Origin of the sequence: Streptomyces sp. NPDC057136 (assembly GCF_042670885.1) — a bacterium.
In the GTDB taxonomy this organism is placed as follows: Bacteria; Actinomycetota; Actinomycetes; order Streptomycetales; family Streptomycetaceae; genus Streptomyces.
The window spans coordinates 1-114,041 of sequence record NZ_JBHUUV010000021.1; the positions used below are offsets into that span (position 1 = coordinate 1).

A 114,041-nucleotide genomic window follows, 5' to 3' on the forward strand; every position below is an offset into this window, starting at 1 on the left:
GGAGACGCGGTGCGGGCCGTTCCGCATCTTGTCGGATATCAGACTCCAGGAGATCGGCGTCCCGGACTACTGCGCCTCGTGCGGCAACACCGGCGAGTGGCTCGGTCAGCCGATGACGCTCCAGATCGACCACGTAAACGGCAACTGGCTCGACAACCGGGCTGAAAATCTGCGCTATCTGTGCCCGAATTGCCATGCACTGACCGACACATGGTGTCGCAACCGGCGCCGAACCAAAACGGTCGCCGATTAGCTCCTTCTGGCGTACGCGCCGTCCCCTTGTAGACTGCCGACGCGCGCGCGAGTGCTGGAATTGGTTAGACAGGCTGGTTTTAGGTACCAGTGTCCTAGTGGCGTGAGGGTTCGAGTCCCTCCTCGCGCACTTTACGAACAGGCCCGGTTCACGGCTCATGCCCTTGTTGAACCGGGCCTGTGGCGTACGCAGAAGGTGTCAGCCCACCAGCTCCCGCACCACCGGCACCAGTGCCCGGAACGCCTTGCCCCGGTGGCTGATCGCGTTCTTCTCCACCGGGGTCAGTTCCGCGGCCGTCCGCGTCTCACCGTCCGGCTGGAGGATCGGGTCGTAGCCGAAGCCGTTCGTGCCGGACGGGGTGTGGCGCAGGGTGCCCAGGAGGCGGCCTTCGACCACGCGTTCCGTGCCGTCGGGGAGGGCCAGGGCTGCCGCGCAGGCGAAGTAGGCCGTGCGGTGGGGGGCGTCGATGTCGGCGAGTTGGGCAAGGAGCAGGTTCAGGTTGGCCTTGTCGTCGCCGTGGGTGCCGGCCCAGCGGGCGGAGAAGATTCCTGGGGCGCCGCCGAGTACGTCGACGCAGAGGCCGGAGTCGTCGGCGATCGCCGGGTGGCCGGTGGCGCGGGCGAGGGCGTGGGCCTTGAGGAGGGCGTTCTCCGCGAAGGTGACGCCGGTTTCCTTGACGTCGGGGATGTCGGGGTACGCGTCCGCGCCGACGAGGTCGTGGGTGAGACCTGCGTCGGCGAGGATCGCGTGGAGTTCGGTGATCTTCCCGGCGTTGCGGGTGGCGAGGATGAGGCGGGTCATGACTCGATTATCGCCGGGTGGAGCGGGGTCCCTACGGGGTGCAGACCTTGCCGATCTCGGTGGCGGCGTCGGTGACCGGGCTGATGTCGGGGGTGGCGTCGCCGGATTCGATGGAGCCGCGGACGTTGGTTACGCCGGTCTGGAGGTCGTCGACGGCCTTGCTGAGGTCGGCGTTGTCGGTCTTGTCGCCGAGGTTCTTCAGTTCCTTGTCGATCTCGTCCAGGGCTTCGGACGCCTGAGTCGGGTCGTCGGCGGCGGTGGAGACGGCCTGTTCGAGCTTGCCGACGCTGGTGGCTATCGCGTCGGCGGTCTGGACGCAGTCGAGTGCCTTGTCGAGGGCGCTGCAGCCGACGGCCGTGGTGAGGGTCAGCAGGGTGGCCGTGACGGCGAGTGCGATGCGGTGGTGACGGTGGTGGCGCGTGGCCATGGTGCGGTCCCTCCCCGGGGGTTGATACGTGGACGGGCGCACGGTTCGACCCGTGCGCCCGTACTCGTACCGACGCTGTGTGGTGCGTTTTTGGTTGCTTCTTTACTCGCCGAGGGTACGGGCGAGGGCTTCGAGCTGGAGTGCGGTGAGATTCTCGCAGCCCGCGGTGGCGAGGTCGAGGAGTGCGTTGAGTTCCTTGCGGTCGAAGGGCTCGGCCTCGGCGGTGCCCTGGACCTCGACGAAGCGGCCGTCGCCGGTGCAGACGACGTTCATGTCGGTGTCGGCGCGGACGTCCTCCTCGTAGCAGAGGTCGAGGAGGGGGGTGCCGTCGACGATGCCGACGCTGATGGCGGAGACGGTGCCGGTCAGTGGCTTGCGGCCGGCCTTGATGATCTTCTTGGTCTGGGCCCAGGCGATGGCGTCGGCGAGGGCGACGTAGGCGCCGGTGATGGCGGCTGTGCGGGTGCCGCCGTCGGCCTGGAGGACGTCGCAGTCCAGGACGATGGTGTTCTCGCCGAGTGCCTTGTAGTCGATGACGGCGCGCAGGGAGCGGCCGATCAGCCGGCTGATCTCGTGGGTGCGGCCGCCGATCTTGCCGCGTACGGATTCGCGGTCGCCGCGGGTGTTGGTCGAGCGGGGCAGCATCGAGTATTCGGCGGTGACCCAGCCTTCGCCGCTGCCCTTGCGCCAGCGCGGGACGCCTTCGGTGACGGAGGCGGTGCAGAAGACTTTGGTGTCGCCGAAGGAGATGAGTACGGATCCTTCGGCGTGCTTGCTCCATCCGCGTTCGATGGTGACGGGGCGGAGCTGTTCGGGGGTGCGGCCGTCGATGCGAGACATGGGGGAAGCCTAATGGTCGTACGTGTGGGTACGGGACCGGCCGCCGTTCCCTGGGGCAGGGGGCGGCGGCCGGTGGGGTGAGCCGGTGTCAGCGGGTCACATCATGTCTTCGATGTCTGCGGCGATGGGGTCGGCGTCGGTGCCGATGACGACCTGGATGGCGGTGCCCATCTTCACGACGCCGTGGGCTCCGGCGGCCTTGAGAGCGGCTTCGTCGACCTTGCTGGCGTCGTGGACTTCGGTGCGGAGGCGGGTGATGCAGCCTTCGATCTCGTCGATGTTCTCGATGCCGCCGAGCCCGGCGACGATCTTCTCAGCCTTGCTGGCCATGTCCTACTCCCTGGTCTTTGCGTGCTGTTAGCGGCCCACCATGGGTCCGTTTCGTCACGGTAACGCACGGTTGGCCCAACTTCGCAGGCGTGTATCCGGCTGATCGCGAAGGATGACGATCGCCGGCGCCCTGTCTTCCGAGCGGGCTCCGCACCGTACCGCGACTGGTCTACACCAGTTTGCAACAACCGCCAAACCAGGCGTGTTCCGGGAGGATGCCGATGAGCTCCAGCAGCGCAGCAGTGCCAGAACGGAAGTGGTGGAACGGCCTCTTCCAGGGACTGCAGAAGATGGGCCGCAGCCTCCAGTTGCCGATCGCGGTCCTGCCGGCGGCGGGCATCCTCAACCGGCTCGGCCAGCCGGACGTTTTCGGCGCCGACGGCCTGGGCTGGACCAATGTCGCCAAGGTGTTCGCGGCGGCGGGTGGCGCGCTGCTCGATTCCGGACTGGGTCTGCCTCTGCTGTTCTGCGTCGGTGTCGCCATCGGTATGGCGAAGAAGTCGGACGGTTCGACGGCGCTCGCGGCGGTGACCGGCTTCCTCGTCTATTACGCGGTGCTGCACGCGTTCCCGGTGGACTGCGCCCCGGGTTCGACGTTCACGTCGGGCGGCACGTGGTTCGGCACCTGCGTCGACGGAGACGCAACGGTGACGGCGGCCGAGTACCAGAACCCCGGCGTGTTCGGTGGCATCGTCATGGGCCTGCTGTCGGCCTGGTTCTGGGTGCGGTACCACCGGGTCAAGCTGGTCGACTGGCTGGGCTTCTTCAACGGACGCCGGCTCGTCCCGATCATCATGGCGTTCGTCGGTCTGGCCCTCGCGTCCCTGTGCGCCTGGGTGTGGCAGCCGATCGGTGACGGCCTGGTCGACTTCTCCGAATGGCTGGTGGACCTGGACTGGGTGGGGTCGGGCATCTTCGGCATTGCCAACCGTGCACTGCTCGTCTTCGGCCTACACCAGTTCCTGAACACGTTCGTCTGGTTCCAGTTCGGTGACTACACCAAGCCGGACGGCACGGTCGTGCACGGTGACATCAACCGGTTCCTGGCGGGCGACCCGACTGCCGGTCAGTTCACCACGGGCTTCTTCCCGATCATGATGTTCGCACTGCCGGCCGTGGCGCTGGCGATCTACCACTGCGCGAAGCCGCACCGGCGCAAGGCGGTCGGCGGCATGATGGTCTCGGTCGGTCTGACCTCGTTCGTGACCGGCATCACCGAGCCGATCGAGTACTCGTTCCTCTTCGTCGCGCCCTTGCTGTACGTGATCCACGCGGTCCTCACCGGCGTCTCGATGGCGGTGACGTGGGGGCTCGGAGTGAAGGACGGCTTCAGCTTCTCGGCGGGTCTGATCGACTACGTCATCAACTGGAGCCTGGCGACCAAGCCATGGATGATCATTCCGATCGGCCTGGCCTTCGCCGTCGTGTACTACGTGATCTTCCGGTTCGCAATCACGAAGTTCAATCTCCAGACCCCCGGGCGTGAGCCCGACGAGATCGAGGAAGAGATCGAGAAGAATCTCACGAAGTAGGCCGTGCCGGGCTTCGCGCCCGGCCCCACGAAGGCCCCCGGACCGTACGGTCCGGGGGCCTTCGTCGTGTCACTGAGGGTGCTGGATGCACTACTGCGAATTAGGGGGAATTTGAAGGTTCCTTATCTAACCTTCACCGTGCTAAAACTGGTCTACACCACTGAGTGGTCCAGACCACGTGGCACTGACCCGCCGCGTTCCTTGAGTCGTCGCCCCCAAGAAAACCTGTCCCTGGCGGCGCCTTGCCAATGGAGGAAGTTGATGAGTACGGCCACCGCTTCGGCGGCCCCCGCGAAGAAGCGGGGCTCCGGCCTGTTCCAGGGCCTGCAGAAGGTGGGACGCAGCCTCCAGCTGCCGATCGCCGTGCTGCCTGCGGCGGGGCTTCTGCTCCGCGCCGGCCAGCCCGATGTCTTCGGGGCCGACGGCCTCGGCTGGGGCAAGGTCGCCACGGTCTTCGCCACCGCCGGTGACGCGGTCTTCGCCAACCTGCCTCTGCTGTTCTGCATCGGTGTGGCCATCGGCTTCGCCAAGAAGGCCGACGGTTCGACCGCGCTGGCCGCCCTGGTCGGCTTCCTGGTCTACAAGAACGTGCTCACCGCGTTCCCCGTCACCGACGCCGTCGTCAACACGACGGCGAACAAGGGTGTCGACGTCGCCGCGACGTACAACAACCCCGGTGTCCTCGGCGGCATCATCATGGGTCTGCTGGCGGCCGTGCTGTGGCAGAAGTTCCACCGCACCAGGCTGGTCGACTGGCTCGGCTTCTTCAACGGCCGCCGCCTCGTCCCGATCATCATGGCCTTCGTCGGCACCCTCGTCGGTGTCATATTCGGCCTGGTGTGGGAGCCCATCGGTGAGGGCATCTCCAGCTTCGGCGAGTGGATGACCGGCCTCGGTGCCGGTGGCGCCGGCCTCTTCGGCCTGATCAACCGCGCGCTGATCCCGGTCGGCATGCACCAGTTCGTGAACACGGTCTCCTGGTTCCAGCTCGGTGACTTCACCAACGCGGCCGGCGAGGTCGTCCACGGCGACCTGAACCGGTTCTTCGCGGGTGACCCCTCCGCCGGCATGTTCATGTCGGGCTTCTTCCCGATCATGATGTTCGGTCTCCCGGCCGCGGCCCTGGCCATCGCCCACTCCGCCCGCCCGGAGCGCCGCAAGGCGGTCATGGGCATGATGATGTCGCTGGCCCTGACCTCGTTCGTCACCGGTGTGACCGAGCCGATCGAATTCTCGTTCATGTTCATCGCCCCGGCGCTGTACGCGATCCACGCGGTCCTGACCGCCATCTCGATGGCCGTCACCTGGGCGCTCGGTGTGCACACCGGCTTCACCTTCTCCGCCGGTCTCATCGACTACGGGCTGAACTGGAACCTCGCGACGAAGCCCTGGCTGATCATCCCGATCGGTCTGGTCTTCGGAGCGATCTACTACGTGCTCTTCCGCTTCGCCATCACCAAGTTCAACCTGACCACCCCGGGCCGCGAGCCCGAGGAAGAGGTCGAGGACCTGACCAAGGCGTAAGCCCGGGTCCGGCAGATGTGACGCAGGCCCCCACCTTCCCGGCGGAAGGTGGGGGCCTCGTGCATGCCGCGACAGGGCCTGGGGCCCTAGACCTCGTACACCGCGCCCGGGGCTGCCAGCTCGACCGGGCCGTCGTACGCCTCGCGGGCGTCGGCCACGTTGCGGGCGGCGTCCGTCCACGGCGGGATGTGGGTGAGGACGAGGCGCCCCGCACCTGCGCGCGCGGCGTGCTCGCCGGCCTCACGGCCGTTGAGGTGGAGGTCCGGGATGTCTTCCTTGCCGTCGACGAACGACGCCTCGCACAGGAACAGGTCCGCACCCTCGGCGAGTTCGTCCAGGGCCTCGCAGGGGCCGGTGTCGCCGGAGTACGTGAGCGTCCGGCCGCCGTGCTCGATGCGGATGCCGAAGGTTTCGACGGGGTGGCAGAGCTTCTCCGTACGCACCGAGAAGGGGCCGATCTCGAACGATCCCGACTTGAGCGTGTGGAAGTCGAAGACCTCGCTCATCGCCCGTTCGGACGGGGTGTCGGCGTGGGCCGTGGTCAGCCGCTGTTCGGTGCCGTCGGGGCCGTACACCGGGATGGAGGAGGGGCGTCCGCCGTCGTGCCGGTAGTAGCGCACCACGAAGTACGCGCACATGTCGATGCAGTGATCGGCGTGGAGATGGCTGAGGAAGATCGCGTCGAGGTCGTAGAGACCGACGTGGCGCTGCAGCTCGCCGAGGGCGCCGTTGCCCATGTCGAGGAGCAGCCGGAAGCCGTCGGCCTCTACGAGGTAGCTCGAGCAAGCCGAACCCGCGGACGGGAACGAGCCGGAGCAGCCGACGACGGTGAGCTTCATGGAGCGTGAACCTCCGAGACGTGGGAACGGGGAGGGTTCGTGCGGTTCCTGCGGTGCGGTGAGCAGTGCGTTGAACGGTTCGTCGAGCGTAAGGCGCGAAACACCTGGTCGCTCCTCCGAGGCCTGCCGTTGTGGGGGAACTCACCTGCACTGTCACCGGTTCGATGGAAGGCGCCGGTACGGTCGTTCGTATGAACACGTCCTGGTGGGTGGCGCTTGCCGCGGTCGTACTGCTCGCACTGGGAGTGGCGGTGGTGGACGGCCGGGTGCGCAGTGGCCGGGGCCGTCCGGGTGGGCGGACTCGTCCGCCGGGCCGGCCGGCGGGTCCGCGGCGCGGGGCCGGGCAGCTGCCTCGGCCGGGCGAGATCTGGTGGGCGGAGGTGCCGTACGAGGACGGGCCCGGGTCGAAGGACCGGCCGTGTCTCGTGCTGTCGGTACGGCGTGGGACGGCCGTCGTCGCCAAGATCACCAGCAGGCACCATGCGGAGCGGCCCGGGGTGATCGCGCTGCCGCCGGGGACGGTGGGGGATGCGCAGGGGCGGCTGAGCTATCTGGAGCCGGACGAGACGCGGAGGGTGGCGGTGCGGGGGTTCCGGCGGAAGGTGGGCGCGGTGGACCCGGGGGTGTGGGCGCGGGTTCGTGGGGCGCGGTGAGGTGGGCGGGGTGGGGTGCGGGGGCGGTGCGGGTGGGGCGCCTGCGGCGGGCCTCTTCCCCACCGCGCCCCTTCCCGAAGTCCTCAATCGCCGGACGGGCTCCAAGGGCTGTCCTCAAACGCCGGACTGGCTGGGAAGCAAGCGTCGGACGGGCTGGGATTTCAGCCCGTCCGGCGTTTGAGGACCAGCCCGTCCGGCGTTTGAGGACCAGCCCGTCCGGCGTTGAGCGAGGTGCGGGTTACGCCCAGAGCTGGCCCTGCAGGGTTTCGATGGCTGCTTCTGTCGTGGGGGCCGTGTAGACGCCCGTCGACAGGTATTTCCAGCCGCCGTCCGCGACGACGAAGACGATGTCGGCGGATTCGCCGGCCTTCACGGCCTTGTTTCCGACGCCGATCGCGGCGTGCAGGGCAGCGCCCGTGGAGACGCCCGCGAAGATTCCCTCCTGCTGGAGGAGTTCGCGGGTGCGGGTGACCGCGTCGGCCGAGCCGACCGAGAAGCGGGTGGTGAGGACCGAGGCGTCGTACAGCTCGGGGACGAAGCCCTCGTCGAGGTTGCGCAGGCCGTAGACGAGGTCGTCGTAGCGCGGCTCGGCGGCGACGATCTTGATGCCCTCGACCTGTTCGCGCAGGTAGCGGCCCACGCCCATGAGCGTGCCCGTCGTGCCGAGGCCGGCCACGAAGTGGGTGATGGACGGGAGGTCCGCGAGGATCTCCGGGCCGGTCGTCGCGTAGTGGGCGCCCGCGTTGTCCGGGTTGCCGTACTGGTACAGCATCACCCAGTCGGGGTGCTCGGCCGCGAGTTCCTTGGCGACGCGGACGGCGGTGTTGGAGCCGCCAGCCGCCGGGGACGGGACGATCTCGGCGCCCCACATGGTGAGCAGGTCGCGGCGCTCCTGCGAGGTGTTCTCCGGCATGACGCAGACGATGCGGTAGCCCTTGAGCTTGGCCGCCATGGCGAGCGAGATGCCGGTGTTGCCGCTGGTGGGTTCGAGGATCGTGCAGCCGGGGGTCAGCCGGCCGTCCTTCTCCGCCTGCTCGACCATGTGGAGCGCGGGGCGGTCCTTGATCGAGCCGGTGGGGTTGCGGTCCTCCAGCTTGGCCCAGATGCGTACGTCGTCGGACGGGGACAGCCGGGGCAGGCGGACCAGGGGCGTGTTGCCCACGGCCTCCAGCGGGGAGTCGTACCGCATCAGCGCATGCCGCCGGCGACGGCCGGGAGGATGGTGATGTTGTCGCCGTCGGCCAGCTTCGTGTCGATGCCGTCGAGGAAGCGGACGTCTTCGTCGTTGAGGTACACATTCACGAAGCGGCGGAGTTCGCCGCCGTCGACGATGCGCTCGCGGATGCCGGTGTGGCGGCTCTCCAGGTCGGCGAACAGGTCGGCGACGGTCGCCCCGGTGCCCTCGACCGCCTTGGCGCCGGCGGTGTAGGTGCGGAGGATGGTCGGGATGCGGACCTCGATGGCCATGGCGTGGGCTCCTGTCGGAAGCGGAGAGGTGGCGTGGGGCGCGCGTTTCTGCCCCGCGCAGGGGGTGGGGCGTGTGGGTGGCGCTCGGGCCGCGGCTCAGACCGTGCGGCTCGCGGGCAGGCTGCAGCCGGGACAGATCGCGCTGGACAGCCTGCACAGGTCGACGTGCAGCCGCGCGACGAGCAGCATGCCCGGCGTCTTGTCGCTCACGTCATGGAGAACCATGCGGTCATCGTATCGATTCCCACCCGGGAAACCCGAGTGTGATCTCGGATGGTGGACGATATGTGTTCACTGGATGGACACCGGTCGCGATGAGCAGGCGGCAGGTCGTTTCTGACTCCCGTTCCCGGGCCGGGAGATGACGCTCCTGGAGGGTCCGGGAGTCAGGAACCGGCTCAGTACGCCTCGACGACCTTGACGTCCTCTTCCGTGATCTCGCCGTCGACGATGCGGTACGAGCGGAACTGGAAGGGGCCCGCTTCGTCGGTGTCCGCGGTGGAGACGAGGACGTAGTGGGCTTCGGGCTCGTTGGCGTACGTGAGGTCGGTGCGCGAGGGGTAGGCCTCGGTCGCCGTGTGCGAGTGGTAGATGATCACGGGCTCTTCGTCGCGGTCGTCCATCTCGCGGTAGAGCTTCAGCAGGTCGCCCGAGTCGAACTCGTAGAACGTGGGCGAGCGAGCGGCGTTGAGCATGGGGATGAAGCGTTCGGCGCGGCCCGTTCCGGCCGGGCCCGCGACCACGCCGCACGCCTCGTCGGGGTGGTCTGCGCGGGAGTGCGCGACGATCTGGTCGTACAGCGCCTGGGTAAGGGTCAGCATGGCGCTCAGGATATGCATGAGGGCCCGCCCGTACCGGGGAGTGGTACGGGCGGGCCCACATGGTGGACGGGGCCGTTGGGGCGGCCGGGCGTCCGGGAAGGCCTTCGGGCGGGGTCAGCGCTTCACGAAGGCGGTGTTCTCGGGGTTGCGGGCCTTGAGCACCAGGTAGGAGACACCGAGGATCAGGGCCCAGAGCGGGGCGCAGTACAGCGAGATCCTGGCGTCCTTGTCGACGGCCATCATGACGATGACGAGGCCGATGAAGGCGAGCGCGAACCAGCTGGTGAAGGGGGCGCCGGGGGCCCTGAAGGTGGACTGCGGCAGCTCGCCGCGGTCGGCCTTGGCGCGGTAGCGGATCTGGCAGACCAGGATCATGATCCAGGCCCACATGCCGGAGATGGTCGCGAAGGAGACGACGTAGTTGAACGCGTCGCCCGGCCACTGGTAGTTGATCCAGACGCCGACGAGCATCAGTGCGGCGGAGAAGGTGGTACCCACCAGCGGGAGGCCGTTCTTCGTCAGCTTGGTGAACGACTTGGGGCCCTGGCCGTTGAGTGCCAGGTCGCGCAGCATGCGGCCGGTGGAGTACATGCCGGAGTTGCAGGAGGAGAGCGCCGCGGTGAGGACGACGAAGTTGACGATGGCGGCGCCGACGCCGAGGCCCATCTGCTCGAAGGCGGCGACGAACGGGGAGACGCCCGGCTTGAACGAGCTCCACGGCACCACGGAGAGGATCATGATCAGCGCGCCGACGTAGAAGACGGCGATGCGCCACGGCACGGTGTTGATGGCCTTGGGCAGGACGGTCTTCGGGTCCTTGGACTCGCCCGCGGTGACGCCGACGAGTTCGACGGCGAGGAAGGCGAACATCACGATCTGGAGGGTCATCAGCGTGCCGCCGATGCCCTCGGGGAAGAATCCGCCGTCGTTCCAGAGATTGGCGACGGTGGCGGTGTCCGCGGCGTCGGAGAAGCCGATCGTGAGGACGCCGGCGCAGATCAGGATCATGCCGATGATCGCGGTGACCTTGACCATCGAGAACCAGAATTCAAGCTCTCCGAAGAGCTTCACGGAGATCAGGTTGGCGCCGTACAGAATGACCGTGAATACGAGCGCGGACAGCCACTGGGGAATGTCCCACCAGTACGTCATGTAGGTGGCGGCCGCGGTGACCTCGGTGATTCCGGTGACGACCCAGAACAGCCAGTACGTCCAGCCGGTCACGAACCCGAAGAACGGGCCGATGAATTCGCGGGCGTACTCCGAGAACGAGCCCGACACCGGGCGGTACATGAGGAGTTCACCCAGGGACCGCATGATGAAGAAGATCACCAGGCCCGCGATGGCGTAGGCCAGGATGAGGCTGGGTCCCGCCCGGTCGATGGCCTTGCCCGCGCCCAGGAAGAGCCCGGTTCCAATGGCTCCGCCGATGGCGATCATCTGGATCTGCCGGGCTCCCAGTCCGCGCTGGTATCCCTCGCCCGTTGTTTCGGCATTCGCGGGCTCCTGCCCTGCGTGCCCCTTGTCGACCTGCGCCGATGTCATGGGTGATGCGCCTTTCTCCACGCCGATCCGCGCCTTCGCAGGCTACGGATCAGGTCCTGATCCCCCCGGATATGGATGGAGTGCCGCCGGCGTTCGGCCGGTCTGTAGCGCCCCCGGGAACAGGGGTGGCGTCCCCGGGCGGTCGTGAAGATTTATCACGTTTGCCCGGGGGGCCCAGGAGTCATTGTGTGGTGCACGCCACAGGAAAAAGCGGACAAGCGTTTCCAGGTGCAGCAAAAAAGGCCATTCAGGTGACGCGATCGTTATTCGGATTTGAGCGTCCGTTGAGCGAACACCTGGGTCTGACCCGAACGAGAGGCCGGGCAGGCCCTAGGACATCAGTGTTTCGACGAGCGTTTCCTGGAGGGCGCCGAGCCAGAGGTAGGCCAACACCATCGGCTTGCGCGGGTCGCTGTCGGGAAGGCGGTAGAGCGAGCCCTCCTCGGCGCCGTCCTCGTCGGAGACGTCCAGACGGGTGCCGATGGTCAGCCGGAGGTCGTTGAGGGCGCCCAGCCAGTTGTGGCACTCCTCGGCGGTGAGCCTCAGCACGGCGCCGCCGTCCCCGACGGGCGAGAGCGAGTCCAGGGTCCTGACGACGGTGAGGGCGTCGTCGCGCTTGCGGGTGCGCAGGTCGTTCTCGGTGAAGCGGCGGAATTCGGCGGACGCCTCGCGCAGCTCCTTGTCCTCGTCCCCGTACGCCTCGGGGAAGAGCCGGGCCAGGGCGGGGTCGGACGGCGGTTCGCTGGGGCCCTCGGCGAAGAGGGCGGCGAGGGGGTCCTCGCCCTCGGCGGGTGCGTCACCCGGGCCGATCAGTTCCAGCAGCTGGACGGCGAGGGAGCGCAGGATGGCGATCTCGACCTCGTCGAGCGCGACGGCCGCGCCGCCGCCAGGGGTGGCCTCGAAATGGCCGGCCATGGATTCTCCGATGGTGGGGCGGAAGGAGGGGCGGGGTCGGCGACGAGGCTAGTTGCGGTCCTGGGTCAGCGTCGCCCAGAGGCCGTAACCGTGCATGGCCTGGACGTCGCGCTCCATCTCCTCGCGGCTTCCGCTGGAGACGACGGCGCGGCCCTTCTGGTGGACGTCCAGCATCAGCTTGTGGGCCTTGTCCTTGGAGTAGCCGAAGTACGCCTGGAAGACATAGGTCACGTAGCTCATGAGGTTGACCGGGTCGTTGTGCACCAGCGTCACCCAGGGGACGTCGGGCTCGGGGACGGCGAAGGTCTCCTCGGCCGATTCGGGACGTTCGATCTCTACGGGGGCAGCAACGCTCACCTACCCCATGCTGCCACTCGGGAGGGCTCATCGCACAAACGGACCCTACATCTCGTCACTTTGACGAAATAGGGGGTAGCATCCGTGTCATGAACTCAGCGGACCTTGGGCGACGGGTCGGTGTGCCGTCGACCGCACTCTTCACCGACCAGTACGAGCTCACGATGGTGCAGGCCGCACTGAAGTCCGGCACGGCGGACCGGCACTCGGTGTTCGAGGCATTCACCCGGCGGCTGCCCGAGGGGCGGCGCTACGGCGTGGTCGGAGGAACGGGGCGGGTGCTCGACGCGGTGGAGAACTTCCACTTCGACGACGAGATGCTGACCTTCCTCCGCGACCGGAACGTCGTGGACGCGCCGACCCTCGCATGGCTGGCCGACTACCGTTTCAGCGGCGACATCTGGGGCTACCCGGAGGGCGAGGTGTACTTCCCCGGCTCGCCGATCCTGCGGGTCGAGGGCTCCTTCGCCGAGTGCGTGCTGCTGGAGACGGTGATCCTCTCCATCCTCAACCACGACTCGGCGATCGCCGCCGCGGCCTCCCGGATGTCGGCTGCGGCCGGCGGCCGCGGGCTGATCGAGATGGGTGCCCGCCGCACGCACGAACTGTCCGCGGTGGCATCGGCCCGCGCCGCATACATCGGCGGCTTCGACACCACGTCCGACCTGGCGGCGGGTTTCCGGTACGGCATCCCGACCGTGGGCACCAGCGCCCACGCCTTCACCCTGCTCCACGACACCGAGCGCGACGCGTTCCAGGCCCAGGTCGACTCCCTCGGCCGGAACACGACCCTGCTCGTCGACACGTACGACGTGACCGAGGCGGTCCGTACGGCGGTGGAGATCGCCGGTACGGAGCTCGGGGCCGTACGGATCGACTCCGGGGACCTGCTCCTGGTCGCACACCGGGTGCGGCAGCAGCTGGACGAGCTGGGCGCGACCGGGACGAAGATCGTGGTGACGTCCGACCTGGACGAGTACGCCATCGCCTCGCTCGCCGCGGCCCCGGTCGACGCCTACGGGGTGGGCACGCAGCTGGTCACGGGCAGCGGCCACCCCACCTGCTCGATGGTCTACAAGCTGGTCGCCCGCGCCGGCTCCGCCGACCCGGCGGACCCGCTGCGTTCGGTCGCCAAGAAGTCGCTGGGTGGCAAGACCTCGGTGGGCGGCCGCAAGTGGGCCGCGCGCCGGCTGGACGAGCACGGGGTGGCCGAGGCCGAGGTGATCGGCACCTGCCCGGTTCCGGCGGAGCTGGCCGACCGGCAGCTCCTGGTGGAACTGGTGCGGGACGGCGAGGTCATCGCGCGCGAACCGCTGGAGGCGGCCCGGGTCCGGCACATCGCCGCCCGCGAGGGTCTGCCGATGTCGGCGGGCCAGCTGTCGCGCGGCGAGCCGGTGATCCCCACCGAGTACGTGTGAATGGCGCAAGGTGATGCCCGGGTCGTCCGAGCACCGCTTTGTCCTCAATCTCCGGACGGGCTTGATTGTGGGGCCGGAGTCTCTAGGCTCGATGGCATCCCCAACCGGCCCGGCCGTCGCACTTCTCCCCCACCGAAGGACACCCGCCATGCACCGCGCGTTGATCGTCGTGGACGTTCAGAACGACTTCTGTGAGGGCGGCAGCCTCGCGGTGGCGGGAGGCGCCGATGTCGCCGCCGCCATCACCGACCTGATCGGTGAGGCCCAGGCCGGATACCGCCATGTGGTCGCCACCCGGGACCACCATGTCGACCCGGGCGAGCACTTCTCGGACCGGCCCGACTTCGAGCACTCCTGGCCCGTGCACTGCGTCGCCGGTACGGAGGGGGTGGGCTTCCACCCCAATTTCGCCCCTGCCGTCGCCTCGGGCGCCATCGACACCGTCTTCGACAAGGGTGCGCACGCCGCGGCGTACAGCGGCTTCGAGGGCGTCGACGAGAACGGTGTCGGCCTCGCCCAGTGGCTGCGGGACCGGTCCGTCACCGAGGTCGACGTGGTCGGTATCGCGACCGACCACTGCGTCCGGGCGACGGCGCTCGACGCGGCCCGCGAGGGATTCACCACGCACGTCCTGCTGGATCTGACCGCCGGGGTCGCCGAGGGGACCACCGAGCGGGCCCTGACGGAGCTCCGTACGGCGGGCGTGGAGCTCTCCGGCAAGCCGGTGGTCCAGCCGGCTGTCTGAGCGGCCCCCGGGCTGCCGCCCGGACAGCCGCCCGGACAGCTCTCAGGCGGCCGGGCGGACCGGGCCCGCGTAGCCGCCGCTCGGTCTCAGCAGGGCCCGGATCGGGCGCCAGAGTTCCTGGCCCGTCTGCGGCAGAGCCTTCCACAGCAGGCCGTCCGGGTGGTGCAGCACGGCCGTGATCTCGTCCGGCGTGGGCGGCTGGGCGTTGCCGCGGAGGTAGACGGCGCGCAGGCCCAGATTGCGCAGCCGGGTCAGGGCGCGTGCCCGGTTGGCCGCGTGCACCAGGACCCGTACCGGCGCCGCCGGGTCCGCCCCCTCGGCCGTGTGGGTCAGGGTGAGTGCCACCACCACCGTGCCGTTCGGCAATCTGCAGAAACCTCCGCCTGCCATGTTCCGCGCTCCCCCGTGAGACGTCGTGTCAATAAGGATCTGACCAAGACGCACCTAAACACGATCGGCCGCCGCCCGCTAGAGGGCGACGGCCGATCATGCTTTGACCTGCGGTGATACGAACTACTTGGTCGACGGACCAACCAGGACGGTCATCGTGGAGCCACTGCGCGGCTCGCTGACGATCGAGATCCGGGTGTTGGTGTCAGGAACCTTGACGCTTCCCGTCGGGTTCTCCGCGTACCAGTACGTGCCCTTGCGGTCGTCGAAGACCGGGACACCGCGCGACGGCTTGATCTGCAGCGGCACGTCGGCGTTGTGGAGCGTGAAACCGTCGGTCCGCTGCCAGCTGAACGGAGCGTCGAACGGCTGGATCTTGTTACGCAGCAGCGAGCCGTTGGCCCACTTCATCGGCTTGGCGTGGGAGTCGACCGGAAGGATCAGACCCTGGCCGTGGTGCTGGGAGGTGTTGTTGTCCTTCTGGGACTTGTCCCAGAGCCACACCATCAGACCGTTCTGGTACGGGTAGTGCTCGACCCAGTCGGGACGGGTCGACGAGAAACCGAAGTTGTACGGGCCGACCTTGAGGGTCTTGTCGTACGAGACGTACTGGCGGTTCTCGGCGATGTAGTACTGCGGGTAGTTGTTCGTGAACGACTCACCGATCCGCGAGAAGCCCTTGACGGTCCAGCCGTTGTCGTCGCCCTCGGCGTTGTCCGTGAAGAGCGCGGCACCGTCCGCGGTCACGGTGATGGCGTCGGCCGTGAAGCCCTTGCCGCCCGCGCCGCCGTCCGTCTGGTAGCGGAAGCGGAGGTCGATCTTCTTGCCCGCGTAGGCGTTCAGGGAGTACGAGAGCTTCTTGTACGCGCCCGAGACGTCGGTGAGCGCCGGCTTGTCGCTGGCGTCACGCGGGATCGCCTTGCCGTCGGCCGTGCCGTCGAGCGCGGTCCAGTTGGCACCGCCGTTCTCGGACACCTCGGTGTAGAGGTAGTCGTAGTCGGCCTCGATGTCGTACCAGCCCGAAAGGTCCAGCGACGCGGCGGACTTGCCGGTCAGGTCGACCGAGCGGGTCAGCGTGTTCGACAGGTCGTCGCCCATGTCGCTCCACCACTGCTTCGAGCCCTCGGCGGGCTTCGTGACAGAGGTGGTGACGGCCTTCTCGGGGAGCTCGACGACCAGCGCCTGCTTGTCCTTGGTGTTGTACGCCGACACACCCAGCTTGTGCAGCGAGCTCTTGCCCGCCTTGGCGGTGCCGTAGTCGAGCCAGCCCAGCTGGAGCTTGTCCCAGGCGGTCATGTCGCCCGGCAGGTTGCCGATCTCACCTGTGCCGGTGCCGAGCCAGGAGCCCGCCGACATCAGGGACCAGAAGCCGACCGAGTTCTCGCCGCCGCCGGAGGTGTCGTACAGGTCCGGGAGGCCGAGGTCGTGGCCGTACTCGTGGGCGAAGACGCCCAGGCCGCCGTTCTCGGGCTGCGCGGTGTAGTCACCGACCCAGATGCCCGTGTCACCGATCTGGGCGCCACCGGCCTTGTTGTTGGCCGGGCCGGTCGCACCGGCGTTGGTGCCGTACGCGTACCAGCGGTGCGCCCACAGCGCGTCGGTGCCCTGGGCACCGCCGCCCGCCGACTCGTCCTCGCCGGCGTGAACCAGCTGGAAGTGGTCGATGTAGCCGTCGGACTCGTTGAAGTTGCCGTCACCGTCGAAGTCGTAACGGTCCCACTGGTCGTACTGCGCCAGGTCCGTCTTGATCTGCTCGAGGGTGCGGCCCTTGGCCTTCTGGTCGGCGACCCAGGCGTTGACGCCGTCACGGACCGTGTCCCACACGTTGGCGCAGTTGCTGTTGCCGCAGTAGTTGGAACCGTAACGGGCCTCGTTGTACGGGACCTTGACCCAGTCCGAGACCTGGCCGTCGACCGAGTAGCGGCCGGAGGAGGTCTTCTCGTAGTAGGTCTTGAGCGAGTCGACGCCCTTGCCCTCGCCGAAGTACAGCTCCTGGAAGTGCGCCTGGTTGTAGTCGGCCTTCCAGGCGGTGCTGTTGTCCTTCGCCTCGTCGGGCTCGGCTATCCGGTTGTGCGCCGGGCCGGGCGTGCCGCCGAACTTCTTGACGGGCGGCTTGGGACCGTCGCCGTCCGGGTCGAACATGGTGGTGTCGTCGACCTGGTCGCCGAACTCCACCAGGATGGTGAAGATCTTGTCGGTCTTCTCGCGGCCGAGCTCGACGTACTTCTTGTCGTCGAGCTTGACGACCTTGGAACCGTTGCGGTTCGAGACCTTCTTGTCCCCGGAGATGACCTGGTCCAGTGCGGCCTGACGCTGTGCGTCCTGCTGCTCGCTGAAGGGTCCCTCCAGGTCGTGGTCCTGCCCCTTCGCCGGTGCCGCCGGGTCACGGCGGTCGATGATGGAAGCACTCGAGCCCGAGCTCTGCTCGTCTGCCTGGGCGGTGGCGAATACCGACGCCGTAGCGGCGCTCGCGGCCAAGGCCACGACAACCGCGGTGGCGCGAAGCGCACGTCTCTTAGTGGTCACTTGATGCAGTCCTCCCCAGCGCCCGCGTCCGCGGCCAGGGGGTTACTGAAGGGCCGCGCGCGTAAACGCGTCACAAGTGACGACATTCGATCGGAGTTACGGAAGAAAAGACAGACCTTGACTTGAACAGACCAACTGCACTATGCAGGAGCCTCTTTCCGGTATCCGGACGTTCATCGGACCGCAACGGGCGCGTCGGAACGGCATGCTGACGAGGAATGTGACCCAGTGCGCCCCCCGTGCCTCGGCACCGTGGGTTAGGTCACGCTTACTACTCGTTCTGCTCGGGCATCCACCGTCATAGAGTCGCTTGACAGTGCGACCGTGTTGAGAGACTGCCCCAACCGACGTCCCGAGGACGGATACCGCCATGCCGCATCCGACTGCCGCACAGTTCTCCTACGGTTCGGTCACCGTCGTCTTCTCGACCCTCGCCATGCTGCTGCTCTCCCGTACGAGTTCACTCGTCGGCGTGGCAGTCGTCTGCACCGCGGCGCTCGCGCTCGGTCTGCTGGTGGCCGTGACCGTGCCCCTGCCGAAGCGTACGAAGACGGCACGGACGACCGGGACGGCGACGCCTTCGGCCGCCACCCGTACGCGACAGGCGCTCGACGGGATCTCGGCGAGGGTCCCCGCGGCCCGCTCGGCCGAACGCCCGGCCGAGCGCGTCGAGGAACACTCGCTGCGCCGCTGAGCGTGTCGGACGCGCGACGCGCGCCACGAGCCCTACTGGACGGTCACCACCACCGTCTTGGCCGCCTTGTCCTGGAGGCCCTGCCGGTAGGGCTTGTCCGTGAACATCAGCACGATGTTGATCAGCCACCACAGGCACGGGCAGCACAGCAGCGCCGGCAGCCACAGCACGACCGCGCGCATCAGCGCGGAGCTGGTGTCCGGTACGCGGCCGTCGTTGAGCATCGCGACGCGCAGCTTCAGCAGCCGCTTCCCGAGCGTCCGGCCGTCCTTCTGGGTCAGATACGTGTCGTACGCGACGTAGGCCACGAGGCCGATCAGTGACCAGAGCAGCTGGTGCCCGGTGTACGAGTTGCTCAAGGCAGAGGAGAAGTCCTCGTCTCCGTTGTCGTTCGTGACGTCGACCGCGCCTCCGAAGGGCAGCGAGACCAGATACAGCGGGATCGAGATGATGAGGAAGTCGATCAGCCGCGCCAGAATCCGCTTGCCCGGTTCACCGAGCGGCGGCATCCCGGCCAGCGGGTCGACTCCCCCGTGCTGACCGCCGTACTGACCCGGATCGTACGGCGGCGGAGGCGGCGGAGGCGGCCCGCTGCCGTAGGGAGAATCCCCGGACGGCGGCGTCGGCTCCTGCGGCTTCTTGAGGAACGGATCGTCGTCCTCGGGCGGCTGGCCGGGCGTCGGCTGGTCGTTACTCATGGGGGCAGTGCACCCCGGCCCACCCCCGCCCGCAACGGCTCAGGTGCGTTCGGGGGAAGGGGCGGGGCCACCGGGGCAGCCGACGGGGCGTCAGCCCGAAACGAAGGTGCGCGCCACCTTGTCGTGCCAGCACTGGCGCCACGGACGGTCGATCAGACACCACAGCACATTGAGAACGCCGACGGCGAGGATGCCGAGCACCCCGTAGACGAGCCAGCGGCGCAGCGCGGCGCCCACGGTGGGCGGGCCGTGGGACTCGATGTCGCGCACTTCCAGGCCGCAGAGCTTCTTGCCGAGCGTGCGCCCCCACTTGGCGGTGGGCAGCGCCTCCAGGAGGAAGCCGAGGACGAGGAAGGCGCCGAGCACCCCGCCGAACAGACCGGCCGTCGTGGAGTCCACCAGCCAGACGGTGACCGTCTCGCCGGACTGCTTGGCGGCTTCGATCTTCTCGTCGATGTGGTCCATGGCCTGGGTGACGAGCGGGAATCCGACCGCACCGACGACCGCGCCGAGTACGACGGTGTCGAGGAGCCGGGCGGCGAACCGCTTGCCGAGCCCGGCGGGCCTGGCCGAGGTCTGGGCGCGGGCGAGCTGCTGGAAGTGGTCGTCGACGGGCGGCTTCCAGGGCACGACGGGCTGGTCGGGCCGGGCGGCCTGCTGTCCCTGATGCTGTTGGGGTTGCTGAGGCTGGAGTTGCTGCGGAGGGCGCGCCGCCTGCTCGGGCTGGGCGAGCTGGTGCACCTGCTGGGCCCAGGAGGGCGAGCCGCCGCCGGGGCCGGGCGTGAGGGGCGTGTGGAGCGCCGGGGGTACGGGGGCGGGGGCCTGCGCGGGGGTGGGTGCGGGGGCCTGGTTGTGGGCCTGGTTGCGGGCCGCCTGGGGGGGCTGCGCCGCCTCGGGTGGCGCCTGGCGCTGGGCAGGGGCCGGGGCGGGGGTCTGCGGGGTGGCGCCGGGGCCCACCGTGCGGATCGTCATCGTCTCGTCGGCGGGCGCGGGTCCGGTGTCGCGCGCCCGGTTCGGCCTGGCGCCGCTTCCCTGGCCGCCCTGGCCGCCCTGGCTTCCTATGGCGCGGATCGTGACCGTGCCGTCGGACGGCGGGCGTCCCGCGTCCGCCGCGGGCCGGTCGGACCGGATGGCCATGGTGCCGTCGGGGACGGGGGCGCTGCCGTCCCGCATGCCGGGCAGCGCGCCGCCGGTCGGGTCCTGCGCCGCGGGCCTGCGGGGGTCGGCGGGTGCGCGGTCGGCGGGGGTACGTGCGTCGGGAGCGCCCTGGGCCGCCTGGCCGCCCCCCCAGGAGACGCGGCGGTCGCGGTCTCCGCCGAAGCCGGTCTGCCGGGAGGTGTCGGCCTGCCAGGTGGGCGCCGCCTCGGAACGGTTGCCGGTGGCCGGCCGGCCACCGGGCCCCGGTCCGCCGTCGGTTCCGTGGACTTCGTCGACCTCGTCGACGTCGTCGAAGAAGACCGGCCCGGTCTCCTCCACCGAAGCCGTCCGCTGCCCCGGTGCGGCAGCCGCCTCGGAGGGCGGCGGCGCGGGGGCTGCCTCGCCCTGCTGCGGCGCCGGCCGACTCGTACCGGGAACCCACGAAGCGCCGTTCCAGTACCGGACGTAACCGGGAATGGACGGGTCGGGGTAGTACCCCTCGCGGGGGCTGTCGTCACCGGGTGCCGGGGTTGGCGCGCTCATCACCGTGGTCCCGTATCTCTCTTCGAGGTCTCAGACCGTCTGTACAAGGGTCCACATCTATCAGACGGTCGCCCGCCCCGGGCCGGTCCCGGCGTTTGGACCTTCTTCCGGGAACATCTGAAGTTTTTTTGTGAAGTCGCGTAATAGGTGGCAGGGAGGGCGCTCTCTCCTTGTGCGGGCCGGTCATGGGACCGGCCACCGAGCACCGGAAGGTCGTGCACTCTCATGCTGAACGTCGTGGAACGCGAGCTGGAACTGAAGCTTGTCCTGTCGCCCGAGCGCTCCATCCCCGTCCCCGCCCGGCTCAGCTACCGCACCGCCGACCCGTACGCCGTGCACATCACGTTCCACATCGGCTCCGAGGCACCCGTGCACTGGACGTTCGCGCGCGAGCTCCTGGTGGAGGGTGTGTTCCGGCCGTGCGGGCACGGGGACGTACGGATCTGGCCGACGAAGACCGACGAGCACAACGTCATCAGTGTCGCCCTGACATCGCCCGACGGCAACGCCCTGCTGGAGGTGCCGTCCGCCGCCGTGGCCGCCTGGGTGGAGCGGACGCTGCACGTGGTGCCGCCGGGCACGGAGACCGAGCGGCTGGGTCTCGACGAGGCGCTCGCCGAGCTGCTCGCGCCGCTGCCTGCCGACGACCTGTGGCTGAGCGACCCGTGGTCCTCCGACGAGTCCCCGTTCCAGGACGGTGAGGTGTGACGGCACGGGCGTCAGAAGAGCTTGCCCGGGTTGAGGAGTCCCAGCGGGTCGAACGCGGCCTTGATGCCGCGCTGCACCTCGATGCCGACCTCACCCAGTTCCCGGGCGAGCCACTCCTTCTTCAGTACGCCGACGCCGTGCTCACCGGTGATGGTGCCGCCCAGTTCGAGGCCGAGGGCCATGATCTCGTCGAACGACTCGCGGGCCCGGCGGGACTCGTCGGCGTCGGTGTGGTCGAAGCAGACGACGGGGTGCGTGTTGCCGTCACCGGCGTGGGCGCAGACGCCGATGGTGAGGCCGAACTTCTCGGCGATGGCGGCGGTCCCGTCGAGCATCGCGCCGAGCTTCGAGCGCGGTACGCACACGTCGTCGATCATCGTGGCGGACTTGATGGTCTCCAGGGCGGTGAGCGACATCCGGCGGGCCTGGAGCAGCATCTCCGACTCGGCGGCGTCCTCGGCGGGGACCACTTCGGTGGCTCCGGCGGCGGTGCACAGCTCCCCCACGGCGGCCAGGTCGGCGGCCGGGTCCAGGGTGTCGAAGGCGCAGAGCAGCAGCGCCTCGGTGGTTTCGGGGAGCCCCATGTTGGCCATCGCGTTCACGGCGCGGACCGTCGTACGGTCCATCAGTTCGAGGAGTGACGGGGTGTGGCCGCGCTCCATGATCCGGCAGACGGCGTCGCAGGCCGCTGCCGCGGAGGAGAATTCCGCGGCCAGGGCGAGCTGCTGCGGCGGCTGCGGCTTCAGCGCGAGGACGGCCTTGACGACGATCCCGAGGCTGCCCTCGGAGCCGACGAAGAGCCGGGTGAGGTCGTATCCGGCGACGCCCTTGGCGGTGCGGCGGCCGGTGGTGAGCAGGCGTCCGTCGGCGAGGACGATGTCCAGGCCGAGTACGTACTCGGCGGTCACTCCGTACTTCACACAGCACAGTCCGCCGGAGGCGGTGCCGATGTTCCCCCCGATGGTGCACATCTCCCAGCTGGAGGGGTCCGGCGGATAGTACAGACCGTGCTCGTTCACGGCGCGCGACAGCACAGCGTTGATGACGCCCGGCTCGACGACGGCGATCCGGTCGACCGGGCTGATCTCCAGGATCCGGTCCATCTTCACGAGGGACAGCACGATGCAGTCCTCGGAGGCGTTGGCCGCCCCCGACAGGCCGGTGCGCGCGCCCTGCGGGACGACCGGGACGCGCAGGGCCGTCGCCGTGCGCATGACGTGCTGGACCTGCTCGACCGTGCGCGGGAGCACGACGACGGCGGGCGTGCCCGCGTCGCAGAAGCTCGCCATGTCGTGGGCGTACGAGGCGGTGGCGTCGGGGTCGGTGATCAGTGCCTCGGCGGGCAGACCGGCGCGCAGCTGTTCGAGAAGATCTTCCATGATCCAAGACTGGCACCCGGGGCCAATGGTGTGAACCCGTCTGCGGCAGCGTTCACAAGGAGCGGTGTGCTCTTCGTACTGACGCAGAGTGATCGGTATGGATGTCATGCCGCAGCAGGACCCGGAATCCCGTCAGCCGCCCGACCGCTATGCGTCCCCGCCGGGCGGGACCGCGCTCCCGCCGGAGGGTGCGACGGCCGTCGTGCCGCCTCCTCCCACGCTGCGTACGACCCTGCGCAGAGCCGCGCTCGGGGCGGTGGCGGCTGCCGTGCTCGTGGCGGGTGCGGTGGTGGTCGTGCCGGAGAACCGGGGCACCGGGCCGCGCGATCCCGGCGCGGTCGGACGGGCCCGGGCGGCGACGACCGCGGGCTCCCCCGCCGCGCTCTCGGACCTGACGGCCCTGATCGGGGACCGGCAGAAGCGGGTGGCGCAGCATCCGAAGGACGCGCCGTCGTGGGCGGTGCTCGGTTCGGCGTACGTGGAGCGGGGGCTGCTTTCCGCGGACGCGGCGTACTACGCCCGGGCGGAACAGGCGCTCCAGCGCTCGCTGGCCGTGCAGCCCGGTGAGCGCGGGAACGGCGAGGCGTGGGTGGGCATGGCGGCGCTCGCCAACGCACGGCACGACTTCCTCACGGCGAAGAAGTGGGGCGAGGCGGTACGGGCGCGGCAGCCGAAGACATGGCGGACGTACGCGGTCCTGATCGACGCGTACAACGGCCTGGGCGACTACAAGGCGGCCGGCCAGGCGACGGACAAGTTCGGTGAGCTCCGCAAGGGGGTGCCCGCCCTGGCCCGGACGGCCCAGATGTACCGCGACAGAGGCTGGCGCGAGGACGCGCTCGCCACCGCCCAGGAGGCCGCCGACCGGGCCACCACCCCCGCCGAGAAGGCGGAGGCCCTGTACCGGCTGGGCGAGCTGGCCTGGGAGCGCGGTGAGCCGGAGGAGGCCGTGCCCCAGTACGACGCGGCGCTGCAAACCGACAGCGGCCACCACGCCTCGCACGCGGGCCGGGCCCGCGCGCTGGTGGCCCTGGACCGTACGGCCGAGGCGCTGGCCGGCTACCAGACGGCGGTGGCGAAGCGCCCCCGCCCGGAGTACGTCCTCGAACTGGGCGAGCTGTACGAGTCGTTGGGCTTCGACGGCGACGCCCTCAGCCAGTACACGAAGCTGCGCGGGATGCTGACGCGGGCGAAGACCGCCGGGGTGAACGAGACCCTGGTCCTGGCCCGCCTGGAATCGGACCACGGCGACCCGGGCACGGCGGTGGAACTGCTGCGCACCGAGTGGTCCCACCAGCACCGCAGCGCCGCGGTGGCCGACGCCCTGGGCTGGGCGCTGCACCGGTCGGGCGACTCGGAGGAGGCGCTGGAGTACGCCCGCAAGGCCATGGAGACGGGCGTGAGGAACGCCTCGTACGCGTACCACCTGGGCGTGATCGAAGGGGAGCTGGCCCAGTACGGCGCGGCCCGCCGCCACCTGGGGGAGGCCCTGCGCACCAACCCGTCCTTCTCCCCGCTGGCCGCACCCATGGCAAAGGACGCCCTGAGCGCCCTCGGCGAACCGGCGGACGGCGGCCCGAAGGACATGCAGCCGACCGAGACCCCGGAACCGGCCCCGGAACCGACGAAATCGGCCTCGGCACGCCCGGAGGAGGCGTTCCCCGCGCCGTCGGCGAAGCAGGAGCCGAGCAGTCCCGCGACCACCTCTCCCGCAGAGCCCGCCCCGATTCCCTCGGCCCTCTCCTCCGTGGGGCAGTGATCCTTGGCGAGGACCGGCACACGCGCTCGGAACGCAGAACGGGCCCCGTGAGGGGCCCGTTCTGCTGCCCCGGCCGGGGAGGTGGCCGGGGGCGGTGGTGGTTCGGAAGGTCTGACGGCCAGGGCTGTCGGCTGGGTCAGAGGTTGCCGCGCTTCTCCTGCTCGCGCTCGATCGCCTCGAACAGGGCCTTGAAGTTGCCCTTGCCGAAGCCCATCGAGCCGTGGCGCTCGATCATCTCGAAGAAGACCGTCGGGCGGTCCTGGACCGGCTTGGTGAAGATCTGGAGCAGGTAGCCGTCCTCGTCGCGGTCGACCAGGATCTTCAGCTCGCGCAGGGTCTCGACCGGGACGCGTGTCTCGCCGGCCCAGTCGCCGAGCGTGTCGTAGTACGAGTCGGGGGTGTCCAGGAAGGACACGCCCGCCGCGCGCATCGAGCGGACCGTCGCGACGATGTCGTTGGTGGCCAGCGCGATGTGCTGGACGCCCGCGCCGCCGTAGAACTCCAGGTACTCGTCGATCTGCGACTTCTTCTTCGCGATCGCGGGCTCGTTGATCGGGAACTTGACCTTGAGCGTGCCGTCGGCGACGACCTTCGACATCAGGGCGGAGTATTCGGTGGCGATGTCGTCGCCCACGAACTCCTTCATGTTCGTGAAGCCCATGACCTTGTTGTAGAAAGCCACCCACTCGTTCATCCGGCCGAGCTCGACGTTGCCCACGCAGTGGTCGATGGCCTGGAAGGTGCGCTTGGCCGGCGGCTCGACGATCGGGTCGGCGGCGGCGAAGCCCGGCAGGTACGGGCCGGTGTAGCCGGTGCGCTCGACGAGGGTGTGGCGGGTCTTGCCGTACGTCGCGATGGCGGCCAGCACGACCGTGCCGTGCTCGTCCTTGACCTCGTACGGCTCGGTGATGCCACGGGCGCCGTGCTCCACCGCGTAGGCGTATGCGGCGCGCGCGTCCGGGACCTCGATGGCCAGGTCGACGACGCCGTCACCGTGCTCGGCGACGTGCTCCTCCAGGAAGCGGCCGTGCTCGGTGGACGCCTTGATGACCGAGGTCAGGACGAAGCGGGCGGCGCCGTTGGTCAGGACGTAACTCGCGGTCTCGCGGCTGCCGTTCTCCGGTCCGGAGTAGGCGACGAGCTTCATGCCGAACGCCGTCGAGTAGTAGTGCGCGGCCTGCTTGGCATTGCCCACGGCGAAGACGACCGCGTCCATTCCCTTGACCGGGAAGGGGTCGGCCTGCCGGGCGGTGTCGGGGGTGGTGTGCAGAGTCTCAGTCATATCCGAAGGTTCCCGCCGCTTCGCAAGGTGCGCAACAGTTCGCGATCCGACTGGGCACTCTGTGCAGTGGGTACGCTGCGTGCGGCGGCTATCTGTACATGATGACCATCACACACTCGACCCTCCGGAGGCGGACCGTGGCGATCGACCGACTGGACGGGCGGCTCATCGTGCTGCTGGCCCGGGAGCCCCGTATCGGAGTGCTCGAAGCGTCACGGCGTCTCGGGGTGGCGCGCGGGACCGTGCAGGCCCGGCTGGACCGCCTTCAGTCGAACGGGGTAATCCGGGGTTTCGGCCCCGCTGTCGACCCGGCGGCGCTCGGCTACCCCGTCACCGCCTTTGCCACGCTGGAAATCAAGCAGGGCCAAGGGGCGGACGTCCGGGCCCATTTGGGTCGCGTTCCCGAAGTGCTGGAGTTGCACACCACGACCGGGCACGGGGACATGCTGTGCCGGCTCGTCGCCCGCTCGAACGCGGATCTCCAGCGAGTGATCGACCTGGTTGTCGGATTTGATGGCATCGTCCGGGCCTCCACGGCGATCGTCATGGAGAACCCGGTCCCGCTCCGCATCATCCCGCTGGTCGAGCAGGCGGCGGAGGACACCGACTGAGCCGGGGAGTGACGTGTGAGCTTCTGGGAGTACCTGGGCAATCGGCATCAGCAGCTGCTCACCGATGCGTTCCAGCACGTCAGTGCCGTCTTCCAGTGCATGGTCATCGCCACGTTGCTGGGCATCCTGATCGGCATGGTCAGTTACCGGAGCGGCTGGGGCGGATCCCTGGCCATCACCTCCACGGCGACGTTCCTCACCATCCCCTCCCTCGCCGCGATCGGCCTGCTGATCCCGCTGGTGGGGCTGGGTGTGCCACCCACCGTTATCGTGCTCACCCTGTACGGGCTGCTTCCCGTCGTCCGTAACTCCATCGTCGGGCTGCGCGGCGTCGATCCGTCCCTCGTCGATGCCGCGAAGGGCATCGGGATGTCGCGGTTCGCCCGGCTGTGCAAGGTGGAGCTGCCGCTCGCCTGGCCGCCGATCCTGACCGGTATCCGGGTCTCCACGCAGATGCTGATGGGGATCGCCGCCATCGCCGCGTACGCCTCCGGTCCCGGCCTGGGCAACGAGATCTTCCGCGGGATCGCCTCGCTGGGCAGTGCCAACGCGATCAACCAGGTCCTCGCCGGCACGCTCGGCATCGTCATCCTCGCTCTGCTCTTCGACGCCGCGTACGTACTGCTCGGGCGGCTGACCATTTCCAGGGGTATCCGTGTCTGAGACCACGGCCGAGGCCGAACCGAGCAGCACCGCGACGTCCGGCGCCACCATCCAGCTGGAGAATCTGACCAAGACCTATCCGGGCAACCCCAGCCCCGCGGTCGACGACGTCTCGATGGACATCAAGGCCGGTGAGACGGTCATCTTCGTGGGGCCTTCGGGCTGTGGGAAGTCCACCACCCTGAAGTTCTTCGAAGTGACCGTCAGGGAAGCGCCCTTGAGCGGATCGCCCGCGCCGACCGAGCCCGGTTCCACCTTGTCCACCATCGGTGAAGCGCTCTTCGGCGGCCCAGCCGTCACGGTGCCTCCAGTCCGTGCGGCATCAGCGACACCTCGACCAGCGAGGCCATCCAGCCCACCAGCAGCGCCAGCACCACCGTCAGGACGGAGCCCAGCACCAGGACCCGGCATCCGCTGGGTCTGGATGCCCGAGGTGATCAGGTCCCCGAGACCGCCGCCGCCACCGAACGTGGCCAGCGTCGCCGGGCCCACATTGAGCACCGGAGCCGTCCGCACGCCCGCCAGGATCAGCGGGACGGCGAGCGGCAGTTCCACCTTGACGAGTGTCCCCACCCCGGACATCCCGATGCCGCGCGAGGCCTCGACCAGCGTCGGATCGATCGACTTCAGCGGATTCGTGCGAGGAACCCCGGGCTTCAGCCCCGGGAGGAATCGCATCCTGTGGTGTGCGTCGCAGCGGTCTGCTTTCGGCGCGGAGTGCCCGTGCCGCCACCTGGCGGAGCCGGACACGGTGAGGCGAACGCGTGTTTGCCGGGTCGCTTGATCGGGCGAAAGGTGTACGGATCCAGCTGGTTTGTACGACCGGCGGACTAGTGTCCGGGGCATGAAGGTGGTGGTGCGAGTCAAGCTGCTGCCGACGCCCGTGCAGGCGGCGGCACTTGAGGCAACTCTGACTGCCTGTAACGAGGCGGCGACCTGGGCGGCATCGGTCGCGTTCGAAACGAACACCTACCGGAGCCTGCCCCTGCGCAAGCACACTTACCAGGAGATCAAGACCCGGTGAGGCCTGGGTGCGCAGGCCGCCCAGCATGCGATCAAGAAGACTTGCGATGCCTACACCGCCCTGAAGGCGAACCTTCGCGCGGGCCGTTACGGCCGGCCGGCTCGAAGCGCCACGCCCGCGCCTCGGGCAAACCGGTGGCCTTCCGCCCGCAGGCGGCGCTGCCGTACGACGACCGGATGCTGTCCTGGCAGCACGAGCCACGCACGGTCTCGATCTGGACCAGCAGCGGACGGTTGAAGCACATTGCCTTCACCGGGCAGGCCGGGCAGCTGGAGGTCCTGGCCCGGCACCGGCAGGGCGAGTCGGACCTGGTGCGGCAGGGCGGGACATGGTTCCTGATCGCGACCTGCGAGATCCCCGAAGCCACCCTGAACGCCCACCCGGTCGCATTCCTCGGGGTGGACCTGGGCATCGTGAACATCGCCGCCACCAGCGACGACACCCGCCACTCGGGTCGCCGTCTCAACCGTAAACGGGTCAACGACCGGGTACTGCGGGCCAAGCTGCAGAAGAAGAACACCAAGTCCGCGAAGCGGCGGGCGAAGACGTACGCGGGCCGCGAGGCCCGTCGCAACAAGGACATCAACCACAAGATCTCGAAGAGGATCGTGGCGGAGGCTGCACGCACCGGTCACGGAATCGCCCTGGAAGACCTGGGCGGCATCCGTGAGCGGGTACGGCTCAGGAAGCCCGAGGGGGTACCTCCCTGCTCGAACGAAGTTGAGAGCTTGGGGGAGCGCCATGATCCACTCCTGGCCCTTTGCCCAGCTCGGCTCGTTCATCGCCTACAAGGCGCAACGTGCCGGGGTACCGGTGGTGTACGTCAATCCGGCGTACACCAGCCAGGAATGCTCACACTGCCACCACATCGAATGGGGAAACCGGCCCACCCAGGCCGTCTTCGCCTGCCGGTCCTGCGGATTCGTTGATCACGCAGACCACAACTCGTCCCACAACATCGCCCAACGCGGCTGGTGGACGTGGGTCTGCGGGGCCCAGTCAACGGCCCCAGCACTCACCCTCACCGCATAGCGCGGGAAAGCGAGAGCAGGACGCAGCCGGATCCATCACAGCCAATGATGGTCACGAGCAGCAAGCCCGGGACTTCAGTCCCGGGTCGTTGACCGAGAACATCATTCCGGGCCAGATGATCGGCCTGATCTTCAAGGCGGCCGGCGCGGAGGTCCTGGACCGGACGAATCTGCCGGGCTCGATCAGTGCGCGCGAGGCGATCATCCAGGGTGACGCCGATGCGATGTACGAGTACACGGGCACGGCCTGGATCACCTACCTCGGCCGTGCGAAGCCGATCGTCGAACCGACGAAGCAGTGGGAAGCGGTCCGCGACGAGGACCGGGGCAACGGGGTGACGTGGCTGCCGCAGTCCAGGTGCCCAAGTCCAGCTCCTGCCTGCTGGGCGAGGTGTTCACCACGGACGGGCGGATCAAGGCGATGGACCTGGACGTGCTGGAGGACGACAAGCACTTCTTCCCCAACTACAACGCGGCGCCGGTCATCCACACGGCGACCTTCGAGAAGTACCCGGAGATCGCGGACCTGCTGGACCCGCTCAGCAAGAAGCTGACGACGGAGGTGGCGCAGGTGCTCAACGCCAAGGTGGACGTGGACGGGGAGGACCCGCACGAGGTGGCGAAGGACTGGCTGGTCGAGGAGGGGTTCATCGAGGAGGGGTGAGAGGCAGCGGAACGAGAGTTGCAAAGAAGTCGTTGCAAAAAATGCTTGCAACCATTCCTTTGCAACTCTACGGTGGGCTCATGCCCGAGATCCCGCAGGACAGAGTCCACGAGCTCGACCCCCGCACCCTGCGGGGGCTGGCCCACCCCCTGCGTATGCGCCTGCTGAGCAGACTGCGCGCCGGCGGCCCCGCCACGGCCTCGCAACTCGCCGCGATCCTGGGCGAGTCCAGCGGGGCGACCAGCTACCACCTCCGCCAGCTAGCCGCGTACGGCTTCGTCGAGGACGCCCCCGAGCACGGCAAGGGCCGCGAGCGCTGGTGGCAGGCGGCCCATGAGTCCATCCGGTTCAACTCCGAGCTCCATGCCAACGCCGACCCGACGGTGCGGGGCGCCGCGAACCTCTTCACCCACGAGGTCGCCTCCATCCACGCGCAGGAACTCACCACCTTCCTCGGCACCTTGGGCGACTGGCCGGACTGGGCCGACGCCCACGACCTCAGCGACTGGACGCTTCGGCTCACCCCGGAACTCACCATGGAACTGGACGCCAAGGTGCACGAACTGATCAACAGCTACCGGGAGCGGGAGGTGGCTCCCGACACCGAGGGATCCGCCAATGTCCGGTTCCATGTGCACGCCTTCCCTCGCACATCCGACTGAAAGGACCGTCATGCACCCCGACATCCATGTCCTTCTCCACACCAGCCGCGCCGCTGAACTGCAGGCCGAAGCAGCCCAGTTACGGGCTCCGTCCAAGGATCTGCGCACCCGGCTCGGCTGGGCACTCGTCGAGTTGGGTCTGCGACTCGCCCAGAGCCGCCCCGCTCCCGCAGCGGTGCGCACACCTCGCACGGCATAAACCAGGACCGGGGGGGGAACACCATGGGCCACCGCACACCACTGACCGCCGTACTCGCGGCCAACTCCATATCCACCGCAGGTACTTCGCTCACTCTCATCGGCGTCCCGTGGTTCGTCCTGGAGACCACGGGCAGCGCGGGCCGGGCCGGCGTCGTCGCCTTCTGCGCGACCCTGCCGATCGTCGTCGCCGCGCTGATCGGCGGCCCCGTCATCGACCGGATCGGCCGCCGCCGGGTCTCCGTCGCCTCCGACGCGGTCTGCGGTACGGCCATCGCCGCGATCCCGCTGCTCCACTACGCGGAGGCGCTCGAATTCTGGATGCTGTGTGCGCTGATGGCGCTCAACGGCCTGGTCCACACGCCCGGCAACACGGCACGGTACGTCCTCGTCCCCGACCTCGCCGAGCATGCGGGCACCACGCTCGCCCGCGCCGCCAGCCTCTTCGACGCCGTGTCGCGCGGCGCCCGGATGGTCGGTGCGGCGCTGGCCGGTGTGCTGATCTCCCTCGTCGGCGCCGAGACCGTACTCCTGCTGGACGCGGCGACGTTCGTCGTGTCCGCGCTGCTGGTCGCAGCAGGGGTACGAGGGGTCCGGGCGGCCGAGCCCCGCAAGGCCGCGGAACCGGTGTCGCTGCGCGCGTACCGTGCCGAACTCCACGAGGGATACGCCTACTTGCTGGGAAACCGGCTGCTGCTCGCCGTCGTGGTCATGGTGATGTTCATGAACGGCACCGACCAGGGCTGGAACGCCGTCCTGCTGCCCGTGCACGCGGAGGGCGAACTGGGCGGGGCCACCGATCTCGGCCTGCTCACCGCACTGTTCGGGGCGGGCGGCCTGACGGGAGCGTTGCTGTACGGGGCGATGGGGCACCGCTTCTCGCGGCGGACGGTGTTCACGGTGTGCGTGATCCTGTGCGGCGCACCCCGGTTCGCGGTCGCCGCGCTCACCGGTACGACGCTGCCGCTGGCCGTCACGATGGCGCTGGGCGGGGTGGCGGGCGGCATGCTGAACCCGATCCTGACCACGATGACGTACGAACGCGTCCCGGAGGAGCTGCGCAGCCGGGTGTCCGGGGCGCTCACCGCGGGCTGTGAACTCGCCATGCCGGTGGGCGGTCTGGCGGCCGGCCTGCTGGTGGAGAGCACGGGCCCGACGGGAGCGCTGCTCGCGATGGGCGGCGTCTACTTCCTCGCCACACTGAGCCCGCTGGTCTTCCCCGCGTGGCGCACGATGGAGGAGCCGGAACCCGCCGCCGGGAAGGGCGTCAGCAGCCCGGGACCTTACCCCCCTGCTCCAGTGCCCGCAGAGCGGACACCGCGCCGCTCAGCGTCGTGACCGGAATCAGCCGGAGGCCCTTCGGCAGCTCCGCCTCGGCTTGCCTGCACTCGGCCTTCGGCACGAGGAAGACCGTCGCCCCGTCACGGCGGGCGGCCTGAGTCTTCAGGGACACCCCGCCGACGGCGCCGACCTTGCCGTCGGCGCTGATGGTGCCGGTGCCTGCGACGTTACGGCCGCCGGTGAGATCGCCGCCGGAGCCGTCACCGTCCAGCTTGTCGATGATGCCGAGCGAGAAGAAGAGTCCGGCGCTGGGCCCGCCCACATCGGCGAGGTTCAGGCTGACGTCGACGGAGCCGGGGGCCTTGTCGAGGTACTTCAGGGCCGCGTCGACGGCAACGTTCTGCGACTCCACCATGTCTTCGAGATTGTGCTGCTCGATCTCCTTCTCGGAGCCACCGGTCGGATAGACGGCGTCCCGGGGCATGACCGCCCGGTCCGTCCTGAACCAGCTGTCGATCACGTCACCGATCCCGACGTCGGCGGTCGGCCCGGTCGCGACGATCGTCGTCATCCGGAGCTGGCCGTCGGTGGTCCGGGTGGGCGTCCCCTTGATGGTGATCACCGGTTTCCCCTGATCGTCCCCGAGGACGTCCGCGGTCAGCCCCGGCTGCGCCAGGGTGAACGGCAGGGGCGCGAAGGCGGCCGTACCGAATACCGCGAGGACGGGCAGCGCACAGAGGGCGAGCGCGCGGGGGCGCGAGAGGCGAGAGAGCACCCGCCCAATCTATCTGGAGCCCTATGTCCTCGATCTCCCCCATTGCCTCAAGGGCATGGGGGACCCCCTCGACGGGCTTGAAATCAAGCCCGCCCGGTGGGACCCCGTCACCGCAGCGCGTCCGCCACCTCCCGGGCGGCGTCCAGCACACGCGGCCCCACCCGCTCCGGTACGGCGTCCGCGAGCATCACCACGCCGACGCTGCCCTCCACGCCCGAGACCCCGACGAGGGGTGCGGCGGCGCCGCTCGCCCCGGCTTCGAGTTCGCCGTGCGTGAGGGTGTAACCGGGGTGGTCCGGTGCGGGCTGCTGCCGGGCGGTGAGAATCGCCCGGCCCGCCGCGCCCCGGTCGAGCGCGTGCCGGAAGCCGGCACGGTAGGCGACGTGGTAGTCGGTCCAGGTCGGTTCGACGACCGCGACGGCGAGGGCGTCGGTGCCGTCGACCAGGGTGAGGTGGGCGGTGGCGCCTATGTCCTCGGCCAGCGAACGCAGCGCGGGCAGCGCGGCCTCCCGGACGAGCGGGTGCACCTGGCGGCCCAGGCGGAGCACGCCCAGGCCCACCCTGGCGCGGCCGCCCAGATCGCGGCGTACCAGGGCGTGTTGTTCCAGTGTGGCGAGCAGACGGTAGACCACGGTGCGATTGACGCCGAGTTTGTTGGACAACTCGGTGACGGTCAGGCCGTGGTCGGTGTCGGCGAGCAGCTTGAGGACGCGCAGTCCTCGGTCGAGCGTCTGGGAAGTCTCCGCGGTCACGACGCCCTCTCCTCTTGGTGAGTGGCGGCGGCTCTCTCACGGATGGAGCGACACCGGTCCCAGCGGCGACGCACGGAGAGGCCGCCGGCTGGCCATGGCACCGGCTGCGCTCCGCGGCGGCGTTGCCACGGGGCGTTCATATGGCCGGGACAGTAGCGAGCCAGTCCGCTCAGCGGAAGACCTCGTCCAGAATCCGGGCGCCTGCGGAAACTCCCGAACGGCCGCCGGGCATAAGCGCCGGTCAGCGGGACACCGTCCGGAACCCGGACATCTACGCGCGTCCTGGTCGGGCGACTCGTCCGCCACGCTCCGTATACGGCATGTGCACCACATGTGAACCAGCGTTAACAGGCCGTAAACAATCGGCCAAAATTTTTCCATGAAGGCAACGGAAAACGCCGGCCCGGGCAAGGAGTGGTGCTCCTGCCCGGGCCGGCGGTGGTGTGTGAAGAGCGCGCGGCTCCCCGCTCACGTCATACGGGTGGCCCACTCCTGGACCTTCTTGATCCGGTCCTGGATCTGTCCGGCCGTCGCCTCGGCGCTCGGCGGACCGCCGCACACCCGGCGCAGCTCGGTATGGATCACCCCGTGCGGCTTGCCGCTCTGGTGCGTGTACGCCGACACCATCGTGTTGAGCGACTTCCGCAGCCCGAGCAGCTGCTTGTGCGTGACGACCGGCCGCGCCTCGGCGGGCTTCTCCAGCAGGTCGGCCTCCTCGGCCGGCTTCTGGCGGCTGTGCGCGATCTGCCGGGTCTGCCGCTTCTGGAGCAGCAGCTGCACCTGGTCGGGTTCGAGCAGCCCCGGGATGCCGAGGTAGTCCTGCTCCTCCTCGCTGCCCGGGTGCGCCTGCATGCCGAATTCGGCACCGTCGTACAGCACCCGGTCGAAGACCGCGTCGGACTCCAGTGCCTCGAAGGGCAGCTGCTCCTCGGTCTCCTCGTCCTCCAGCTTCTCCGCGTCGGAGAGGAGTTTGTCCTCCTCGGCGAACGGGTTCTCCTCGTCACTGCCCTTCTTGGGCTTGTCGAGGACGTGGTCCCGCTCGATCTCCATCTCGTTGGCGAAGTCGAGGAGCATCGGAATGGTCGGTACGAAGACGGAGGCGGTCTCGCCCCGGCGCCGCGACCGCACGAAGCGCCCGACGGCCTGCGCGAAGAAGAGGGGCGTCGAGATGGTGGTGGCGTACACACCGACGGCGAGGCGCGGCACGTCGACGCCCTCCGACACCATCCGGACCGCGACCATCCACCGCGATTCGTCCGCGGCGAACTGGTCGATCTTCTTCGAGGCGGCCTTCTCGTCGGAGAGGACGACGGTCGCCTTCTGACCGGTCACCTTCTTCAGGATCTTGGCGTACTCGCGGGCCGACTCCTGGTCGGTGGCGATGACGAGCCCGCCGGCGTCGGGGATGCCCTTGCGCACCTCGGTCAGACGCTTGTCGGCGGCGGAGAGCACGTTGGGAATCCAGTCCCCGGTGGGCGAGAGCGCGGTGCGCCACGCCTGCCCGATGGCGTCCCTGGTCATCGGCTCGCCGAGCCGCGCGGCGATCTCGTCACCGGCCTTCGTGCGCCAGCGCATGTTGCCGCTGTAGCTGAGGAAGATGACCGGGCGCACGACACCGTCGGCGAGGGCGTTGCCGTAGCCGTACGTGTAGTCGGCCGAGGAGCGCCGGATTCCGTCGTTCCCCTCCTCGTACGCCACGAAGGGGATCGGGTTGGTGTCGGACCGGAAGGGCGTCCCGGTGAGCGCGAGCCGCCGGGTCGCCGGGTCGAACGCCTCCTGGCACGCCTCGCCCCAGGACTTCGAGTCACCGGCGTGGTGGATCTCGTCGAGGATCACGAGGGTCTTGCGCTGTTCGCAGCGGTTGCGGTGCAGCATCGGCCGGACGCCGACACCCGCGTACGTGACGGCGACCCCGTGGTACTCCTTGCTCACGGGGCCCGCGCTGTACTCGGGGTCGAGCTTGATCCCTATCCGGGCCGCGGCCTCGGCCCACTGCTTCTTGAGGTGCTCGGTCGGCGCGACGACGGTGATCTGCTGCACGACGTGGTGGTGCAGCAGCCACGAGGCGAGGGTCAGCGCGAAGGTGGTCTTCCCTGCGCCGGGCGTCGCGACCGCGAGGAAGTCGCGCGGCTGCTCCTGGATGTACCTCTCCATGGCGCCCTGCTGCCAGGCTCGCAGCTTCCCGGCCGTACCCCAGGGGGCGCGGCCGGGAAAGGCGGGTGAGAGGTGGTGGGAGGCGGTAGTAGTCACGGTCTCCGGTTCGGGTCTCTCGGGTACGTGTGGCGCTGTCCGCGGGGCTCGCACGACCTCGTACGAGATACGACAACCGGGCCACCTTACCGGTGGCCCGGCCGGGTCCACGTATGAACGACACCGGCGCGGCACTCCGCGAGACCGGGGTCACATGTCGTCGTGCAGTGCCCGCAAGCGGTCGGCGATCCGGTCCACGTCTTCGAGACTGCCCATCGCCACCTCGATGACAAGCTTGTACGCCTCGTCCTGGTCGACGTCGAGCATTTCGGTCCCGTTGAAGTCGAGAAACACGACTGTGGACATCCAGGCCATGCGCTTGTTGCCGTCCACAAGAGGATGGTTCACCGCAAGCGACTGCAACAGCGCCGCAGCCTTCTGGAACAGATCCGTGTAAGCCTCGACGCCGAACATGGCCGACTGGGGACGGTGCACCGCCGAGCTGAGCAGGCCCAGGTCGCGCACCGCGACCTGCTGCCCCTCACAGGCCAGCTCCGCAAGGTCCAGGACTTCCTGGACTGTCAGATACTTCACTTACTCCCCCAGCCGCCGCAGCAGGTCGGCGTGACCCACTGCGTACTTGGCTCCGAGCCGCTTTACCGACTCCCGATCCGCTTCGACCTCCAGATACCGGTCGATCGCCTGAAGCACTATGGCGTGCATGCTCCGGCCCTCCTCTTCGGCCCGGAGCTTCAGCGCCTCTTGCTGGTCCTCACGCATACGCAGATTCATTGCCATACCGAAACGGTACCACCAGTGGGGTCACTTCGGTACTACTTTGCGCTCCGCACCCGCGCCGCCACCCACGCCCCCGCCAGCGCCACCCCCGCCATCGGCAGGAAGACCGCCACGAACGCGCCGGGATGCGAGCCCGCGCCACCGGCCCCCGCCCCGTGTGCCGCCGCCCCCAGCGCTCCGCCGCCGAGCGCGGCGAACGCCGCCCCGCCGCCCGCGAGCAGCAGCACGTTCGAGAGACCGTCGGAGATCTGGAGGGCCGCCGAGTTGGCTCCAGCCTCCTCCGGTGCCGACAGCTTCAGCAGCAGCACGCTCGTCGATGCGATCACCATGCCCATGCCGAAGCACCCGAAGGCCCAGGCCACCGCGACGATCCAGACCGGCACGCCCTGGATCAGTACGGTGGGCGCCGCCGCGATCGACACCGCGACGAGCACCATGCCGGACACCATGAGCGGCTCGCGGTGCTTCTCCAGGCGCGGGCGCGACTGTACGTACGAGCCCAGCGCCCACGTCGCACCGCCGACGGCCAGCGACAGACCGGCCATCGTCGGGGTCAGGCCACGCTGGGTGACGAGCATCAGCGGTACGAAGGACTCGGCGGCGATGAAGGAACCGGCCGCGACCCCGCGCAGCAGCACCACCGCGGGCAGCCCGCGCGCCGCCCGTACGGTGCCGGGCGGCAGCAGCCCGCGTACGGCGGGTACCAGCAGCGCGACCCCGACGGCAGCGGGGAGAAGGGCGTACCAGTTCAGCTCCTGGCCCGCGTACTGGAGCAGACCCGCACCCACCGAGATGCCCAGCGCGAGCCGGATGCGCCGCCGGTCGAACGGCTCCGCGCCCGTCGAGCCGTCGGCGGGCCCGGCCGCCATCCGCCGGATCGCGGGCAGGGCGAGGGCCAGCGGGAAGACGATGAGCACGGGGATGCCGACGAAGACCCACCGCCACCCGAGGTGCTCGGTCACGGTGCCCGAGGCGAGCGGGCCGACGACGGAGGGGATCACCCAGCTCGCGGCGAAGGCGGCCATGATCGCCGGCCTGATCCGCTCCGGGTAGGCGCGGCCGATCACCACGTACAACGCCACGATCACCAGCCCGCCGCCGAGCCCCTGGACGGCCCGCCCGGCGATGAACATCCACATGCTTCCCGCGGTCCCTGAGAGCAGGAGCCCGGCCGCGAAGGAACTGATCCCGGCGGCGAGCGGCCCCAACGGTCCGCGCCGGTCGGCCCACTGGCCCGAGAGCACCATGGCGAAGAGGCTGGTGGTGAAGTACGCGGAGAACGCGAACGCGTACAGCGGGATGCCGTGCAGTTCGCGCGCCGCGACCGGCATCGCGGTCCCGACGGCGGTGGCCTCGAAGGCGATGAGGAGCACGACGGAGACGATGCCGATGCTGAGCGCCCGGTGAGTCCGCCCGAGTACGCCCTCGCTTTTCTCTTCGCTCTCGCTCTCGGCGACGACGGGGGTTTCGATGCGGGGCGAGACGTCGGCGTCGCGCGGTTCGAGGGCGGTCATGAGCCAAGAGTAAGGGGCAAAGATCCGTTTGAACCCTGTCGATATACGGGTCCGTCCTCGTCCGTTGGTCGTAGGTCCGCGGCCCCGGCCACGCCCCGGCCACGCCCCGGTCATGAACGGCGTATGGCAGTCGTATGGCGCGCCCGCCGGGCCCCTTGTACGCCCTGAACGACCGCCCTAACGTCGTCAGGGCAAGGAAGAAAACACACCTGACCGTGTGCCCGAGAGGCTCAGGGGCTCGACTGCAACTCGAGTTACACCGGTTCGAATCCGGTCACGGTCTCCATACGCCACCGCCCGCCCCTCACACCGAGGGGCGGGCGGTGGCGTTGCGGGACGGAGGCGACCGGCGCTCGGCACCCGGCCGCGAAGCCTTCGGACTTGATCACTGAGTAGGCTGCCCCTGTTCCGATGACGTCCAGGGGGATTTCCGTTCCATGCAGCTGCCGCACCTCGCTCCGTCCCGGCAGATCGGCCCCTACCTGGTCGTCGCACGGCTGGACCCGACGGGCCCCGGCGCCGCCGCCGTCTCCGAACAGCGCTTCATCGCCCGCACCGCGGACGGCGACCGGACCGCGCTGGTGAGCGTGCCGCTCCACGGCACCGATCCGGGCAGGTTTCTCACCGAGGCGCAGGCCGCCCGGTTCCTGCTCGGCCCGTGGGCCGCCCCCGTCACCGAGCACGCGGAGCCCGGCGCGACCGTGTGGTGCGCGCGCCCGTACGTCCCCGCACTCCCCCTCCCGACGGCCCTGGCTGTCAACGGAGGGCCGCTGCCCGAGGAGACGCTGCGCGTCCTGGGCCGCTGCCTCGCCGAGGCGCTGGCCACCGCCCATGCGGCCGGAGTGACCCACGCCGGGGTATCGCCCGCCGCCGTGCTGCTGGCCGGGGACGGCCCGCGGCTCACTTGCTTCGGCGCGGCGCGCACCATCGCCGAGGACGGCACGGCCCGGTCGGGACTCCCCGGCCTCGACCCGGGCAGTCTCCCGCCCGAGCAGGCCGCGGGCGGGCGCCCCCGGCCGCCGGGTGACATCCACGCCCTGGGCGCTGTCCTCGCGTACGCGGCCACCGGCCACACCGTCCCCGACCGGGACGAACTCCCTCTCCTGCTGCGCTCGCTCGTGTCCGCCTGTCTCTCCCGCGACCCCGCGGCCCGCCCCCGGGCGACCGATGTTCTCGAGGCACTCGCACCGCCGCTGACCGCCGCCCCGTTCGCCACCGTCCTGGAGACGGGACCCGGGGCAGGCGCGCTGCGGCTGCCCGGCCGGGTGGTCGCGGCGATCGCCCGGCAGTCCGCGGAGATCCTCGCAGCCGACGTACGACCGCCCCTCGGAGCCTGACCGATGATCAAACCCCTGCTCCACGACGACCCTTCGCACATCGGCACGTACCGGCTGGCCGCCCGGCTCGGCAGCGGCGGCATGGGCACGGTCTACCTGGCCCGCACGCCCGGCGGCGCGACCGTCGCCCTCAAGACGGTGCACGCGCACATCGCGGCCGACGCCGCGTTCCGCACCCGGTTCCGGCTGGAGGCCGACGCGGCCCGGGTGATCGGCGGCCGGCACGGCGCCCAGGTCGTCGACGCCGATCCGCTCGCGGATGTGCCCTGGATGGCTACGGAGTACGTCCTGGGCCCGCCCCTGGACGACGCGGTCGCCGTGAGCGGCCCCCTTCCCGAGGCCGCCGTACGGGCCGTGGGCGCGGCCCTGTGCGGCGCGCTCGGGCAGCTGCACCGCTCCGACGTGGTACACCGCGACCTGAAGCCGTCCAACGTCATGATCACCGCGTACGGACCGAAGGTCATCGACTTCGGCATCGCCCGCGCCCTCGGCGACGACCGCCTCACACGCGTGGGCGCGGCCGCCGGAACCCCCGCGTTCATGTCCCCGGAACAGGCCACCGGACAGGAGCACACCCCGGCCGGTGACGTGTTCGCGCTCGCCGGTGTCCTCATCTTCGCCGCCACCGGCCACGGCCCGTTCGGCAGCGGGCAGCCCGCCGATCTGCTCTACCGCGTCCGGTACGCCGACCCGGACCTGACCGGCGTTCCGGAGGCGCTGGCCCCGGTGCTCGCCCGGTGCCTGGCGAAGGACCCTGCGCTGCGCCCGGCCACCGGGGAGCTGGCCGCCGCGCTCCACGACGGGCACGGCGAGTTCGCCGACCACCTCCCCCACCCGCTCCTCTCGGAGATCGCCCGCCGCGCGGCCGAGGTCTGGCAGTTCCGCCCCGAGCGGCTCCCGGCGCCTGTCGAGCCGCCCGTCGCCGCCACCGCCGCACCGGCATCCCGGCGCGCGGGGCTGTCCCGCCGCGGGCTCCTGAGCATCGGCGGGGTGGCGGCGGCCGGGGCGGTCGCGGGCGCCGGACTGTGGCTGCGGCCCGGCCGGTCGGACGCGAAGGGCGCGGCGAAGGGCTCGCCGGGGCCGTCCGCATCCGGGGCGGGCCCGTCCGCCTCACCGGCGGCCCGGGACACGGCGGGGCCCTGGGACGTGCTGTGGACCACCGGCGAGGGGAAGGCCGACGAGGCGATGCCGCCGCTCTTCGTGGGCAAGACGATCGTCGTGACGACGGGCGGCCAGCTGCGCGGCATCGACCCGGTGGACGGCAGAGAACTCTGGATGTTCTTCCCGACGTTGTTCGAGGGCCGGGCCATCACGGACGGCTCCCAGCTCTACTGGACCGTCGGCGAGCCGACGAAGCCGTTCTCGGTCGTCACGATCGACCTGGCCACCGGCAGGCAGGACCGTACGGTGACCACGTGGAAGGCCCTGAACCTTCCGGAGGGCGCGAGCGGCGAACTCCTCTGCGCCACCGCCGACACCGTGTACCTGACGGCCGGGGACAACAGCGCGGAGACGTTCGACTGGCATCTGTACGCGGTGAACGCGCGCACAGGAAAGCTCCGCTGGCGCGTCCCCATCCAGGAGTCGGAGAAGGGCAGCGGCTACGGCGGGGCGATCGGCAAGGTCATCGGCAACCGGATCGTCGTCGCGCAGACCTTGTTCGACCTCGCGCTCAGCACGCACGACACCGGCTCGGGCAAGGAGCTGTGGCGCAGGTCCCTGGAGGCGGCGGCCGACAACAGCTCCACCCTGGCGAGCAGCGGCGCCCAGCTCGCCGACGACGGTACGCACCTCTACATCGGGACGACCGTGCTCCAGTCGATCGGGCTGTCCAACGGCGCGGTGGTCTGGGAGTTCGGCCGCGACCGCGGTCTCGGCGACACGACGGACAGCAGTGACCACTACGGGCCGCCGGTCGTACGGAACGGCGTGGTGTACGCGGCCGAGGGTGAGCGGGGCATCGTCGCCCTGGACCCGAAACGCGGCGAACTCCTCTGGGAGGTCCCGGTTCCCGAGGGCAGCGGCACCACCGCGGGGGCGCCGCCCGTCGTCGTCGGCAAGCACCTCTACTACGGGGACGAGCAGGGGCTGGGGGCGATCGAGCTGAGCAGCCACACGTACGTACGCTCGCTGCGGACGCCGATCGTCAACTTCGCGCTCGCACCCGGCAAGGACACGCTCGTCGGCAACGGCGGCGACCGCAAGGTGGAGGCCCTGCGCCTCGACGGCTGACCGGCCCCTCCCCCTCACTTCCCTCACTCCTCCGAGAAGGACCCGCCATGAAACCGCTCGGCCCAGGAGACCCGCTCCGGCTCGGCCCGTACCGTCTGCTCGGTGTGCTCGGCGAGGGCGGGATGGGCAAGGTCTACTTCGGGCAGGACGGCCACGGCCACCGGGCCGCGGTGAAGTCGCTGCGGCCCGAACTCTCCCACGACCAGCAGCTGGTGCAGCGCTTCGTCCGCGAGGCGCAGACCGCGCGGTCCGTCACCGGCAAGGGCGTGGCCCGGGTGCTGGACGCGCAGGTCGAGGGCGGGCGGCCGTGGATCGCGGCCGAGTTCCTGGCCGGCCCCGACCTGGAGCAGGCCATCGCGGCCCACGGCCCGCTCGACGCTCCGACGGTGCACGTCCTGGCCTCGGCCCTGGCCCGCGCCCTGCACGAGATCCACGGCGCCGGGATCGTGCACCGCGACCTCAAGCCGGCGAACATCGTGCTGACGTCGGACGGGCCGCGCATCATCGACTTCGGTATCGCCCGCCCGGAACACGGGCTCACCCTCACGACGACCGGCCAGATCCCCGTCACACCCGGCTACGGCGCGCCCGAGCAGGTGCTCGGGCACCGGGTGGGCCCGGCCGCCGACGTCTTCTCGCTGGGCGCCGTGCTGGTGTACGCGGCGGGCGGGCAACGCGCCTTCACGGGCGCCCATGTCGCCGCCGTGCAGTACGAAGTCGTGCACGGGCAGCCGCAGTTGTCGTACGTCCCCGAGCCGTTGCGGGCCCTCATCGCCCCCTGCCTCGCCAAGGAGCCGGGCGCGCGGCCCGGCCCGGAACAGATCGCTCTCGCGTTCGCGCCCCCGCGGCGTGCGGAGAAGGTCTGGCGGCAGGGCGGCCTGGCTCCGCTGATCGGCCGGTACGAGACCGAGGCGGCCCGCTTGATTCCGGCAGGCCCCACCGCCGCCCCGATGGATCAGACCCGGCGCAGGTTCCTCACCGCGCTCGCCACCGGCGGGGGCGTGCTCGCCGTGGGCGGCGGAACGGCCGCGTGGCGGCTCAAGGACGACTGAGGCCGGCCGGGCGGGCACGCCACCGGTCGGCCAGCAGAGGCGGCACCGCGACGCCCACGCAGAGCAGCCCGGCGGCGCACACGGCGAGCGCGAGCCAGAAGGCACCGCTGCGCCCGCTGTCCGACGCGGCGACCGCGGGTGCGCCCTGCGCCGGACCGGAGCCCGCCCCGCCGGAGGGTTCCTGCGACGCGGACGCGGAGGCCGATACGGAGGCCGACGGCCTGGGGGTGGGGGACGCGGTGCGGTAGTCGGAGATGGGGTCCCGGTCGGCCGCCCCCGGGTCGCCCGGTGTCTTGAGCGCGATGCGGGGCCGCACGATCCCGTACCCGATGTAGTCGTTGCGCACGGCCCCGCTGGTCGGGCCGCCCGCCGTGCCGACCATGACGCGCAGGACCTGGTTGGCCGTCCACGCGGGGTGCTCGGCCCAGATCAGCGCGGCGGACGCGGAGGCCAGCGCGGTGGCCACCGCGGTGCCCTTGCTCCGGCACAGTCCGGTCCCGCCCGCGCAGGCGCTGATGATGTCCTCGCCGGGAGCGCTGAGATCCACCGCGAGCCCGGCACCCGCCTTCTTGAGGCCGTTCAAGTCCTTGCCGACGGCGCTGACGCCGACGACCCCGGGCGTCGCGGCCGGGTAGCGCACCAGCGGCGCGTCGATCAGGGACTCACCGACGGCCGCGAAGATCAGCTTCCCCTTGCTGCGGGCGTAGTCCACGGCTGCGCGCACCTCATCGGTGTCGCTGGACGCTGAGAGCGACACGCTGATGATCTTCGCGTCGGAGTCGGCCGCGTATCGGAGGGCCGGGGCCAGTCCGGCGTTGACCGCGTCGTCCTGCGCGGCGGCGTTGCCGGTGCCCTGGCCGGAGGAGATCTCCAGCGGGAGCACCTTCGCCCCGGGGGCGAGCCCGAACGCGCTCTCCTGGCCGCCGGGCCCCTTGCCGGTACCGGCGATCACGGAGGCTGCGGTGGTGCCGAAGTCGTTGCGCTCACCGGCGGCTCCCTCACGGAAGTCCTTGCCCGGCAGCAGTCGGCCGGACAGCTCGGGGACCTCGCGCACCCGCGTGTCGATGAGCGCGACCGTGACACCGGCCCCGGTGCTGGTCCGCCACATCTCCTGCGCCTGCATCCGGGTGAGGTGCCACTGGTCGGAGAGCACCGTGTCCGCGTGCGCGGGCGCCGTGCCCACTCCGAGCGCGAGCAACGCCAGGACCACCGGAAGTACCGCCCGGAACAGGCCCGTTCGCACGGGGGCGAGTGCCCGCCCCCGCGCCCCCCGATCGCTCGGCAGCACAGCAATCTCCCCCTCGAAGCTTCGGAGATCACTTTAGTGGGTCCGACGATTGGGGCGGCGACGACCGGTGTGCTCAGGGTTGTCGCTGCAACCCCGAGCACGCCGGCCTCTCACGTGCGGGGTTCCAGCACGGGCTTCTCGGGCAGACCTGCGTTGTTCTCGCAGTCGAGTTCTTTCACCACGGCGAGCGCGGCGGCGTGGAGGATTTCGAGATTCGCTTCACGCGATTCACGGCTGTCCGGCGCATCGCTTTCACCCCGTCCGAAGCTTCCGAAGATCCGCAGGGGATTCCCGCTCGACCCCTTCAGTTGCGGACTCACGCACTCAAGGTAGATAGACGCACCCTGGCGCCTCACCTCGGACCTCTTCCCCATGGTGTAGAGCTCCGAGCCGTCCGCCATACGCGGGTCCGTCACGTCCTGCCGTGCGTACATGGAGAACGTGAGCCCTCCACCGTCCCCCACTCGAGCCCCCTTCGGGCGCAATTTGCATAGTTTCGCCCCGCCGGCCCAATTGCGTCCCGACGCGTGACCCTCTTTCAGTGCCTCGACGACGTTGTCGAGATCCTTGGTCCCCGACCTGAAGAACACCGTGCGCCCGGTTACGGACTCGACCTTCTTCGCCAGCGGACCAGCGAACAGTCCGTCACAGACCTCGGCGGCACCGACGAACGGGTCCTCCTCCGCCTTCTCGTCCGAACCGCATGCCACACCCCCGGCACCCATGGCCAGCACCAGCCCGGCAGCAGCAAGCACCCGCACTGCCCGCACCGATCCCCTGATTTTCATCCGTCTATGCCTCGTTCTTCCTACCTCAGCCGGTTTCCGGTGCCCTGCCCTGCTGGTTCTCGCGGTCATTTCCGGTCGAGTAACCGGACCTCATCGACTCCTTCATGTCCTGACGGAATGCGGTGTCCTCCTTGGTCGTGTGCCGCGCAAGGAACTCATCCATCGGAGCCTCGGCCATGGACTCGCCGGAACGATAGATCCTGTTCCATTCCTGCTCGGTGAGCTCTTCGGCCTTTTCCTTGCTCTTGTCCACCGAGTTGTCCGAGATATCTCCGACGACCTGGCCGATGACCTGCTCCGCAGCACCGCTGGCCGTGTCGGTGACCAAGGGAATGAGCACGGCCGCAGTACCCACCGCGGCCGTCGCCGGCAGGAATGCGACACCAGCCGCGACCCCCGCCACCGCGCCAAATTCCACCCAGCCGGCACGCTTGGCCACGGCCTTCTCGTAGTCCTCGTGGGTCTTCATGTTCTCTGCCTGGACCTGGTCGGCCCGGGACTGGTCGAGCATGCCTTGTACCTCGGCACCCACATGGACGGCCGCCCGGGCAGAACCCGTGTCGACCTTCCCGTCGGGGCCCACCTGCGCTTCGAGCACGCTCCGGGTGTAGACCTGCTCCGCCGTGGAGAGGGTGGCGTAGGCGTCCGGGTGCTGGCCGAGAGCGCTGAGGAAACCCCGCGTGACGCTCCGGCCCTCTTCGTCGTCCGCGAAGTCGATGTGTCCGTCCGGATTCTTGCCGGGGGCGAAGACGCTGTCCGTATTTCCCTTGTCCAGCGCCCAGTTGATGTCGTCGATGTATCCGGCCCCCATGGTGCCGAGGCTGTCCGCCATCCCTTCCTGCTGCTTGAGCAGCCCCGCGTCCGCACCGTACTTCTCCATGACCAACTGCATGACCGCCGCGTTGTCGGCGTCCCGCACCACGCCCGCGTCCGGGTGGCCGGCCGGATAGCCGAGGGTCGCCGACTCCAGGGCGTGCCCCAGTGCGTCCGGCATGTACTGAAGGGTCGGCGCCAGCTTGTCCGGGTCGGTGGAGTTGCTGTCGGGGAACGACTCCCACTTCTCGTTACCGAAGAAGTCGAGGTAGGTCTCGATCTTCTTGCCGTCCTTGTCCTTGCCAAGGTCTACCGAAGCTCCCGCGTTGACCGTCCCGTCCTCGTTGTACGCGGTCGGATCGTCGGCGAAGAAGTGCTTTGCGGCATCCGGGCTGTTCCCGAGCGCCTCCAGCATGGCCGTGGTCGGGTCGTAGCCGGCTCCGTTCTTCCCCGACGGGTTGAACGGGTGCTCCAGGAAGCCGTTGATCTGCTTGTTGTTGGCAAACATGAACGGGTCTTTCTGGTGCAGCTGTGCCACATGTTCGGCAATCGGGTTGAGGAACTTCGCGTCGTAGTTCCCGTACCGCATGATGCCGCCGAGCAGCTGATACCCGTACGCGCCACCGGAGTTGTCGTACTTGGAGAGCGGGATCTGCTCGGTGCCGAGCTTGCGCAGCTCCGGTCCCCACTCGGCCGAGAAGGCCTTGTCGTGCGAGGCGGTGGCCAGGTTCAGGCCGAGATTCCGCTGCAGCTCCTGGACGTCCTTGAGACGTTCCTTGTCGACCTTGCCGTAGTCGTGCGTGTCCGTCGCGAGCTGGCCGAAGAACGCGAGGGACTTCTCCGGTCCGAGCTTCTCGTAGAAGTTCTTCGAGAACTCGGGAGCCTTGCTGTTGTCGTGGAGCAGCTCGTTGAGCGCCTGGAGCTCGGTGTGCGTGATGTCGCGGCCCTTGGCAGCGAGGGCCGCAGCGCGGGCGGCTTCCTCCTGGTCCAGGTTCTGGTACTTCGGAGCGTTGAAGTCCTGGCCCTCGGTGACGTTGGCTTCCAGGGCGTTCTTGAAAGCGACGTCCGTGTCGTTGCAGTTGTCGACGATCAGGTCGATCTTCTTCTGCCAGGCTTCGAGGGACTCACGCTGCTTGCGCAGGAGTTCGCTGTAGTCCGGGTCGTGCCGCGCCGTGTTGTCCTTCTCCAGCGGATGGCGGGCCGTGACCTTGCCCTTGGCGTCGACACGGATGCCTGCCGCGGGACCGTCGACGTCCCGGACTGCCACCAGGTCGTCCTTGGCCTTCTTGATGGCGGTGTGGGCGTCCTCAAGGATGAGCTTGACGCCCTTGGCCTCGGCCGCCGCGTCCTTGAATTCCTTCGCGGTCTTGCCGATGAACGCCTTGGTGACGCCGGCGTTGGCGCCCTCCCACTCGGCCTTGTCCGCCTTGGCCTTCATCCCGTTGGTGGCGTCCTCGGCCAGCCGGTCCAGCTTGGTGACCATCTCCGACCAGTCGTCGGCGGCCGTCTTCAGCTTGGCAACCGGTGCGTCGACGATGTCCTCGTACTTCAACATGAACTGTTCCCCCGCGGATTACTTCAGATACTCGTTGAGCTTGGACACCGAGATCAGGTCGCCGCCGATCTGGACGTCGTCCTTTGCGTGGGCGGATTTCGTGTAATTGAGATGGTTCGAAATCTGCGAGCACGCGTCGAGGAGCGTCTTCAGGTGCATGTTCCACCGGTCGTGGACCTTCAACAGTCCCGAGCCGCTCTCGAAGTTCCCGTTGGTAAGCGCGATGGCCGCTTCAAAGGTCGAGGGCCGGGCATGGTCGCCCTCCTTCGAGACCCTGGTGCGCAGTTCGTATGCCTCGTGCCCGATGGCGCCCAGGTTGTCCTGATTGACCGCAAGGTCGGCAGAGGACGGGCCGCTGGGTTCCGGAGGGACGCCATTGAGTCGCATATCGACCTGTTGTGTCGATTCCGCACGAAGTGCCGCCCACTCTGCGTCGAACGTCATGCATTCCCCCGTACTCGCGTATCGGATTCCATCGGAGCCGTTGCCTCCACCCTCGATGACGCACACGCTAACGGCCCAGTTTCAGCGACTCCACTCCGGGATGTGCACCACGGGGCGCGGCACCGGTCGCGTGCGAAGATCCGGGGACCGCGCACGATCGCTGAGGAGGACCGGGAATGTTCGCGATATCCCTGGGTGACGGGGCAGAGCTGCGACCGCTGGAGCCCTGGCAGGCCGAGGAATTCCTCGCCCACATGGACCGCGGCCGCGCGTACATCGGCCGGCACGTGGGGCTCCCCGACGTCGTGCCCGACCTCGACTCCGCGCGGAACTGGCTCCGGAAGCACGCCGACAAGACCGCCGCCGACACCGGCCGGATCTACGGCATCTGGCTCGACGACCTCCTCGTCGGCGGCATCCTCCTGCCCGTCTTCGACGTCGCCGCAGGCAACTGCGAGGCCGGCTGCTGGCTCGAACCGGACGCCGCCGGGCGCGGCCTGGTCACCCGTGCGCTTCGCGTGATCATCGACTGGGCGATCCGGGAACGCGGAATGCACCGGGTGGAGTGGCTGGTGTCCCCCAAGAACACGCCCAGCATCAACGTGGCCAAGCGGCTCGGGATGACCCTCGAGGGCGTACAGCGGCAGAACGACCTCTACCGGGGCGTACGACAGGACACCGAGATCTGGTCGGTGCTCGCACCTGAGTGGCGTGCCGCGCACCCCGCCGAGCGGTAGGGCGGCATATGGAAGGCGGCCGGCCCGTGCGCTTCCGCAGGGGCCGACCGCCTTCACCGCATATGCGGCCGGTCAGGAGGCGACGGGGACCTGCTGGGCCCTGTCCTCCTTGAGGGATTCCTCCACCATCTCCCGCAGCCACGAGCACGGAGACGACCGCCGCACCGGGCTTGACGTGGGAGCCCAGCTCCCACATGAAGTCGTCGTCGACCCCGGTGTCCGTGACGGCCCCACCGGCCGCCGCGCCCACGGCGGCGCCGAGGAAGGGGGCGAGGAACAGCAGCCCGATGACGCTCCCCCACAGCGCACCACCCGCAGCGCCGGTGGCAAGGGGTGGTTGTTGGCCTGGTGCAGCTGGATCCGGCCGTCCTTCTCGCGACGCTCGACGACGACGTCCTCCAGCTCGACGAGGGCATTTCGGAACCGATGGCGACGGACGGACTCAGACGCGCGGGCCCTGCGTAGGAGGGCCGCCGTACGGGAACTGCCCTTCCGGTGCCCCCGGGGGCGGACCGTAGGCCGGGTAGGGCGGCTGACTCTGCTGGTACGGCGGTACGGCTGAAGGGGCCGCACTACGGCGGCGCGACCGGACGACCGTGACGGCCACCGTGCCGCCGATGAGGGCTGCCGCTCCGACGCCGAGGCCGACCCAGAGGGCCGCGTTGCCGCCCTCGTCGTCTGCGGCGGGGGCAGCGGCGGCCGGGGTCTCGTCGTCCGCCTCGGAGCCACCCTTGGCTTGTGACGGCTCGGCGGAGGGCTTGGCGGACTCGGCTGCGGCGAGGTCGGGGAGCGGGAACACGTCGGCGGGACCGGGGTCGCCCGGGGTCTTCAGGGCGATGCGGGGGCGGACGATGCCGTGTCCGACGGCGTCGGTGCGCTCGGCGCCATTGTGCGGAGCGCCGGCCGTATTCAACAGGACACGCAGGACCTGGTTGTTGGTCCAGTCGGGGTGCTGGGACCAGATCAGGGCGGCGGAGGCGGAGGCGATGGCGGAGGCGTCACTGGTGCCGGTGGTCTTGCAAAGACCTGTCTTCCCACCGCATGCCTGGACCATGTCGACACCTGGTGCGGCGAGATCGACCTGCGGCCCGTACTCCGAGTACTCGGCTCGCTTGCCATCCCTGTCGACGGACGCCACGCCGACCACGCCCGGAGTTCCTGCCGGATACCGCATCGGATTTCCCGCCTTGGCGTCATTTCCGACAGCAGCAAAGATCAACGATCCCTTTCGGAGGGCGTACTTCACCGCATCGCTGAGCCGCTGCGAGCCCTCGTCATTCCCCAACGAGACATTGATGACCTTGGCGCCATTGTCCGCCGCATAGCGAATGCCCGTCGTCAGGTCGTCGTTGAAATTCTTACTGCCGGTTGCCCCGTTGACCTTTCCGGTGTCGTCAGTCATGCGAATGGGAAGGATCTTCGCTCCCGGCGCGAGCCCGAAAGCACCATCGCCCCCGCCCGACTGGCCCGTACCGGCAATCAGCCCGGCCATTCCCGTTCCGTGACCGTCGTAGTCAACGTGTTCGTCGCCAGGAGAATCCAGCGCCAGGTCCTTCCCCTTGAGCACTTGGCCGAGGAGATCCGGGTTGGAAGCATCGACTCCGGAGTCGATGACTGCGACGGTGACGCTCTCCCCCGTGCTCGTCTCCCACATCTGCTCGGCCTGCATGCTGTCGAGGTGCCACTGGTCAGAACGCACCGAGTCCGCACGCGCGGGTACGGCTCCGATCAGCAGCAGCCCTACAACGGCCGAGACCACGGTTCCCGGGCGAGCAACTCCCCGGTTGGCGTTCCTGCTGATCCGCATGCGATTCCTTTGCCAGTTACTCAGTCGACGACCGGCGGCACGATGCGCCGACCGTTCTGCTGCCAGGTCTCCTCGTCCTCCGTGAGGTAGTCCGGCCTCTCACCGCTCGCTTCACGGCGCGAGTCTCCCGGGCGCTGGGGGGTGAAGGCTCCCCCACGCCCCACCGGACCTGCACCACGAGCGCCCTGTGCCGAGCCCCCGCCCCTGACCAGGCCACTGCCCCCCGGCGTGAACGGACGACCGCTGCTGGTCCCTTGCTGCTGCGGACGACCGCCCACGATTCCGCCGGTCTCACCCGCCAGGCGGCGGCCACCCGCCATGCCGTTCTGGCCACCGGTGGGGCCGCCCATGCCCGGGCCGTGCCCCATGGGCGCACGGCCACCATGGGTCCCCTCGCCACCGATCACGGTGCCACGGGGGAGTCCGACCATCGGCTTGCCCGACGACTGCGGGACCTGGCGGCCACCGACGATTCCGGTCTGACCCGACGGTCGTCCGATGGGCCCGGGGCCGGAAGTTGCGGGGGGCATGGGCAGGCGCGAGGTGCCTGTCGGCTTTCCTCCGCCGCTCACCGTGGGCGGCAGACCCGGGCCACGCGCGACAACGGGAGGGGCGCCACCGATCACCGGCGGCAAGCCGCCGTCCGCCTTTCCTCCGCCCGGCATGCTCGGCGGAGTCGCCGAAGGAACGGTCGGAGCGTCCGGCAGCGTGGCTACGCTGTCGATCTCCATGTCCACGGGACGCAGCGCGGCAGTGCCTGAGGACGAGGGCGCCTGTGCCATTCCGGGAATCGCCGTTGCGCCACCTGCCGATTCAGGTTCTCGCGCGTACGCCGTTACGCCACCCGCAACACCGCCGGTGGTTCCGCCCGTCGCTCCTCCTGCACGGGCGTAGCCCCCACCACCTTCGTGCTCGGATTGATCCCGGTCCGGCACGAATGCTTCCGGCGGCGGCGGGAACTTCGGCACGTCCATGCCCGTGATCCGGTCGTTCGACAGCTCGTATGCCTCCGCGAGCTTCTTCATCTCCCGGGCCGCCTCTTGGCGGTTCGCCTCTTTCTCGGCGATCAGCGTCTCCGCCGACGTCCGCGCCACCGCCGAAGCATCCGGGTCGTTCCTCGCCGCGAGCGCCGCGTCCAGGTTCGCCTGTGCGCCGGCGTGCGTGCGTGGAATCGCCACCTGGGCCAGGGCGATCGCATCGGACGCCTCGGCCAGCCGCTTCGACGCACCCTCGCTGTACTCGCCCAGGCGCAACGTCGCGTTGGCCAGGTCCGCGGTCCAGGTGCGGAACGCGTTCGCGCCCTCGCCCTTCCACTCCACCATCTGCGGACGGATCTTCAAGTCCTCCGCGATCTTCTTGATTTCCGTGGCCGCACTCAACAAGCGGTCCGCCGCGCCCTGCACAGCCCCGCTGTTGGCCTGGTCGAGCCACCTGAGCATCCGCTCGTGCGGCATGTCCTCGAACGATGTCCTCTTAGAAGGCATCCCGTTCCCCCGTCCCTACCTCTGCCCGTACCCGTACCGCGCCACTGACCGTCGCCATCAGAAGTCCGAGGAGCTTGCCTTCGGCGTCGGCTTCGAGGCCGGCGGCGCGGCGCTCTGCCCGGCCGGTGGCTCCGGGACGTACTCGCCGCCGTAATGCTCCTTCGTGCTGCCGCTGATCGCGCGCATGCGCTCGCGGATGTCCTCGTCGAGGTTCTCGTAACCCTTATGGGACGCGAGGACCGCGATGCCCATGCCCTCCATCGAGTCCGAGAGCATCTTCGAGAGGTTTTCCAGCTCCGTGATGACCGTCTTGTACGATTCGTGCAGTCCGTGTGCCTCGGCCCATTCCGGGTCGCCGAACTCGGTGGGTGCGACGCGGTCTTCGCCCACCTTCCTCGAGTCGGCCGGTGATGCCTTGAGGTCCTGGATGAGCTCATCGATGCGGTCTCGGAACTTCGTGAACGACTGGAGCTCCGTGACCAGGTCGCCCACGGTGTCCTGTACCGCATCGATGATCCCGCCGAACGGCCATCCAAGAGCCGGTCCCGCCCCTGACCCTGCGTCGCTCGCCACAGTGCCCTCCCCCGTTTACAACTCGCTAAAGCTTTGGGGATCACTGTAGTCAGCATCAGTGACAGCTCGCACCCCTGGGTTGCACGTGCAACGCGAATCACACCGTCATGCGCCGGTCACGCCTTGGGCGTTGCCACCGCCGCCTGCGGGCGGATCGGGAGGCGGTTGACCGGGCGGCCGGTCGCCGAGCGGACCGCCGACGCGACGGCCGCGGGGGACGTCACCACCGGGACGGCGGAGGCGGCCTTGGCGCCGAAGGGGGCCACCACGTCGCGTTCCTCGACGAGTTTGACGATGCGAATGTCCGGTGCGTCCAGGGACGTCGGAAGCGCGTACCCGGTCAGGTCGGGGTGTCGGATCAGGCCACGGGCGGTACGGAGGTTCTCCGTGAGGGCCGCGCCGATGCCCTGGGTGATCCCCGCCTCTATGCGGACGGCCAGTTGGGCGGGGTTCAGGACGCGGCCCACGTCCTGGGCGACAGCCATCTCGACGACCCGGATCGAACCGAGCTCGATGTCGACGTCCACCACCGCGCGGATCGCGCAGAAGGCGAAGCCGACGAACGCGTCGCCCTGGCCGGACTCGTCGAGAGGTTCGGTCGGGTGGGGGCGGCACTGGGCCGTGGCCCAGAGTTCCTTGCCGTCCATGGCCTCCGTGACCGTCGTGGACAGCACCCCGTCGTACGAGGTGATCTTGCCGTCGGTGATCTGGAGGAGCTCCGTGGACATGCCGAACTGGTGGGCCAGCGGCTGGAGGAGCTGGGTGCGCACCATCTTGGCGGCCCGCTCCACCGCCCCGCCGGAGACCCAGGTGTGGCGGCCGTGCGTCGCCGGACCCGCCGGGGGCTGGTCCGTGTCGACCGCGGCCACGTGGACCTCTTCGATGCCCAGGGTCTCCTGCACGATCTGCCGGGCGAGGGTCGAAAAGCCCTGGCCGGTTTCGACCGCTGCGCAGATGACCGTGGCGATGCCGTCGTGGACCCGGACCGTGGCCGTGGAGACCTCGTCCGTGCCCTCCGCGCCGAGCATGTGGACCATGCCCAGCGCGTACCCGACCCCGCGCCGGACGGCACCGGGCTCGCCCGCGCCCTCCGGGCCGCCGGGCAGCAGCCAGTCGTCCTCCGAGGTGTCCTTCGGCAGGGCGGGGAGGGGGAAGTCGCGTACCGCTCGGAGGAGTTCCGCTACCGGTGCCGGGCAGGTGACCGTCTGGCTGGTCGGGAGAATGTCGCCGGTGGACAGCACGTTACGGAGGCGGAGCTCGGCCGGGTCGATGCCCAGCCTGGCCGCCAGTTTGTCCATCTGGCCCTCGTAGGCCGCGCAGACCTGCATCGCGCCCTCGCCTCGCACATGGCCGGAGGGCGGGTTGTTCGTACGGACCGCCCAGCCCTCGATGAAGGCGTGCGGTACGACGTACGGGCCGCAGGCGAAGGCCACCGCGGCGGCGAGCGATTCGGAGGAGGAGTCGGCGTACGCGCCCGCGTCCAGCAGGATCTGGGCCTCGACCTTGACCAGCCGGCCCTCGGCGTCCGCGTGGTGGCGGTAGCGCAGGAGGGTCGGGTGGCGGTGGGCGTGGCCGAGGAAGGACTCCTCGCGGGTGGCGGCCAGTTTGACGGGGCAGCCGGTGCGCAGGGCGAGCAGGCCCAACGGGATCTGGAAGCCGGGGTCCTCGCGGTCGCCGGTCGCGCCGGGGACACCGGTGACGACGATCTTCACCCGGTCCGCCTCCAGGCCGAAGCAGGCGGCGGCCAGGTCGCGGTCGGTGTGCGGGTCGGTGGAGGCCGTGTAGATCTCCACGCCGCCGTCGGGACGGGGCACGGCGAGACCGGCCTCGGCGCCGATCGGGGCGGGGTCCTGACGGCCGATGCGGTACAGGCCCTCGACGACGATCTCGCCCTCGGCCTCCGGGTCGCCGTAACGCAGCGGGATGTGGCGGATGAGGTTGCCGTCGGGGTGCAGGGGTTCGGCGGCGAACGCCTTCTCCGGGTCGGTGACCGGTTCCAGGACCTCGTACTCGACGGCGATGGCCGCGGCGGCGAGGCGTGCCGTGTCCGGGTGGTCCGCGGCGACGGCGGCGATGGGCTCGCCGTGGTGGCGTACCAGCTCGGAGGCGAAGACGGGGCGGTCGACGACCTGGCGGCCGTAGGCGCCGTCCCCGGGGATGTCCTCGTGGGTGACGACCGCGCGTACCCCCGGCATCTCGGTTGCTGCCGAGGTGTCGATGGACAGGATGCGGGCGTGCGGGTGCGGGGAGCGGAGCACGGCCGCCCACAGCAGGCCCTCGGCCCAGAGGTCGGCCGCGTACGGGAAGGTGCCCTCGGTCTTCGCCCGGGCGTCGGCGGGCGGGAGCGACGCGCCCAGGCCGAGCGCGGGCGGCTCCTGGTCCGGGCCGGAGCCGGGACCCGTGGTGTCCGGGAACGTGGTGCGGGTGGCGCTGGTCGCGTTGGCCGCGGTGGCTGCGTCGCTCACAGGTCGCCTCCTCCCTCGTGCGGCTGAGGCTGGACACTACCGGCGCCCGGGGACGCCTGGCGCGGGATGCGGACTTCGTCGGCCGGCTCGGACGCGGCTGCTTCCGCGTGCGCCTCGCGGCCCGCGATGACCTCGCCCACCGCGTCGAGCACGCCGCGGTAGCCGGAGCAACGGCAGAGGTTGCCGCACAGGGCCTGGCGCGTCTCCAGTTCGGAGGGCGCGTGGTTGCCCTCCAGGAGGTCGTGGATGGTCATGGCCATTCCGGGGATGCAGAAGCCGCACTGGACGGCCCCGCACGTGGCCAGGGCCCGCTGCACGTCGGACGGCTCGCCGTCGACCGCGAGTCCCTCGACCGTACGGACCTCGCTGCCCGCGGCCGTGGCCGCGGGGACCAGGCAGGAGGCGACGAGACGCCCGTCGACCTGGACGTTGCAGGCACCGCATTCGCCCTGCGAGCAGCCGTCCTTGGCACCGGCGAGGCCGAGGCGCTCGCGCAGCACGTAGAGGAGGGATTCACCGATCCAGGCGTCGCTGACGGGGCGGTCGGCGCCGTTCACATGCAGGACGTACGAGGCGGAGGGGTGCTCGCTCGGGGCGCCGGTGACGGGGGTGGCAGCGGCTTCGGGGCCCTGGTCGGGCTCGGGTGCGAGGTCTGTGGCCTCCGCGGCTTCCGTGACCTCGGTGGCGGGGGCCTCGGGCGGCTCCACGTCCGACGGGGCCTCCGGGAGCTCCGCCGCCTCCTCGGGTGCTTCGTCGGCGGCCGTGAGCGCGGCTTCGGCCTCCTCCGGCTGCTGCGTCGCCCACGGTGCGGGCGCACCGCCCGGCAGCGTGGCAGGGGCCGTCCCCGCGTACCACTGCGAGGCCAGGACCGAGGCGGCGAACTCGCCGGACTCCTCCGGGAGGTCGCCGTCGGCGACCGGGATCGTCCACTGGCCGGTGTGACCGATCGCCCCGGGGCCACCGGTGGGCTCGGCCGCTGCGGTCGTCACCTCGGTGAAGTCCCACTGGGCCGTCGTGGACGACGTGACCGGGTACTCCCGGTGCTCCTGCTGCTGGTTCGGGTCCGGCCAGTGCACCGAGGAGGGCGCGAGGGGCTCGCCGCCCGTCGGCGCCTCCGGTGCCTGCGGGTTCGGCGTCTGTGCGTTCTGCGGGTTCTGCGTCTGTGGGTTCGGCGTCTGTGGGTTCGGCGTCTGCACGACCCAGCTGCCCGTTGCCGCCGGGTCCAGGCCGGCGGCCGGTGCCAGCGGCAGGATCATCGGCGGCACGTATCCGTGGCCGGGGGCGGCCAGCGGGAGATTGGCCAGGTCCTCCGGGGGCAGGTGGACGAAAGCCGTCGCCTCGGCGTCGTACTCGCCGCTCTGCGGAGTCGGCTGCCAGCCGCCGTACTGCTGTCCGTACGGGTCGTGCTGCCCCTGCTGCTCGGTGGGGTCCTCGTTGCTCACGACAGTGCCCTCCCGAGCGCGCGTCGGGCCAGCGCGGCGACGGTGCGGCGCAGATGTTGTACGGCCGGGGGCAGGGGTGGTGCCTCTCCCCCGTCGGCCGGCGGGGTCTGGTCCGGAATGCAGGCCGCGGCGACGTACTCGCCGAAGGCGGCCAGCGCGTCGGGGGTCAGGCCGCGTTCGCCGTCCCAGTCGATCAGCGAGGCGATCCAGCGTTCGGCCTCCAGGGGCCGCAGCGGCATCGGTGCGACGGCGCCGACCGCGCAGCGCACTCCGCGCCGGGCCGGGTCCAGGACGATCGCCACGGACGCGGTCGCACGGCCGGGGCCGGTACGTCCCGTGGCCTTCAGGAAGACCTGTGGGGCGTGGAGCAGCGGTACGCGGACGAAGCCGATCAGTTCGGCGGGCGAGAGCATCTCGCGGCCTGCCAGCAGGTGCGAGACCGGGATCTCGCGGCGCGCCCCACCGGGGCCCGCGACGACCAGTTCGGCCTCCAGGGCGGCCAGCACCGGCAGGGTGTCGCCGGTCGGGGCTGCGCTGGCGATGTTGCCACCGAGCGTCCCGGCGTTACGGATCTGGGGCGGGCCCGCGGCGCGCGCGGACGCGGCGAGCGCGGGGATGAGGGCGGCGAAGTCGGGCCGTCCCATGCGTGCGTGGGTGAGGCCTGCGCCGAGCAGCGCGTGACCGTCCTGGTAGTGCCAGCCGCGCAGCTCGCTGATCCGTCCGAGGCCGACGAGGCCCGAGGGGCGCAGCAGCCCCTTGTTGACGGCCGACATCAGGTCCGTGCCACCTGCCACAGGAACGGCGGCGGGCATGGCGCCGAGTGCCGCCACGGCCTCGTCGAGCGAGGCCGGCAGCGTCACCGACTGCATCGCCTGCGGTGCGTGAGTGGTCAACCCAGCTGCCCCTTTCCGGTCTCCCGGCTGTCCCGCCTGTTCCGCCGTACGGTACGTGCTCACAGCCCGGACGTGGCAACTCTGGCACATCTTCCGACCGGCCCGACGCGAGGGTCCACGAAGGGGGTTTCCGCCCCTGACCAGGAGGATGATCCTGATTCGCACCTCTTCGGTGCAGAGTGTGAATTGCCACTCTTCAGCGCGTCTCGTACGACTTATTACGTTCGTGCAGGACGGGCTCGGGACGGGCTCGGGACGGGCTCGGGACGGGCTCACGGAGCCCCTCGTGGCCCGCCCCGACGTCGGTGGTGCCTACACGTTCGGGGGCGTTCCCTCGATCGGGCGTCCGAGGACACCGGGGCGCAGCTGCGAGAGCAACGGGCCGCCCGGCGGCCGGTAGTCGACGCCGAGGGCGTCGAGCCGGGCGTAGTGCGTGGTCATCCGGCTTTCGAACCCGGCGAAGTCCCGTTCGGCGGGGGCCGGGAGCCGGGACCAGGCGACCTCGGCGAAGGCGGCGAGCCGGGGGAAGACCTGGTAGTCGACGCGGGCCCGGTTCTGCATGACCTCGGTCCACACATTGGCCTGGGTGCCCAGGATGTGACGGGCCGCCGCTTCGGAGAGGCCCGGCGGTACGGGTTCGAAGCGGTAGACGTCCTCCAGGGTCCGTACGTATCCGATGGGCATCGGCTCGTCGGGGCCGCCGTCCTGACGGTGGTCCAGATACACCTGCTGCTCGGGGCACATCACGACGTCGTGGCCGGCCTCGGCGGCGGCGATGCCACCCGCGTAACCGCGCCACGAGGACACGGCGGCGCCGTCCGCGAGGCCACCCTCCAGGATCTCGTCCCAGCCGATGAGTCGCCGTCCGCGCGCGGCGAGCCAGGTGTCGAAGTGGCGGATGAACCAGGACTGGAGCTCGTCCTCGTCGGCCAGGCCGAGTTCGGCGATCCGCGCCTGGGCCGTCGCGGACTCCTTCCACTGGTCCTTGGGGCACTCGTCGCCGCCGACGTGGATGAACGGCGAGGTGTCCGCCGGGAAGAGGTCGAGGAGCTCCTCGAAGACGCCCTCGAAGAAGCGCAGGGTGGTGTCGGTGGGGGCGAGTACGTTCGGGTTGACGCCCCAGTTGTCCCAGACGGAGAGGGTGGTCGTGTCGACGACGTCGGTGTTGCCGAGTTCGGGGTACGCGCTGATGGCGGCCTGCGAGTGGCCCGGGATGTCGATCTCCGGGACGACCCGGATATGCCGCGCGGCGGCGTACGCCACGATTTCGCGGATGTCGTCCTGGGTGTAGAAGCCGCCGTGCGGGGTCTCGTCCCACAGATCGGAGGCCCGGTGGCCGTACTTGGTGCGGTCCCGCCAGGCACCGACCTCGGTGAGCCGGGGGTACCGCTTGATCTCGACGCGCCAGCCCTGGTCGTCGGTCAGGTGGAAGTGGAAGACGTTCAGCTTGTGGGCGGCGAGGAGGTCCAGGTAGCGCAGGACGTCGTCCTTGGGCAGGAAGTGCCGGGCGACATCGAGCATGAGGCCGCGCCAGGGGAAGCGGGGGCTGTCCTCGATGTTCGTGAAGGGGATGACGGACTTGCTGTCGGGGCCGACGGGCGCGCTTCGGAAGGCGTCGGGCCCCAGGAGCTGACGGAGGGTCTGCGCTCCCCAGAAGACGCCTGCCGGGCTGCCGCCGGTGATCATGACGCCCAGGTCGTGCGTGGTGCACAACTGGTAGCCCTCGGGCTCCAGCGCGGGGTCGAGACGCAACTGGATGGCGTGCCCGGCCCCCTCGCTGCCCGGCGCGAGCGGCAGGCCGAACGCGGCTCCGAGGGTGGAGCGCAGCCACCGCTCGGTGGTCTCGGTGCCGGCCTGTGCCGTGATGGTGGTGGACCGGTCCAGGAGGAACGCGCACCGGCCCTGGTCGTCGGTGCGCACGGGCGCGGGAATGAGATTGTCCACGTCAGTCCTTAACTGCTCCGCCCAGTCCCGAGACCAGGCGTCGCTGTACGAGTACGAAGAAGACCAGCACGGGAATGGTCATCACCGTCGAGGCTGCCATGATCCCTCCCCAGTCGTTCTCGTCCGGTTTGAAGAAGACCAGCAGCGCCATGGGAAGCGTCGACTGGGAGGTGTCGCTGATGAGGAACGACTTGGCGAACAGGAAGTCGTTCCAGGTCGAGATGAACGAGAAGACGCTGGTCGCCACGAGGCCCGGGAAGACCAGCGGGAAGAGGATCTGCCACAGGAAGCGGGTGCGGCTCGCGCCGTCGATGTAGGCGGCCTCCTCCAGGGCCTCCGGGACGGCCTTCACGAAGCCGCGGAGCATCCAGATCGCGAACGGCAGCGAGAAGGCGAGGTGCGGCAGGATCAGCGAGCCCAGCGTGTTCAGCTGCCCGAAGTCCCGCATCAGGAAGAACAGCGGGATGGTCAGTGCCTCGACCGGCACCATCTGCGCGACCAGGAACATGATCAGCAGCGTCGTGCGGAACTTGAAGCGGAACCGGGTCACGGCCGTGGCCGCCAGGAAGGCGATCAGCGCGGAGGCGATGACGACCGTGCCCGCGACGAGCAGGCTGTTGAGGAAGTAGCGGCCGAAGTCCTGCTGTTCGAAGACCCGGCGGAACGAGTCGAGGGACGGGGACAGCGTCCAGGGGCGGGCCTCGGTGGACTGGATCTCGCCCGCCGGCTTGAACGCCGAGAGCACCATCCAGTAGAGCGGGAAGGCGACCGCGGCGGCAATGAGCAGGGCCGCCGCCTCGGCGGCCGGCCGGCCGGGCCTGCGGACACGGAATCGGGTGCTGAGCGTGCTCACAGTTCCTCCCCCTGGCGCCGTACCAGGCGCAGATAGACCAGGGTCACGGCCAGCAGGATCACCAGCATCACGACACCGATCGCCGAACCGAGGCTGTACTGCGAGGACGCGAACGCCTTCTGGTACGCGTACACGTTGAGCACCAGGTTCTGGCCGGCGATGCCGCCGCCGTTGGTCATGACGTAGATCTGGGTGAACACCTTGAAGTCCCAGATGATCGACTGGATGGTGACGACGACCAGGATCGGCCGGAGCATCGGAGCCATGACCGACCGCCAGATCCGCCACTGGGAGGCGCCGTCCAGCGAGGCCGCCTCCAGCACCTCGGTGGGGATCGCCCGGATGCCCGCGTAGACGGTCACCATCACGAACGGGAACGAGCACCAGAGCACTTCGAGGAGCACCAGGGCGAAGGCGCTGTAGCGCCCGTACGTCCACGAGAAGTCGCCGAGCCCCAGGACCCGGTTGACCGGTCCGAAGTCGGGGTCGAAGAGGAAGACCCAGACGGTGGACCCGGTGACGGCGGGGGTCGCCCAGGCGCCGAGCGCGGCCATCATGAGCGCGAGCCGGGGCAGGGCCCGGACGCGGGTCAGCAGGACGGCGAGCGCGCAGCCGGTCATGAGGGTGGCGAGCACGCAGACCGCGGCGAAGACCACGGTCGCGAGGAGCACCTGCCAGAACTGGCTGTCCCCGAAGAGGGTCGCGTAGTTGCCGAACCCCTGGAAGGTGGTCGGCTCCCCGCCGCTGACCTGGGCCTGCGTGTACTCCAGGAAGGAGATCAGGCCCAGTTGGTAGATCGGGTAGACGAGGAGCGCGCCGAGGAGGACGAGCGCGGGCAGGAGGTAGAGCCAGGGGGTCCAGCCGGGCTGCCGTGCGGGTGAGACGGAGCGGCGGCGCCGCGGCGGCCGCGGCTGTGCGCCGCCCGCCCCGGCCGTCCCGGCGGGGGCGGGGGCGGGGGCCTTGTACGTCGTACTGTTCGCGGTCATCGTCAGCCCGCGGCGGCGAACGCCGCGTCCATCTTCTTCGCCGCGTCGTCCGAGGCCTCTGCCACGTCCTTACGTCCGCTGACGATCTCCTGGAACATCGTCGGCAGGACGAGCGAGGCGTCGATCTGGCCCCAGCCCGGCGAGGCCGGGACGAACTTGGCGCCCGCGCCGAGGGTCTGGACGAACGGCGCGACGAAGGGCTCCTTCTTCGCGGCGTTGTCCCGTACGTCGGTGTAGGTCGGCAGGAAGCCCATCGCGTCGAAGAGTCTGGCCTGCGTCTGCTTGCCGGTCAGCGACTTCATCAGGTCCACCGCCAGGGTGCGGTGCGAACTGCTCTTGAGTACGCCGATGTTGTTGCCGCCCGCGAACGCCGGCGCGATCGAACCCGGCGCGACGCCGGGCAGCGGTACGACCGCGTACTTGCCCTTCACGGCGCCCGCCTCGACCGCGGTGTGGCTGAAGTCGCCGCCGATGGCCATGGCCGCCTTGCCCGAGGCGAAGGAGGTGATGGTCGCGTTGCCGCCCATGGAGGCGCACTTGGCGGCCGGGCAGTTGGCGTCCCCGAAGAGCGAGGTGTAGGTCTCGATGCCCTTGCGGGCCTTGTCGCTGTTGATGGCCGCCTTGTACGTACCACCGGTGTCGTTGGCCAGTTCGCCGCCGTTGGACCAGATGAACGGCATCGCGCCGTAGGTGTACGCGCCGCCGACCGCGAGGCCGTACAGGTCCGGATTCGCCTTGTGGACCTTCTTCGCGGTGGAGATCAGCTCGGCCTGGGACTTGGGGACCTCGATGCCCAGGTCCTCGAAGACGTCGGTGCGGTAGTACAGCGCCCGTACGCCGACGAAGAGCGGGGCCCCGTAGACCTTGCCGCCGACCGTCACGGACTGCTTGGCGATCGGGTCGGTGTCCTTGGCCTCGTCCCAGGCCGCGAACTCCTTGCTCACATCGGCGAGTCCGCCGTCCTTCACGTAGCCGGCCGTGTCGGTGTTGCCGTACTCGATGAGGTCCGGGGCGCTCTTCGGGTCGTTGAAGGCGGCCTTGATCCGCTGGGCGCGGGTGTCGACGGGGATGTACTCGATCTCGACCTTCGCGCCCTTGTGGCTCTTCTCGAAATCGGCGACGGCCGCGTCGACGACCTGCTCCTTGGGCTTGTTGCCGACCTCCTGGAACAGCCAGACGCGGAGCGTGCCGGACTTCTCGTCGCCCTTGGCGCTGGTGTCGGAGGTCTGCGGTGCGCAGGCGGTGGCGGTGAGGCCCGCCAGCACAAGCGCCGCAGCGGGGGCGGCAATTCGGGCAGAAAGATTCATCGGGGCCCCTACCGGTCAGTCGTTGCACCCTGTGCAACGCACGTTTCGTTCTGCACAACTGGCAGGAGAGTAGGTGCGCATCAGGGCGCCGACAAGTGGTCTCTACCACTCTGTGACCAGCGGGTGCAGCCCGTGCAACGCGCAGGGCCCCCGGGGCGCGCATTGCTGCGCGTCCCGGGGGCCCTGCCACAGGTCTTTCTGCGGTCTCTCTGCGGTCCTTCTACGACTGACTGCGGACCGGCGAGGACTACTTCTTGTCCTTGCCGCCCTTGCCCTTGTCCTTGTCGCCGCCGGCGCCCATGGACTCGTAGATCTCCTTGCACATGGGGCAGACCGGATACTTCTTGGGGTCGCGCCCCGGTACCCAGACCTTGCCGCACAGTGCCACCACGGGGGTGCCCTCCAGGGCACTCGCCATGATCTTGTCCTTCTGGACGTAATGGGCGTAGCGCTCGTGGTCGCCGTCGCCGTGCGACACCTGTGGGGTCGGCTCTACGAGGGTCCCCGTACCTGCCCCGCGCTCGGGCTCAAGAGTGCTCATAACCGCCAAGGGTACTGAAGGCCGCGCCGTACCGGAGCCGCCAGGTGCGCCGGGCCCCGCCGCCGGTTCGACGGCGGGCCGCGCGTCAGTTCGGCGAAGGGCCGCGCGTCAGTTCAGCGAGGGGTCGTCCGGATACGTCGCTATCATCGCGAGCTCGCTGCGCTGGCGTCGCAGGACCGCCCGCCAGAGGTTCTCCGGGCGGGGCGAGGACACATCGCCGGGCTCGGACTCGACGACGTACCAGGCGCCGTCGTTCAGCTCCGCCTCCAGCTGTCCCGGGCCCCAGCCCGCGTACCCGGCGAAGATCCGCAACGATCCGAGAGCCGCGGCCAACAGCTCCGGCGGGGTCTCCAGGTCCACCAGTCCGATCGCCCCGTGCACCCGGCGCCAGCCGAGGGGCCCGTCGTCGCCGGGGATCACCGCCACGCCCAGCGCGGAGTCGAGCGAGACGGGGCCGCCCTGGAAGACCACGTCCGGTTCACCGGTGAGCCCGGCCCAGGGCGCGAGGATGTCGCCGACGCCGACCGGGGTCGGGCGGTTCAGGACCACGCCGAGCGAGCCCTCCTCGTCGTGGTCGAGGAGCAGCACCACCGCGCGGTCGAAATTCGGGTCCGCCAGGGCGGGTGCGGCCACGAGCAGCCGCCCTGTGAGCGAGGACACCTCGGTCATGGCAGAAATGATCCCGCATCTTCGGCCTCCGCGGGCACCAAGTGGACCGGCCGGTCCTGGAGCGGCTACGAGTGCAGCTCAGGGGCGCACGGATGCACGGGGAGCGCACTGTTCTGCCCTCTTCCGGACGGTAACCCTCCGCCAGGAGTGTTGGGCAGAGCGTGTTGTGGCGGATTTATGACGTTCGTACACGCCCGTTCGCCTTACGGAAGGGGGGTAGGAGGCCATTACCCTTTTCGATGGCCCCCCGCCCGACCACTCCGGAACGCGAGATTCATGACCGGCACAGACGATGTCCTGCTTGTCCACGGCGGAACCCCGCTCGAGGGCGAGATCCGCGTCCGAGGCGCCAAGAACCTGGTGCCCAAGGCGATGGTCGCCGCGCTGCTCGGCAGCGGGCCCAGCCGGCTCCGCAACGTTCCCGACATCCGTGATGTACGGGTCGTCCGGGGGCTGCTGCAGCTGCACGGCGTGACCGTCCGCCCCGGTGACGAGCCGGGCGAACTGATCCTCGACCCCTCCCACGTCGAGAGCGCGAACGTCGCCGACATCGATGCCCACGCGGGCTCGTCGCGCATCCCGATCCTCTTCTGCGGCCCGCTGCTGCACCGCCTGGGCCACGCCTTCATTCCGGGGCTCGGCGGCTGCGACATCGGCGGCCGGCCCATCGACTTCCACTTCGAGGTGCTGCGCCAGTTCGGCGCGACGATCGAGAAGCGGGCGGACGGCCAGTACCTGGAGGCCCCGCAGCGACTGCGCGGCACGAAGATCCGGCTGCCGTACCCGTCGGTGGGCTCCACCGAGCAGGTGCTGCTGACGGCCGTGCTCGCCGAGGGTGTCACCGAACTGTCCAACGCGGCAGTGGAGCCGGAGATCGAGGACCTCATCTGCGTACTGCAGAAGATGGGCGCGATCATCTCGATGGACACCGACCGGACCATCCGGATCACGGGTGTCGACCGGCTCGACGGTTACACGCACCGGGCGATCCCGGACCGCCTGGAGGCCGCCTCCTGGGCGTCCGCGGCGCTGGCGACCGAGGGCAACATCTACGTGCGCGGCGCCCAGCAGCGCTCGATGATGACCTTCCTGAACACCTTCCGCCGGGTCGGCGGGGCCTTCGAGATCGACGACGAGGGCATCCGCTTCTGGCACCCGGGCGGCGCGCTGAACGCCATCGCCCTGGAGACGGACGTGCACCCCGGCTTCCAGACCGACTGGCAGCAGCCCCTGGTGGTGGCGCTGACGCAGGCCAGCGGCCTGTCCATCGTCCACGAGACGGTGTACGAGTCGCGGCTCGGCTTCACCTCGGCGCTCAACCAGATGGGCGCGCACATCCAGCTCTACCGCGAATGCCTGGGCGGCTCCGACTGCCGCTTCGGCCAGCGCAACTTCCTGCACTCGGCGGTCGTGTCCGGGCCCACGAAGCTCCAGGGCGCCGATCTGGTCATTCCCGACCTGCGCGGCGGCTTCTCGTACCTGATCGCGGCTCTGGCGGCGCAGGGCACCTCCCGGGTGCACGGCATCGACCTGATCAACCGCGGCTACGAGAACTTCATGGAGAAGCTCGAGAAGCTCGGCGCGAAGGTCGAGCTGCCGGGCGGAGCGCTCGTCTAGCAACGGCGCACAGCGGCACGCGACGGACGGCGGTGGCCCCTGGGAGGGGGCGGCCGCCGTTCGGCCGTGTGCGGGGGCTTCCAGGCCCGTATACGGCGAAGAGCGGCCACCCCGCACAGGGTGGCCGCTCCTCGTTTGCTGCTCAGGGACTTACTTGCCCTTGGCGGCTTCCTTGAGCTTCGAGCCCGCGGAGACCTTCACGCTGTAACCGGCGGGGATGTTGATCGGGTCGCCGGTCTGCGGGTTCCGAGCGGTGCGAGCGGCACGGTGGGTGCGCTCGAAGGTCAGGAAGCCGGGGATGGTGACCTTCTCGTCGCCCTTGGCGACGATCTCTCCGACGGTCTCGGCGAGCGCGGCCAGCACGGCGTCGGCGTCCTTGCGAGTCACCTCGGCGCGGTCGGCCAGGGCGGCCACCAGCTCACTGCGGTTCATGTTTGTACTCCCGTGTTCTTCTTGCCTGTGAGGCGTGAGATCGAAGCCGATGCTGCCAGGGCCCTCTGACAGTCCCCGGACCCGGGTCTGATGTCAGACCCTCTCGCCCGAATACGCATCCTGCCCCCACCAGCGGCGGGAAAGCCAATCCGGAACCCTCCGGAGTCACACGAAAAGCGCCACGGCTTGCCCGTGGTGACGTTCCGTCGACTCCCTGAAGCGGTCCGCAGCGGATGCCGGGCCCTGCGGGGCCCGCTGCCCGCCACCCTAAAGGGGCGTTTGGGACGCCGCGACCCGCGACGCGCCGTACGGCGGCCGCGGGTGAGGCAGGACACCCTCCGCGCAAGCCGTGGCCGGCCGACGCGGAGGGCATTCCTCAGAGGAGGTCCGAGGTGCTCTCGGCGGCGGCCCCTGCGGCCTTCGCGGCGGCGCGGACCGCACCTGCGACGGCTCCCGCGACCTTGTCGTTGAAGACCGAGGGGATGATGTAGTTCGCGTTCAGCTCGTCCTCGGCGACGACGTCCGCGAGGGCACCCGCCGCTGCGAGCATCATCTCCGTGTTGACGGTGCGGGACTGAGCGTCCAGCAGGCCGCGGAAGACACCCGGGAAGACCAGCACGTTGTTGATCTGGTTCGGGAAGTCCGAGCGGCCGGTGGCGACAACTGCTGCCGTCTGGCGGGCGATTGCGGGCTCGACCTCGGGGTCCGGGTTCGCGAGCGCGAACACGATCGCACCGTCCGCCATGGCGGCCACGTCGTCGCCGTTCAGGACGTTGGGGGCGGAGACACCGATGAAGACGTCCGCGCCGACGACGGCCTCCTTGAGGGTGCCGGTGACGCCCTCCGGGTTGGTGTTGTCCGCGATCCAGCGCAGCGGCGAATCGGGGTCGGCGGAGACCAGGTCCTCGCGGCCCGCGTGCACCACGCCGTGGATGTCGGCGACGACGGCGTGCTTGACGCCCGCGGCGATGAGCAGCTTCAGAATGGCCGTTCCGGCCGCTCCCGCGCCGGACATGACGACGCGTACGTCCCCGGTTCCCTTGCCCACCACGCGCAGGGCGTTGGTCAGGGCGGCCAGGACGACGATGGCGGTGCCGTGCTGGTCGTCGTGGAAGACGGGGATGTCCAGGGCCTCGCGCAGCCGTGCCTCGATCTCGAAGCAGCGGGGTGCGGAGATGTCTTCCAGGTTGATTCCGGCGAAGCCCGGAGCGATCGCCTTGACGATCGCGACGATCTCGTCGGAGTCCTGGGTGTCCAGGCAGATCGGCCAGGCGTCGATGCCGGCGAAGCGCTTGAACAGGGCCGCCTTGCCCTCCATCACGGGGAGCGCGGCCATCGGGCCGATGTTGCCGAGACCGAGCACCGCGGAGCCGTCCGTCACAACTGCGACGGAGTTGCGCTTGATGGTGAGGCGGCGTGCGTCCTCGGGATTCTCGGCGATCGCCATGCACACGCGGGCGACACCCGGGGTGTAGATCATCGAGAGGTCGTCACGGTTGCGGATGGGGTGCTTCGACGCCATCTCGATCTTGCCGCCGAGGTGCATCAGGAACGTACGGTCGGAGACCTTGCCCAGCACCACACCCACGATGTTGCGCAGACCCTCGACGATCTCGTCCGCGTGCGAGGTGGAGGAAGCCGCGATGGTGACATCGATCCGCAGCTTCTCGTGGCCGGAAGCGGTCACATCGAGGCCGGTGACCGAACCGCCGTGCGACTCCACGGCCGTGGTGAGCTGGGAGACCGCTGTGCCGCTCGCGGGCACCTCCAGCCTCACCGTCATCGAGTACGAGACGCTGGGCGCCGTTGCCATGGCCGAGTCCTTCGCTTTCCCTTAGCTTCATTGCCGCGTGTCCGGGGCACTCGCCGCGGTCACGCCTCCCGATCGTCGCACCTACCGGCCGGTAGCCGGTAATGACTGCCACAGTTCGGAAAGTAGTTTCCACCATACGAGAAGTAGACCCTTTGGTGGAACCCCAGCCGATCGTGAACCTTCCCGGAACGAAAACAGACCCACGCCACCGGAAGGTGACGCGGGCCTGTCTTCTTCACTTAAGTGGCACCGACCCGCCATGCTCGCCTCGCGGCAAGTGGTCGCTCGAAGCGACGAAGGTTGGGCCCGGGGGCTTGGATCGAGCCGGTGCCAACACCAGGCTAACAAAGACCCCCGGGAAGTGATTCCCGCAGCGCAGGTTGACCGGAAATCAGCCACTCGGCCCCTCTCCGGCCAGCCCCGGCCCCCCTCGCCCGCTCAGTCCCTCAGCAGGTCCGGCACCCCGTCCTCGTCGGGCATGTCACGCTCCCCCGAGACCACCGTGAGCTGCTGCGTGGCACGGGTCAGCGCCACGTACAGCACCCGCAGGCCGGCCGGTGACTCGTCCGCGATCTCCGCGGGCGAGACGACGACCGTGGCGTCGTACTCCAGCCCCTTCGCCTCCAGGCTGCCGAGCGCCACCACGCGCTCCCCGAGCTCCGCGAGCCACTCGCGTGCCTGCGCGCGACGGTTCATGGCGACGACCACGCCGATCGTGCCGTCCACCTCGGAGAGCAGCCTGCGCGCCTCCTCACGGACCGTGGCGGCCAGGTCCCGGTCCCGTACCGGCTCGAAGCGGGGCTCCACGCCGGTCGAGCGGACCGCCGCAGGGGACTCCATGCCCGGCATCGCGAGAGCGAGCACCTTCGCCGCGAGCTCCGCGATCTCCGCCGGGTTGCGGTAGTTGACGGTGAGTGTGAAACGGCGGCGGGGGCGGCTGCCGAGCGCCTCGTCACGCGCCGCCGCCGCCTCGTCCGGGTCGGACCAGGAGGACTGCGCGGGGTCGCCGACGATCGTCCAGGTGGCGTGCCGGCCCCGGCGGCCGACCATCCGCCACTGCATGGGCGTCAGGTCCTGCGCCTCGTCGACGATGACGTGGGCGTACTCGGTACGCTCCGCCGCCAGCCGCTCGGCCCGCTCCCACTGGGTCTCCTCGCGCTGCGGCATCAGCTCCTCGAGACCGGTGAGATGTTCCAGCGGGTCGTACTCGCGCTTGCGCCTGGGCCGGTGCGGGGTGCCGATCAGGGTCTGCAACTCGTCGAGGATCGCCACGTCGTGGACCGAGAGCGGGCCCCGGCCCTCGCTGTCGAGCCGCTTGAAGGAGCGGGCCAGCCGTCGCACCTCCCCCTGGTTGAGGATGCGGCGGGCCCACCGGCCGAGCCGCCTCTCGTCGGCCATCGTGGCGAGCACCCTGCGGGGGGTGAGCTCGGGCCACCAGTCGTTGAGGAAGGTGAGGAACGGCGTCTCGGTGGAGACGTCCTCGTCGAAGGAGGACCGCAGTTCGGCGACGAGCTCGGGGTCGGTGTAGCGGCCCCGGCCCGACGACTTGGTCCACAGGGCGTCCAGCAGCAGCTTGCGGGCGCGCGGGCGCAGCAGGTTGACGGGCGCCGTGCCGCTGAGCACGTTGTTCCGGATGCGCTGGAGCTCGTCGGCGTTCAGCTCGACGCGGGCACCGAAGGCGACCACCCGGAGCCGGGTGGGCGTACCGGCGGGCTGCGCCTGCTCCGGCGTCTCGTCCCCGAACGACAACTGGCCGTCCTGGGACGCCTGCTGCGCCCTGGGCTGCTCCAGTGCCCCGCGTGCCGCCTTGCGCAGCACATGGAGCATCCGGGACGAGCCCTTGATGCGGGCAACGGCCGGTTCGTCGTAGGTGGTGGCGCCCTCGACGCCCGCCGCCTCGTCGGAGAGCGAGCCGACCGCGCGGATCGCGACCTGGCCCTCCTCGCCGAGCGAGGGCAGCACGCCCTCGGTGTAGGCGACGAGGAGCGGGGTCGGCGAGACCACCAGGATGCCGCCCGCGTACCGGCGCCGGTCCTGGTAGAGCAGATACGCGGCCCGGTGCAGGGCCACCGCGGTCTTGCCGGTGCCGGGGCCTCCGGAGACCTCCGTGACGGAGGCGGCGGGGGCCCGGATCACCATGTCCTGCTCGGCCTGGATGGACGAGACGATGTCCCGCATGGTGTGGCTGCGGGCCTGGCCGAGTGCCGCCATCAGCGCACCGTCGCCGATGACGGGCAGCGAGTCGCCGCCCAGGCGGGCGGTGAGCTCCGGGCGCATCAGGTCGTCCTCGACCCCGAGGACCTTGCGGCCCTTGGAGCGGATGACCCGCCGGCGTACGACCCTGCCGGGTTCCTTCGGCGTCGACCGGTAGAACGGCGCGGCGGCCGGGGCCCGCCAGTCGATCACCAGCGGCGCGTAGTCGGAGTCGAGGACTCCGATGCGGCCGATGTGGAGCGTCTCCGCGATGTCCGCGGTGTTGTCCGGGCGTACGGCGTCGTCGGCGGGCTCGACGGAGGTGAACGCGCCGTCCGGGCCGCGCTCACCGTCCTTGCCGAGCAGCAGATCGATCCGGCCGAAGAGGAAGTCCTCGAACTCGTTGTTCAGCCGATTGAGGTGTACCCCGGCCCGGAAGACCTGGGCGTCGCGCTCGGCGAGCGCCCCGGGCGTGCCGACCTGGCCTCTTTTCACGGCGTCGTGCATGAGAAATTCCGCCTCGTCGATCTTCTCTTCGAGGCGGTGGTAAACCCGGTCCAGATGTTCTTGCTCGACACCGATTTCCCGGTCCCGCAACGAATCGACAGCGGCATCCTGCGCGGCCACCGGGGCCCCCTTCTGACGTGCATAGAGCAGCCGTCAACCGTACGCGAAAGGGGGCCCGCTCCGCACCTGTGACCAGCATTGCGATTGCGCGTCGGAAGTTGCGTCCACGCGCGCTCGCACGCTCACGCGTCGATCTCCACCAGCCGCTCGCCGTCGAAGGTCCGTACCTCGAAGTGGTCGATGTCGTCGCGGTCCATCGCCGCGCCGCCGTGCACGTACAGCGGGTACTTCGCCGACGGGTGCGGGGAGTCCACGATCCCGTACCCCCATTTCGGCACGGACCAGGAGGTGACGACCTCCTCCTCGCCGGTCTTGGAGACGGCGATCAGGCTGCATTTCTCGGGGCCCTTGACGTTCTTGAGCTCCAGGACCGTGTGGGTCCCCCAGGCCTTGGCCTCCATGCCGACGGTGGCGTCGACCCCGGTGGTGGGGTCGGTCGCCGCCGCCTTCTCCTTCATGTGGTGGAAGAAGGCGTCCTCGGCCGGGCTGGTGGGGTGCGGGTCGCCCGTCGCCACGGACCGCCCGCCGTCCTCGCCGCCGGTGAACGTGACGGCGATCACGGGGCCCGCGATGATCACGGCGGCGGCTGCCGCCATCAGATACCTGCCGCGGCGGCGGCGCAGGTCCCGCTTCCGCGCGACCTCGTCGACCAGCCGGCCGAGCAGCGCGGGGGCGGGCGGCTCGGGCACGTGCGGGACGGGGCGGGCGCCCGGGTGGGCCGCGGGGGCTTCGGCGAGCATCGCGAGCATGGGTTCGAGGCCGGCGAACTCGTCGAGGTGGCTCGCACACAGCGCGCAGTGCGCGAGGTGCGCCTCGAAGGCGCTCGCCTCGGCCTCGTCCAGGATGCCCAGGACGTAGGCACCGGCGGCGTCGTGCCCCGGACCCTCCACCGGGTGCTCGAAGGGGCCGGAGGGGCCGGAGGAACCGGAGGAGCCGAACGGCGGGCCTGCGGGTCCCGAGGGGCTTGCGGGCCCCGAGGGGCTGCGGGGGCCGGTGGGCCGGGGCCCGAATGGCTGCCACTCGTGGTCGCTCATGCCGTGATCCCCCTCTCTTCGAGTACGAGCTTCATGGAACGCAGTGCGTAGAAGACCCGCGAGCGCACGGTCCCGCTGGGTATGCCGAGCACCTCGGCGGCCTCGTTGACCGTTCGTCCCCGGAAATAGGTCTCGACCAATGCTTCCCGGTGCGCGGGGGTCAAATCGTCCAGCGCGTCCGAGAGCGTCATCAGCCACAACGCCTTGTCGATCTCGTCCTCCGCGGGAATGACCTCCAGCGGCGACGGATCGACCTCGCGCGGCCGGGCCTGCCGGCTGCGGTGCGCGTCGATGACGATGCGCCGGGCGACCGTCACCAGCCAGGGGCGTACGGAGCCGGTGGCCCGGTTGAGCTGACCGGCGTTCTTCCAGGCACGGATGAGCGTCTCCTGCACCACGTCCTCGGCGCGCTGCCTGTCCCCCGCCACGAGGCGGAGTACGTAGGCGAGCAGCGGCCCGGCGTGTTCGCGGTAGAGCGCCCGCATCAGCTCCTCGTCGGGGACGTCGGAGGCCGGGCGGGGCGGTTCACTGCGATGTCGAGCCCTGTGCAGACGGTCATCGGCCACGGCCGCATCCTTGCGCACCCGAACCTCCCGGTCGAGACCCTGTCGAGCTCTTCGGCCATCGATACGGAGCCGGGGGCCGAACCATTCAATCCGGCGCGAGATTCTTTTTCAGCGGCTCTCTTCAGCGGCTGTCCGCGTCGACGGCTGCCGCCCGGCGGCGGTGCCGGGCGACCCGTTCACGGTTTCCGCAGACCTCGCTGGAGCACCAGCGGCGCCGGTGCCCCCGTGAGGTGTCGAGGTAGAGCCGTCGGCAGGTGTCGCCCTCGCAGCGGCGCAGAGCCGCCCTGGCCTCCGGGTCCGTCAGCAGGTCCACGCAGTCCCTGGCGACGGCGACGAGCAGTTCCCCGCACACGGGCGGGGCGTTCAGGGTCCGGGTGAGTGCGCCGCTCTTGGCGCGGACCGCGCGCAGTCCGGGCGGGGCCCCGGCGGCGAGCGCGTTGACGTGGTCCAGGGCGGCATCGTCCCGGGCGCCGCCGAGTTCGGCGGTCAGCAGCCGGCCGATGTCCGCCCGCAGGTGCCGGAAGCGGGTCACCCAGTGGTCGTCGACCGTCGCGAGCACCGTCCCGCACGGCACCAGGGCGGCGGCCACCAGCCACTCGGCGAGCGGTCCGGGCCCGGCGAGCTGTTCGCACGCGCCGGAGGGCCCGGTCCCCGTCGCCACCAGGTCGAGGCAGATCCGGCCGGAGTCGAACCGCCAGTCGTACGCGCCCGTGCCCGCCGCCATGCGCCTGTCACCGCCTCGGGGTCACCGATGGGGAGTCCCCACCAGAGTGCCCGTCACCGGGCCGGGCCGGAACCCCTCCTACCGGGTGGGTGCCTTCCGGGCGCCGCAAGGACGTTCCGTACCGTGTCCGTATGGACGAAGGCCACCCCGAAGTCACGCTCGCCGCGGGCTCGTTGCTCCTGCGGCCCTGGCGGCCGGACGACGCTCCCGCCCTCCTCCGCGCCCACGCCGACCCCGCGATGCGGCACTGGCTGGCGACGCAGCTGACGAGCGCCGAAGACGCGGCCGGGTGGCTGGCGGAGCAGCGGGAGGGCTGGGCGGCCGGCAACCTGTTCGGTTTCGCCGTGACCGATACGGCGCTCGGCGGCGAACTGGTCGGCAACCTCGTGCTGAAGCGCCACGGACCGGCGTCGGACACGGCCGAGGTCGGCTACTGGACGACGGCGTCCGCGCGGGGCCGCGGGGTGGCGCCCAGGGCCCTCATGGCGCTCTGCGACTGGGCGTTCGCCGCGTTCGCCGCGTTCACCGGGGAAGGGCTCGCGCGGCTGGAGCTGGTGCACCAGGTGGACAACGAGGCGTCCTGCCGGGTCGCGGAGAAATGCGGTTTCGCGCTCGCCGGCATCCTCCCGGCGTTCCCTCCCGCGTACCCGCTGGACGGCCACCGCCACGTCAGGTCAGCGGTTGTCCAGGACGCGCCCCAGCAGGTCAGCGCGGCGGGCCGTCGTGCAGAATCCGCTGGAACAGCCGGTGGTCGCGCCACTCGCCGTTGATGTGGAGATAGCGCGGGGCCGTCCCGAACTGCTCGAAGCCGCACTTGGCGAGCACCCGCTGCGAGGCGGCGTTGTCCACGAGGGTCCCGGCCTCGACCCGGTGCAGCCCGAGACCGTCCCGCGCGAGCTCGCAGATCCGGCCGACGGCGGCGGTCGCGAGCCCGCGGCCCGCCTGGTCGACGTCGACCCAGTAGCCGAGGCCGGCACTGCGGAACGGCCCGAGCACGATATTGGCGAGCGTGAAGGAGCCGACCGCACGGTCCTCCCCGTCGGCGAGCACCCAGGGCATCGCGCGCCCGCCATCCCGGTCGGCCAGCAGCCCGGTGAGGCGCTGTATCTGCCCCTGCGGCGTGTAGAACTCTTCGGGCCGCACGGGCTCCCAGGGCCGCATGTACGCGCGGCTGCGGGTCAGTGATGCGGCTAGGGAGCCGACGTCGCCGAGGGTGGCGGGGCGCAGGGTCATGCCGTCGGCGACGGGGTGACTGTCATCAATCATCCGAGCACGCTATCCCGGGGTTCAAAATCAAGCCCGTCCGGCGATTGAGGACAGCACGGTCACCGGGTGGACCCGGTAAGTCGTCCGGCTACTCCGCGTACTTCGTGTCGGCCACCGGGTCCAGCGCCAGCCGGTAGCCGCGCTTGACGACCGTCTGAATCAGCCGGGGCACACCGAGCGCGCTGCGCAGCCGGGCCATCGCCGTCTCCACCGCGTGTTCGTCGCTGCCGCTGCCGGGCAGCGCGCGCAGCAGGTCGGCCCGGGCCACCACCCAGCCGGGCCTGCGGGCCAGGGCGTTGAGCAGGGCCATGCCCGCGGGCGGTACCGGACGCAGGGCGCCGTCGACGAGCACGGCGTGTCCGCGGATCTCGATCCGGTGGCCGGCGACAGGCAGCGGGCGGGCCGTGCCGGGGAGCCGGGTGCAGAGCAGCTGGACGAGCGGGCCGAGCCGGAAGCGTTCCGGCTGGAGGGTGTCGATGCCCCTGTCCTGGAGCGGGAGGGCGGTCACCGGGCCGACGCAGACCGTCATGACGTCGTCCCGGAGTGCGGACAGGACTTCGGGGAGCAGCCCGCGTGCCTCGGCCCGGTTCAGATAGGAGGCGGCGGCGGGGGCGCTGGTGAAGGTGAGCGCGTCCAGGCCCCGGGCGACGGTGATGTCGAGCATCCGGTCGAGCGGGGCGATGTCCTCGGGGGGCATCCACCGGTAGACGGGTACGCCGACGACTTCGGCACCCGCGGCCCGCAGCGACTCGACGAAGCCGGGCAGCGGTTCGCCGTGCAGTTGCAGGGCGACCCGGCGGCCCTCGACGCCCTCGCCGAGCAGCCGGTCCAGGACCTCGGCCATCGACTCGGACCCCGGTGACCAGGCCTCGGTGAGGCCGGCGGCCCGGATGGCGCCCTTGACCTTGGGGCCGCGCGCCAGCAGCTCGACGCCGCGCAGCACGTCCAGGAGCGCGTCCCCGATGCCCCAGCCGTCGGCGGCCTCCACCCAGCCGCGGAAGCCGATCGCCGTGGTGGCGATCACGACATCGGGTGTGTCGTCGATGAGCTCCTTCGTGGCGGCGAGGAGTTCGCTGTCGTCCGCGAGGGGCACGATGCGCAGGGCGGGCGCGTGCAGGACCACGGCCCCCCTGCGCTGGAGGAGTGTGCCGAGCTCCTCGGCGCGACGGGCGGCGGTCACCCCGACCGTGAAGCCCGCGAGGGGCCCGTGCTGTGCGTCGTCGTGCATGGCGTGATACCCGGCTCTCGTGTCCCGCTACTGCTCGGTGGTGCGGAGGGCCGAGACTGCCAACACTGCGTGACAGCCTCGGTTCACTTGTATTTCACACCCGTTACGTCCCCCCGTACGAGACACGGGTTACGTCACACCTCGGCGTAGCTGAGCTGCGGCTTCGCAGCCACCGCGGCGGTCCGGCGAAGGTATACCGCCCAGGTGACCGTGAAGCACACCGCGTAGAAGGCGAGGAAGGACCAGAAGGCGGCCGTCCCGGTGCCCGCCGTCTGGAACGACTGCCGGAACGCCAGGTTGATCGCGAGCCCGCCGAGTGCGCCGACGGCCCCGATGAGCCCCATGGCCGCTCCCGAGAGACGCCGCCCGTACGCGGCGGCCTCCTCGCCGCGCATGCCCTTGCGGATGGCCTTGGCGTGGAAGATCCCGGGGATCATCTTGTACGTCGATCCGTTGCCCAGGCCGGTCAGGACGAACAGGGCGATGAAGCCGAGGAGGAAGACCTCGAGCGACTCGATCCCGGAGGCGTAGACGACGACCCCGGTCGCCGCGGCCATCCCCGCGAAGTTCCACAGGGTGATGCGGGCGCCGCCGTACCGGTCGGCCAGCCAGCCGCCCGCGGGCCGGATCAAGGAGCCGAGCAGCGGTCCGATGAAGGTGAGCGAGGCGGCCTGGAGCGGGGTCCGTCCGAACTGGGTCTGCAGGACGAGCCCGAACGCGAAGCTGTAGCCGATGAACGAGCCGAAGGTGCCGATGTAGAGCACCGACATGATCCAGGTGTGCGGATCGCGTACCGCTTCCTTGGCGGCCCCGGTGTCGTTCTGCACGGGCCGCAGGTTGTCCATGCGGAACACGGCGAACAGTGCGGCGACGACGATCAGCGGTACGTACACACCGAGCACGATCCTCGGGTACGTGGCCCCTGCCGTGCCGATCACCAGCAGTCCGACGAGCTGGACGACGGGGACGCCGATGTTGCCGCCGCCCGCGTTGAGCCCGAGGGCCCAGCCCTTCTTGCGCAGCGGGAAGAAGGCGTTGATGTTCGTCATGGACGAGGCGAAGTTGCCGCCGCCGATCCCGGCGAGCGCGGCGACGGCCACGAAGGTGCCGTACGAGGTCCCCGGTTCCATCACCACGAACGCGGCGATCGCCGGCACGAGCAGCGTCAGCGCGCTGAACACGGTCCAGTTGCGTCCGCCGAACTTCGCGACGGCGAAGGTGTACGGCACCCGTACGAGCGCGCCGACCAGGGTGGCCGTGGAGATCAGGAAGAATTTCCCCGCCGGGTCGACCCCGTACTCCGGCCCCATGAACAGGACCATCACCGACCACAGGGTCCAGATGGAGAATCCGATGTGCTCCGAGAGCACCGAGAACCAGAGATTCCGCCGGGCGACGTGCTCGCCCGTCTCACGCCAGAAGGTCTCGTCCTCCGGGTCCCACTGTTCGATCCAACGACCGGCCATCACGCGCCTCCACGGGTGTCGGGTGCTTGTGTCCCGACCGTATGGAGCTCGCATTTCGGCGTGGTGCTGTGAGGTGACCGGTAGGCAACCTTGCTCTCACCGGGCCGGGGACGGCCCGGTGAGGGTTGGAGTGGTCAGTGTGCTCGAGCGTGTCCGCCCGTACGGGCCTGCAGAGCCTTCTCCGGGTCCTTGCGCGTGCCGTTCGGCCACAGGCGTGGCCGACGCCGGGCCGCCACGTCCTCTGCCCAGCCGATCGCGAGGATCGCCACGCCCAGGAGGGGCCAGACGGCGATCAGGGTGAAGACCCGTACCGAGCACGGCGGTGAGGCCGATCGGGGCGAGCATCGTCACCCACGGCAGCTTGCGGAACGCCTTCAGCAGCAGCGAGGCGATGACGAACCAGAGGTACGCCCTGATGTACCAGAGCGGCCCTACGCCCTGGTCGGCCCAGGAAACCTCGAAGAACCCGCCGGGTGCGAGCGCGCCATCAGGGACCGGCCAGGGCGAACATGACGCCCATGGACCCTCGAGCTCCGGTACCCGGGTCTTCTTCAGGAACGGTGACGCATCAGCGACGCATCGACTTCCGGCAGCCAGGATCCAGATGGACGGACCATCCACCCTTCTTCCGCCGCCAGTTGGGCAGCCGCGGCCCGCAGAGCGGACAGACCTGGGTGATTCAGCCCATTGCGCCAGACCATCACGAGCGGCGACAGCGGTACGGGGCGGACCAGCGGCCTGACCACGGTTCCGGGCAGCGGTGGAAAGTCGACGACCGCGAGCACGGGGTTCCCTGACTTCTCCATGACCCGCTGGAATTCGGCCACTCCGACAGCGAGCGGAACGGGCGGAGCGAGCAGGACGGACCACTCGTCGAAGAGCAGCCGGGCGAGATCCGTCCACTCCTGGGTGCGCTCATTGCCCGCGCCCGCGTAGACGGTTTCGCCGGCCAAGTCGTCCAGCGCGACGACCTCCTGTCCGGCGAGTGGATGATCACGGGGCAGCAGGACGGCCATCGGCTCGTACCGCACGGGCTGCACGGAGAGCCGGGACAGCACCGCGGGGTCGAGCCCCGCGGCCCGTCCGAACGAGACGTCGAGCCGCCCGGCGAGGACCTCACCGGCCGCCCAGGACAGACCGCTCTCGAAGCGCGCCATCAGCTCGCACGCCGGGGCGAGTTCCCGCGCACGGGCCAGCACCCTGGCGGCGGCCATGCCGTCGGTGTTGAGGTCGACGAGCAGCGGCCGGGCGGCCGGATCGCCGAATGCGGCGGCCAGAGCATCCTGGGCGTCCAGCACCCGCCGGGCGTACGGGAGAAGCCGCTCACCGTCCACGGTGAGGGAGACCTGACGGGTGGTGCGTACGAAGAGCTCCGCACCGAGCTCGCGCTCCAGCCGGCGGATGTCCCTGCTCAGCGCCTGCTGGGCCACGTAGAGCCGGGCCGCGGCGCGAGTGAAGTGCAGTTCGTCGGCCACCGCGAGGAAGGCACGCAGGAGACGGGGATCGGTGTCGGAGGTTGCCACACGCAGAATTTACAACACACACGCGTTAATCGGTACGAAGTAGGTGTTGGACCGTACGGACCGGGCGCCCCGACGCTTGGCGCATGCCGCCCGACACCGCCACCGGCGCCCGGAAGAAACCGCCCCCGCAAGACCGCCCCGCCCCGTCCACAGCGCCGGGCGCGCGCGTCAACCCGTACCGCCGGCTGCTCGCCACCCCCGGCGTTCGCGCGTTCACCGCGGGCAATCTGCTGGCCAGGCTGCCCGCGGGAATGTTCAGCGTCAGCGCGGTCATCATGATCGCCGGGGCGCACGGCTCATACGCGCTTGCGGGCGCGATCACCGCGACCGGTCTCGCCGCCATGGCCGTCGTCGCCCCCTGGACCGCACGGCTCGTCGACCGGTACGGCCAGGCCAGGGTCGCCGTACCGGCCACCGCGATCGCCGCGCTCGGCTCGCTCGCGCTGGTCCTCTGCGTCCACTACGACGCCCCGGTCTGGACCCTCTTCGCCGCCTACGCCGCGACGGCCACCACACCCAACACCGGCGGCATGTCCCGCGCCCGCTGGGCGCACATCCACCGGGGCGATCCGGCCGCCCTGCACACCGCGAACAGCTTCGAGCAGGCCGCCGACGAGCTCTGCTTCATGCTCGGCCCGGTCCTGGCCGCGACCCTGTGCGGGGCACTGTTCCCGGAGGCCGGCACCCTGGCCGGCGCGGTCCTGATGATGACCGGCGTCCTGATCTTCGCCGCCCAGCGAGCGACCGAACCCCCGGTGGCGCCCCGCACCCACAGCACTTCCCCGTTCCGCACCGCCGGGATGCCCACACTGCTCGCCGCCTTCCTCGCCACGGGCGCGGTGTTCGGCGCCATGGAGGTGGTGTCCATCGCCCACGCCGGAGGCGCGATCCTCGCCCTTCAGGCGGCCGGCTCCTGTGTGGCGGGCCTGCTGTACGGATCGCTGCGGCCCGTCGGGAATGTCCGGCGCCGGCTGCTGCTCTGCCTGGCCGGGATGACGGCACTGATGTCCCTGCCCCTGCTCGCCGCCGCCTCGACCGACTCACGGCTCGTGCTCGCGGGCTGCCTCCTGCTGGCGGGTGCCGCGACCGCGCCGACCATGGTCACCGGGATGACGCTGGTGCAGCGCCTCACGCCCGAGGGACAGCTGAACGAGGGCATGACGCTCGCGGTCACGGCACTGCTCGGCGGCATAGCCGCCGGATCGGCGGCCGGTGGCTGGATGGTGGAGCACGCCGGGACAGTGACCGGCTATGCGGTGCCCATGGGCGCGGCGGGTCTGGCGCTGGTGGTCGCGGCAGCCGGCATCCGGCGTTCGTGAACCGGCGCGGGGACGGAAAACACGACTGCGGAAACACGAGGACCCCGTCGCCTGGTGGCAACGGGGTCCTCGTGTACATGGGAATTGTGGAGATGGCGGGAATCGAACCCGCGTCCAACGGTGCGGAACCAGGGCTTCTCCGAGTGCAGTTCGCTGCGCTTTTCTCGGCCCCGGAGGTCACACGAACAAGCCTCCGACAGGCCCAGCCACTGTTTGATTTCCTTCTGGGCCCCGTGACCGGGCCTAGAAGTTTAGATCCCTTAGTGATGCCAGGATCCGGGTCGGGATCACCCCCGGGCTGACACTCCGCAGAGTCTTCGCTTAGCTGCTAATTAGGCAGCGAGGGCGAAGGCGGAGGAATCGCGCTTGGAATTGGCGATTATTGGTTGCGACATATGGTTAACGAGATCATTGCCGCTTCCTCGACTCGCTTCCCCTGCTTCGACATCCGCTGTCGAAACCGATCATCCCCATGTGTGCCGCTGTTGAATTAGATACCGCTCAAGGTGGTACACACCCCGTGGGGTGCAGTGCCATCGTACGTGACCAACGCCCGACGGTGCCAGCCTATTCCTGCTCAGGCGCTCCGCTGACGTCGGCGGGCCGCCGAGATCGCACGGTTCGTCTCCCTCGTGTCCTGCTTCTCCCGCAGCGTCTGACGCTTGTCGAACTCCTTCTTGCCCTTCGCGAGCGCGATCTCGACCTTGACCCGGCCGTCCTTGAAGTACAGCGCGAGCGGCACGATGGTGTGGCCCGTCTCCTGCGACTTCGACGCCAGCTTGTCGATCTCGGCCCGGTGCATCAGCAGCTTGCGCTTGCGCTTGGCCGTGTGGTTGGTCCAGGTCCCCTGCACGTACTCCGGGACGTGGATGTTGTGCAGCCACGCCTCGTTGCCGTCGATCTGGATGAAGCCGTCGACCAGAGAGGCCCGGCCCATCCGCAGCGACTTGACCTCGGTACCCATCAGCACGAGGCCGCACTCGTAGGTGTCGAGGATGGTGTAGTCGTGCCGCGCCTTCTTGTTCTGCGCGATCATCTTGCGCCCTGTGTCTTTTTCCTTGGCCATAGTGCAGTCATTTTCGCACTACGACCCACCCCCGAGGCCACTCAATACTGTCTCGGCCCGCTGCTGGGCCGCCGCACCGACCACGAGGTCCGGGGTGATGCCCTGTCCGTCGACGCTGCGGCCGGTCGGTGTGCGGTAGTGCCCGACGGTCAGTTCGGCCACCGAACCGCCCGCGAGCTTGCTGGGCATCTGCACGGAGCCCTTGCCGAAGGTGCGTGTGCCGACGGTGACTGCGCGGCCCCGGTCCTGGAGCGCGCCCGTCAGCAGCTCGGCCGCGCTCATCGTGCCGCCGTCGACGAGGACGACGAGGGGACGGTCCGTATCGCCGCCCGGCTCGGCGTTCAGGGCGCGCTGCTCGCCGTGCACGTCGTAGGTGGCGACCAGGCCGCCCTCCAGGAAGGCGGAGGCTGCGGTGACGGCCTCGGTGACCAGGCCGCCCGCGTTGGCCCGGAGGTCCAGGAGGATTCCGGCGTCTCCGGGGGCCGCACGCACGGCGTCCCGGATCTCGGCGCCCGTCCCCTTGGTGAAGGCGGTGACCTTGATCAGGACGGCGGAGGCAGGGGCGCCGCCCAGCCGCCGGACGGTGACGGCCTCGGTGGAGAGCCTGGCCCGGCGCAGGGTCTCGGTCCAGCTGCGCCCCTCGCGCCGGAGCCCCAGGACGACGGCGGTGCCCGCGGCGGCGTCCGTACGGTCTCCGCGCAGCAGGGCGACGACTTCGGCGACGGGACGCCTGTCGACCCGGTGGCCGTCGACCGTACGCAGCTGATCGCCCTTGCGGATGCCCGCCCGGCCGGCGGGCCCGCCGGGCTCGACACGGGACACGGAGACGCTCCCGCCGGCCGAGCGCCGGGCGGAGAGGCCGACACCGGTGTACGAGCCGTCGAGGGCCTGCTCGAAGTCCTCGTACTCCTGCTCGTCGTAGACCGCGCCCCAGCGGTCCCCGCTGCGGCTGACGGCCTCCTGGGCCGCGTCCGTCACGGACTTCCCGTCGGCCTCGGCCTCGGCGGCCGCGTCCTCGACCGCTTCGCGGTCCCGGGGGTCGACGGCGGAGGCCACGGAGCGGGCTTGTATATCGGGGTTCCGCGGGTCTGCGTCACGCGGCAGCGACCCGGTGGCCGCGGCAGTGGCGAGCACACATCCGAAGACCAATGTCAGGGCCGCCCCGCGGCAGAGACCGCGGGACCCGAAGCGGTGCGAAGGGCCCGACATGGCGTCGAGTCTAGGACAAGGCCCCGGCGCCGCACGGCCGCTTGGCCACGCGGCGCCGGGGGCGCATCTCACACCTTCAAGTACTTGCGGAGCGCGAAGAGCGCCGCGAAGGCCGGCATCAGCAGGCCGATCGCGAGGACCAGCGGGAGCTTGGTGAAGACCGCGTCCCAGCCGATGAACTCGATCAGGTTCAGCTTGTCCTGGAGGGCGAGTCCGCCGTCGATCAGGAAGTACCGGCCACCGATCAGCATGGCGCAGGCGAGCACGCCACCGATCAGGCCGGCGAAGGCCGCCTCCATGATGAACGGCATCTGGATGTAGAAGCCGGAGGCGCCGACGAGCCGCATGATGCCCGTCTCCCGTCTGCGGCTGAACGCCGAGACACGGACGGTGTTGACGATCAGCATCAGCGCGATGACCAGCATCAGCGCCATGACGAAGAGCGCCACCTTGTTCATGCCGTTCATCAGCTCGAAGAGGTTGTCCAGAATGGATCTCTGGTCCTGGACGGACTGCACCCCGTCACGTCCCGCGAAGGCCGTGGCAACGACCTTGTACTTCTGCGGGTCCTTCAACTTGACCCGGAACGACTCCTGCATCTGGTCCGGCGTGATGTTGCCGGCCATCGGGGAGTCGCCGAACTGCTCCTGGTAGTGCTTGTACGCCTGGTCGACCGTCTCGAAGAGCACCGGCTTCTCGACAGCGTCCATCTTTTCGAGATCGGCCTTGATCTCCTTCTTCTGCTCAGCGGTGACCGCACCCTTGGCGCACTTGGGTACGTCCTTGGCGTCACTCTTGTTGCAGAGGAAGATCGAGACGTTGACCTTGTCGTACCAGTAGGTCTTCATCGAGCTGACCTGGTCGCGAATCAGCAGCGCGCCGCCGAACAGGGCGAGCGAGAGGGCGACAGAGACCACCACGGCGAAGGTCATCGTGAGGTTGCGACGAAGACCGACGCCGATCTCCGACAGGACGAACTGGGCGCGCATGGCGTCCTTTCAGTACTCGATGCTCAGTGCTGGTAGCCGTAGACGCCGCGCGCCTGGTCACGTACGAGACGGCCCTGCTCGAGCTCGATGACGCGTTTGCGCATCTGGTCGACGATGTTCTGGTCGTGGGTCGCCATGATCACGGTGGTGCCGGTCCGGTTGATCCGGTCCAGCAGCTTCATGATGCCCACGGAGGTCTGCGGGTCGAGGTTGCCGGTCGGCTCGTCGGCGATCAGCAGCATGGGACGGTTCACGAACGCCCGGGCGATCGCCACGCGCTGCTGCTCACCACCGGAGAGCTCGCCGGGCATCCGGTCCTCCTTGCCGCCGAGACCGACGAGGTCGAGAACCTGGGGCACCGCCTTGCGGATCTCACCGCGCGGCTTGCCGATGACCTCCTGCGCGAAGGCCACGTTCTCGGCGACGGTCTTGTTGGGCAGCAGGCGGAAGTCCTGGAAGACCGTGCCCAGCTGACGGCGCATCTGCGGCACCTTCCAGTTGGACATCCGCGCGAGGTCCTTGCCGAGCACATGGACCATGCCCTGGCTGGCGCGCTCCTCACGCAGGATCAGCCGCATGAAGGTGGACTTGCCGGAGCCGGAGGAGCCCACCAGGAAGACGAACTCGCCCTTCTCGATGTCGAGTGAGACATCCCGGAGCGCAGGACGGCTCTGCTTCGGGTAGGTCTTGGAGACGTTGTCGAATCGGATCACGAGTGCACCACGGTCGGCCGGGAGTAGGTGAGCGTGACCATACGCGAACCGGGCTCAGACGTGCAGGCAGGCTCCGGCAATGGGCGATTTGTGACGCCCGGAACGGGCAAATCAGGCGCCCGGCGGGGCGTCCCCGACGGGTTCCGGCGGTACGTTGCCGGGCGCCCCGCGCCGAAAACCGCGCGAGCTGGCACAGTGATAGGGGGAACAGTCGCGTTTCCCGGAGCGTTGTGCGGAGAGAACGTGTATGCGGCTCCGCCGCGCGGGAGGAGGAAAGCGCATGACCTATGACCGACTGGTGTGCGCGAACTGCGCGGCGCCCGTGAACGAGGGACGCTGCCGGGTCTGCCGGGCCGTGCGACAGCAGATGGAGCAGGAGCGGGAGCAGGGGCCCTTCGCCGGGCTGAACCCCGTGATGCTGATCGCGCTGATGGTGCTGCTGGTCGCGGCGCTGGCACTGCTGGCGTAGCAGGCCGCACAGACCGCCGGCGCGCCTCTCCCAGGGGCCTATGACATCACAGAGGGACCCGGTCCGCTTGCGCGGGCCGGGTCCCTCTGTGTGTACGTACCGCTGATCGCCCTTAGGCGACCGTGCGGCCGTTCACCAGGCGCGGAAGAATCCGGAAGCCGATGCCGCCGGCGATCATCGTCGCAGCGCCGACCAGCAGGAACGTGGTCTCGGCCGCACCGGTCTCGGCGAGCTCGTCCTTGCCCTTGCCCTGCTCGGCCGGCTGGTTGCCGACGCTGTCGGTGTCGGTGTTGTCGACACACTCGGCGCCGTCGAGGTCGACGGTGCAGGTGCCCGCGCCGCCGTCGGTGCTGGAACCAGAGGTCCCGGTGCCGCCGGCCTGCTGACCCTCGGTGCCGTTGCCGCCAGTGGTACCCGTGTCACCCGTGGTGCCGGAGGTGCCGGTCGTACCCGTCTCACCGGTCGTGCCGGTCTCACCGGTGGTGCCGGTCGTACCCGTGGTGCCAGTCGTACCGGTGGTGCCGGTCGTACCCGTGGTGCCAGTCGTACCCGTGGTGCCGGTCTCACCGGTGGTGCCGGTGGTGCCCGTGGTGCCGGTCGTACCCGTGGTGCCGGTCTCACCGGTGGTGCCGGTCGTACCGGTCGTACCGGTCGTGCCGGTCGTACCGGTGGTGCCAATGGTGCCGGTGGTGCCAATGGTGCCGGTCGTACCCGTCTCACCGGTGGTGCCGGTGGTACCCGTGGTGCCGGTCGTGCCCGTGGTACCGCTCGTACCCGTGGCACCACCCTGGTCGGCGCCACCGATCGGGTTCTCGCCCGTCGTGCCACCCTCGGTCTCGCCGTCGAGGCCGAGGCCGGCGTCGAGCTCGACACCGTTCTCGTCGGCCTCAGCCTTCACGCTGAGACCGGCGACATCAACGCCGATACCGACGGCCTGTGCCGCACCGGCAGCGGTGAGCGAGGCGCCCGCGGCGATTACCGCACCTGCGGCTATCCGCGCGACGCGGACTCGCGTCTTCTTGGTCATCTGCTGCTACCCCCAGTAGCCGTTCTGAATATGGAGCAGCCATATGCGGGGCCACGGCCCTGCGGGGTTGCGCTCTCGGCAGGGCCACTTCGTGCTGTGGTCATCCCGCCCGCCCCCGTTCGCACCCGTCCCAGACATACGCATGCTGCTTAAGCAGCCTGTCCAGAGTTAAGGATTACGTCAAGGCCGTTTCGTGTAATGCACACCGGTATGGGGGTACTTGACAGTCATTCGGAACCACGACTGTGACGCATTCACCACGCCGTCCCCCCAACTCCCCTTGCGCCGGAACGCGGAAGAGCCCGGGCGGCGGGAGGCCGGCCGGGCTCAACTGCTCTGTGCGTGGGGCTACTTCTCGCTCTGCTTGCGCCAGCGAATACCGGCCTCGATGAAGCCGTCGATCTCGCCGTTGAAGACCGCTTCGGGGTTGCCCATCTCGAACTCCGTACGCAGGTCCTTGACCATCTGGTACGGGTGCAGGACGTAGGAACGCATCTGGTTGCCCCAGGAGTTTCCGCCGTCGCCCTTGAGCGCGTTCATCTTCGCCTGCTCCTCCTGGCGGCGGCGCTCGAGGAGCTTCGCCTGGAGGACGTTCATCGCGGACGCCTTGTTCTGGATCTGCGAGCGCTCGTTCTGGCAGGAGACGACGATGCCGGTCGCCAGGTGGGTCAGGCGCACCGCGGAGTCCGTGGTGTTGACGCCCTGGCCGCCGGGGCCCGAGGAGCGGTACACGTCGACGCGCAGCTCGGACTCGTCGATCTCGATGTGGTCGGTCTGCTCGACCACCGGCAGCACCTCGACGCCCGCGAAGGAAGTCTGGCGGCGGCCCTGGTTGTCGAAGGGTGAGATCCGGACGAGCCGGTGGGTGCCCTGCTCGACGGAGAGCGTGCCGTAGGCGTACGGAACCTCGACCGCGAAGGTGGTCGACTTGATGCCGGCCTCTTCGGCGTACGCCGTTTCGTAGACCTCGGTCTTGTAGCCGTGCCGTTCGGCCCAGCGGATGTACATGCGCTGGAGCCTCTCGGCGAAGTCGGCGGCGTCGACGCCGCCCGCCTCGGCACGGATGGTCACCAGCGCCTCACGCGAGTCGTACTCGCCGGAGAGAAGGGTGCGGACCTCCATCTCGTCCAGCGCCTTCCGCACGGACTCCAGCTCGGTCTCGGCCTCGCCGAGTGCGTCCGCGTCGCCCTCGTCCTCGGCGAGCTCGAACATGATGCCGAGATCGTCGATGCGGCCACGCAGGGCCTCGGTCTTGCGGACCTCGGCCTGGAGGTGCGAAAGCTTGCTCGTGATCTTCTGTGCCGCCTCCGGGTCGTCCCAGAGGGACGGCGCCGCAGCCTGCTCCTCGAGCGCGGCGATGTCCGCCCTCAACGCATCCAGGTCCAGGACGGCCTCGATCGACCCCATGGTGGAGGAGAGGGACTTCAGCTCTTCGGAAATATCGACGACTGCCACAGGTCCAGCGTAACGGCTGGACGAGTGAAGCTGTCCCTCACCCGGGAGCCGGCCTCGATTCGTGCCCGCTCCGGACAGGCCCTACGGCGACGTGGGTGCCGAGTTCTTGGTGTCCTGGGGGGTCGCACCCGCGTCGTCGCCGCCGGTGGCCACCCAGCTGCCGACGCCCACCGCCGCACCGAGAACGAGCGCCACCACACCCAGAGTGATGCGCCGCTTACGGACCGCGGCGGACTTGTTGCGGGCCGAGCCGGGGCGCGGGCTGCCCGGGGCGCGGGGGGCGCGTGCCGTGCCGAGCGGGCCTCCGGCCAGTTCGTCGGGGGCCGGGACGCGCATGCTCGTGTGGGTGTCCCGGTTGGAGTCCGGGGAGGAGCCGGGTACGAGGGGGACGGCGCCGCGGCGGCGGGGCTCCTCGGCGGCCGGGGTGTACTGCTGCTCGTCGTAGGTCTGCGGTTCCGGTTCGGTGTCCGGTTCGTCCACGTCCAGCGGCGGGATGCCGCCCAGCAGCGGAAGCAGCTCGCGCAGCCTGGCCGCGAGCTCGGAGGCGCGCAGCCGGGAGGCCGGCGCCTTGGCCAGGCACTGGACCAGGAGCTGCCAGAGCTCCTCGGGGATGCCCGGGAGGGGGACAACGGTCTCCGTGACGTGACGGCGCAGGACGGCGCCGGGGTGGCCGCCGCCGAAGGGCGTGAATCCCGCGAGGAGCTCGTACAGCACCGTCGCGAGGGCGTATATGTCGACGGCGGCGCGCGGCGGGAGGCCCTCGACGATCTCGGGGGCCAGATAGTCCGGCGTACCGATGATCTTGGTGGCCTTGGTGCGGCGCGGGGTGTCGATCAGCTTGGCGACGCCGAAGTCGGTCAGCAGGGCCGGGTGCGAGCCGCCGGGGCCGAGCGGGCCCTCCATGTCGAGCAGGATGTTCTCCGGCTTGACGTCGCGGTGCACCACTCCGGCGGCGTGTGCGGCGGCCAGGCCGTCGGCGACGTCCGCGATGATCGCGACCGCGGCCTCGGGGGCGAGCCTGCGCTCGCGGTCGAGACGGGTGCGCAGATCGGTACCGCGTACGAGGTCCATGACGAGCGCCAGGTCGGTCCCGTCCACCACGAGGTCGCGGACGGCGACGACGTGCGGATGATCGAGTCCGAGCAGGGCGGTGCGCTCCTGGACGAAGCGGCCCACGAGCTCCTGGTCGGACGCGAGGTCCTCGCGCAGCAGCTTGATGGCGACGGGGCCTTCCGGCCCCTCGCCGAGCCACACCGTGCCGGCGCTGCCGCGCCCCAGAATCTGGTGGGCGGTGTACCGGCTGCCGATATTCCGTGCCAAGACTGCTCCCTCAGCGGCTGGCGGTGGACCTCCGGTCGACAAAGTTACGCGGCGATCGGGGTTTTGCGTGCCCTGGATGGCGCCAACCTCGACTTCTACGGGCGAAATTGGCCCGCAGAAGTCGACATAGCTACAGAATCACCGATCTCCGGCGTCAGTTGCCGGCGTTCTCGACGCTGTCGGCGGCGTTGCCCAGCTCCGAGACCCAGTCCATCACGGTGGTGATCGCGTCGCCGATCGCCTCCCAGTAGCCCTTGCCCTGGGCCACCCAGTCCTGGAGCGGCGTGAGTTCCCAGATCAGCCAGCTCGCGACGATCAGCAGCACCACGGTGAACAGGCAGCCCTTCAGGCAGCCGAGTCCCGGGATGCGCATCGGGTTGGAGCTGCGCTGCCTCGGCTGGCGGGGAGCCGGCGGCTGGGGCGGCTGCTGCTGCGGGGGCGCGTACTGCTGGCGCTGCGGCTGTTGCTGCTGCGGCTGCTGGTAGCGCTGGGGCTGCTGCTGCGGCGGGTACTGCTGGCGCTGCGGGGGCTGTTGCCGCTGCTGGCGCTGCTGCTGTGGCTGCTGTGGCTGCTGCTGGCGCTGGGGCCGGCGGCGCAGCGGGTCGTCGTTCGGGTCGAGGTACTGGACCTGCGTCTGCTCGTTGCGGTCGCGCGCCGCTTGGAGCTGCGACTGCCACGGGTGCGGGCCGTCGGGCTCCGGAGGGCCGTCGGGGCGGGGCGGTACGGGCGGCATGACGGAGGTCGGATCGGCGCCGCCCGCTCCCTGGCCGTAGCCCCCCTGTCCCTGGTTCGGGCCGGGGGTCTGCCGCATGACGCTGGTCGCGGCGGCGGGGTCGTACGCGTTCGGGTCGTAGGCGTTCGGGTCGTACGAGCCCGCGTTGCTCGGCAGCACCTGCGTGGGGTCGGCCGCGCCCGGGGTCTCCGGCACCGCGGCGGGTGCCGGGTCGGGGGCGAGCAGGGCGCCCACGCCGTCGGCGGCCGCGATCTGGGCTGAGTTGGCGTGCACGCCGATGCCCGCGGCGACGGTACGCAGCGCGCGGGCCAGGCTCTCGGCGCTGGGCCGCTGGTCGGGGTCCTTGCGCAGGCAGCGCTCTATGACCGTCCACAGCGGTGCGGGGACCGTGGTGGGGCGGCGCGGCTCCTCGCTGAGGTGCCGGTGCAGGACTTCGAGCGCGGTGCCGCCGGCGAACGGCGGGCGGCCGGTGACCAGCTCGTACAGCAGGATTCCCGCGCCGTAGATGTCGACGGCGGAGGTCTGCGGGCGGCCCTCGGCGGACTCCGGCGCCACGTAGGCGGGCGTGCCGACGAACTCGTGGGTCCGGGTCAGGCCCGGGGAGTCCGCGAGCCGCGCGATGCCGAAGTCGGTGAGCATCGGGTGCATCTGGCCGTTGCGCTCGTCGAGCAGCACGTTGGCGGGCTTCAGGTCGCGGTGGACGACACCGTCGGCATGGCTGGCGGCGAGCGCGTCCGCGATCTGCGCGGTGAGGAGGGAGGCGGCGACCGGGGTGAGCGGGCCGTTCTCGCGGAGATAGCGGTGCAGGTCCGGGCCGTCGATCAGGTCCATGACGAGAGCGAGGAGATCCCCCTCGACGACCAGGTCACGGGTGCGCACGATGTTCTCGTGGGTGAGCCGGAGCAGCACGGAGCGCTCGCGCAGGAACCGCATCACGACGTCCGCGTCGTTGGCGAGCTCCTCCTTGAGGACCTTGATCGCAACGGTCTCGCCGGGCTGGCCCGCGACGGCCGCCTCGGCGCCCGCGGTCTCCCGCTGGCGGGCTCGCCAGACGGTGCCGGTGGCGCCGCGTCCGAGCGGCTCCTCCAGGAGGTACTTGCTGCCTACAGGCCGCACGTCATGCGCTCCCTGCTGATCGTGGTGCTTGCCGTCCGCCGGGCCTGCCCGGATGTTCCGCCCCACTCTAATGCCGCCGAACGGGCCGTCGGCCGGTCGTCTTCCGGTCGTGTCCTGCGTGTCCTGGAGTATGCAGGGGTGAAGACGCGGCACACGCGTGAATGGTTGTCGAACAGGCGTGCAGAACGGCTTCCCGTAGTGCGACAGGTGCCCCCGCGGGGGCTTCGAGACCGGCCCAAGCAGGCACTTTTAGGCCCACAGCCGACCATTCAAGATCACTTAGTGCTGGCCCCCGGGCGTGTTGTCAGTGGCAGGTGCGAGGATGCCTCCAGCACGGAACTGTGGGGTCGGGAGCCTCGCGGTACGTGACGACCTGTACCGGACGACGCGTCCGTGCCGGGTGGGGGGAATCACAGGTCATCTCCTCTGCCGGGCGCCCGCGCAGAAGGGACCGCTGACGGCGATGCAGATCCGGCTGACCGTCCTCGCGCCGCGCAGCGGCCAGACCCCGACCCCGGCGCGCGCCTGCGATGTGCTCGTCACCGCGCCCGCGGGCACGGCACTCGCCGCCGTCGCCTCCGGCCTGGCCTCGGCCGTCTCCGGGCCCGACAGCTCCATGGGCGGCGGCGCGGTGGTGCTCTTCGCCGGGCGCGAGCGGCTCGACGCGCAGCGCATCGCGCTGGGTGAGCCCCCGCTGGTGGACGGCGCGGTGCTCTCGCTCCAGATGCCAGGTGAGGACGAGGCGGCGGACGACGCCGTCCCCGCGCACCTGCATGTGATCGCCGGGCCCGACGCGGGCGGGGTGCATCTGCTGCACGGCGGGCAGATACGGATCGGCCGCTCCGCCGACGCGGACGTCCCGCTCGACGACCCGGACGTGTCCCGGCTGCACTGCGCCGTGACGGTCTCGGAGGACGGCCGCGTCTCGGTGACCGACCTGGGCTCCACCAACGGCACATCGCTGGACGGTACGGAGGTCCACGACCGGCCCGTCCGGCTGAACCCGGGCGCACTGCTGCGGCTCGGCGAATCGACGCTCCGGCTCACCTCGGGCACCCGTACGCCCGTGCTGCCGACGGCCCCGGACGGCGAGGGCCACCTGCGGGTGAACCGGACGTCCGTCACCCATGCCCCGGACCGGACGGAGCACGGGGCAGCGGAGTACGAGGAGGGGTACGGGGACGGTTCGGCGCACGCGTACAACGGCGCCCCTTCCCGGGGCGGCCCGGGACCGGCCGGGCACGACGACCACCGGGGCGACCACCCGTACGGGCCTGCCGGGGCGCACTCCTCCGTCACCCATGGGCACGGCACCCGTCACCTCGCGGGCGAGGCGCCCCGGCGCGGCGGCATAGGCGCCTGGGCGCGACGGCTGGCGGGCGGCAAGGGCGAGGCGGCCCACGACACGGCGGGGCAGGCGGACGACTCACGCGCCACCCCTTCGTCCTTCTCCCAGTCCTCCTTCTCGCCGTCCTCCACTTCCTCCTCTTCCTCGCTGCCTCCGCGTTCCACCGCCCCGGCGGGCACCTGGCCCGACCCGGCGGAGGTGCTGCTGACCGCTCTCGGTCCCGGCCCGCGCCTGTGGGAGCGCGACACCGCGCACCCCGAGGCGCTGGTCGTACGGCTGGGGACGACCGACCGGGCCGACCTGCCCGCCGTTCCGGTGACCGTGGGCCTGTGCGAGGCCGGTTCGCTCGGCCTCGCGGGGCCGAGGGCCCGGCTGGCCGGACTGGCCCGCTCGACGGTGGCGCAGCTCGCCGCGCTGCATTCCCCTTTCGACCTGGAGATCGTGCTGATCAGCACGGACCGCGCGCGCAGCGCGGACGAGCGCCGACGGGAGTGGGCGTGGCTCGGCTGGCTGCCGCACCTGCGGCCGATGCACGGGCAGGACTGCAGGCTGCTCCTCGCGTACGACCGGGAGCAGGCCACGGCCCGTACGGCGGAGCTGGTGCGCCGGCTGGACGAGGGGCCGCTCGGTCCCGGCTGGGCGAGCGTCGACCGGTCCACGGTCGCCGAGGCCGCCCGGCTGCACTCGGGGCCGTACACCGTGGTGATCGTCGACGGTGACCCCGGTTCCGCGGCGCTGCGCGAGACCACGGCCAGGCTGGCCGGTGCAGGGGCCGCTGCCGGTATCCATCTGATCTGCCTCGCCGAGACGCCGGCCTCGTCGCCCACCTCGCCGGTCACGGCGACGTACGACGCCGCGTGCCGGGCCTCGATCGCGTTCCGGGAGTGCGGGGCCGTCGCGATGCTGAGCGGCGATGTGGCGACCGCGCTGCGCCTGCTGCGTACGGCGGGCGGGCAGACGGCGGGCCACGGCACGGTGGCGGCCGTGGACGCGGTGTCGGTGGCCTGGGCCGAGCGGTTCGGGCGGGCGCTGGCCCCGCTGCGCGAGGAGGGCTCGGTGGCCCTGCCGGGCCGCCCGATGGCCGCGGCGCTGCCGCCGTCCGCCCGGCTGCTGGACGAGCTGGGGCTGGCGAGGGCCACCCCGGCGTCGTTGATGGCGCGCTGGGCCTCCACGGCGGAGGAGCAGCCGGGTGCGACGCGCCCCGCCGCCTCGCCCTGCCCGTCGGCGTCGGAGCTGGACACCCCGGACTCGGGCCGCACCGTCAGCACGGCCGCCCGCGTGGGCCCCCAGCGCACCTCCCCGGAGAGGGACACCTCCGGCTCGGGGCGGACCCCGTACCCGGGCAGCACGGCATACGGCTCGGGCCGTACGCCGTACCCGGGCACGGACACCGGCGGCTCGGGCCGCGCCCCGTACCCCCGCACGGACAACAGCACCTCAGGCCGCACCCCGTACCCAAGCTCCCGCGACTCCGGCCGTACGCCGTATCCGGGCACCGACAACACCGGTTCCGGCCGCACCCCGTACCCCGAAGCCACCACCACCGCCTCGGGCCGCACCCCGTACCCCCGCGCCGCCGCGCAGCCGCAGCGGCGCGACGAAGGGGCGGGCGGTTCGGCCGTGTACGCCGGGCGGCCCGTCATCGTGCTCGGGGCCGGGCCCCGGGGGGCCCTCAGTGTCGATCTGGCCGACGAAGGACCGCACCTGCTGATCGAGGGCCCCGCAGGCAGCGGGCGTACCGAGCTGCTGCGGGCCGTCGCGGCCTCCCTCTCCGCCGCGGCCAGGCCCGACCGGCTCGGCATCCTGCTCATCGACGGGGCCGGCAGCGAGCGCGGCGAGGGGCTGGGCCCCTGCACCGAGCTCCCGCACGTCTTCACGCACCTGGTGGCCTCCGATCCCGTGAGGATGCGGGAGTTCGCCCAGGCTCTCGGCGGTGAGCTCAAGCGCCGGGCCGAGCTGCTCGGCCCGCTGGACTTCGCCGAGTGGCACGCGCGGCACGAGGTGGGGCAGCGGATCGTGGGCCGGCGTCCGTCGAGCGCCGGCGAACAGCGCGGCGATCTGGACTCGCCGGCCACCGGCACCCTGCGGCTGAGAACCTCCGCGCGGACCGCGGACCCCGGTCCCTCACCGCTGCCCCGGCTCGTCGTCCTGGCGGACGACTTCGACGCCCTGGTCGCACCCGCGCTCGGCAGCCCCGGCCGCCCGGCCGCCGGTTCCGTCGTACGCGCCCTGGAGGCCGTCGCCAGGGACGGCGGACGGCTCGGCGTCCACCTGGTCGCCACCTCCGCACGCCCGGACCGTACGGAGGACACCGAGCTGGCCCACGGGGCCCGGCTGCGGATCATCCTCGACGCACCGGCCGTACCGCCCTCCCCGGACGAACCCGCTCCGGGCCGGGGGCGGTTGGGGCATCCCGACGGGCGGGTCACACCGTTCCAGGGGGGCCGGGTCACCGGCCGCATTCCCCGTACGGCGACGCTGCGCCCCACCGTCGTCCCGCTGGAGTGGGAGCGGATGGGCGATCCGCCCACCCGGCGGCCCGTGCGCGAGCTGGGCAACGGGCCGACGGACCTGGCGCTGCTGGCGAGCGCCCTGGAGCGAGCAGCCCGTTCGGTGAACGCGGAACGACTGCCCCCGCTCCTCCCCTTCCCCTCCTGACTCCATGATCCGAACCGGCCCCTAGGGTCTTTCGTTTGGATCAGGCCGGATCAGGGAGCGGGGTCTGGTGCGTGCAGCTGCAAGGCGGAGGATTGAGGCAACGCGAAGGGGGTCCCCCCTGGCCCTTAAGGCCTCGGGGGAGTTGGTGACTGACGACAACGCGGCAGATGTGCGTGCCAGACCCCGCGAGCCCGGCCTGATCCAAACGAGAGGCCCTAACTCACTGACCTGACGTCACGAGCCCATCACGATCAGCTGGTTGGGGCTGATCGCGGTATTGCGGCGCCCGTGCCCCGGGCGTAGGACTGTGCGCACGGACGACGTGTACGCAATGAACGCACGACATGTGCACGGAGCGGCAGCGCGGGCCCATCGGCGGCGTCACCGCTCCGCGCGCCTGCGCGCGCAGGAGAGACGGGGCAGGGATGCGCACAACCCTTCGCATGCGTAGGGCCGCACTGGTATGCACCGCGGTCGGGGCACTGGCCCTCACCGGCTGCGGTGGCGACAGCGACGGCAAGGACAAGCCGGGCAAGGGCTCCACCAAGGACAGCCAGAGCCCGTCGAGCGTCGTATTACCGAAACTGGACGGCGAGAAGATCTCGGTCGCCGCGGTGTGGACCGGGCCCGAGCAGGCCAACTTCACCAAGGTGCTCGATGAGTTCGAGAAGCGCACGGGAGCGACGGTCACCTTCGTTCCGGCCCAGGACCCGATCGTCAACTTCCTCGGTACGAAGGTGGCGGGGGGCCAGCCGCCGGACGTCGCGATGATTCCGCAGGTCGGCGCGATCCAGCAGGCCGTGGCGAAGAAGTGGGCCAAGCCGGTGGGACCCGAGGCGAAGGCCCAGCTGAGCAAGAACTACGCGCAGGTCTGGCAGGACCTCGGAGCGGTGGACGGCACCCAGTACGGGGTGTACTTCAAGGCGGCGAACAAGTCCCTGATCTGGTACAACGCCCAGGCGTTCGAGAACGCGGGCGCGAGTGAGCCGAAGACCTGGAAGGACTTCCTGGCCACGGCCGAGACGGTCTCCGCCTCCGGTGTCACCCCGGTCTCGGTCGGCGGAGCGGACGGCTGGACCCTCACCGACTGGTTCGAGAACATCTACCTCTCCCAGGCAGGACCGGAGAAGTACGACCAGCTGGCGCAGCACGAGATCAAGTGGACGGACCCGTCCGTGAAGGACGCGCTCACCACGCTCGCCCAGCTCTTCGGCAAGCCCAGCCTGATCGCGGGCGGCGCGGACGGCGCGCTCCAGACGGAGTTCCCGGCGTCCGTCACGCAGACGTTCACCGGCGGGGACCAGCCCAAGGGCGCCATGGTCTTCGAGGGCGACTTCGTCTCCATCAACATCGCGCAGACCAAGGCCAAGATCGGTACGGACGCCAAGGTGTTCCCGTTCCCGGCGGTCGGCGCCGAATCCCCCGTGGTGACGGGCGGCGACGCGGCGGTGGCCCTGAAGGACAGCAAGGGCGCGCAGGCCCTGCTGACCTGGCTGGCCTCCATCGACGCGGCGAAGATCTGGGCCGAGGCGGGCGGGTTCATCTCGCCGAACAAGGGCCTGGACGCAGCCGCGTATCCGAACGACGTGCAGCGCACGATGGCCGAGGCACTGATCGCGGCCGGTGACGACGTCCGGTTCGACATGTCGGACCAGGCACCGCAGTCGTTCGGCGGTACCCCCGGGAAGGGCGAGTGGAAGACGCTCCAGGACTTCCTGAAGAACCCGAAGGACATCGCGGGGACTCAAGCCACGCTGGAGTCCGACGCGGCCAAGGCGTACAAGAGCTGACGGGATGACGACAGCGGCCAAGGGGGGCACCGCCGCGGTGTCCCCCGCCGACCAGCGTCCACCCCGCCGTCCGACCAGGAGCGTGACCGGTACCAGGAAGCTCGTCGCGGCGGTGTTCCTGCTGCCCGCGCTGGTGCTTCTCGGCGCGCTCGTGGTCTATCCCATCGTCTACTCCGTCTACCGTTCCTTCTTCGACCAGGCGGGTACGGGCTTCGCCGGGATCGACAACTACAAGGCCCTGTTCACCGACGCCACCATCCGTACCGCGGTCAAGAACAACGCGGTCTGGGTCGTGTTCGCGCCGACGATCTCCACCGCCCTCGGGCTGATCTTCGCGGTGCTGACCGAACGCATCCGCTGGGGTACGGCGTTCAAGCTGATCGTCTTCATGCCGATGGCGATCTCGATGCTCGCCGCGGGCATCATCTTCCGGCTGGTGTACGACCAGGCCCCGGAGCGCGGTGTCGCCAACGCCGTATGGGTGGGTGTGCACGACACGTTCGCCGAGTCGTCGGGCTTCCCGAAGGCGCATCCGCTGCCCGCGCATCCGCTGAAGGCGGGCGGCGGCGGCTCGTTCGTCACGAAGCAGCCGGTGAAGGCAGGCGATCCGGTTCTGATCCCGCTGGTCGGCGTGGCCCCGGCGAAGATGCCGGGCGACGCCGCACCGGCGAAGGCGGCCGGTGGCGGGGACGGGAAGATCACCGGCACCGCCTGGCTGGACTTCACGAAGGGCGGCGGCGGCACACCCAATGTCGTCGACCCCAAGGAGCTCGGCCTCAAGGGCATCAAGGTCGAGGCGGTCAGGGACGGCAAGGTGATCGCGTCGGCGACGGCGGGCGCGGACGGTACGTTCACCCTGCCCGCCTCGGCCGACGGCGCCCAGGTCCGGCTGCCGGCGTCCAACTTCGCGGAGCCGTACAACGGCGTCGACTGGCTCGGGCCGTCTCTCGTGACGCCCGGGATCATCGGCAGCTACGTCTGGATGTGGGCGGGCTTCGCGATGGTGCTGATCGCGGCGGGCCTGGCCGGTCTGCCGCGTGAACTCCTGGAAGCGGCCCGGGTGGACGGTGCCAGTGAGTGGCAGGTGTTCCGCCGGATCACGGTGCCGCTTCTCGCGCCCGTCCTCGCGGTGGTGCTGGTCACCCTGATGATCAACGTCCTGAAGATCTTCGACCTGGTGTTCATCATCGCGCCGGGGTCCTCGCAGGACGACGCGAACGTCCTGGCGCTCCAGCTGTACCGGTCCTCGTTCGGCACGGACGCCGACCTGGGGATCGGCAGCTCCATCGCCGTACTCCTGCTGCTGCTGGTGATCCCGGTGATGCTGTTCAACATCCGCCGGATACGGAAGGAGGGGCGCCGGTGACCACAGTGCCAACGGTGAAGGCCAAGCAGTCCCTCGGTGCGCGGATCGCCGCCCGGGCCGGTGGCGGGGTGATGCGGGTCTTCCTGATCCTGGTGGGCCTGTTCTGGCTGATGCCGACGATCGGGCTGCTGCTCTCCTCGCTGCGGGGCGCCGACGACATCGCGGCGACCGGCTGGTGGAAGATCTTCACCGCGCCCTCCGAGCTCACCTTCGACAACTACCAGCGCCTGCTGGACAATTCAGTCATCACCGACTCCCTGTTCAGTACGGTGATGATCACCGTCCCGACCACGTTCCTGGTCGTGGTGATCGGTTCGCTCGCCGGATACGCCTTCGCCTGGATGGAGTTCCCCGGCCGCGACTGGTGGTTCCTGATCGTCGTCGGGCTGCTCGTCGTGCCCGTGCAGGTCGCCCTGATCCCGGTCTCCGAGCTCTTCGGCATCATCGGGATCTTCGAGACGACCTTCGGCGTGATCATGTTCCACACGGCGTTCGGGCTGCCGTTCGCGATCTTCCTGCTGCGGAACTTCTTCGCGGAGATCCCGCGCGAACTGCTGGAGGCCGCGCGGCTCGACGGGGCGGGCGAGATCAGGCTCTTCACCCGGGTGGTGATGCCGCTGGGCGGACCTGCGATCGCCTCGCTCGGCATCTTCCAGTTCCTCTGGGTGTGGAACGACATGCTCGTGGCGCTGATCTTCGCCGACTCCGAGTCCCCGCCGATCACCGTGGCGCTCCAGCAGCAGGTGCGCCAGTTCGGCAACAACATCGATGTGCTGGCGCCCGGCGCGTTCGTCTCGATGGTGATTCCGCTGGCCGTCTTCTTCGCGTTCCAGCGGCAGTTCGTGTCCGGGGTGATGGCGGGCGCCGTCAAGTAGCCACCTGCCACAGTCATCCGACAGAACCATCTGTCGGACTCGTCAACGCGGAGCGGCCCCGTTACCCATAACCGGGCCGCTCCACCCCGAACATGCCTCGAATGCCGCGTCTGGCGTAACCCTGTCACTCCTTCGGCCGTTTGCGGGCCACCTGCCGCCCGCGACCGACCCATGGATGTGTTGTGCCCCGGTTCAGTGTCATCGTGCCCGCGTACCGGGTCCAGGCGTATCTGCGCGAGTGCCTGGACTCGGTGTCGGGACAGTCTTTCAAGGACGTCGAAATCATCGTGGTCGACGACGGCTCACCGGATGCCTGCGGCGACATCGCCGACGAGTACGCCGGCCGCGACCACCGCTTCGACGTCGTCCATCTGCCGAAGAACACCGGCCTCGGCCCCGCGCGCAACGCCGGTATCGCCAGGGCGAGCGGGGACTACCTGATCTTCCTCGACGGGGACGACACCCTCCTGCCGGACGCGCTCCAGACCATCGCCGACCGGATCGCGGCGACCGGCGGCCCCGACGTCCTCGTCTACGACTACACCCGCGTGTACTGGTCGGGCGAGACCGTCCGCAACCAGCACGCCCGCCACCTCACCGAGACCGGTCCCGCTTCCTTCGGGCTCGCCGACCGCCCCGAGCTGCTCAAGGTCCTGATGGTCGTCTGGAACAAGGCGTACCGCCGCGAGTTCGTGGAGGCCGAGGGCTTCACCTTCCCGCCGGGCTACTACGAGGACACGCCCTGGACCTATCCGGTGCTGATGGCCGCCGGATCGATCGCAGTCCTCGACTCCGTGTGCCTCGGCTACCGCCAGCGGCGCCGGGGCAACATCCTCTCCACCACCAGCCGCCGGCATTTCGACGTCTTCGACCAGTACGACCGGGTCTTCGCTTTCATCGACGCGCGCCCCGAACTCGCCGTCTGGCGGCCGGTGATGTTCCGGCGGATGCTCGACCACTTCTCGACGCTGTTCACCTCGCAGGGCCGACTGCCGCAGGGCACCCGCGCCGAGTTCTTCCGTCGCGCCCGCACCCACTGCGTCCGCCACCACACGCCCGGCGCCCCCGTCCCGCGCCGCGCGCGGCTGCGCCACGGGCTGTTCCGACTGGGCGCCCACCGTACGTACCGTCTGCTGTGGGCCACGCATCAGCTGCGCGGCGTGCTGAGACTTCGGGCCGCGTCCCTGCGCCACGTGGTGCGCGGAGCCCTCCTCCAGCTGCACTACCGCGTCCAGCTGCGGCTGCCGGTCCGTCCCCGCGACGCGGTGTTCGCCGCCTACTGGAACCGGGGTTACGCCTGCAATCCGGCGGCGATCGAGGCGAAGGCCCGCGAGCTGGTGCCGGGCCTGCGAACCTCCTGGATCTGCCGCCCCGAGGACGCGCACACGGTGCCCACCGGCACCCGCCGGCTGCACCCGGGGACGTACCGCTACTGGACCGCGCTGGCCCGCTCCAAGTACCTCGTGAACAACGTCAACTTCGACCGGCGGCTGGTGAAGAGGCGCGGTCAGGTGCTGGTGCAGACCCACCACGGGACGCCGCTGAAGACGATGGGGACGGACCTGGTGGACCGCCCGGCGGCGGCCGGGTCCACGGACTTCGCACAGCTGCTGCGCAACATCGACAAGTGGGACTACTCCCTCTCCGCCAACCTGCACTCCACGCTCGTGTGGGAGCGGACCTACCCGTCCGGGTACACGACGCTGGAGTACGGCTATCCGCGCAACGACGTCTTCCACCGCACGAGCCCGCAGGAGGTGGCGCGGCTGCGCGAGACGCTCTCCATCCCGGAGGACTGCACCGCCATCCTGTACGCGCCGACGCACCGCGACTACCGGCGCTCCCAGCGCCACGCCCTGGACCTGGAACGGCTCGTCCAGGTCCTCGGCCCGCGCTTCGTCGTCCTGGCCCGCTCCCACTACCTGCACAGCGCCCCGAAGGCCCCGGCCGGCCGGGCCCCGCATCCCCGGATCATCGACGTCAGCGACCATCCGTCGCTGGAGTCGCTCTGTCTCGCCTCGGACGCGCTGATCACGGACTACTCGTCGCTGATGTTCGACTACGCCAACCTGGACCGCCCGCTCGTCATCCACCTGGACGACAGCCAGGCGTACGAGGCGGCCCGGGGGACGTACTTCGACCTCCAGACGTTCCCGCCGGGAGTCGTCGCGCGCAGCCAGGACGACCTGCTCGACATCTTCGCCACGGACCGCTGGCGGGGCTCCTGGTCCGCGCAACTGCGGGCGGCGTTCCGGGCCCGCTTCTGTCCGTACGACGACGGGTACGCCGCCGAGCGGGTGGTGCGCCGGGTCTTCCTGGGCGAGACGGCCGGGCTGCCCGTGCCCGTACCGCTCAAGGAGCGGCGGCCCGTGGGCACGCTGCCCCGGCAGTCGGCCAAGCGGGCGGCATCAAGCCCGACGAGGGCGGCGACAACAAGTCCGTCCGGAGACTGAGGAGAACGACGCCACGGGGTGCCGGGCCGGTGAACTCCTCCGGCCCGGCACCTCCCTCACCGTTCCAGCAGGGCGAAAAGCTCCTCCCAGCGCCGGACGATCTCCGCCTCGGAGAACCGCTGCACATTGGTCCGTGCCCGGTCCCCCATCGCGTCCCGCATCCGGGGGTTTCCGGTCAGCCGCAGCAGTCGGTCGGCCAGGGCGCCGATGTCCCCGGCCGCCGCGAGCAGGCCGTCCTCGCCGTCGCGCACGATCTCCCGTACGCCCGGCGCGCAGTCGAAAGCGGCGCACGGTACTCCGCTCGCCATCGCCTCCATGAGCGCCAGCGGGAAGCCTTCGCCGCGTGAGGACTGGACGAAGACCGAGGCGTCCGCGAGGGCTCCCGGCACATCGTCGGTGCGGCCCTTCCACTCGACCGAACCGTCCAGGCCCAGCTCGGTGCACCGGGCCTTCAGTTCCGCCTCGTCCTCACCCGCCCCGTACACGCCGAGCCGCCAGTCCGGCCGCTGCGGGGCCACCAGCGCCCAGGTGTCCAGGAGCATGTCGATGCCCTTCTGGTCGCTGAGCCTGCCGATGCTCGCCACGCTCTTCCCGGTGCGCGGGGAGGGCACGTCGGGCAGCCCGGCCAGGGCATTCGGCATGAAGCCGACGTTGTTCATGCCGTCGCCCGCCCAGATGTCGGCGTCCTCCTCGGTGAGGACGAGCCAGCGGTCCAGGGCGCTGTAGTGGTTCTTGATCCAGCGGTAGCGGTGGCTCGCGCGGGAGTAGTCGTACGACTCGTGGCTCATCCCGATGACCCGGTGGCCGGAGGTGTCGGCCTCGCCGACCCATTCCATGGCCCACACCTGGGTGACGATGACCACGGCCCCGGGGCTCGCCGTGCGGAAGATCCCGGAGAGCCGCCGGACCGCGCGCCGCTTCTCCTCGGCCCTGGCCGCCTCCCGGCGGCGCGCCGGGATCCGGAAGTGGTCCCGCAGGTTCTTCGGCGCCCAGGGGGTCGGCGGGTGCGCCGGGTACAGGGCGGTGACGGGGTGGCCGGCGGTGTCGGGGAGCGCCATCTTCAGCTCCGAGGCGTGGATGCCGATCACCTGCACCCGATGCCCGCGCTGCTGGAACAGCCGGGCCGTCCGGTGCGTCCAGCCGGTGACCCCGCCGAGTTCGTCGGTGCTGTTGGAGACGATGAATACGTCACGGCTGCGGCTCATCGGCCGGCCCCCCGGGCGGTACGTGAGAGGTGGCGGGCGAAGACGGTGCCGACAACGGCACGGGCCGCGTCGCCCTGGTCGTAGCGGCCGAACTCCTCGGCGAACGCGGCGCGCGCCTCCTGGAATTCGGTGTCGGTGGCCTTCAGACGGCCCATCACCGCGAACAGTTCGTCCTCCGTCTCCACCACCGGGCCCGGTGCCTTCTCCCGCAGGTCGAAGTAGCTGCCCCGGGCCGCGGCGTACGCGTCGAGGTCGGGCGCGAACAGCACGACAGGCCGGTCCAGCAGCGTGTAGTCGAACATGATCGACGAGTAGTCCGTGATCAACACGTCGGCGAGCGCGAGAAGTTCGGTGACGTCATGGTGCGCGGAGACGTCCAGCACCGTGCCGGGTGCGCACAAGGGCAGCCGTGCGGCCTCCAGGTAGTGGGCCCGCACCAGCAGCGTGTACTCGTCACCGAAGCGTTCCGCGAAGCGCGCCACGTCCAGCGGGAGCCTTCGCCGCCTGCGCTTCCCGGTACCGCCGCGGAACGTCGGCGCGTACAGCACGACCTTCTTGTCGTCGGGGATGCCGAGCGTGCCGGCGAGCGCCGCGCGCGGCAGCCGCCCCTCGGTCTCGTCCCTGGCCCGCGCGGCGAGCAGGGCGTCGTTACGGGGGTAGCCGGTCGCCAGCAGCCGCTCGGCGGGGAGGCGGTAGGCGCGGGCGAGGGTGTTCACATCGTGTTCGGAGCGGACGAGGAAGTGATCGAAGCGGTGCACGGCCTCCTGGAGGCGGTGGCGCTGCGGCGCGTTCTGCATCCGTACGCGCGTCTCGTCGAAGCCCATGCGCTTGTACGCCGAGCCGTGCCAGGTCTGGAGATACGTGGTGCCGGGGCGCTTGCGCAGATTCTGCGGGAGGCCCTGGTTGTCGACCCAGTACTCGGCCCGGGCCAGGGCCCACAGATACCGCCACGACCAGCGCCGTACGAGCCGTGCGTCGGCGGGGAACCCCTTGGGGGAGCTCTCGTACGACCAGACGCAGTGCAGCCCGAGACCCTGCCTGCTCAACTCCTCGTGGATGGCCCGGGGGCTGTCGCCGTAGCACTTGCCCATGTGGCTCTCGAAGACGACGGAGCCCTTACGGACGGGCAGCCGGCAGAGCCAGGTGTTGTAGACGGGTGCTTTGAAGGCGCGCGAGTGCCACCGGTCGCGCCTCTTGCGCAGGGCCCGCAGCAGGAGTTGGGCCTTGCGGGCGGGGCGGAAGTGGGTGGCGTAGTGGACCAGGCGGCGCAGGGCGCGGGCGGGACGGTTACGGGGCACGAGCCGCAGCGCCAGGTGGTCCTTGAGCGTGACGTAGGGCTCCCAGGTGTCCCCGGCGAGCCGTCCGAGCCGGGGCCGTGCGGTGAAACGGTCCGGTCCGTCGAGCAGGTCGTGGGCGGCGAAGAGGTCGCTGACGGACCGGGTCCCGCCGGCCTCGACGACCAGGCGGGCGTCCCACAGCGTGTCGCGTGCGCCGAGGGGGCGCAGGACGCGGGTGAGGTCGGCGTGGGTCCGCCAGCGGATGCCGGTGGCCTCGCGGTGCAGCTCACCGACCGGGAAGCGGAAGGCGCGGGAGCCGTCACGCACGCGGAACTCCAGCTCCGCGGTGAGCGGCAGTCCCGGGTCGGGGCCTGCGTGGGCGGGCAGGACGAGGTGCCCTTCGAGGAGCAGGTGTCCGTTGTCGGTGGTGCACCGGGTGAGCCGGTTCATCAGCCGCAGCTCACCGAACGTGCGGTACTGGTGGCCGAGTTCGGTGACATCGAGGTCTGCGGGCATCGCCTGGACCGCATCCGCGGTGGGCCAGTGGACCCGTCCGTCGTCGCCCGTGACGAGAGGGGCGGCCACCGCCCCCGGCCGGTTCAGTGCGTACGCCGCCGCCAGTACGCCGTCCGCGTCGCCCTGGGCGAGGAGGTGGACGGCGACCCGTTCGAGGGGCGGCAGCGTCTCCCGGACCGGGCCCGGGACGCTGTCGCTCAGACCGCGGGCGGTGACCGCGGCGATCCGGTCCCGGTCGGCGGCGGGCAGCCGGGGGAAGGTCCGGACGAGCGGCACCAGCCGGTCGAGCGCGAAGGCACGTTCCCGCTGCTCGCGCAGGTCGTGCAGCCCTTGCGCGACCAGCGTGTTGGATACGCTCCGGTGGGCCTCGATCAGTCCGGCCACGTCCTGCCCGCTCTCCGCGCGCCCGGTCACGATCAGTCTGCGTACGAGCGCGATCCGGCCGGCCGCGGCGGCCGCCAGGGGGCCGAACAGGATCTCGCTGCGGGTGAGGTCCTCCGCGTACCGCAGGCCGTGCCGTTCCAGGGCTTCGCGGCGCACGCAGAACCCGGTCACCAGGGCGTCCCTGACGGTCAGTTCGGGTGCGTCGACGAAGCGGTCGAGCGTCCGGGAGCGGGCGAACAGCTGATGCTGCCAGGAGGGCTCCCGCTCCTTCGTGCCCTCCCCGGTGAGCCGGCTCCAGCGGCCGGCCACGAGGTCGGCGCCGGTGCGTTCGGCGGCCTCCCAGAGGTTGCGGCAGGCGTGGAGCTGGAGGCGTTCGCCCTCGCCGAGTACGAGGATGTGCCGGCCGCGGGCCGCGTCGAGTCCGGTGTTGCGCAGGGCCGCCGTGGAGGTCGCGGCGCTGTCCGCGACGAGGAGGCGGACCCGCCCGGGGCGGCTCGCGGCGAGCTTGCCGGCCGCCGCCCGGGTGTCCGCGTCTGCGTCGGCGGCGAGGACGACGAGGGCCTCGGTGGCCCGCAGACTCTGGCCGGTCACGGAGTCGACGGTCGCCCTCAGTGCGGCGGCCCCTCCCCCGCCGGTGATCACACAGCTGAAGTCCGGTGTGCTCATACCTGCTCCCCCTTGAGCATCAGATCGACGACCCGGGCCGCCGCGGTGCCGTCGTCGAGGTCGCAGAACGACTCACGGAACCGGGCGTAGGCGTCGCGATGTGTTTCGGTGACGGACGCGAGGTCCCCGAGGGCCTCCACGACACCCGACGATGTGGGGATCAGCGGGCCGGGCGCCTGCGCGGCGAAGTCGAAGCAGAAGCCGCGCAGGGTGTCGCGGTAGTGCTCCAGGTCGTGCGTGTGGAACAGCATCGGGCGGCCGGTCCCGGCGAAGTCGAACATCAGGGACGAGTAGTCGGTGACCAGGGCGTCGCTGATCAGGATCAGCTCGGCGACGTCCGGGTAGCGCGACACGTCGCGGACGCACGCGCTCTGCGGGATGCTGCCGCCCACCAGGTAGTGGCGGCGCACCAGCAGGACGCTGTCCTCGCCGAGTGCCTTCTCGGCGTGTGCCAGGTCGAGTTGGAGGTCGAGTCCGTAGCGGCCGCCCTGCTTGGGCCGGTCCTCGCGCCAGGTGGGCGCGTAGAGGATCACGCGTTTGCCGTCGGGGATGCCGAGCCTCTCCCGTACGGAGTCGGCGACCTTCTCCCGGTCGGGGGCGTACAGCAGGTCGTTGCGCGGGTAGCCGCACTCGACGACCGCACCCGTGTGGCCGAAGGCTCCCCGCAGGACCGGTGTGGAGAAGGTGTTCGGTGAGACAAGGATGCTCCACTGCGCGGCGCGCTGCGGCATCGACGCCATGTAGGCGGCGTCCGCGGTCGGGGTGCCCGCCAGATCGCGGCCGATGCGCTTGAGCGGGGTGCCGTGCCAGGTCTGCACGACGAACTGGCCGTCGGCCCGCTCGAACCACTCGGGCAGCTGCGTGTTGGAGACGATCCAGCGGCTGCGGGCCAGTGCCTCGTGCCACTCGGCGCTGTGCAGGGCGACCGCGCGCACTCCGGCCGGGACGCGGACCTGCTCGTCGCGAACCACCCAGAGGTGTTCGAGCGTGGCGTCGCGGCGGGCCAGTTCCTCGTGGATCGCGCGCGGCGAATCGGAGAACTGACGTCCGTCGAAGCTGCTGTACAGAACGGCCGGGCGCAGTTGCCCGCCCCCGCCGCGCAGGGTGGCGTACCGCTCGCGCAGCCGGAGCTGTCCGTACGCGCCCCGGTCCCCGGCGGGCAGTGCGCTGCCCGACTCCAGGACGAGCCGGTCGTGGAAGCGCCGTTCCAGGGTGAAGAGCCTGCCGCCGTCCTGCTCGCGGTGGAGCGGCAGTCCGGCGTGGAGCGGAATCGCGGCCCGTAGCGGGAGGTAGGCGTCCGGGTCGGTCTCGCCGCGTTCGCGCAGGAAGAGGTACCAACGGCCCTCGGGAAGCGGGAGGGTGCCGCCGAGCCCTTCGACGGCCGTCGGGTCCAGGCCGGCCCGGAACCCGGCCGCCGGGTCGCCCGCCACTGTCTCCGCCGCGAAGGCGGTCTCCTCCTGGTGCCCGCTGTGGCGCAGGACGAGCTCGATGCCGCTGTCGTACGTCCCGGGCAGGCTGCCTTCGAGTACGAGTTCCCCGGTGTCCGCCCAGGAGAGCCGTTCAACGACGGGCTGCACGCTCCGGTCGGTGAGGACCAGGTCACCGGAGGGGTTGGCGGCTGCGTAGAGTTCGCGGCCACCGGCGAGCGGGTAGCGCGCGGAGTCCGTCTCCGGCCGGGCGGCCACCGTCACCCGGCGCTTCCCGCCGACGAGTTGGACGCCCCACACCCCGTCGGACCCGCGGAAGGCCGTGAGCGGGACCTCGGCGACGACCGTACCGGCCGAAGCGCTGTCCGGCCCGCTGAGCCCCAGGGGGAATTCCCGGGTCTCCTTGGTGCGCCATTCCTGGACGCGCAGGGCGGTCGGCTCGCTGCCGTCGAGGACCCGTACCTCGATCCGTACGCCTTCCGCGGTCGCGGTGTGCGAGACGAGAACGGCGTCGATCCGGTCGGTGCGCAGCTCCAGCTTGTTGCCCGACAGGACGGGGACGATCCGCGTGCGCTCACCGGCGTACACGACGGCGGGCGCCGCCGGCTTGCCGAGCAGCCGCATCGGACCGCGGCGCGGCCGGCCGCCGCCGAGGACGACGGATTCCAGCTTCCAGGTCTTCCGGCCGCTCTTTCCCGCGCCCTTGGCAGCGAGCGTGCGGGGGTCGACGACGGCCTCGAAGCCGGACCGCTCGTAGCGGTGCAGCGTACGGCCGGACCGGGCGGCGGCCTCGTCTGTAGGGAAGGTGCGCAGGCGCAGCGGGAGGACACGGCGCCCCGACCGCAGCCAGCCGGTGCCGGCCGAGCGTCCCGGCGCGTTACGGACGTAGGCGTACCCCTTGAGGTGCAGCAGTCCGTCCCGCCAGACGGCCTGGGTGAGATGGGCGTGTACGGGGAGGTCGGTGGCGCCGAGGGCGGTGGCGCGGGGCGGGAGCGGTCCTTCGACGACCGGGTACTGGGCGCGGGGCCGGAGCAGGCCGCGGACGTGGAAGGTGTCGGGGTCGGACTTCTCGTACGCGAGGAGGGCGAGGAGTTCCGGCATCCGGCGTTCCCGGATGAGCTGCCACTTGACCCGCAGACGCAGGGGCAGTGCGTCTACGACGGCCGGGTCGACGGTCGCGGCGAACGTGTTGGCGTGTTCGAGGAACGCCTCGTGGAAGGCGGTGTCGCCCTCCGGGAGCGCGTCGATGAATAGCCAGAGGTCCCCGGAGAGTGCGTGCCCGTCGTACCGGCGCTTGGCCTCGGTCATGCCCCGCGCGGCGAGGAATCCGCTGACGGTGGAGACGGCGGTGACCCGGTCACGGATGCCCCGGGGCACCGCACGCCGTGTCGTGATCGAGCCGGCGCGGTCCCGCCAGTGGTACACGGGCTCCTCGACGACGTCGACGGACCGTGCCAGGAAGTGGGCGGGCAGCACGACGGCGATGTCCTCGTACAGCACACCGGTCGGGAACGCGAAGGCATGGCGGTCCCAGAACGATCTGCGGAAGACCTTGTTGCAGGCGATGCGGTCGCCGAGGAGCACCCAGTCCCGGGTGATGTGGGTGGCGGACCGCGGCTTCTCCATCGGCTTGCGGAACATCGGCGACTGTTCGAGTGCGCCGTTGGCGCGGAGCCGGAGCACATTGCCGGTGACGAAGTCGGAGCCGGAACGGCTGAGTTCGCCGAGCATCCGCTCGAACGCACCGGGCGGCACGATGTCGTCGCTGTCGACGAACGTCAGGAACTCCCCGTCCCGGTGGGCCTCCAGGACCCCGGCGTTGCGGGCGGCGCCGAGCCCGGCGTTCTCCTGGCTGATCAGCCGGAAGCGCGGGTCCCGCGCGGCGAACTCCCGGGCGACGCGCCCGCTTCCGTCCGTGGAACCGTCGTCGACCATGACGACTTCGAGGTCGGGCATCGTCTGCCCGGCCAGCGAGTCCAGGCAGGCACCGAGGTACTCCTCGACGTTGTAAAGGGGGACGACGACGGTGAGACGGGGTGCCATGCGCTGTGCACGATCCTTCCGGACGGACAACCTGGGGGTCTGGGGCGGGTCCGGCGTATCAGGGCCGGACACACCCCGGGGGCTAACAACCCCGGCCGGGCCCCGGTCACCCGACGGCAGCCATTCGGGTGACGGCCGGGGGCCGGGGGTCGATAAAACGACCGAGCCCCGTACCGGTGTGGCACGGGGCTGGTGGGGTTCACGCGAAGCTCAGGGCTTGACGGCGATGCGGCCCTCGTCCATGCGCAGCAGCAACAACTGCTCGCCGGTCTTCTCCAGGAACTCGTCGACGGCCTGCCGCGAGCCCTGCCAGTAGCCGTAGTCGTCGATCAGCAGCACACCGCCGCTCACCAGGCGCGAGTAGAGGTGCTCCAGCTCGTGCTTGGTGGAGGCGTACCAGTCGGTGTCCAGGCGGAGGATGGAGATCTGCTCCGGGGCGCGGTCCGGGACGGTGTCCTCGACCCTGCCCTGCACGTAGTGGACGCGCTCCTTCGGGTAGGGCACGTTCTCGAATCCGGCCTGGACGTCCTCCAGCGAGGCCACCGCCCAGATCGGCCGGTCCTTGCCCTGCGCGTCGAGCAGTTCCTGCGCCGACCTGCCGTCAAGCCGCAGGTCCTCCTCGGTGGGTGGGGTCATGCCCTCGTACGTGTCGAAGAGGTACAGGTCTCGCTCGGTCTCCCCGAGCGAGAGCAGCGTCTTCGCACACGCCTGCATGGAGCCGCCGCGCCACACACCGCACTCGACGATATCGCCGGGGATGTTGTGGCGGGCGATGTGGCGGGTCGCGAGGATGAAGGCGTTGAGCCGCTCCGGTGAGGTCATCGAGTACGGCTTGACCGCCCGGATGATGTCCTTCGCCTCGTCGTCGTAGTCCGCCGGGAACTGCGGACCGACCTTGGCCTTCGGCTTGGGCTTCGGTGCGGGCGCCGCGGCTGCGGGGGCGTCGGCGGCTGCCGGGGCCGCCGTGGCGGTTCGGGGAGCGGGCACGGACCCGCGCCTGAGCTGGTACCCGGTGAGTTGCTGAAGGACGCCGTTGACGGCGTTGCGCCAAGCCATGCCCCGGGACAGTACGCGCGTATTGCGACTCATGTCATCTTTCGTCAACCTGTCATTGATTTGCCCCTGTTGGACCATGGAGTCAGGAGCCGGTCTCGGCGGATGCAGGGATGTCGGCGGCGGCGTCCACCGGGAATGCCACCGTTCGCCCACACCGCTCCCGGCCGTCCAGCGGGCGCGGCAGCGGGACCGCGTCCACTCCGCCGACGCGGTTGGCCCACCACACGGTCAACTCCCGTACGGCGAACATCGTCAGCCGGGGATAGCGCTGCGGCCTGCGGAACACCCCGACGGAGTCGCCCCAGTAGGCGCCCTTTTCGATGCCCCGGTAGTCGTGCCAGATGCCCTTGCGGGGCGGGAAGTCGGTGTACGCCTCGCAGAGTTCGAGCCGCGAGTGGGCCGCCATCGCCCGGAAGCCGTCGGGGTAGTAGCGCCAGCAGTCCTGGGCGTCGTGCGCATGGCCGCGGGAGGGTGCGGTGATGAAGGCGTAGCCGCCGGGCTTGAGAACCCGGGCGATCTCCAGCATCGACGCCCAGAAGAAGGGGATGTGCTCGAACGCCTGCCCGGAGAGGACGACATCGGCGCTGCGGGACTTGGCGGGGATGCGGTACGGCCGGGTCATCATGGCGTCGACGTTGGGTCCGTCGAGGACGTCGACCCCGAAGTAGTCGATGTCGTGACCCGCCAGCAGTCCCCTGTGCGTACGGGTCTGCCTACCGGAGATCCGCGATCCGAGGTCGACGACGCGGTGCCTGCGCGTCTTGGGCAGATATTCCTCGATGCAGAGTTCCATCTGCTCATAGGCGGACTGGTGCATGAGGTCCTCCCAAAATTGCCGTGTGCATGAGCTGTTGAGCACAACGACGGCGGGATGCGGAGGGGTCGCACCCGGCGTGGGCGATCCGCCATTCGAGTGGTGGCGCGCCTCAGCAGCGCCTCAGCCCGCCCCGCCGTCGAGGAACAGCCGCCGCACCACACGCTCCGCCGCGCGCCCGTCGTCGTACGGACAGAACCGGTCCCGGAACGCCTTGCGCAGCACCTTGGTCCGCTCGGAATCCCACGCGCCGCTCCGCAGCACCTCCAGCAACTCGTCCTGGGTGGTGGCGATCGCTCCCGGCGTCTCCCCGGGCCGCCCGGAGAGCAGGTCGAAGTAGGTCCCGCGCGAGGCCCGGTACGCGTCCCAGTCGGGTGCGTAGCTGATGATCGGGCGGTCGAGGCAGGCGTAGTCGAACGTCAGCGAGGAGTAGTCCGTGATCAACATATCGGCGGCAAGGCAGAGTTCCTCGACTCTGGGGTGCCCGGTGACGTCGACGACCCGGCCGTGCCGCGCGTCGGGGAGCCCCGCCGTGTGCCCGTAGAAATAGTGGGCGCGCACCAGCACCACATATTCGGCGCCCAGTTCACGGGCGAGGAGTTCCGGGTCGAGGTGGGGCAGGAAGCCCTTGCGGTAGTCGCGGTGGGTCGGCGCGTACAGCAGTGCCCTCTGCCCGGGGGCGATGCCGAGTCCGGCGCGGATCGTGGCCGTCTGTTCGGCGGTGGTGGTGAAGAAGACGTCGTTGCGCGGATAGCCGAGGTTCAGATGCTCGTACGAGGACGGGTAGACCCGGTCCCAGATCTCGGTGCTGTGGGGATTGGCGGAGAGGCTGTAGTCCCACTGGTCGGTATGGGCGACGATCTTCTCGAAGCTGATCCCGTTGGTGAGGGCGGGGTAGGCGCGCTGGTCGAGGCCCATGGTCTTGAGCGGGGTCCCGTGGTGGGTCTGGAGGTAGATCTGCCCGGGGCGTTTGGTGAAGCCGCCGGGGAAGCTGGAGTTGTTGACGAGGTACGTGGCGGTGGCCATGGTCCGCCAGTAGGCGCGAGAGCCCTCGATGACGTACGGGACACCGGGCGGCACCCGGTCGCGGTGGCGCGAGGAGACGACCCAGACGCCTCGGATGTGCGGGGCGAGTTCGAGGGCCTTGGCGTGGATGGCGGCCGGATTGCAGGCGACCCCCCGGTTCCAGTACGCCCCGTACACAGCGAGGCAGGGGTCCAGGGGCCGCAGCAGGTCGGCACGGTAGGCGGTGCGCAGGACGAGGGTGCGGAGCGCCTTCCGGCACCGGAGGAGAGCGGCGGGGACGCGCGCGCGGGCGGTGCGGGCGGCGGTGCGCGCGCGATGGACGGTGTAGGGGCCCGGGAGTCCGGCGGCGCGGTGGAGAGCGGCGCGGTCGCGGGTGGGGAGGGCTTCGGGGGCGCCTTCGGGCTCGTCGAGGAGGCCGCGGAGGTGGGCTGTCCGCGCGGCCCGGATCCGTGGGTCTTCGCCGGTCTGGGCAAGGAGTTGTCCGTACACGTCGAGGAGTGCGAGGGGGCCGTGGCCCTGTTTCGCCCGCGTACCGAGGAGGCGATGACGTACGCAGAGCTGTTCCAGGGTGGCGAGCGTCCCCGCCCCGGACGCCAGCAGGTGCGCGCGCTGGACGGGGAGGACGTCCTCGTACGGGCCGTCGGTGAAGCGGAGCCCGTGGGTGGCCCAGAAGGCGCGCCGGAAGAGCTGGTTGCGTGCGGCGGGGACGGCGTCGGGGGCACCCGGCCGGATCTTGCCCCAGCGGTCGACGCGGTCATGGCCCAGGCGCAGCACGTCCGGGCGGTTCTCCGACAGCAGGCCGGCGGCGGGTTCCAGCACGCCGGGCAGGAGCAGGTCGTCGCCGTCGAGGAAGAGGAGGTAGTCTCCGCGCGCCTCGTCGGCCCCGGAGTTACGCGCTCCACCCACCGTGAGGTGCCCTGCGGGGGCCCGCATCCTCACCCGGGTGTCGCGCTCCAGGTACTCGGCCGCGATGGCGGCGAAGGCGTCCGACGCCCCCACGTCCGACGCCCCTACTTGCGACGCCCCCACGTCCGACGCCCCCGCCTCGACCAGGATCAGCTCCAACTCCCGTACGGGCTGGTCGAGTACGGAGTCCACGGCGGCGCGCAGATATCCCGGTCCGCGGGGGACGGCCATGACCACACTGAGGAGCATGGCAGCCGAGCGTAATCGGGCCGGTACGCGATCCGGCCTTTCCTTTCACCCGTTCGGGTCAGTGCCGGTGACTCGGGGCGCGCACCCCGGTTGAGCATGACCATGAAGCCTCTCCTCAGCGTCGTCGTCCCCGTCCACAATGTCGAGGAGTGGCTGGAGCAGTGCCTGCGGTCCCTGGCCGGGCAGTCGCTCGAAGCGATCGAGGTGGTGCTCGTCGATGACGGTTCCACGGACGGCAGCCGTCGGATCGCGGAGCAATTCGCCGCGCACGACAGCCGTTTCCGGTGTGTCCACCAGCCCAACGCGGGCCTGAGTGCGGCCCGGAACACGGGGGTGCGCCACACCACTCCAGGCGTCCCGTACCTGGCGTTCGCCGACAGCGACGACGTCCTCGTCCATGACGCGTACGAACGAATGCTCGCGTCCCTGGAGTCCACCGGTTCCGACCTGGTGACCGGCAATGTCTGGCGGCTGACCGAGCGCGGCAGGCAGCAGGCGTGGCAGTACCGGTGGCTGACGGCCACCCGCCCCCGTACCCACATCACCCGCGACGCCCGCCTCCTCGCGGACCGGGTCGCCTGGAACAAGGTGTTCCGGCGCTCGTTCTGGGACCGCCACGCCTTCACGTTCCCCGAGGGCAAGCTCTACGAGGACACCCCGGTGATGATCCCGGCGCACTACCTCGCACGCTCGGTCGATGTGCTGCACGAGCACGTCTACCACTGGCGGGTGCGGGAGGGCTCGATCACCCGGCGGCGTACGGACGTGACGGGCGTACGGGACAGGATCGCCGCATGTGAGCAGGTCAGCGCATTCCTGGCCGGCCGGGACGCGGCGCAGCAGCAGCAGCGCTACGACGTGTCGTGCCTGCGCGACGACTTCCTGTACTTCCTGGAGGGGATGACGCTCGGAAGTGCCGCCTACCGCACGGCGTTCATGGCCGACGCGGGCGCCTTCCTGGACCGCGCGGGCAGCTCGGCCCTCGACGGACTTCCGGTGGAGCTGCGGGTCAAGTGGCGGCTGGTGCGCGAGCGCAGGCTCGACGACCTGCTGGCCGTACTCGCCTTCGAACGGACCAACGGGGCAGGCACGTTCGCGGTCGAGGGCCTGCCCGGCCGGCGCCGGGCCGTCCATCCGGGCGTCACCCACGGCGACTCATGGCTCGGCCGGTCCGATCTTCCGGCGGTGGCACGGCTGTTGAGTTCCTCATGGGGCGCGGACGGGCGGCTCGGGCTGCGCGGATACGCGTACATCCGCAACCTCCCGGCGGACACGGCCCGCCACGCACTGAAGTGGGGCGTGCTGCGGTCGGCGGAGGGCAGGCAGCTGCGGTCGGCGCCCTTGCGATCCGTCGCGGCGCCGGTCGCGACCGTGAACTCCGGCCAGCAGCTGCACAGTTACGACCGCTCGGGCTTCGAGATGGACATCGACCCACGCAAACTCGGGCCCGGCAGCTGGCTGGTGGGCCTGGTGGTGTCCAGTCACGGTGTGGTGCGGCGCGCCGCCGTACGGGCCGTGGACGCCGCCTCCGCCCAGCCGCTCGTCCGCGAGCTGGGCGGCGGGCGACGGGCGGTGCTCGGCTACCGGGACGGCCGGCTCGAACTGGCCGTCTCGCAACTGCCCGCCCTCGCACAGGCGCACGACGGCGGCACCGGAACCCTGAGGCTGACGGGGCAGCTGTACGGCGGTGCGCGGCCGAAAGCGCTGCTCCTCACCCTGGACGGCACCGAGGAGGAACGGTCCTGCCCGGTGGAGTGCGGGGACGACGGGCGTTTCGCCGTACGGATTCCGCTCACGGAACTCGTCGCCGTACCCCCGCCGCCCCACGTGGCTCCCCGCGAAGTGGAACCGGAGGGCGGCGCCCGGTGGCGGGCCCTGCTGCTGCTCGCCGACGGCAGCCGCGCCCCGCTCGCCGCCGCGCCCGACCTGCCGCCGCCTGCCACCGCCTGCCCGGCGGGCGAGCTGGTGGTGGATGTGACCGGGCAGCCGGTCGTGGACGGGGCGCGATGGACGGCCGACGGCGGCCTGCACATCGAGGGGACGGGGACGGGCGCCGAACTCCTTCTGCGCCACGAGGCCCTGCGCGAGACGGCGACCGTCGCCGTGACGCGGCAGGACGGCCGTTTCACCGCGTCCATGCCCACCGAACTCGTCGCCGCCACGCTCCAGGAGGGCCGCTGGGACCTGCGCCTGGACGGCTTCCCCGTACGCGCCACGTCGTCGCTCACCGCCCGCCTCCCGCTCCACCGGCCGGGCGGTGAAGGCGAGTTGGCCCTCGAACGGCGTCACGGCGACCGGCTGACCCTGCACGCGGGCCCGGCCCTGCCGGTCACCGAGCGGGGCGCGTACCGCCAACGCCTGCTGCGCACCACCCACTACCCGGGGCGGCGCACCCTCCCGCTGCGCGACACCGTCCTGTACACCGGCGGCGACTCCCCGCGCGCCGTCCACGCCGAACTGGTGCGGCGCGGCACCGACGTCGAGCACCTCTGGGTGACCGCAGGGCGGGCGGGGCGGGCGGCGCACGTCCCGGACACGGCGGTCCCCGTCGTCGAGCACAGCGCCGCCTGGTACGAAGCGCTCGCGCGGGCCCGCCGCATCGTGACCGACGACCAGCTGCCCGAGTGGTTCGAGCGCCGCCCCGGCCAGACGGTCGTGCAGACCTGGCACGGCACTCCGCTCGGCCGCTTCGGCACGGACCTCGACGGCAGCCTGTACGCCGACCACCACGCGCTCGCCTCCCTGCCGCACCGCTCGGCCCAGTGGTCCGTACTGGTCTCCCCGAGCCGTTTCGCCACCCCGCATCTGCGCCGCGCGCTGGCGTACGGGGGCGAGGTGCTGGAGACGGGCTCGCCCGCCGCCGACCTGCTGTTCGCGCCCGACCGGGAGAAGACGGCCGAGCGGGTCAGGCGCCGAACGGGCATCCCGGACGGCCACCGGGTCGTGCTCTACGCACCGACGTACCGCGACCACCTGGCCCACGACCGGACGGCTTCCTCCGGCCACCGGCCGGGCCCGTACCGCTGGGACCCGGCGCTCGACACGGCCGCCCTGGCGCGGTCGCTCGGCGCGGACCACACGGTGCTGGTGCGCAAACATCCCCGGGTGACGGGCAGCGTGC

93 protein-coding genes, 2 tRNA genes, 1 other RNA gene and 7 pseudogenes (1 of these 103 running past the window's edge) are annotated in these 114,041 nt (G+C 70.4%); 35 read left to right on the plus strand and 68 right to left on the minus strand.

All coding sequences use genetic code 11. The annotated features are described in order from the left end of the window. A partial coding sequence (locus ACFT7S_RS23650; protein WP_382735037.1) for an HNH endonuclease occupies positions 1-253 on the plus strand: 253 nt, incomplete at its 5' end. Positions 254-298: 45 nt separating this feature from the next. Further along, positions 299-382: transfer RNA gene (locus ACFT7S_RS23655), tRNA-Leu, on the plus strand. A gap of 69 nt (positions 383-451) precedes the next feature. On the opposite strand, the gene rdgB is transcribed toward ACFT7S_RS23655, so the two are convergent. From rdgB to ACFT7S_RS23675, 4 genes are all read right to left on the minus strand, one after another. Continuing rightward, positions 452-1,054, minus strand: a complete 603-nt coding sequence (rdgB, locus tag ACFT7S_RS23660) for an RdgB/HAM1 family non-canonical purine NTP pyrophosphatase (protein WP_382735039.1) — start codon at positions 1,052-1,054, stop codon at positions 452-454. Positions 1,055-1,085: 31 nt separating this feature from the next. After that, a complete protein-coding gene (locus ACFT7S_RS23665) occupies positions 1,086-1,481 on the minus strand; it encodes a hypothetical protein (RefSeq protein WP_382735041.1) in 396 nt (131 codons plus the stop codon). 102 nt (positions 1,482-1,583) lie between these two features. After that, positions 1,584-2,321: a ribonuclease PH gene (gene rph / locus ACFT7S_RS23670; protein ID WP_382735043.1), complete on the minus strand. Its 738-nt coding sequence runs from the start codon at positions 2,319-2,321 to the stop codon at positions 1,584-1,586. A 96-nt stretch (positions 2,322-2,417) separates the two neighbouring features. Beyond that, positions 2,418-2,651, minus strand: coding sequence for a glucose PTS transporter subunit EIIB (locus ACFT7S_RS23675; RefSeq protein ID WP_173313430.1), 234 nt, complete (start codon positions 2,649-2,651; stop codon positions 2,418-2,420). Between the two features lie 221 nt (positions 2,652-2,872). Here ACFT7S_RS23675 and ACFT7S_RS23680 point away from each other — a divergent pair, with 221 nt between their 5' ends. Beyond that, the gene (locus tag ACFT7S_RS23680; protein ID WP_382735046.1) at positions 2,873-4,183 is read left to right on the plus strand and encodes a PTS transporter subunit EIIC; all 1,311 of its coding nucleotides are present in this window, start codon (positions 2,873-2,875) and stop codon (positions 4,181-4,183) included. 261 nt (positions 4,184-4,444) lie between these two features. Continuing rightward, the gene (locus tag ACFT7S_RS23685; RefSeq protein WP_382735047.1) at positions 4,445-5,707 is read left to right on the plus strand and encodes a PTS transporter subunit EIIC; all 1,263 of its coding nucleotides are present in this window, start codon (positions 4,445-4,447) and stop codon (positions 5,705-5,707) included. Between the two features lie 86 nt (positions 5,708-5,793). Here the strand turns inward: ACFT7S_RS23685 and ACFT7S_RS23690 are convergent, their stop codons facing one another. After that, a complete protein-coding gene (locus tag ACFT7S_RS23690; protein ID WP_382735049.1) occupies positions 5,794-6,546 on the minus strand; it encodes an MBL fold metallo-hydrolase in 753 nt (250 codons plus the stop codon). A gap of 191 nt (positions 6,547-6,737) precedes the next feature. Here ACFT7S_RS23690 and ACFT7S_RS23695 point away from each other — a divergent pair, with 191 nt between their 5' ends. Continuing rightward, complete coding sequence (locus ACFT7S_RS23695; protein WP_382735051.1) at positions 6,738-7,199, plus strand: type II toxin-antitoxin system PemK/MazF family toxin; 462 nt, start codon at positions 6,738-6,740, stop codon at positions 7,197-7,199. A 238-nt stretch (positions 7,200-7,437) separates the two neighbouring features. Here ACFT7S_RS23695 and ACFT7S_RS23700 read toward each other — a convergent pair whose 3' ends face one another. The 7 genes from ACFT7S_RS23700 to clpS form a co-directional block, all read right to left on the minus strand. Then, positions 7,438-8,388 carry a PLP-dependent cysteine synthase family protein gene (locus ACFT7S_RS23700; RefSeq protein ID WP_382735053.1) on the minus strand — a complete coding sequence of 317 codons (951 nt, stop codon included), beginning with the start codon at positions 8,386-8,388 and terminating at the stop codon, positions 7,438-7,440. After that, a complete protein-coding gene (locus ACFT7S_RS23705) occupies positions 8,388-8,666 on the minus strand; it encodes a MoaD/ThiS family protein (protein ID WP_382735055.1) in 279 nt (92 codons plus the stop codon). The genes ACFT7S_RS23700 and ACFT7S_RS23705 overlap by 1 nt, the downstream gene beginning before the upstream one ends. Positions 8,667-8,762: 96 nt before the next feature. After that, a complete protein-coding gene (locus ACFT7S_RS23710; RefSeq protein WP_382735057.1) occupies positions 8,763-8,891 on the minus strand; it encodes a putative leader peptide in 129 nt (42 codons plus the stop codon). A 173-nt stretch (positions 8,892-9,064) separates the two neighbouring features. Next, complete coding sequence (locus ACFT7S_RS23715) at positions 9,065-9,487, minus strand: Mov34/MPN/PAD-1 family protein (protein WP_382735060.1); 423 nt, start codon at positions 9,485-9,487, stop codon at positions 9,065-9,067. Positions 9,488-9,601: 114 nt separating this feature from the next. After that, on the minus strand, positions 9,602-11,032 hold the full coding sequence (locus tag ACFT7S_RS23720) for an amino acid permease (RefSeq protein WP_382735062.1): 1,431 nt from the start codon (positions 11,030-11,032) through the stop codon (positions 9,602-9,604). Between the two features lie 330 nt (positions 11,033-11,362). Continuing rightward, positions 11,363-11,947, minus strand: coding sequence for a DUF2017 domain-containing protein (locus ACFT7S_RS23725; protein ID WP_382735064.1), 585 nt, complete (start codon positions 11,945-11,947; stop codon positions 11,363-11,365). Positions 11,948-11,995: 48 nt separating this feature from the next. Further along, positions 11,996-12,304: an ATP-dependent Clp protease adapter ClpS gene (gene clpS, locus ACFT7S_RS23730; protein ID WP_031100168.1), complete on the minus strand. Its 309-nt coding sequence runs from the start codon at positions 12,302-12,304 to the stop codon at positions 11,996-11,998. An 89-nt stretch (positions 12,305-12,393) separates the two neighbouring features. On the opposite strand from clpS, the gene ACFT7S_RS23735 reads away from it, so the two are divergent. Together ACFT7S_RS23735 and ACFT7S_RS23740 are read left to right on the plus strand one after the other, a co-directional pair. Next, a complete protein-coding gene (locus ACFT7S_RS23735; protein WP_382735066.1) occupies positions 12,394-13,722 on the plus strand; it encodes a nicotinate phosphoribosyltransferase in 1,329 nt (442 codons plus the stop codon). A 148-nt stretch (positions 13,723-13,870) separates the two neighbouring features. Further along, complete coding sequence (locus ACFT7S_RS23740) at positions 13,871-14,467, plus strand: isochorismatase family protein (protein WP_382735068.1); 597 nt, start codon at positions 13,871-13,873, stop codon at positions 14,465-14,467. A 42-nt stretch (positions 14,468-14,509) separates the two neighbouring features. On the opposite strand, the gene ACFT7S_RS23745 is transcribed toward ACFT7S_RS23740, so the two are convergent. Together ACFT7S_RS23745 and ACFT7S_RS23750 are read right to left on the minus strand one after the other, a co-directional pair. Next, positions 14,510-14,857 (minus strand): hypothetical protein, encoded by a 348-nt coding sequence (locus ACFT7S_RS23745; protein ID WP_382735070.1) that lies wholly within the window; start codon positions 14,855-14,857, stop codon positions 14,510-14,512. A 123-nt stretch (positions 14,858-14,980) separates the two neighbouring features. Beyond that, entirely contained in the window at positions 14,981-17,383 is a 2,403-nt protein-coding gene (locus ACFT7S_RS23750) for an immune inhibitor A domain-containing protein (RefSeq protein ID WP_382735072.1), read from the minus strand. A 370-nt stretch (positions 17,384-17,753) separates the two neighbouring features. On the opposite strand from ACFT7S_RS23750, the gene ACFT7S_RS23755 reads away from it, so the two are divergent. Further along, positions 17,754-18,077 (plus strand): hypothetical protein, encoded by a 324-nt coding sequence (locus ACFT7S_RS23755; protein WP_382735074.1) that lies wholly within the window; start codon positions 17,754-17,756, stop codon positions 18,075-18,077. A 32-nt stretch (positions 18,078-18,109) separates the two neighbouring features. Here the strand turns inward: ACFT7S_RS23755 and ACFT7S_RS23760 are convergent, their stop codons facing one another. Further along, positions 18,110-18,775 carry an RDD family protein gene (locus ACFT7S_RS23760; RefSeq protein WP_382735075.1) on the minus strand — a complete coding sequence of 222 codons (666 nt, stop codon included), beginning with the start codon at positions 18,773-18,775 and terminating at the stop codon, positions 18,110-18,112. 90 nt (positions 18,776-18,865) lie between these two features. Next, on the minus strand, positions 18,866-20,455 hold the full coding sequence (locus tag ACFT7S_RS23765) for an RDD family protein (protein WP_382735077.1): 1,590 nt from the start codon (positions 20,453-20,455) through the stop codon (positions 18,866-18,868). Between the two features lie 225 nt (positions 20,456-20,680). On the opposite strand from ACFT7S_RS23765, the gene ACFT7S_RS23770 reads away from it, so the two are divergent. Next, positions 20,681-21,163, plus strand: a complete 483-nt coding sequence (locus ACFT7S_RS23770; RefSeq protein ID WP_382735079.1) for an SsgA family sporulation/cell division regulator — start codon at positions 20,681-20,683, stop codon at positions 21,161-21,163. An 11-nt stretch (positions 21,164-21,174) separates the two neighbouring features. Here ACFT7S_RS23770 and ACFT7S_RS23775 read toward each other — a convergent pair whose 3' ends face one another. Further along, positions 21,175-22,542: an FAD-binding oxidoreductase gene (locus ACFT7S_RS23775; protein WP_382735081.1), complete on the minus strand. Its 1,368-nt coding sequence runs from the start codon at positions 22,540-22,542 to the stop codon at positions 21,175-21,177. Between the two features lie 97 nt (positions 22,543-22,639). Between ACFT7S_RS23775 and ACFT7S_RS23780 the strand changes: the two genes are divergently transcribed. Continuing rightward, a complete protein-coding gene (locus ACFT7S_RS23780; protein ID WP_382735083.1) occupies positions 22,640-24,301 on the plus strand; it encodes a tetratricopeptide repeat protein in 1,662 nt (553 codons plus the stop codon). Between the two features lie 136 nt (positions 24,302-24,437). Here the strand turns inward: ACFT7S_RS23780 and hppD are convergent, their stop codons facing one another. Beyond that, positions 24,438-25,583: a 4-hydroxyphenylpyruvate dioxygenase gene (gene hppD / locus ACFT7S_RS23785; protein WP_382735084.1), complete on the minus strand. Its 1,146-nt coding sequence runs from the start codon at positions 25,581-25,583 to the stop codon at positions 24,438-24,440. A 137-nt stretch (positions 25,584-25,720) separates the two neighbouring features. Between hppD and ACFT7S_RS23790 the strand changes: the two genes are divergently transcribed. The 3 genes and pseudogenes from ACFT7S_RS23790 to ACFT7S_RS23800 form a co-directional block, all read left to right on the plus strand. Then, the gene (locus ACFT7S_RS23790) at positions 25,721-26,194 is read left to right on the plus strand and encodes an Lrp/AsnC family transcriptional regulator (protein WP_382735086.1); all 474 of its coding nucleotides are present in this window, start codon (positions 25,721-25,723) and stop codon (positions 26,192-26,194) included. Between the two features lie 15 nt (positions 26,195-26,209). After that, positions 26,210-26,857, plus strand: a complete 648-nt coding sequence (locus tag ACFT7S_RS23795) for an ABC transporter permease (protein WP_382735088.1) — start codon at positions 26,210-26,212, stop codon at positions 26,855-26,857. Then, a pseudogene (locus tag ACFT7S_RS23800) lies at positions 26,850-27,083 on the plus strand (ATP-binding cassette domain-containing protein); the annotation flags it as partial. The gene ACFT7S_RS23795 and the pseudogene ACFT7S_RS23800, both read left to right, overlap by 8 nt. 70 nt (positions 27,084-27,153) lie before the next feature. Here the strand turns inward: ACFT7S_RS23800 and ACFT7S_RS23805 are convergent. Beyond that, positions 27,154-27,472 (minus strand): annotated as a pseudogene (locus ACFT7S_RS23805) (ABC transporter permease subunit); the annotation flags it as partial. Between the two features lie 229 nt (positions 27,473-27,701). Between ACFT7S_RS23805 and ACFT7S_RS23810 the strand changes: the two are divergent. From ACFT7S_RS23810 to ACFT7S_RS23840, 7 genes and pseudogenes are all read left to right on the plus strand, one after another. Beyond that, on the plus strand, positions 27,702-27,881 hold the full coding sequence (locus ACFT7S_RS23810) for a hypothetical protein (protein WP_382735090.1): 180 nt from the start codon (positions 27,702-27,704) through the stop codon (positions 27,879-27,881). A 176-nt stretch (positions 27,882-28,057) separates the two neighbouring features. Continuing rightward, positions 28,058-28,450, plus strand: a pseudogene (locus tag ACFT7S_RS23815) (RNA-guided endonuclease TnpB family protein); the annotation flags it as partial. 172 nt (positions 28,451-28,622) lie between these two features. After that, complete coding sequence (locus ACFT7S_RS23820) at positions 28,623-28,913, plus strand: zinc ribbon domain-containing protein (RefSeq protein ID WP_382735092.1); 291 nt, start codon at positions 28,623-28,625, stop codon at positions 28,911-28,913. Next, positions 28,903-29,576: pseudogene (locus tag ACFT7S_RS23825) on the plus strand (glycine betaine ABC transporter substrate-binding protein); the annotation flags it as partial. The gene ACFT7S_RS23820 and the pseudogene ACFT7S_RS23825, both read left to right, overlap by 11 nt. Before the next feature lie 80 nt (positions 29,577-29,656). Continuing rightward, complete coding sequence (locus tag ACFT7S_RS23830; RefSeq protein ID WP_382735094.1) at positions 29,657-30,238, plus strand: helix-turn-helix domain-containing protein; 582 nt, start codon at positions 29,657-29,659, stop codon at positions 30,236-30,238. A 10-nt stretch (positions 30,239-30,248) separates the two neighbouring features. Beyond that, positions 30,249-30,437: a hypothetical protein gene (locus ACFT7S_RS23835; RefSeq protein ID WP_382735096.1), complete on the plus strand. Its 189-nt coding sequence runs from the start codon at positions 30,249-30,251 to the stop codon at positions 30,435-30,437. Positions 30,438-30,460: 23 nt separating this feature from the next. After that, positions 30,461-31,774 carry an MFS transporter gene (locus ACFT7S_RS23840; RefSeq protein ID WP_382735098.1) on the plus strand — a complete coding sequence of 438 codons (1,314 nt, stop codon included), beginning with the start codon at positions 30,461-30,463 and terminating at the stop codon, positions 31,772-31,774. Here ACFT7S_RS23840 and ACFT7S_RS23845 read toward each other — a convergent pair. The 6 genes from ACFT7S_RS23845 to ACFT7S_RS23870 all read right to left on the minus strand — a co-directional run bounded on the left by ACFT7S_RS23845 (position 31,704) and on the right by ACFT7S_RS23870 (position 37,746). Beyond that, the gene (locus ACFT7S_RS23845; RefSeq protein WP_382735100.1) at positions 31,704-32,492 is read right to left on the minus strand and encodes a S16 family serine protease; all 789 of its coding nucleotides are present in this window, start codon (positions 32,490-32,492) and stop codon (positions 31,704-31,706) included. The two genes, ACFT7S_RS23840 and ACFT7S_RS23845, sit on opposite strands and share 71 nt — an antisense overlap. A 107-nt stretch (positions 32,493-32,599) precedes the next feature. Further along, positions 32,600-33,244 carry an IclR family transcriptional regulator gene (locus tag ACFT7S_RS23850; protein WP_382735102.1) on the minus strand — a complete coding sequence of 215 codons (645 nt, stop codon included), beginning with the start codon at positions 33,242-33,244 and terminating at the stop codon, positions 32,600-32,602. Between the two features lie 468 nt (positions 33,245-33,712). After that, complete coding sequence (locus ACFT7S_RS23855) at positions 33,713-35,494, minus strand: DEAD/DEAH box helicase (RefSeq protein WP_382735104.1); 1,782 nt, start codon at positions 35,492-35,494, stop codon at positions 33,713-33,715. Positions 35,495-35,644: 150 nt separating this feature from the next. Beyond that, positions 35,645-36,028 carry a type II toxin-antitoxin system death-on-curing family toxin gene (locus ACFT7S_RS23860; RefSeq protein WP_382735106.1) on the minus strand — a complete coding sequence of 128 codons (384 nt, stop codon included), beginning with the start codon at positions 36,026-36,028 and terminating at the stop codon, positions 35,645-35,647. Then, positions 36,029-36,226, minus strand: a complete 198-nt coding sequence (locus tag ACFT7S_RS23865; RefSeq protein WP_382735205.1) for an Arc family DNA-binding protein — start codon at positions 36,224-36,226, stop codon at positions 36,029-36,031. A gap of 41 nt (positions 36,227-36,267) precedes the next feature. Then, complete coding sequence (locus ACFT7S_RS23870; RefSeq protein WP_382735108.1) at positions 36,268-37,746, minus strand: MFS transporter; 1,479 nt, start codon at positions 37,744-37,746, stop codon at positions 36,268-36,270. 211 nt (positions 37,747-37,957) lie between these two features. Here ACFT7S_RS23870 and ACFT7S_RS23875 point away from each other — a divergent pair. From ACFT7S_RS23875 to ACFT7S_RS23890, 4 genes and pseudogenes are all read left to right on the plus strand, one after another. Continuing rightward, a tRNA-Cys gene (locus tag ACFT7S_RS23875) sits at positions 37,958-38,032 on the plus strand. A 151-nt stretch (positions 38,033-38,183) separates the two neighbouring features. Further along, positions 38,184-39,083 (plus strand): serine/threonine protein kinase, encoded by a 900-nt coding sequence (locus tag ACFT7S_RS23880; protein ID WP_382735110.1) that lies wholly within the window; start codon positions 38,184-38,186, stop codon positions 39,081-39,083. 3 nt (positions 39,084-39,086) lie between these two features. Next, positions 39,087-41,315, plus strand: coding sequence for a PQQ-binding-like beta-propeller repeat protein (locus tag ACFT7S_RS23885; protein WP_382735112.1), 2,229 nt, complete (start codon positions 39,087-39,089; stop codon positions 41,313-41,315). Between the two features lie 47 nt (positions 41,316-41,362). Beyond that, positions 41,363-42,349: pseudogene (locus tag ACFT7S_RS23890) on the plus strand (serine/threonine-protein kinase); the annotation flags it as partial. Between the two features lie 4 nt (positions 42,350-42,353). Here the strand turns inward: ACFT7S_RS23890 and ACFT7S_RS23895 are convergent. The 4 genes from ACFT7S_RS23895 to ACFT7S_RS23910 all read right to left on the minus strand — a co-directional run bounded on the left by ACFT7S_RS23895 (position 42,354) and on the right by ACFT7S_RS23910 (position 47,255). Further along, positions 42,354-43,655, minus strand: a complete 1,302-nt coding sequence (locus tag ACFT7S_RS23895) for a S8 family serine peptidase (protein WP_382735113.1) — start codon at positions 43,653-43,655, stop codon at positions 42,354-42,356. 110 nt (positions 43,656-43,765) lie between these two features. Further along, complete coding sequence (locus tag ACFT7S_RS23900; RefSeq protein ID WP_382735115.1) at positions 43,766-44,443, minus strand: hypothetical protein; 678 nt, start codon at positions 44,441-44,443, stop codon at positions 43,766-43,768. 25 nt (positions 44,444-44,468) lie between these two features. Beyond that, positions 44,469-46,811 (minus strand): hypothetical protein, encoded by a 2,343-nt coding sequence (locus ACFT7S_RS23905; RefSeq protein WP_382735117.1) that lies wholly within the window; start codon positions 46,809-46,811, stop codon positions 44,469-44,471. Between the two features lie 18 nt (positions 46,812-46,829). Beyond that, the gene (locus ACFT7S_RS23910; protein ID WP_382735119.1) at positions 46,830-47,255 is read right to left on the minus strand and encodes a hypothetical protein; all 426 of its coding nucleotides are present in this window, start codon (positions 47,253-47,255) and stop codon (positions 46,830-46,832) included. A 176-nt stretch (positions 47,256-47,431) separates the two neighbouring features. Here ACFT7S_RS23910 and ACFT7S_RS23915 point away from each other — a divergent pair, with 176 nt between their 5' ends. Then, positions 47,432-47,992, plus strand: coding sequence for a GNAT family N-acetyltransferase (locus ACFT7S_RS23915; protein WP_382735121.1), 561 nt, complete (start codon positions 47,432-47,434; stop codon positions 47,990-47,992). Positions 47,993-48,188: 196 nt separating this feature from the next. On the opposite strand, the pseudogene ACFT7S_RS23920 reads toward ACFT7S_RS23915, so the two are convergent. The 13 genes and pseudogenes from ACFT7S_RS23920 to ACFT7S_RS23980 form a co-directional block, all read right to left on the minus strand. Then, positions 48,189-48,296: pseudogene (locus ACFT7S_RS23920) on the minus strand (DUF1269 domain-containing protein); the annotation flags it as partial. Positions 48,297-48,434: 138 nt separating this feature from the next. Continuing rightward, positions 48,435-49,799: a type VII secretion-associated serine protease mycosin gene (mycP, locus tag ACFT7S_RS23925; RefSeq protein WP_382735123.1), complete on the minus strand. Its 1,365-nt coding sequence runs from the start codon at positions 49,797-49,799 to the stop codon at positions 48,435-48,437. Positions 49,800-49,819: 20 nt separating this feature from the next. Further along, on the minus strand, positions 49,820-51,253 hold the full coding sequence (locus ACFT7S_RS23930; RefSeq protein ID WP_382735125.1) for a hypothetical protein: 1,434 nt from the start codon (positions 51,251-51,253) through the stop codon (positions 49,820-49,822). A gap of 87 nt (positions 51,254-51,340) precedes the next feature. Next, positions 51,341-51,856, minus strand: coding sequence for a hypothetical protein (locus ACFT7S_RS23935; protein ID WP_382735127.1), 516 nt, complete (start codon positions 51,854-51,856; stop codon positions 51,341-51,343). A gap of 116 nt (positions 51,857-51,972) precedes the next feature. After that, positions 51,973-54,321 carry a xanthine dehydrogenase family protein molybdopterin-binding subunit gene (locus tag ACFT7S_RS23940; protein ID WP_382735129.1) on the minus strand — a complete coding sequence of 783 codons (2,349 nt, stop codon included), beginning with the start codon at positions 54,319-54,321 and terminating at the stop codon, positions 51,973-51,975. Continuing rightward, positions 54,318-55,763 (minus strand): 2Fe-2S iron-sulfur cluster-binding protein, encoded by a 1,446-nt coding sequence (locus tag ACFT7S_RS23945; protein ID WP_382735131.1) that lies wholly within the window; start codon positions 55,761-55,763, stop codon positions 54,318-54,320. Before ACFT7S_RS23945 ends, ACFT7S_RS23940 begins: the two co-directional genes overlap by 4 nt. After that, positions 55,760-56,656 carry an FAD binding domain-containing protein gene (locus ACFT7S_RS23950; protein ID WP_382735133.1) on the minus strand — a complete coding sequence of 299 codons (897 nt, stop codon included), beginning with the start codon at positions 56,654-56,656 and terminating at the stop codon, positions 55,760-55,762. The genes ACFT7S_RS23945 and ACFT7S_RS23950 overlap by 4 nt, the downstream gene beginning before the upstream one ends. Positions 56,657-56,968: 312 nt before the next feature. Continuing rightward, on the minus strand, positions 56,969-58,600 hold the full coding sequence (locus tag ACFT7S_RS23955; RefSeq protein WP_382735135.1) for a beta-N-acetylhexosaminidase: 1,632 nt from the start codon (positions 58,598-58,600) through the stop codon (positions 56,969-56,971). A gap of 1 nt (position 58,601) precedes the next feature. Beyond that, on the minus strand, positions 58,602-59,453 hold the full coding sequence (locus ACFT7S_RS23960) for a carbohydrate ABC transporter permease (RefSeq protein WP_382735137.1): 852 nt from the start codon (positions 59,451-59,453) through the stop codon (positions 58,602-58,604). Beyond that, complete coding sequence (locus ACFT7S_RS23965; RefSeq protein WP_382735139.1) at positions 59,450-60,439, minus strand: carbohydrate ABC transporter permease; 990 nt, start codon at positions 60,437-60,439, stop codon at positions 59,450-59,452. The genes ACFT7S_RS23960 and ACFT7S_RS23965 overlap by 4 nt, the downstream gene beginning before the upstream one ends. A 2-nt stretch (positions 60,440-60,441) precedes the next feature. Continuing rightward, positions 60,442-61,746, minus strand: coding sequence for an extracellular solute-binding protein (locus ACFT7S_RS23970; protein ID WP_382735141.1), 1,305 nt, complete (start codon positions 61,744-61,746; stop codon positions 60,442-60,444). A 247-nt stretch (positions 61,747-61,993) separates the two neighbouring features. Beyond that, a complete protein-coding gene (locus ACFT7S_RS23975) occupies positions 61,994-62,287 on the minus strand; it encodes a DUF3039 domain-containing protein (RefSeq protein ID WP_351073516.1) in 294 nt (97 codons plus the stop codon). A gap of 108 nt (positions 62,288-62,395) precedes the next feature. After that, positions 62,396-62,956: a YqgE/AlgH family protein gene (locus tag ACFT7S_RS23980; RefSeq protein WP_382735143.1), complete on the minus strand. Its 561-nt coding sequence runs from the start codon at positions 62,954-62,956 to the stop codon at positions 62,396-62,398. A 276-nt stretch (positions 62,957-63,232) separates the two neighbouring features. Here ACFT7S_RS23980 and murA point away from each other — a divergent pair, with 276 nt between their 5' ends. Beyond that, complete coding sequence (gene murA / locus ACFT7S_RS23985) at positions 63,233-64,573, plus strand: UDP-N-acetylglucosamine 1-carboxyvinyltransferase (protein WP_173313469.1); 1,341 nt, start codon at positions 63,233-63,235, stop codon at positions 64,571-64,573. A gap of 150 nt (positions 64,574-64,723) precedes the next feature. On the opposite strand, the gene ACFT7S_RS23990 is transcribed toward murA, so the two are convergent. The 6 genes from ACFT7S_RS23990 to ACFT7S_RS24015 form a co-directional block, all read right to left on the minus strand. Beyond that, a complete protein-coding gene (locus tag ACFT7S_RS23990; protein WP_003968811.1) occupies positions 64,724-65,005 on the minus strand; it encodes an HU family DNA-binding protein in 282 nt (93 codons plus the stop codon). A gap of 376 nt (positions 65,006-65,381) precedes the next feature. After that, positions 65,382-66,818, minus strand: a complete 1,437-nt coding sequence (locus ACFT7S_RS23995; RefSeq protein WP_382735145.1) for an NAD-dependent malic enzyme — start codon at positions 66,816-66,818, stop codon at positions 65,382-65,384. Positions 66,819-67,256: 438 nt separating this feature from the next. Next, positions 67,257-69,638, minus strand: a complete 2,382-nt coding sequence (locus tag ACFT7S_RS24000) for a HelD family protein (RefSeq protein WP_382735147.1) — start codon at positions 69,636-69,638, stop codon at positions 67,257-67,259. A gap of 122 nt (positions 69,639-69,760) precedes the next feature. After that, positions 69,761-70,672, minus strand: a complete 912-nt coding sequence (locus ACFT7S_RS24005) for a zf-HC2 domain-containing protein (protein ID WP_382735149.1) — start codon at positions 70,670-70,672, stop codon at positions 69,761-69,763. After that, complete coding sequence (locus ACFT7S_RS24010) at positions 70,669-71,256, minus strand: sigma-70 family RNA polymerase sigma factor (RefSeq protein WP_382735150.1); 588 nt, start codon at positions 71,254-71,256, stop codon at positions 70,669-70,671. The genes ACFT7S_RS24005 and ACFT7S_RS24010 overlap by 4 nt, the downstream gene beginning before the upstream one ends. A 103-nt stretch (positions 71,257-71,359) precedes the next feature. After that, on the minus strand, positions 71,360-71,962 hold the full coding sequence (locus ACFT7S_RS24015) for a CGNR zinc finger domain-containing protein (RefSeq protein WP_382735152.1): 603 nt from the start codon (positions 71,960-71,962) through the stop codon (positions 71,360-71,362). Positions 71,963-72,093: 131 nt separating this feature from the next. Between ACFT7S_RS24015 and ACFT7S_RS24020 the strand changes: the two genes are divergently transcribed. Continuing rightward, the gene (locus ACFT7S_RS24020; RefSeq protein ID WP_382735154.1) at positions 72,094-72,732 is read left to right on the plus strand and encodes a GNAT family N-acetyltransferase; all 639 of its coding nucleotides are present in this window, start codon (positions 72,094-72,096) and stop codon (positions 72,730-72,732) included. Here the strand turns inward: ACFT7S_RS24020 and ACFT7S_RS24025 are convergent. The 5 genes and pseudogenes from ACFT7S_RS24025 to ACFT7S_RS24045 form a co-directional block, all read right to left on the minus strand. Then, positions 72,668-73,228 carry a GNAT family N-acetyltransferase gene (locus ACFT7S_RS24025; protein WP_382735156.1) on the minus strand — a complete coding sequence of 187 codons (561 nt, stop codon included), beginning with the start codon at positions 73,226-73,228 and terminating at the stop codon, positions 72,668-72,670. The two genes, ACFT7S_RS24020 and ACFT7S_RS24025, sit on opposite strands and share 65 nt — an antisense overlap. A gap of 88 nt (positions 73,229-73,316) precedes the next feature. Beyond that, positions 73,317-74,456, minus strand: a complete 1,140-nt coding sequence (locus ACFT7S_RS24030; protein ID WP_382735158.1) for a uroporphyrinogen-III synthase — start codon at positions 74,454-74,456, stop codon at positions 73,317-73,319. Positions 74,457-74,590: 134 nt separating this feature from the next. Continuing rightward, complete coding sequence (locus tag ACFT7S_RS24035; protein ID WP_382735160.1) at positions 74,591-75,922, minus strand: nitrate/nitrite transporter; 1,332 nt, start codon at positions 75,920-75,922, stop codon at positions 74,591-74,593. Between the two features lie 300 nt (positions 75,923-76,222). Beyond that, positions 76,223-76,393 (minus strand): annotated as a pseudogene (locus ACFT7S_RS24040) (acyltransferase); the annotation flags it as partial. A gap of 80 nt (positions 76,394-76,473) precedes the next feature. Further along, the gene (locus ACFT7S_RS24045) at positions 76,474-77,445 is read right to left on the minus strand and encodes a LysR family transcriptional regulator (protein ID WP_382735162.1); all 972 of its coding nucleotides are present in this window, start codon (positions 77,443-77,445) and stop codon (positions 76,474-76,476) included. A gap of 83 nt (positions 77,446-77,528) precedes the next feature. Here ACFT7S_RS24045 and ACFT7S_RS24050 point away from each other — a divergent pair, with 83 nt between their 5' ends. Next, positions 77,529-78,764: an MFS transporter gene (locus ACFT7S_RS24050; protein WP_382735164.1), complete on the plus strand. Its 1,236-nt coding sequence runs from the start codon at positions 77,529-77,531 to the stop codon at positions 78,762-78,764. An 84-nt stretch (positions 78,765-78,848) separates the two neighbouring features. On the opposite strand, the gene ssrA is transcribed toward ACFT7S_RS24050, so the two are convergent. The 5 genes from ssrA to ftsE form a co-directional block, all read right to left on the minus strand. Further along, positions 78,849-79,236: a transfer-messenger RNA gene (gene ssrA, locus ACFT7S_RS24055) on the minus strand. 105 nt (positions 79,237-79,341) lie between these two features. Next, positions 79,342-79,830, minus strand: a complete 489-nt coding sequence (gene smpB / locus ACFT7S_RS24060; RefSeq protein WP_382735165.1) for an SsrA-binding protein SmpB — start codon at positions 79,828-79,830, stop codon at positions 79,342-79,344. Positions 79,831-79,848: 18 nt separating this feature from the next. Continuing rightward, positions 79,849-81,039: a S41 family peptidase gene (locus tag ACFT7S_RS24065; RefSeq protein WP_382735166.1), complete on the minus strand. Its 1,191-nt coding sequence runs from the start codon at positions 81,037-81,039 to the stop codon at positions 79,849-79,851. Positions 81,040-81,107: 68 nt separating this feature from the next. Beyond that, entirely contained in the window at positions 81,108-82,028 is a 921-nt protein-coding gene (gene ftsX, locus ACFT7S_RS24070) for a permease-like cell division protein FtsX (protein ID WP_382735167.1), read from the minus strand. Between the two features lie 23 nt (positions 82,029-82,051). Beyond that, complete coding sequence (ftsE, locus tag ACFT7S_RS24075) at positions 82,052-82,741, minus strand: cell division ATP-binding protein FtsE (protein WP_382735168.1); 690 nt, start codon at positions 82,739-82,741, stop codon at positions 82,052-82,054. 280 nt (positions 82,742-83,021) lie between these two features. Between ftsE and ACFT7S_RS24080 the strand changes: the two genes are divergently transcribed. Beyond that, the gene (locus tag ACFT7S_RS24080; RefSeq protein ID WP_382735169.1) at positions 83,022-83,210 is read left to right on the plus strand and encodes a hypothetical protein; all 189 of its coding nucleotides are present in this window, start codon (positions 83,022-83,024) and stop codon (positions 83,208-83,210) included. Between the two features lie 112 nt (positions 83,211-83,322). On the opposite strand, the gene ACFT7S_RS24085 is transcribed toward ACFT7S_RS24080, so the two are convergent. The 4 genes from ACFT7S_RS24085 to ACFT7S_RS24100 all read right to left on the minus strand — a co-directional run bounded on the left by ACFT7S_RS24085 (position 83,323) and on the right by ACFT7S_RS24100 (position 88,861). Continuing rightward, positions 83,323-84,237: an LPXTG cell wall anchor domain-containing protein gene (locus ACFT7S_RS24085; RefSeq protein WP_382735170.1), complete on the minus strand. Its 915-nt coding sequence runs from the start codon at positions 84,235-84,237 to the stop codon at positions 83,323-83,325. Between the two features lie 348 nt (positions 84,238-84,585). Then, positions 84,586-85,692, minus strand: coding sequence for a peptide chain release factor 2 (prfB, locus tag ACFT7S_RS24090; protein WP_382735171.1), 1,107 nt, complete (start codon positions 85,690-85,692; stop codon positions 84,586-84,588). Positions 85,693-85,773: 81 nt separating this feature from the next. Continuing rightward, entirely contained in the window at positions 85,774-87,012 is a 1,239-nt protein-coding gene (locus ACFT7S_RS24095) for a serine/threonine-protein kinase (protein WP_382735172.1), read from the minus strand. A gap of 154 nt (positions 87,013-87,166) precedes the next feature. Then, positions 87,167-88,861, minus strand: a complete 1,695-nt coding sequence (locus ACFT7S_RS24100; RefSeq protein WP_382735173.1) for a serine/threonine-protein kinase — start codon at positions 88,859-88,861, stop codon at positions 87,167-87,169. A gap of 463 nt (positions 88,862-89,324) precedes the next feature. On the opposite strand from ACFT7S_RS24100, the gene ACFT7S_RS24105 reads away from it, so the two are divergent. The 5 genes from ACFT7S_RS24105 to ACFT7S_RS24125 all read left to right on the plus strand — a co-directional run bounded on the left by ACFT7S_RS24105 (position 89,325) and on the right by ACFT7S_RS24125 (position 99,351). Then, complete coding sequence (locus tag ACFT7S_RS24105; RefSeq protein WP_382735206.1) at positions 89,325-92,867, plus strand: FHA domain-containing protein; 3,543 nt, start codon at positions 89,325-89,327, stop codon at positions 92,865-92,867. A 425-nt stretch (positions 92,868-93,292) separates the two neighbouring features. Continuing rightward, on the plus strand, positions 93,293-94,657 hold the full coding sequence (locus tag ACFT7S_RS24110; protein ID WP_382735174.1) for an ABC transporter substrate-binding protein: 1,365 nt from the start codon (positions 93,293-93,295) through the stop codon (positions 94,655-94,657). A gap of 4 nt (positions 94,658-94,661) precedes the next feature. Beyond that, entirely contained in the window at positions 94,662-96,023 is a 1,362-nt protein-coding gene (locus tag ACFT7S_RS24115; RefSeq protein ID WP_382735175.1) for a carbohydrate ABC transporter permease, read from the plus strand. Beyond that, the gene (locus ACFT7S_RS24120; protein WP_382735176.1) at positions 96,020-96,898 is read left to right on the plus strand and encodes a carbohydrate ABC transporter permease; all 879 of its coding nucleotides are present in this window, start codon (positions 96,020-96,022) and stop codon (positions 96,896-96,898) included. The genes ACFT7S_RS24115 and ACFT7S_RS24120 overlap by 4 nt, the downstream gene beginning before the upstream one ends. Before the next feature lie 182 nt (positions 96,899-97,080). Then, a complete protein-coding gene (locus ACFT7S_RS24125; protein ID WP_382735177.1) occupies positions 97,081-99,351 on the plus strand; it encodes a CDP-glycerol glycerophosphotransferase family protein in 2,271 nt (756 codons plus the stop codon). Between the two features lie 56 nt (positions 99,352-99,407). Here ACFT7S_RS24125 and ACFT7S_RS24130 read toward each other — a convergent pair whose 3' ends face one another. The 6 genes from ACFT7S_RS24130 to ACFT7S_RS24155 all read right to left on the minus strand — a co-directional run bounded on the left by ACFT7S_RS24130 (position 99,408) and on the right by ACFT7S_RS24155 (position 110,920). Next, positions 99,408-100,556: a glycosyltransferase gene (locus ACFT7S_RS24130; protein ID WP_382735178.1), complete on the minus strand. Its 1,149-nt coding sequence runs from the start codon at positions 100,554-100,556 to the stop codon at positions 99,408-99,410. Then, positions 100,553-103,399, minus strand: coding sequence for a CDP-glycerol glycerophosphotransferase family protein (locus ACFT7S_RS24135; RefSeq protein ID WP_382735179.1), 2,847 nt, complete (start codon positions 103,397-103,399; stop codon positions 100,553-100,555). Before ACFT7S_RS24135 ends, ACFT7S_RS24130 begins: the two co-directional genes overlap by 4 nt. Next, a complete protein-coding gene (locus ACFT7S_RS24140) occupies positions 103,396-106,869 on the minus strand; it encodes a CDP-glycerol glycerophosphotransferase family protein (RefSeq protein ID WP_382735180.1) in 3,474 nt (1,157 codons plus the stop codon). The genes ACFT7S_RS24135 and ACFT7S_RS24140 overlap by 4 nt, the downstream gene beginning before the upstream one ends. Positions 106,870-107,079: 210 nt before the next feature. Beyond that, complete coding sequence (locus ACFT7S_RS24145) at positions 107,080-107,958, minus strand: TylF/MycF/NovP-related O-methyltransferase (protein ID WP_382735181.1); 879 nt, start codon at positions 107,956-107,958, stop codon at positions 107,080-107,082. Positions 107,959-108,007: 49 nt separating this feature from the next. After that, positions 108,008-108,742: a methyltransferase domain-containing protein gene (locus tag ACFT7S_RS24150; protein ID WP_382735182.1), complete on the minus strand. Its 735-nt coding sequence runs from the start codon at positions 108,740-108,742 to the stop codon at positions 108,008-108,010. Between the two features lie 120 nt (positions 108,743-108,862). Next, positions 108,863-110,920, minus strand: coding sequence for a CDP-glycerol glycerophosphotransferase family protein (locus tag ACFT7S_RS24155; RefSeq protein WP_382735183.1), 2,058 nt, complete (start codon positions 110,918-110,920; stop codon positions 108,863-108,865). A gap of 102 nt (positions 110,921-111,022) precedes the next feature. Between ACFT7S_RS24155 and ACFT7S_RS24160 the strand changes: the two genes are divergently transcribed. Continuing rightward, positions 111,023-114,041, plus strand: partial view of a CDP-glycerol glycerophosphotransferase family protein gene (locus ACFT7S_RS24160; RefSeq protein WP_382735207.1) — the 5' portion only. The gene runs 377 nt beyond the window's last position; the window shows 3,019 of its 3,396 coding nt (coding positions 1-3,019); it begins with the start codon at positions 111,023-111,025; its stop codon lies off the right edge, out of view.

What these genes read in the sequence shown, in the direction of transcription:
- hppD (WP_382735084.1), bottom strand. Translation starts at nt 25,583, where the DNA reads ATGACTGAGACTCTGCACACCACCCCCGACACCGCCCGGCAGGCCGAC.
- ACFT7S_RS24105 (WP_382735206.1), top strand. Translation starts at nt 89,325, where the DNA reads ATGCAGATCCGGCTGACCGTCCTCGCGCCGCGCAGCGGCCAGACCCCG.
- ACFT7S_RS23810 (WP_382735090.1), top strand. Translation starts at nt 27,702, where the DNA reads ATGAAGGTGGTGGTGCGAGTCAAGCTGCTGCCGACGCCCGTGCAGGCG.
- ACFT7S_RS24115 (WP_382735175.1), top strand. Translation starts at nt 94,662, where the DNA reads ATGACGACAGCGGCCAAGGGGGGCACCGCCGCGGTGTCCCCCGCCGAC.
- ACFT7S_RS23840 (WP_382735098.1), top strand. Translation starts at nt 30,461, where the DNA reads ATGGGCCACCGCACACCACTGACCGCCGTACTCGCGGCCAACTCCATA.
- ACFT7S_RS23685 (WP_382735047.1), top strand. Translation starts at nt 4,445, where the DNA reads ATGAGTACGGCCACCGCTTCGGCGGCCCCCGCGAAGAAGCGGGGCTCC.
- ACFT7S_RS23710 (WP_382735057.1), bottom strand. Translation starts at nt 8,891, where the DNA reads ATGGTTCTCCATGACGTGAGCGACAAGACGCCGGGCATGCTGCTCGTC.
- ACFT7S_RS23990 (WP_003968811.1), bottom strand. Translation starts at nt 65,005, where the DNA reads ATGAACCGCAGTGAGCTGGTGGCCGCCCTGGCCGACCGCGCCGAGGTG.
- mycP (WP_382735123.1), bottom strand. Translation starts at nt 49,799, where the DNA reads ATGCGGATCAGCAGGAACGCCAACCGGGGAGTTGCTCGCCCGGGAACC.
- ACFT7S_RS23835 (WP_382735096.1), top strand. Translation starts at nt 30,249, where the DNA reads ATGCACCCCGACATCCATGTCCTTCTCCACACCAGCCGCGCCGCTGAA.
- ACFT7S_RS23830 (WP_382735094.1), top strand. Translation starts at nt 29,657, where the DNA reads ATGCCCGAGATCCCGCAGGACAGAGTCCACGAGCTCGACCCCCGCACC.
- ACFT7S_RS23910 (WP_382735119.1), bottom strand. Translation starts at nt 47,255, where the DNA reads ATGACGTTCGACGCAGAGTGGGCGGCACTTCGTGCGGAATCGACACAA.
- ACFT7S_RS24005 (WP_382735149.1), bottom strand. Translation starts at nt 70,672, where the DNA reads ATGAGCGACCACGAGTGGCAGCCATTCGGGCCCCGGCCCACCGGCCCC.
- ACFT7S_RS23995 (WP_382735145.1), bottom strand. Translation starts at nt 66,818, where the DNA reads ATGGCAACGGCGCCCAGCGTCTCGTACTCGATGACGGTGAGGCTGGAG.
- ACFT7S_RS24065 (WP_382735166.1), bottom strand. Translation starts at nt 81,039, where the DNA reads ATGTCGGGCCCTTCGCACCGCTTCGGGTCCCGCGGTCTCTGCCGCGGG.
- ACFT7S_RS23705 (WP_382735055.1), bottom strand. Translation starts at nt 8,666, where the DNA reads ATGGCCATCGAGGTCCGCATCCCGACCATCCTCCGCACCTACACCGCC.
- ACFT7S_RS23980 (WP_382735143.1), bottom strand. Translation starts at nt 62,956, where the DNA reads ATGACCGAGGTGTCCTCGCTCACAGGGCGGCTGCTCGTGGCCGCACCC.
- ACFT7S_RS23765 (WP_382735077.1), bottom strand. Translation starts at nt 20,455, where the DNA reads ATGAGCGCGCCAACCCCGGCACCCGGTGACGACAGCCCCCGCGAGGGG.
- ACFT7S_RS24150 (WP_382735182.1), bottom strand. Translation starts at nt 108,742, where the DNA reads ATGCACCAGTCCGCCTATGAGCAGATGGAACTCTGCATCGAGGAATAT.
- ACFT7S_RS23715 (WP_382735060.1), bottom strand. Translation starts at nt 9,487, where the DNA reads ATGCTGACCCTTACCCAGGCGCTGTACGACCAGATCGTCGCGCACTCC.
- ACFT7S_RS24020 (WP_382735154.1), top strand. Translation starts at nt 72,094, where the DNA reads ATGGACGAAGGCCACCCCGAAGTCACGCTCGCCGCGGGCTCGTTGCTC.
- ACFT7S_RS23775 (WP_382735081.1), bottom strand. Translation starts at nt 22,542, where the DNA reads ATGGAAGATCTTCTCGAACAGCTGCGCGCCGGTCTGCCCGCCGAGGCA.
- ftsX (WP_382735167.1), bottom strand. Translation starts at nt 82,028, where the DNA reads ATGCGCGCCCAGTTCGTCCTGTCGGAGATCGGCGTCGGTCTTCGTCGC.
- ACFT7S_RS23735 (WP_382735066.1), top strand. Translation starts at nt 12,394, where the DNA reads ATGAACTCAGCGGACCTTGGGCGACGGGTCGGTGTGCCGTCGACCGCA.
- ACFT7S_RS23820 (WP_382735092.1), top strand. Translation starts at nt 28,623, where the DNA reads ATGATCCACTCCTGGCCCTTTGCCCAGCTCGGCTCGTTCATCGCCTAC.
- ACFT7S_RS24035 (WP_382735160.1), bottom strand. Translation starts at nt 75,922, where the DNA reads ATGGCCGGTCGTTGGATCGAACAGTGGGACCCGGAGGACGAGACCTTC.
- rph (WP_382735043.1), bottom strand. Translation starts at nt 2,321, where the DNA reads ATGTCTCGCATCGACGGCCGCACCCCCGAACAGCTCCGCCCCGTCACC.
- ACFT7S_RS23740 (WP_382735068.1), top strand. Translation starts at nt 13,871, where the DNA reads ATGCACCGCGCGTTGATCGTCGTGGACGTTCAGAACGACTTCTGTGAG.
- ACFT7S_RS23865 (WP_382735205.1), bottom strand. Translation starts at nt 36,226, where the DNA reads ATGAATCTGCGTATGCGTGAGGACCAGCAAGAGGCGCTGAAGCTCCGG.
- ACFT7S_RS24155 (WP_382735183.1), bottom strand. Translation starts at nt 110,920, where the DNA reads ATGCTCCTCAGTGTGGTCATGGCCGTCCCCCGCGGACCGGGATATCTG.
- ACFT7S_RS23700 (WP_382735053.1), bottom strand. Translation starts at nt 8,388, where the DNA reads ATGCGGTACGACTCCCCGCTGGAGGCCGTGGGCAACACGCCCCTGGTC.
- ACFT7S_RS23880 (WP_382735110.1), top strand. Translation starts at nt 38,184, where the DNA reads ATGCAGCTGCCGCACCTCGCTCCGTCCCGGCAGATCGGCCCCTACCTG.
- ACFT7S_RS24130 (WP_382735178.1), bottom strand. Translation starts at nt 100,556, where the DNA reads ATGAGCCGCAGCCGTGACGTATTCATCGTCTCCAACAGCACCGACGAA.
- rdgB (WP_382735039.1), bottom strand. Translation starts at nt 1,054, where the DNA reads ATGACCCGCCTCATCCTCGCCACCCGCAACGCCGGGAAGATCACCGAA.
- ACFT7S_RS23870 (WP_382735108.1), bottom strand. Translation starts at nt 37,746, where the DNA reads ATGACCGCCCTCGAACCGCGCGACGCCGACGTCTCGCCCCGCATCGAA.
- ACFT7S_RS23760 (WP_382735075.1), bottom strand. Translation starts at nt 18,775, where the DNA reads ATGAGTAACGACCAGCCGACGCCCGGCCAGCCGCCCGAGGACGACGAT.
- ACFT7S_RS24140 (WP_382735180.1), bottom strand. Translation starts at nt 106,869, where the DNA reads ATGGCACCCCGTCTCACCGTCGTCGTCCCCCTTTACAACGTCGAGGAG.
- ACFT7S_RS23745 (WP_382735070.1), bottom strand. Translation starts at nt 14,857, where the DNA reads ATGGCAGGCGGAGGTTTCTGCAGATTGCCGAACGGCACGGTGGTGGTG.
- ACFT7S_RS23965 (WP_382735139.1), bottom strand. Translation starts at nt 60,439, where the DNA reads ATGACCGCGAACAGTACGACGTACAAGGCCCCCGCCCCCGCCCCCGCC.
- ACFT7S_RS23690 (WP_382735049.1), bottom strand. Translation starts at nt 6,546, where the DNA reads ATGAAGCTCACCGTCGTCGGCTGCTCCGGCTCGTTCCCGTCCGCGGGT.
- ACFT7S_RS23665 (WP_382735041.1), bottom strand. Translation starts at nt 1,481, where the DNA reads ATGGCCACGCGCCACCACCGTCACCACCGCATCGCACTCGCCGTCACG.
- ACFT7S_RS23975 (WP_351073516.1), bottom strand. Translation starts at nt 62,287, where the DNA reads ATGAGCACTCTTGAGCCCGAGCGCGGGGCAGGTACGGGGACCCTCGTA.
- ACFT7S_RS24110 (WP_382735174.1), top strand. Translation starts at nt 93,293, where the DNA reads ATGCGCACAACCCTTCGCATGCGTAGGGCCGCACTGGTATGCACCGCG.
- ACFT7S_RS24050 (WP_382735164.1), top strand. Translation starts at nt 77,529, where the DNA reads ATGCCGCCCGACACCGCCACCGGCGCCCGGAAGAAACCGCCCCCGCAA.
- ACFT7S_RS24080 (WP_382735169.1), top strand. Translation starts at nt 83,022, where the DNA reads ATGACCTATGACCGACTGGTGTGCGCGAACTGCGCGGCGCCCGTGAAC.
- ACFT7S_RS23885 (WP_382735112.1), top strand. Translation starts at nt 39,087, where the DNA reads ATGATCAAACCCCTGCTCCACGACGACCCTTCGCACATCGGCACGTAC.
- smpB (WP_382735165.1), bottom strand. Translation starts at nt 79,830, where the DNA reads ATGGCCAAGGAAAAAGACACAGGGCGCAAGATGATCGCGCAGAACAAG.
- ACFT7S_RS24135 (WP_382735179.1), bottom strand. Translation starts at nt 103,399, where the DNA reads ATGAGCACACCGGACTTCAGCTGTGTGATCACCGGCGGGGGAGGGGCC.
- ACFT7S_RS24085 (WP_382735170.1), bottom strand. Translation starts at nt 84,237, where the DNA reads ATGACCAAGAAGACGCGAGTCCGCGTCGCGCGGATAGCCGCAGGTGCG.
- murA (WP_173313469.1), top strand. Translation starts at nt 63,233, where the DNA reads ATGACCGGCACAGACGATGTCCTGCTTGTCCACGGCGGAACCCCGCTC.
- ACFT7S_RS23905 (WP_382735117.1), bottom strand. Translation starts at nt 46,811, where the DNA reads ATGTTGAAGTACGAGGACATCGTCGACGCACCGGTTGCCAAGCTGAAG.
- ACFT7S_RS23915 (WP_382735121.1), top strand. Translation starts at nt 47,432, where the DNA reads ATGTTCGCGATATCCCTGGGTGACGGGGCAGAGCTGCGACCGCTGGAG.
- ACFT7S_RS23970 (WP_382735141.1), bottom strand. Translation starts at nt 61,746, where the DNA reads ATGAATCTTTCTGCCCGAATTGCCGCCCCCGCTGCGGCGCTTGTGCTG.
- ACFT7S_RS23770 (WP_382735079.1), top strand. Translation starts at nt 20,681, where the DNA reads ATGCTGAACGTCGTGGAACGCGAGCTGGAACTGAAGCTTGTCCTGTCG.
- ACFT7S_RS23675 (WP_173313430.1), bottom strand. Translation starts at nt 2,651, where the DNA reads ATGGCCAGCAAGGCTGAGAAGATCGTCGCCGGGCTCGGCGGCATCGAG.
- ACFT7S_RS23680 (WP_382735046.1), top strand. Translation starts at nt 2,873, where the DNA reads ATGAGCTCCAGCAGCGCAGCAGTGCCAGAACGGAAGTGGTGGAACGGC.
- ACFT7S_RS24145 (WP_382735181.1), bottom strand. Translation starts at nt 107,958, where the DNA reads ATGAGTCGCAATACGCGCGTACTGTCCCGGGGCATGGCTTGGCGCAAC.
- ACFT7S_RS23930 (WP_382735125.1), bottom strand. Translation starts at nt 51,253, where the DNA reads ATGCCGCACGAGCGGATGCTCAGGTGGCTCGACCAGGCCAACAGCGGG.
- ACFT7S_RS23695 (WP_382735051.1), top strand. Translation starts at nt 6,738, where the DNA reads ATGAACACGTCCTGGTGGGTGGCGCTTGCCGCGGTCGTACTGCTCGCA.
- ACFT7S_RS23755 (WP_382735074.1), top strand. Translation starts at nt 17,754, where the DNA reads ATGCCGCATCCGACTGCCGCACAGTTCTCCTACGGTTCGGTCACCGTC.
- ACFT7S_RS23900 (WP_382735115.1), bottom strand. Translation starts at nt 44,443, where the DNA reads ATGAAAATCAGGGGATCGGTGCGGGCAGTGCGGGTGCTTGCTGCTGCC.
- ACFT7S_RS23725 (WP_382735064.1), bottom strand. Translation starts at nt 11,947, where the DNA reads ATGGCCGGCCATTTCGAGGCCACCCCTGGCGGCGGCGCGGCCGTCGCG.
- ACFT7S_RS24030 (WP_382735158.1), bottom strand. Translation starts at nt 74,456, where the DNA reads ATGCACGACGACGCACAGCACGGGCCCCTCGCGGGCTTCACGGTCGGG.
- ACFT7S_RS23720 (WP_382735062.1), bottom strand. Translation starts at nt 11,032, where the DNA reads ATGACATCGGCGCAGGTCGACAAGGGGCACGCAGGGCAGGAGCCCGCG.
- ACFT7S_RS24025 (WP_382735156.1), bottom strand. Translation starts at nt 73,228, where the DNA reads ATGATTGATGACAGTCACCCCGTCGCCGACGGCATGACCCTGCGCCCC.
- ACFT7S_RS23780 (WP_382735083.1), top strand. Translation starts at nt 22,640, where the DNA reads ATGGATGTCATGCCGCAGCAGGACCCGGAATCCCGTCAGCCGCCCGAC.
- ACFT7S_RS24015 (WP_382735152.1), bottom strand. Translation starts at nt 71,962, where the DNA reads ATGGCGGCGGGCACGGGCGCGTACGACTGGCGGTTCGACTCCGGCCGG.